At 71.0% G+C, this 112,408-nt stretch carries 103 protein-coding genes, 2 tRNA genes and 2 pseudogenes (2 of these 107 cut by a window edge); 40 read left to right on the forward strand and 67 right to left on the reverse strand.

Annotation, left to right across the window (positions count from 1 at the left end; genetic code table 11):
- From ACZ7NC_RS10950 to ACZ7NC_RS10960, 3 genes are all read left to right on the forward strand, one after another.
- Positions 1-294, forward strand: the end of a protein-coding gene (locus tag ACZ7NC_RS10950; protein ID WP_471486904.1) for a ribonucleoside-diphosphate reductase subunit alpha. The gene continues 2,082 nt to the left of window position 1, outside the view; 294 of the gene's 2,376 nt are visible here — the last part of the coding sequence; its start codon lies beyond the left edge, outside the window; it ends in the stop codon at positions 292-294.
- Positions 294-1,307: a ribonucleotide-diphosphate reductase subunit beta gene (locus ACZ7NC_RS10955; RefSeq protein ID WP_471486906.1), complete on the forward strand. Its 1,014-nt coding sequence runs from the start codon at positions 294-296 to the stop codon at positions 1,305-1,307. Before ACZ7NC_RS10950 ends, ACZ7NC_RS10955 begins: the two co-directional genes overlap by 1 nt.
- A gap of 211 nt (positions 1,308-1,518) precedes the next feature.
- Entirely contained in the window at positions 1,519-2,484 is a 966-nt protein-coding gene (locus ACZ7NC_RS10960; protein ID WP_471486907.1) for a GlxA family transcriptional regulator, read from the forward strand.
- A 5-nt stretch (positions 2,485-2,489) separates the two neighbouring features.
- On the opposite strand, the gene def is transcribed toward ACZ7NC_RS10960, so the two are convergent.
- The 8 genes from def to ACZ7NC_RS11000 form a co-directional block, all read right to left on the reverse strand.
- Positions 2,490-3,140 carry a peptide deformylase gene (gene def / locus ACZ7NC_RS10965; RefSeq protein ID WP_471486908.1) on the reverse strand — a complete coding sequence of 217 codons (651 nt, stop codon included), beginning with the start codon at positions 3,138-3,140 and terminating at the stop codon, positions 2,490-2,492.
- 74 nt (positions 3,141-3,214) lie between these two features.
- Positions 3,215-4,195, reverse strand: a complete 981-nt coding sequence (locus ACZ7NC_RS10970; protein WP_471486910.1) for a tetratricopeptide repeat protein — start codon at positions 4,193-4,195, stop codon at positions 3,215-3,217.
- A 109-nt stretch (positions 4,196-4,304) separates the two neighbouring features.
- Positions 4,305-5,546 (reverse strand): HD-GYP domain-containing protein, encoded by a 1,242-nt coding sequence (locus tag ACZ7NC_RS10975; protein WP_471486911.1) that lies wholly within the window; start codon positions 5,544-5,546, stop codon positions 4,305-4,307.
- Positions 5,543-6,832, reverse strand: a complete 1,290-nt coding sequence (locus ACZ7NC_RS10980) for an HD-GYP domain-containing protein (RefSeq protein ID WP_471486913.1) — start codon at positions 6,830-6,832, stop codon at positions 5,543-5,545. The genes ACZ7NC_RS10975 and ACZ7NC_RS10980 overlap by 4 nt, the downstream gene beginning before the upstream one ends.
- 108 nt (positions 6,833-6,940) lie before the next feature.
- Positions 6,941-7,243 carry a mycothiol system anti-sigma-R factor gene (rsrA, locus tag ACZ7NC_RS10985; RefSeq protein ID WP_471486915.1) on the reverse strand — a complete coding sequence of 101 codons (303 nt, stop codon included), beginning with the start codon at positions 7,241-7,243 and terminating at the stop codon, positions 6,941-6,943.
- A complete protein-coding gene (sigR, locus tag ACZ7NC_RS10990) occupies positions 7,240-7,935 on the reverse strand; it encodes an RNA polymerase sigma factor SigR (RefSeq protein ID WP_471486917.1) in 696 nt (231 codons plus the stop codon). The genes rsrA and sigR overlap by 4 nt, the downstream gene beginning before the upstream one ends.
- A gap of 257 nt (positions 7,936-8,192) precedes the next feature.
- Positions 8,193-8,822 carry an alpha/beta hydrolase family protein gene (locus ACZ7NC_RS10995; RefSeq protein WP_471486919.1) on the reverse strand — a complete coding sequence of 210 codons (630 nt, stop codon included), beginning with the start codon at positions 8,820-8,822 and terminating at the stop codon, positions 8,193-8,195.
- 1 nt (position 8,823) lies between these two features.
- Positions 8,824-9,639 (reverse strand): SOS response-associated peptidase, encoded by an 816-nt coding sequence (locus tag ACZ7NC_RS11000; protein ID WP_471486920.1) that lies wholly within the window; start codon positions 9,637-9,639, stop codon positions 8,824-8,826.
- A 50-nt stretch (positions 9,640-9,689) separates the two neighbouring features.
- Here ACZ7NC_RS11000 and ACZ7NC_RS11005 point away from each other — a divergent pair, with 50 nt between their 5' ends.
- From ACZ7NC_RS11005 to ACZ7NC_RS11020, 4 genes are all read left to right on the forward strand, one after another.
- Positions 9,690-10,412 (forward strand): M50 family metallopeptidase, encoded by a 723-nt coding sequence (locus tag ACZ7NC_RS11005; protein ID WP_471486922.1) that lies wholly within the window; start codon positions 9,690-9,692, stop codon positions 10,410-10,412.
- A 108-nt stretch (positions 10,413-10,520) separates the two neighbouring features.
- Positions 10,521-11,837, forward strand: a complete 1,317-nt coding sequence (gene aroA, locus ACZ7NC_RS11010) for a 3-phosphoshikimate 1-carboxyvinyltransferase (protein ID WP_471486923.1) — start codon at positions 10,521-10,523, stop codon at positions 11,835-11,837.
- 10 nt (positions 11,838-11,847) lie between these two features.
- The gene (gene rsgA, locus ACZ7NC_RS11015; protein ID WP_471486925.1) at positions 11,848-12,858 is read left to right on the forward strand and encodes a ribosome small subunit-dependent GTPase A; all 1,011 of its coding nucleotides are present in this window, start codon (positions 11,848-11,850) and stop codon (positions 12,856-12,858) included.
- 153 nt (positions 12,859-13,011) lie between these two features.
- Entirely contained in the window at positions 13,012-13,335 is a 324-nt protein-coding gene (locus ACZ7NC_RS11020) for a DMT family transporter (RefSeq protein ID WP_471486927.1), read from the forward strand.
- Positions 13,336-13,354: 19 nt separating this feature from the next.
- On the opposite strand, the gene ACZ7NC_RS11025 is transcribed toward ACZ7NC_RS11020, so the two are convergent.
- A complete protein-coding gene (locus ACZ7NC_RS11025) occupies positions 13,355-13,966 on the reverse strand; it encodes a TetR/AcrR family transcriptional regulator (RefSeq protein WP_471486929.1) in 612 nt (203 codons plus the stop codon).
- 290 nt (positions 13,967-14,256) lie between these two features.
- Between ACZ7NC_RS11025 and hisN the strand changes: the two genes are divergently transcribed.
- From hisN to ACZ7NC_RS11040, 3 genes are all read left to right on the forward strand, one after another.
- Entirely contained in the window at positions 14,257-15,057 is an 801-nt protein-coding gene (gene hisN, locus ACZ7NC_RS11030; RefSeq protein WP_471486931.1) for a histidinol-phosphatase, read from the forward strand.
- Between the two features lie 138 nt (positions 15,058-15,195).
- Positions 15,196-15,588 carry a CBS domain-containing protein gene (locus ACZ7NC_RS11035; RefSeq protein WP_471486933.1) on the forward strand — a complete coding sequence of 131 codons (393 nt, stop codon included), beginning with the start codon at positions 15,196-15,198 and terminating at the stop codon, positions 15,586-15,588.
- Positions 15,589-15,778: 190 nt separating this feature from the next.
- Positions 15,779-16,195 (forward strand): Fur family transcriptional regulator, encoded by a 417-nt coding sequence (locus ACZ7NC_RS11040; protein WP_062700520.1) that lies wholly within the window; start codon positions 15,779-15,781, stop codon positions 16,193-16,195.
- A 133-nt stretch (positions 16,196-16,328) separates the two neighbouring features.
- Here ACZ7NC_RS11040 and ACZ7NC_RS11045 read toward each other — a convergent pair.
- From ACZ7NC_RS11045 to ACZ7NC_RS11060, 4 genes are all read right to left on the reverse strand, one after another.
- Positions 16,329-16,402 (reverse strand) — tRNA-Met (locus ACZ7NC_RS11045).
- A 179-nt stretch (positions 16,403-16,581) separates the two neighbouring features.
- A complete protein-coding gene (locus tag ACZ7NC_RS11050) occupies positions 16,582-18,522 on the reverse strand; it encodes a tetratricopeptide repeat protein (RefSeq protein ID WP_471486935.1) in 1,941 nt (646 codons plus the stop codon).
- 228 nt (positions 18,523-18,750) lie between these two features.
- Positions 18,751-18,824 (reverse strand) — tRNA-Met (locus tag ACZ7NC_RS11055).
- 57 nt (positions 18,825-18,881) lie between these two features.
- On the reverse strand, positions 18,882-21,851 hold the full coding sequence (locus tag ACZ7NC_RS11060; RefSeq protein ID WP_471487171.1) for a UPF0182 family membrane protein: 2,970 nt from the start codon (positions 21,849-21,851) through the stop codon (positions 18,882-18,884).
- A gap of 166 nt (positions 21,852-22,017) precedes the next feature.
- Between ACZ7NC_RS11060 and ACZ7NC_RS11065 the strand changes: the two genes are divergently transcribed.
- On the forward strand, positions 22,018-22,560 hold the full coding sequence (locus ACZ7NC_RS11065) for a PPA1309 family protein (protein WP_471486937.1): 543 nt from the start codon (positions 22,018-22,020) through the stop codon (positions 22,558-22,560).
- Between the two features lie 73 nt (positions 22,561-22,633).
- Here the strand turns inward: ACZ7NC_RS11065 and ACZ7NC_RS11070 are convergent, their stop codons facing one another.
- From ACZ7NC_RS11070 to ACZ7NC_RS11085, 4 genes are all read right to left on the reverse strand, one after another.
- Entirely contained in the window at positions 22,634-23,731 is a 1,098-nt protein-coding gene (locus ACZ7NC_RS11070; protein WP_471486939.1) for a YlbL family protein, read from the reverse strand.
- A 117-nt stretch (positions 23,732-23,848) separates the two neighbouring features.
- Positions 23,849-24,013 (reverse strand): hypothetical protein, encoded by a 165-nt coding sequence (locus ACZ7NC_RS11075; RefSeq protein WP_471486941.1) that lies wholly within the window; start codon positions 24,011-24,013, stop codon positions 23,849-23,851.
- A 139-nt stretch (positions 24,014-24,152) separates the two neighbouring features.
- On the reverse strand, positions 24,153-24,614 hold the full coding sequence (locus ACZ7NC_RS11080) for a molybdenum cofactor biosynthesis protein MoaE (RefSeq protein WP_471486943.1): 462 nt from the start codon (positions 24,612-24,614) through the stop codon (positions 24,153-24,155).
- A gap of 108 nt (positions 24,615-24,722) precedes the next feature.
- Positions 24,723-25,841: an SDR family oxidoreductase gene (locus ACZ7NC_RS11085; protein WP_471486945.1), complete on the reverse strand. Its 1,119-nt coding sequence runs from the start codon at positions 25,839-25,841 to the stop codon at positions 24,723-24,725.
- Positions 25,842-26,033: 192 nt separating this feature from the next.
- Here ACZ7NC_RS11085 and ACZ7NC_RS11090 point away from each other — a divergent pair, with 192 nt between their 5' ends.
- Together ACZ7NC_RS11090 and ACZ7NC_RS11095 are read left to right on the forward strand one after the other, a co-directional pair.
- Positions 26,034-27,482, forward strand: coding sequence for a zinc-dependent metalloprotease (locus ACZ7NC_RS11090; RefSeq protein ID WP_471486947.1), 1,449 nt, complete (start codon positions 26,034-26,036; stop codon positions 27,480-27,482).
- Positions 27,479-27,994, forward strand: a complete 516-nt coding sequence (locus ACZ7NC_RS11095) for an NUDIX hydrolase (protein WP_471486948.1) — start codon at positions 27,479-27,481, stop codon at positions 27,992-27,994. The genes ACZ7NC_RS11090 and ACZ7NC_RS11095 overlap by 4 nt, the downstream gene beginning before the upstream one ends.
- Before the next feature lie 97 nt (positions 27,995-28,091).
- Here the strand turns inward: ACZ7NC_RS11095 and ACZ7NC_RS11100 are convergent, their stop codons facing one another.
- The 4 genes from ACZ7NC_RS11100 to ACZ7NC_RS11115 form a co-directional block, all read right to left on the reverse strand.
- Positions 28,092-28,847, reverse strand: a complete 756-nt coding sequence (locus ACZ7NC_RS11100; RefSeq protein WP_471486949.1) for an AIM24 family protein — start codon at positions 28,845-28,847, stop codon at positions 28,092-28,094.
- A gap of 19 nt (positions 28,848-28,866) precedes the next feature.
- Positions 28,867-29,547, reverse strand: coding sequence for an AIM24 family protein (locus ACZ7NC_RS11105; protein WP_471486950.1), 681 nt, complete (start codon positions 29,545-29,547; stop codon positions 28,867-28,869).
- Positions 29,548-29,558: 11 nt separating this feature from the next.
- Positions 29,559-31,301: a TerD family protein gene (locus tag ACZ7NC_RS11110; RefSeq protein ID WP_471486952.1), complete on the reverse strand. Its 1,743-nt coding sequence runs from the start codon at positions 31,299-31,301 to the stop codon at positions 29,559-29,561.
- A 176-nt stretch (positions 31,302-31,477) separates the two neighbouring features.
- Positions 31,478-32,074: a M48 metallopeptidase family protein gene (locus tag ACZ7NC_RS11115; RefSeq protein WP_471486953.1), complete on the reverse strand. Its 597-nt coding sequence runs from the start codon at positions 32,072-32,074 to the stop codon at positions 31,478-31,480.
- Between the two features lie 367 nt (positions 32,075-32,441).
- Here ACZ7NC_RS11115 and ACZ7NC_RS11120 point away from each other — a divergent pair, with 367 nt between their 5' ends.
- Positions 32,442-33,596 (forward strand): TOMM precursor leader peptide-binding protein, encoded by a 1,155-nt coding sequence (locus tag ACZ7NC_RS11120; protein ID WP_471486955.1) that lies wholly within the window; start codon positions 32,442-32,444, stop codon positions 33,594-33,596.
- Positions 33,589-34,959, forward strand: coding sequence for an ABC1 kinase family protein (locus ACZ7NC_RS11125; protein WP_471486956.1), 1,371 nt, complete (start codon positions 33,589-33,591; stop codon positions 34,957-34,959). Before ACZ7NC_RS11120 ends, ACZ7NC_RS11125 begins: the two co-directional genes overlap by 8 nt.
- 89 nt (positions 34,960-35,048) lie before the next feature.
- On the opposite strand, the gene ACZ7NC_RS11130 is transcribed toward ACZ7NC_RS11125, so the two are convergent.
- The 5 genes from ACZ7NC_RS11130 to ACZ7NC_RS11150 all read right to left on the reverse strand — a co-directional run bounded on the left by ACZ7NC_RS11130 (position 35,049) and on the right by ACZ7NC_RS11150 (position 38,947).
- Complete coding sequence (locus ACZ7NC_RS11130) at positions 35,049-35,258, reverse strand: hypothetical protein (RefSeq protein ID WP_471486958.1); 210 nt, start codon at positions 35,256-35,258, stop codon at positions 35,049-35,051.
- Between the two features lie 137 nt (positions 35,259-35,395).
- Positions 35,396-35,719 (reverse strand): hypothetical protein, encoded by a 324-nt coding sequence (locus ACZ7NC_RS11135; protein WP_471486960.1) that lies wholly within the window; start codon positions 35,717-35,719, stop codon positions 35,396-35,398.
- Positions 35,716-36,084: a WhiB family transcriptional regulator gene (locus tag ACZ7NC_RS11140; protein ID WP_451157206.1), complete on the reverse strand. Its 369-nt coding sequence runs from the start codon at positions 36,082-36,084 to the stop codon at positions 35,716-35,718. The genes ACZ7NC_RS11135 and ACZ7NC_RS11140 overlap by 4 nt, the downstream gene beginning before the upstream one ends.
- A 175-nt stretch (positions 36,085-36,259) precedes the next feature.
- Positions 36,260-36,586, reverse strand: coding sequence for a hypothetical protein (locus tag ACZ7NC_RS11145; RefSeq protein WP_471486962.1), 327 nt, complete (start codon positions 36,584-36,586; stop codon positions 36,260-36,262).
- Between the two features lie 165 nt (positions 36,587-36,751).
- The gene (locus tag ACZ7NC_RS11150) at positions 36,752-38,947 is read right to left on the reverse strand and encodes an ATP-dependent DNA helicase UvrD2 (RefSeq protein ID WP_471486964.1); all 2,196 of its coding nucleotides are present in this window, start codon (positions 38,945-38,947) and stop codon (positions 36,752-36,754) included.
- A gap of 198 nt (positions 38,948-39,145) precedes the next feature.
- On the opposite strand from ACZ7NC_RS11150, the gene ACZ7NC_RS11155 reads away from it, so the two are divergent.
- Positions 39,146-39,388 carry a mycoredoxin gene (locus ACZ7NC_RS11155; protein ID WP_471486966.1) on the forward strand — a complete coding sequence of 81 codons (243 nt, stop codon included), beginning with the start codon at positions 39,146-39,148 and terminating at the stop codon, positions 39,386-39,388.
- A gap of 153 nt (positions 39,389-39,541) precedes the next feature.
- Here the strand turns inward: ACZ7NC_RS11155 and nudC are convergent, their stop codons facing one another.
- The 5 genes from nudC to ACZ7NC_RS11180 all read right to left on the reverse strand — a co-directional run bounded on the left by nudC (position 39,542) and on the right by ACZ7NC_RS11180 (position 49,721).
- Positions 39,542-40,486 (reverse strand): NAD(+) diphosphatase, encoded by a 945-nt coding sequence (gene nudC / locus ACZ7NC_RS11160; protein ID WP_471486968.1) that lies wholly within the window; start codon positions 40,484-40,486, stop codon positions 39,542-39,544.
- A 156-nt stretch (positions 40,487-40,642) separates the two neighbouring features.
- Complete coding sequence (locus ACZ7NC_RS11165; RefSeq protein WP_471486969.1) at positions 40,643-42,046, reverse strand: dipeptidase; 1,404 nt, start codon at positions 42,044-42,046, stop codon at positions 40,643-40,645.
- Between the two features lie 10 nt (positions 42,047-42,056).
- The gene (locus tag ACZ7NC_RS11170) at positions 42,057-45,578 is read right to left on the reverse strand and encodes an ATP-dependent helicase (protein WP_471486971.1); all 3,522 of its coding nucleotides are present in this window, start codon (positions 45,576-45,578) and stop codon (positions 42,057-42,059) included.
- Between the two features lie 114 nt (positions 45,579-45,692).
- Positions 45,693-49,058 carry an ATP-dependent helicase gene (locus ACZ7NC_RS11175; protein WP_471486973.1) on the reverse strand — a complete coding sequence of 1,122 codons (3,366 nt, stop codon included), beginning with the start codon at positions 49,056-49,058 and terminating at the stop codon, positions 45,693-45,695.
- A 255-nt stretch (positions 49,059-49,313) separates the two neighbouring features.
- Positions 49,314-49,721, reverse strand: a complete 408-nt coding sequence (locus tag ACZ7NC_RS11180) for an MGMT family protein (protein WP_471486975.1) — start codon at positions 49,719-49,721, stop codon at positions 49,314-49,316.
- Positions 49,722-49,907: 186 nt separating this feature from the next.
- Here ACZ7NC_RS11180 and ACZ7NC_RS11185 point away from each other — a divergent pair, with 186 nt between their 5' ends.
- The 3 genes from ACZ7NC_RS11185 to ACZ7NC_RS11195 all read left to right on the forward strand — a co-directional run bounded on the left by ACZ7NC_RS11185 (position 49,908) and on the right by ACZ7NC_RS11195 (position 56,080).
- Positions 49,908-52,703, forward strand: a complete 2,796-nt coding sequence (locus tag ACZ7NC_RS11185; protein ID WP_471486977.1) for a lysylphosphatidylglycerol synthase transmembrane domain-containing protein — start codon at positions 49,908-49,910, stop codon at positions 52,701-52,703.
- A 147-nt stretch (positions 52,704-52,850) separates the two neighbouring features.
- Positions 52,851-54,398 (forward strand): alpha/beta fold hydrolase, encoded by a 1,548-nt coding sequence (locus ACZ7NC_RS11190; protein ID WP_471486979.1) that lies wholly within the window; start codon positions 52,851-52,853, stop codon positions 54,396-54,398.
- A gap of 134 nt (positions 54,399-54,532) precedes the next feature.
- A complete protein-coding gene (locus ACZ7NC_RS11195; RefSeq protein ID WP_471486981.1) occupies positions 54,533-56,080 on the forward strand; it encodes an alpha/beta hydrolase in 1,548 nt (515 codons plus the stop codon).
- 68 nt (positions 56,081-56,148) lie between these two features.
- Here ACZ7NC_RS11195 and moeZ read toward each other — a convergent pair whose 3' ends face one another.
- The 12 genes from moeZ to ACZ7NC_RS11255 all read right to left on the reverse strand — a co-directional run bounded on the left by moeZ (position 56,149) and on the right by ACZ7NC_RS11255 (position 70,964).
- On the reverse strand, positions 56,149-57,327 hold the full coding sequence (gene moeZ / locus ACZ7NC_RS11200; RefSeq protein WP_471486983.1) for an adenylyltransferase/sulfurtransferase MoeZ: 1,179 nt from the start codon (positions 57,325-57,327) through the stop codon (positions 56,149-56,151).
- A 63-nt stretch (positions 57,328-57,390) separates the two neighbouring features.
- Positions 57,391-58,170 (reverse strand): spherulation-specific family 4 protein, encoded by a 780-nt coding sequence (locus ACZ7NC_RS11205; protein WP_471486985.1) that lies wholly within the window; start codon positions 58,168-58,170, stop codon positions 57,391-57,393.
- Complete coding sequence (locus ACZ7NC_RS11210; protein ID WP_471486987.1) at positions 58,158-59,186, reverse strand: NAD-dependent epimerase/dehydratase family protein; 1,029 nt, start codon at positions 59,184-59,186, stop codon at positions 58,158-58,160. The genes ACZ7NC_RS11205 and ACZ7NC_RS11210 overlap by 13 nt, the downstream gene beginning before the upstream one ends.
- 225 nt (positions 59,187-59,411) lie before the next feature.
- A complete protein-coding gene (locus tag ACZ7NC_RS11215) occupies positions 59,412-60,734 on the reverse strand; it encodes a hypothetical protein (protein ID WP_471486989.1) in 1,323 nt (440 codons plus the stop codon).
- Positions 60,731-62,461, reverse strand: a complete 1,731-nt coding sequence (locus ACZ7NC_RS11220; RefSeq protein ID WP_471486991.1) for a DUF3492 domain-containing protein — start codon at positions 62,459-62,461, stop codon at positions 60,731-60,733. Before ACZ7NC_RS11220 ends, ACZ7NC_RS11215 begins: the two co-directional genes overlap by 4 nt.
- A gap of 223 nt (positions 62,462-62,684) precedes the next feature.
- Complete coding sequence (locus tag ACZ7NC_RS11225; RefSeq protein WP_471486993.1) at positions 62,685-64,304, reverse strand: dipeptide ABC transporter ATP-binding protein; 1,620 nt, start codon at positions 64,302-64,304, stop codon at positions 62,685-62,687.
- Complete coding sequence (locus ACZ7NC_RS11230; RefSeq protein ID WP_471486994.1) at positions 64,301-65,290, reverse strand: ABC transporter permease; 990 nt, start codon at positions 65,288-65,290, stop codon at positions 64,301-64,303. Before ACZ7NC_RS11230 ends, ACZ7NC_RS11225 begins: the two co-directional genes overlap by 4 nt.
- Entirely contained in the window at positions 65,287-66,282 is a 996-nt protein-coding gene (locus tag ACZ7NC_RS11235) for an ABC transporter permease (protein WP_471486996.1), read from the reverse strand. Before ACZ7NC_RS11235 ends, ACZ7NC_RS11230 begins: the two co-directional genes overlap by 4 nt.
- 4 nt (positions 66,283-66,286) lie before the next feature.
- Entirely contained in the window at positions 66,287-68,005 is a 1,719-nt protein-coding gene (locus tag ACZ7NC_RS11240; protein ID WP_471486998.1) for an ABC transporter substrate-binding protein, read from the reverse strand.
- Positions 68,006-68,203: 198 nt separating this feature from the next.
- Complete coding sequence (locus ACZ7NC_RS11245; RefSeq protein WP_471487000.1) at positions 68,204-68,296, reverse strand: Ms4533A family Cys-rich leader peptide; 93 nt, start codon at positions 68,294-68,296, stop codon at positions 68,204-68,206.
- Between the two features lie 56 nt (positions 68,297-68,352).
- Positions 68,353-69,927 carry a DUF3152 domain-containing protein gene (locus ACZ7NC_RS11250; protein ID WP_471487002.1) on the reverse strand — a complete coding sequence of 525 codons (1,575 nt, stop codon included), beginning with the start codon at positions 69,925-69,927 and terminating at the stop codon, positions 68,353-68,355.
- 8 nt (positions 69,928-69,935) lie between these two features.
- Positions 69,936-70,964, reverse strand: a complete 1,029-nt coding sequence (locus ACZ7NC_RS11255) for an alpha/beta fold hydrolase (RefSeq protein ID WP_471487003.1) — start codon at positions 70,962-70,964, stop codon at positions 69,936-69,938.
- A gap of 275 nt (positions 70,965-71,239) precedes the next feature.
- On the opposite strand from ACZ7NC_RS11255, the gene ACZ7NC_RS11260 reads away from it, so the two are divergent.
- The 4 genes from ACZ7NC_RS11260 (at position 71,240) to ACZ7NC_RS11275 (ending at position 73,168) form a co-directional block, all read left to right on the forward strand.
- Positions 71,240-71,473 carry a hypothetical protein gene (locus tag ACZ7NC_RS11260; protein ID WP_471487005.1) on the forward strand — a complete coding sequence of 78 codons (234 nt, stop codon included), beginning with the start codon at positions 71,240-71,242 and terminating at the stop codon, positions 71,471-71,473.
- A 207-nt stretch (positions 71,474-71,680) separates the two neighbouring features.
- Entirely contained in the window at positions 71,681-72,322 is a 642-nt protein-coding gene (locus ACZ7NC_RS11265; protein WP_031479313.1) for a TetR/AcrR family transcriptional regulator, read from the forward strand.
- Positions 72,323-72,473: 151 nt separating this feature from the next.
- A complete protein-coding gene (locus ACZ7NC_RS11270) occupies positions 72,474-72,701 on the forward strand; it encodes a DUF3107 domain-containing protein (protein WP_031058845.1) in 228 nt (75 codons plus the stop codon).
- A 197-nt stretch (positions 72,702-72,898) separates the two neighbouring features.
- Positions 72,899-73,168, forward strand: a complete 270-nt coding sequence (locus tag ACZ7NC_RS11275; RefSeq protein WP_383418027.1) for a hypothetical protein — start codon at positions 72,899-72,901, stop codon at positions 73,166-73,168.
- 89 nt (positions 73,169-73,257) lie between these two features.
- On the opposite strand, the gene ACZ7NC_RS11280 is transcribed toward ACZ7NC_RS11275, so the two are convergent.
- On the reverse strand, positions 73,258-74,022 hold the full coding sequence (locus ACZ7NC_RS11280) for a ferritin-like fold-containing protein (RefSeq protein WP_471487007.1): 765 nt from the start codon (positions 74,020-74,022) through the stop codon (positions 73,258-73,260).
- A gap of 472 nt (positions 74,023-74,494) precedes the next feature.
- Between ACZ7NC_RS11280 and ACZ7NC_RS11285 the strand changes: the two genes are divergently transcribed.
- Positions 74,495-76,978, forward strand: a complete 2,484-nt coding sequence (locus ACZ7NC_RS11285; protein WP_471487009.1) for a DEAD/DEAH box helicase — start codon at positions 74,495-74,497, stop codon at positions 76,976-76,978.
- A gap of 214 nt (positions 76,979-77,192) precedes the next feature.
- On the forward strand, positions 77,193-78,080 hold the full coding sequence (locus ACZ7NC_RS11290) for an alpha/beta fold hydrolase (protein WP_471487011.1): 888 nt from the start codon (positions 77,193-77,195) through the stop codon (positions 78,078-78,080).
- A 16-nt stretch (positions 78,081-78,096) separates the two neighbouring features.
- Here the strand turns inward: ACZ7NC_RS11290 and ACZ7NC_RS11295 are convergent, their stop codons facing one another.
- Positions 78,097-78,990, reverse strand: coding sequence for an NYN domain-containing protein (locus ACZ7NC_RS11295; protein ID WP_471487013.1), 894 nt, complete (start codon positions 78,988-78,990; stop codon positions 78,097-78,099).
- Between the two features lie 206 nt (positions 78,991-79,196).
- Between ACZ7NC_RS11295 and ACZ7NC_RS11300 the strand changes: the two genes are divergently transcribed.
- A complete protein-coding gene (locus tag ACZ7NC_RS11300) occupies positions 79,197-79,349 on the forward strand; it encodes a hypothetical protein (RefSeq protein ID WP_093747204.1) in 153 nt (50 codons plus the stop codon).
- A 91-nt stretch (positions 79,350-79,440) separates the two neighbouring features.
- On the opposite strand, the gene ACZ7NC_RS11305 is transcribed toward ACZ7NC_RS11300, so the two are convergent.
- The 3 genes from ACZ7NC_RS11305 to ACZ7NC_RS11315 all read right to left on the reverse strand — a co-directional run bounded on the left by ACZ7NC_RS11305 (position 79,441) and on the right by ACZ7NC_RS11315 (position 81,800).
- Positions 79,441-80,046, reverse strand: a complete 606-nt coding sequence (locus tag ACZ7NC_RS11305) for a MarC family protein (RefSeq protein WP_471487016.1) — start codon at positions 80,044-80,046, stop codon at positions 79,441-79,443.
- 63 nt (positions 80,047-80,109) lie between these two features.
- A complete protein-coding gene (locus ACZ7NC_RS11310; protein ID WP_471487018.1) occupies positions 80,110-80,967 on the reverse strand; it encodes a PHP domain-containing protein in 858 nt (285 codons plus the stop codon).
- 191 nt (positions 80,968-81,158) lie between these two features.
- Entirely contained in the window at positions 81,159-81,800 is a 642-nt protein-coding gene (locus tag ACZ7NC_RS11315; RefSeq protein ID WP_471487020.1) for a DUF6758 family protein, read from the reverse strand.
- A 173-nt stretch (positions 81,801-81,973) separates the two neighbouring features.
- Between ACZ7NC_RS11315 and ACZ7NC_RS11320 the strand changes: the two genes are divergently transcribed.
- Positions 81,974-83,200: an MFS transporter gene (locus ACZ7NC_RS11320; protein ID WP_471487022.1), complete on the forward strand. Its 1,227-nt coding sequence runs from the start codon at positions 81,974-81,976 to the stop codon at positions 83,198-83,200.
- 30 nt (positions 83,201-83,230) lie between these two features.
- On the opposite strand, the gene ACZ7NC_RS11325 is transcribed toward ACZ7NC_RS11320, so the two are convergent.
- Positions 83,231-83,815 carry a suppressor of fused domain protein gene (locus ACZ7NC_RS11325; RefSeq protein ID WP_471487024.1) on the reverse strand — a complete coding sequence of 195 codons (585 nt, stop codon included), beginning with the start codon at positions 83,813-83,815 and terminating at the stop codon, positions 83,231-83,233.
- Between the two features lie 507 nt (positions 83,816-84,322).
- Here ACZ7NC_RS11325 and ACZ7NC_RS11330 point away from each other — a divergent pair.
- Both ACZ7NC_RS11330 and ACZ7NC_RS11335 read left to right on the forward strand, forming a co-directional pair.
- Positions 84,323-85,438 carry a magnesium and cobalt transport protein CorA gene (locus tag ACZ7NC_RS11330; RefSeq protein ID WP_471487025.1) on the forward strand — a complete coding sequence of 372 codons (1,116 nt, stop codon included), beginning with the start codon at positions 84,323-84,325 and terminating at the stop codon, positions 85,436-85,438.
- A 61-nt stretch (positions 85,439-85,499) separates the two neighbouring features.
- Positions 85,500-86,012, forward strand: a complete 513-nt coding sequence (locus ACZ7NC_RS11335; protein ID WP_471487027.1) for a hypothetical protein — start codon at positions 85,500-85,502, stop codon at positions 86,010-86,012.
- Between the two features lie 4 nt (positions 86,013-86,016).
- On the opposite strand, the gene ACZ7NC_RS11340 is transcribed toward ACZ7NC_RS11335, so the two are convergent.
- Positions 86,017-86,763, reverse strand: coding sequence for a hypothetical protein (locus ACZ7NC_RS11340; protein WP_471487028.1), 747 nt, complete (start codon positions 86,761-86,763; stop codon positions 86,017-86,019).
- A 222-nt stretch (positions 86,764-86,985) separates the two neighbouring features.
- On the opposite strand from ACZ7NC_RS11340, the gene ACZ7NC_RS11345 reads away from it, so the two are divergent.
- The 3 genes from ACZ7NC_RS11345 to ACZ7NC_RS11355 are packed head-to-tail and all read left to right on the forward strand — an operon-like array spanning position 86,986 to position 90,068.
- Positions 86,986-88,305: a magnesium transporter MgtE N-terminal domain-containing protein gene (locus ACZ7NC_RS11345; protein WP_471487030.1), complete on the forward strand. Its 1,320-nt coding sequence runs from the start codon at positions 86,986-86,988 to the stop codon at positions 88,303-88,305.
- Complete coding sequence (locus ACZ7NC_RS11350) at positions 88,295-88,891, forward strand: DUF1003 domain-containing protein (protein WP_471487032.1); 597 nt, start codon at positions 88,295-88,297, stop codon at positions 88,889-88,891. Before ACZ7NC_RS11345 ends, ACZ7NC_RS11350 begins: the two co-directional genes overlap by 11 nt.
- Positions 88,892-88,934: 43 nt before the next feature.
- Entirely contained in the window at positions 88,935-90,068 is a 1,134-nt protein-coding gene (locus ACZ7NC_RS11355; protein ID WP_471487034.1) for an Mrp/NBP35 family ATP-binding protein, read from the forward strand.
- 54 nt (positions 90,069-90,122) lie between these two features.
- Here ACZ7NC_RS11355 and ACZ7NC_RS11360 read toward each other — a convergent pair whose 3' ends face one another.
- From ACZ7NC_RS11360 to sigE, 5 genes are all read right to left on the reverse strand, one after another.
- Positions 90,123-90,791 carry a hypothetical protein gene (locus ACZ7NC_RS11360; RefSeq protein WP_471487036.1) on the reverse strand — a complete coding sequence of 223 codons (669 nt, stop codon included), beginning with the start codon at positions 90,789-90,791 and terminating at the stop codon, positions 90,123-90,125.
- 227 nt (positions 90,792-91,018) lie between these two features.
- The gene (locus ACZ7NC_RS11365; RefSeq protein ID WP_471487038.1) at positions 91,019-91,459 is read right to left on the reverse strand and encodes a sec-independent translocase; all 441 of its coding nucleotides are present in this window, start codon (positions 91,457-91,459) and stop codon (positions 91,019-91,021) included.
- Positions 91,460-91,713: 254 nt separating this feature from the next.
- A complete protein-coding gene (locus ACZ7NC_RS11370) occupies positions 91,714-93,756 on the reverse strand; it encodes a S1C family serine protease (RefSeq protein WP_471487040.1) in 2,043 nt (680 codons plus the stop codon).
- A gap of 348 nt (positions 93,757-94,104) precedes the next feature.
- Entirely contained in the window at positions 94,105-95,079 is a 975-nt protein-coding gene (locus tag ACZ7NC_RS11375; RefSeq protein WP_471487042.1) for an anti-sigma factor family protein, read from the reverse strand.
- Positions 95,076-95,774 carry an RNA polymerase sigma factor SigE gene (sigE, locus tag ACZ7NC_RS11380; RefSeq protein WP_471487173.1) on the reverse strand — a complete coding sequence of 233 codons (699 nt, stop codon included), beginning with the start codon at positions 95,772-95,774 and terminating at the stop codon, positions 95,076-95,078. The genes ACZ7NC_RS11375 and sigE overlap by 4 nt, the downstream gene beginning before the upstream one ends.
- A 235-nt stretch (positions 95,775-96,009) precedes the next feature.
- Here sigE and ACZ7NC_RS11385 point away from each other — a divergent pair, with 235 nt between their 5' ends.
- Entirely contained in the window at positions 96,010-96,708 is a 699-nt protein-coding gene (locus ACZ7NC_RS11385) for an O-methyltransferase (protein WP_471487174.1), read from the forward strand.
- 99 nt (positions 96,709-96,807) lie between these two features.
- Here ACZ7NC_RS11385 and ACZ7NC_RS11390 read toward each other — a convergent pair whose 3' ends face one another.
- A complete protein-coding gene (locus ACZ7NC_RS11390; protein WP_003966491.1) occupies positions 96,808-96,975 on the reverse strand; it encodes a DUF3117 domain-containing protein in 168 nt (55 codons plus the stop codon).
- A gap of 374 nt (positions 96,976-97,349) precedes the next feature.
- Here ACZ7NC_RS11390 and chcB point away from each other — a divergent pair, with 374 nt between their 5' ends.
- Positions 97,350-98,153 (forward strand): 2-cyclohexenylcarbonyl CoA isomerase, encoded by an 804-nt coding sequence (chcB, locus tag ACZ7NC_RS11395; RefSeq protein ID WP_471487043.1) that lies wholly within the window; start codon positions 97,350-97,352, stop codon positions 98,151-98,153.
- 89 nt (positions 98,154-98,242) lie between these two features.
- On the opposite strand, the gene ACZ7NC_RS11400 is transcribed toward chcB, so the two are convergent.
- Positions 98,243-98,830, reverse strand: coding sequence for a DNA-3-methyladenine glycosylase I (locus ACZ7NC_RS11400; protein WP_471487045.1), 588 nt, complete (start codon positions 98,828-98,830; stop codon positions 98,243-98,245).
- Positions 98,827-99,180, reverse strand: coding sequence for a DivIVA domain-containing protein (locus ACZ7NC_RS11405; RefSeq protein WP_471487175.1), 354 nt, complete (start codon positions 99,178-99,180; stop codon positions 98,827-98,829). The genes ACZ7NC_RS11400 and ACZ7NC_RS11405 overlap by 4 nt, the downstream gene beginning before the upstream one ends.
- A gap of 145 nt (positions 99,181-99,325) precedes the next feature.
- Here ACZ7NC_RS11405 and folP point away from each other — a divergent pair, with 145 nt between their 5' ends.
- Positions 99,326-100,186, forward strand: a complete 861-nt coding sequence (gene folP, locus ACZ7NC_RS11410) for a dihydropteroate synthase (RefSeq protein WP_471487047.1) — start codon at positions 99,326-99,328, stop codon at positions 100,184-100,186.
- A gap of 189 nt (positions 100,187-100,375) precedes the next feature.
- Here folP and ACZ7NC_RS11415 read toward each other — a convergent pair whose 3' ends face one another.
- Both ACZ7NC_RS11415 and dapE read right to left on the reverse strand, forming a co-directional pair.
- Positions 100,376-101,134, reverse strand: a complete 759-nt coding sequence (locus tag ACZ7NC_RS11415) for an LOG family protein (RefSeq protein ID WP_471487049.1) — start codon at positions 101,132-101,134, stop codon at positions 100,376-100,378.
- Between the two features lie 178 nt (positions 101,135-101,312).
- Complete coding sequence (gene dapE / locus ACZ7NC_RS11420) at positions 101,313-102,392, reverse strand: succinyl-diaminopimelate desuccinylase (RefSeq protein WP_471487050.1); 1,080 nt, start codon at positions 102,390-102,392, stop codon at positions 101,313-101,315.
- Between the two features lie 93 nt (positions 102,393-102,485).
- Here dapE and ACZ7NC_RS11425 point away from each other — a divergent pair, with 93 nt between their 5' ends.
- Entirely contained in the window at positions 102,486-103,466 is a 981-nt protein-coding gene (locus ACZ7NC_RS11425; RefSeq protein WP_471487052.1) for a VldE C-terminal domain-containing protein, read from the forward strand.
- A 373-nt stretch (positions 103,467-103,839) separates the two neighbouring features.
- Positions 103,840-104,337, forward strand: coding sequence for an ATP-binding protein (locus ACZ7NC_RS11430; RefSeq protein WP_471487054.1), 498 nt, complete (start codon positions 103,840-103,842; stop codon positions 104,335-104,337).
- Between the two features lie 132 nt (positions 104,338-104,469).
- On the opposite strand, the gene ACZ7NC_RS11435 is transcribed toward ACZ7NC_RS11430, so the two are convergent.
- Together ACZ7NC_RS11435 and fdxA are read right to left on the reverse strand one after the other, a co-directional pair.
- Positions 104,470-105,564 (reverse strand): bifunctional succinyldiaminopimelate transaminase/glutamate-prephenate aminotransferase, encoded by a 1,095-nt coding sequence (locus ACZ7NC_RS11435; RefSeq protein ID WP_471487056.1) that lies wholly within the window; start codon positions 105,562-105,564, stop codon positions 104,470-104,472.
- 110 nt (positions 105,565-105,674) lie between these two features.
- Positions 105,675-105,995: a ferredoxin gene (fdxA, locus tag ACZ7NC_RS11440; protein WP_007495984.1), complete on the reverse strand. Its 321-nt coding sequence runs from the start codon at positions 105,993-105,995 to the stop codon at positions 105,675-105,677.
- 140 nt (positions 105,996-106,135) lie between these two features.
- On the opposite strand from fdxA, the pseudogene ACZ7NC_RS11445 reads away from it, so the two are divergent.
- The 3 genes and pseudogenes from ACZ7NC_RS11445 to ACZ7NC_RS11455 all read left to right on the forward strand — a co-directional run.
- A pseudogene (locus tag ACZ7NC_RS11445) lies at positions 106,136-106,621 on the forward strand (GNAT family N-acetyltransferase, cg3035/Rv0428c family); the annotation flags it as partial.
- A gap of 222 nt (positions 106,622-106,843) precedes the next feature.
- Positions 106,844-107,362 (forward strand): annotated as a pseudogene (locus ACZ7NC_RS11450) (GNAT family N-acetyltransferase); the annotation flags it as partial.
- Positions 107,363-107,401: 39 nt separating this feature from the next.
- Complete coding sequence (locus tag ACZ7NC_RS11455; protein ID WP_471487058.1) at positions 107,402-108,253, forward strand: transglutaminase family protein; 852 nt, start codon at positions 107,402-107,404, stop codon at positions 108,251-108,253.
- A 19-nt stretch (positions 108,254-108,272) separates the two neighbouring features.
- On the opposite strand, the gene ACZ7NC_RS11460 is transcribed toward ACZ7NC_RS11455, so the two are convergent.
- From ACZ7NC_RS11460 to ACZ7NC_RS11480, 5 genes are all read right to left on the reverse strand, one after another.
- Positions 108,273-108,887 (reverse strand): response regulator, encoded by a 615-nt coding sequence (locus ACZ7NC_RS11460; RefSeq protein ID WP_471487059.1) that lies wholly within the window; start codon positions 108,885-108,887, stop codon positions 108,273-108,275.
- Positions 108,884-110,050 (reverse strand): sensor histidine kinase, encoded by a 1,167-nt coding sequence (locus ACZ7NC_RS11465; RefSeq protein WP_471487061.1) that lies wholly within the window; start codon positions 110,048-110,050, stop codon positions 108,884-108,886. Before ACZ7NC_RS11465 ends, ACZ7NC_RS11460 begins: the two co-directional genes overlap by 4 nt.
- Positions 110,047-110,787, reverse strand: a complete 741-nt coding sequence (locus ACZ7NC_RS11470) for an ABC transporter permease (RefSeq protein ID WP_471487063.1) — start codon at positions 110,785-110,787, stop codon at positions 110,047-110,049. Before ACZ7NC_RS11470 ends, ACZ7NC_RS11465 begins: the two co-directional genes overlap by 4 nt.
- A complete protein-coding gene (locus ACZ7NC_RS11475) occupies positions 110,784-111,713 on the reverse strand; it encodes an ABC transporter ATP-binding protein (protein WP_471487065.1) in 930 nt (309 codons plus the stop codon). The genes ACZ7NC_RS11470 and ACZ7NC_RS11475 overlap by 4 nt, the downstream gene beginning before the upstream one ends.
- Before the next feature lie 247 nt (positions 111,714-111,960).
- Positions 111,961-112,408 carry the 3' portion of a hypothetical protein gene (locus tag ACZ7NC_RS11480; protein WP_471487067.1) on the reverse strand. It continues 2,042 nt past the right edge of the window, so only the last 448 of its 2,490 coding nucleotides appear in the window; its start codon lies beyond the right edge, outside the window; it ends in the stop codon at positions 111,961-111,963.

The following is a 112,408-nucleotide window of genomic DNA, read 5'->3' on the forward strand; positions in this document are numbered from 1 at the left end:
GGCCTGATCGACATGGCCGCCGACCGGACGCCGTTCCTGGACCAGTCCCAGTCCCTGAACCTCTTCCTGGAGACGCCGACCATCGGCAAGCTCTCCTCGATGTACGCGTACGCCTGGAAGCAGGGCCTGAAGACGACGTACTACCTGCGCTCGCGCCCGGCGACCCGCATCGCCCGCGCCGCCCAGGCCCAGGCCGCCCAGCCCGAGAAGACCATCCCCGTCCAGCAGGTCGCCGAGCCCGACGCCGTCGCCTGCTCCCTGGAAAACCCCGAGTCCTGCGAGGCCTGCCAGTAATGACCACCCGTAACGCCAATCTCCTCGACCCTGGCTTCGAGCTGACTCTCCGCCCCATGCGCTACCCGGACTTCTACGAGCGCTACCGGGACGCCATCAAGAACACCTGGACCGTCGAGGAGGTCGACCTCCACTCGGACGTCGCCGACCTGGCGAAGCTGTCCGAGGGTGAGCAGCACATGATCGGCCGGCTGGTCGCGTTCTTCGCGACGGGCGACTCGATCGTCGCGAACAACCTGGTGCTGACGCTGTACAAGCACATCAACTCCCCGGAGGCGCGCCTGTACCTGTCGCGCCAGCTCTTCGAGGAGGCCGTGCACGTCCAGTTCTACTTGACGCTGCTCGACACCTACCTGCCCGACCCGGAGGACAGGGCGGCGGCCTTCGACGCCGTCGAGAACATCCCGTCCATCCGCGAGAAGGCCGAGTTCTGCTTCAGGTGGATCAACGAGGTCGAGAAGCTGGACAGCCTGCAGACCAAGGCCGACCGCCGTCGCTTCCTGCTCAACCTGATCTGCTTCGCCGCATGCATCGAGGGCCTGTTCTTCTACGGTGCCTTCGCGTACGTCTACTGGTTCCGCAGCCGGGGCCTGCTGCACGGCCTCGCCACCGGCACCAACTGGGTGTTCCGCGACGAGACGATGCACATGAGCTTCGCCTTCGACGTGGTCGACACCGTCCGCAAGGAGGAGCCGGAGCTCTTCGACGACCAGCTTGAGCAGCAGGTCACCGACATGCTGAGGGAGGCCGTCGAGGCCGAGCTGCAGTTCGCGCGCGACCTGTGCGGTGACGGCCTCCCGGGCATGAACACCGACTCGATGCGGCAGTACCTGGAGTGTGTCGCCGATCAGCGCCTGACGCGCCTCGGCTTCGCTCCGGTGTACGGCTCCGAGAACCCCTTCTCCTTCATGGAGCTCCAGGGCGTTCAGGAACTCACCAACTTCTTCGAGCGGCGTCCGTCGGCGTACCAGGTGGCGGTGGAGGGCACCGTGGACCTGGACGAGGACTTCTGAGTCTCCGCCTGCTTCAACTGGCGGTCGATCCGGCGCTCGAGGACCGCTCCCACGAGCGCCGGACCCGCGAGGAGGGAGAAGAGCAGGAAGACCGCGACGTATTCGAGGAATGCGTTCATGCGGTAAGTCTCGTTTCCGGAGAACACTCCTGACAGTGGCAGGACTGCCGCATACCATCGAATTACTGCCAGAGCCGTGGCACACTGGCGGCATGCTGAAGAACGTGGCCGTAGCGCTGCTCGACGGCGTGCATCCCTTCGAACTCGGCGTCGTCTGCGAGGTCTTCGGACTCGACCGCAGTGACCAGGGACTTCCGGTGTACGACTTCGCGGTCGCCTCGGCGGAAGGGCCGGCTCTGGCCACCCATGTCCCCGGCTTCACGGTCTCCACGGCGTACGGTCTCGACCGGCTCGACGAGGCCGATCTGATCGCCGTGCCCGCGGGCAGCGACTACATCGGCCGGGAGTATCCGCCCGCGCTGCTCGACGCCCTGGTCCGGGCCGTGGACCGGGGTGCCCGGGTGCTCAGCGTCTGTTCCGGCGTCTTCGTGCTCGGCGCGGCCGGGCTGCTGGACGGCAGGCGCTGCGCGGTGCACTGGCGGCAGGCCGCCGAACTCGCCCGGCGCCACCCGCGCGCGGTGATCGAACCCGATGTGCTGTACGTGGACGAGGACCCGGTGATCACCTCGGCGGGCACGGCGGCCGGGATCGACGCCTGTCTGCATCTTGTGCGCAAGGAGCATGGCGTGGAGGTCGCCAACGCCATCGCCCGGCGCATGGTGGTGCCGCCGCACCGGGACGGCGGGCAGGCCCAGTACATCGAGCGCCCGCTGCCCCGCTCCCAGTGCGACACGGTCGGCGAGGTGCTGGCGTGGATGGAGCGGCACCTCGACGAGGAGGTCACCGTCGAGCAGCTCGCCGAGCGTGCGCTGATGTCCCCGCGCACCTTCGCCCGCCGCTTCCAGCAGGAGACCGGCACGACTCCCTACCGCTGGATCCTGCGCCAACGGGTGCTGCTGGCGCAGAAGTTGCTGGAGGCGACGGACGAGACGGTGGACGCGATCGCGGGCCGAACGGGCTTCGGCACCGCGGCGGCGCTGCGCCACCAGTTCGTACGCGCGCTGGGCACGACCCCGAACGCCTACCGCAGGACGTTCCAGGGGCCGACCGCCGCGTAGCCGGCTCAGTCGTTGGCGACCACGGGGTAGCGGGGCTCGTTCTCGGCCATCTGCCGCAGCGCGTCCTTGCGCTCGCGCTTGGAGAGACGGTCGATGTAGAGATAGCCGTACAGGTGGTCGGTCTCGTGCTGCAGGCAGCGGGCGAAGTACCCGGTGCCGCGCACCTTGATCGGGTTGCCCTTCTCGTCCTGCCCGGTCAGCTCGGCGTAGTCGGGGCGGGCGAGCGGCGCGTACGCGGTCGGCACGGAGAGGCAGCCCTCGTTGCTGTCGTCCAGCCGGCGCCGCTCGGCGGGCAGCTCGACCAGCTTCGGGTTGCAGACGACGCCGACATGCCGTTCGCCCTGGTCGTCCTGGCAGTCGTAGACGAAGACCTTCAGGTCGACGCCGATCTGGTTGGCGGCCAGGCCCACGCCCTCGGCGGTGCGCTGCGAGGCGAACATGTCCGCGACCAGCTGGTCCAGCTCGGCGCCGAACTCGGTGACGTCCTTGCACTCCCGGTGCAGGACCGGGTTCCCCACGACGGTGATCGGCCGCGAGTTGCCGCGCTCACGCCAGGCGTTCTCGCGCTCCTCCGTGTCCTCGGTGTCGACGACGAAACCCTCGTCGTCCACGGGGAGCACGCCCGCGTGCTGCTGCTCGGTGTCCTGCTGGGCCATGACCGACGTATGCCTTCCTGCACAACCAAAAGAAGAAAAGGGGGTGTGACGCTGATACAGGGTACGGCGAACGCTCAGCAGACCTCTTCGAGATCCCGCCAGTCCCTGGAATCCGGGCTGTCCGCGACCCATCCGTCCAGCAGCCCCCGCACCAGCGCCGCGGGCGCGGCGACGCCACACTCGCGCTCCGGCACCCACAGCTGCCCGTCGGTCCGGTGCCCCAGCGGCCCGGGGTGCCCCGGCTCACTGTGGTCGTGCGGGTCCAGGTGCTCCCCGTCGCCCTCGTCGGACGGCATCCGTGATTCGGAGCACATCCGGCACAGCAGCCGTACGGACGAGGACCAGTCCTCCGCGGCGAACCCGGCGTCCGCGGCGAGCTGCTCCAGGGCGTCCCGGTCGGCCTCGGTGGCGGCCTCCAGGAGGACCACCCAGGTGGGCACCGGCGAGGGCGCCCACAGCTCGATCTCGTCGAAGACGGGGTAGGCGTGCCCGGCGGACGTGGTCCGCTCACCGTGGGGCACCCCGTCGTGCAGTGCGACCTCGCCCCAGCGCCGCCCGGACGACGGCAGCGGAATCGACAGCACCTCGATACGGGCGGGGTCCAGCCGCCGCCCCCACACGACCTCGGCCTCCCCCTCCGGGGACAGCCGTACGGCCGCGCTGCCCAGGTCCATGCCGACCGGCTCACCGGACTCGGTCGCCCCGCCGGGCACCCGCAGCCCGTACGCCTGCCAGGCCCGCCTGGCCAGCGGCCAGTCCTGCAGCGCGGTGGCCGCGATGCCGACGTTCCACCAGTCGGGCGCCCCGGTCTCCCGGTCAAGCAGCGCCACGGCACGCAGTCCGGCCGCCCGGGCCTGTTCCCAGTCGTGCCGGAACTTGTGCAGCAGCGCGAGGTTGAACCAGGACTCCGAAAGCCAGGGCTCCAGATCGGCGGCCCGCGTCAGCAGCGCGCCCGCGTCCTCATACCGGCCGTCGCCGATGAGCGTGAACGCCCGGTCGGTGGCCTGCCGCCAGGAGGCGGAGGGCCGGTGCCGTCCCTTGCCGAAGATCCTCACGATTCCCGCCTGCCAGTTCCGTGGAGTGGGCTGGCTAGTGCTCGCCCCCGGACACACTCTCATTCGCATCCAACCACGTACGGCTGGAAGGGCGCTCATTACCCATGGGTTACCCAACCACGGGCGCTGTAAGACGGTCTCTGGACAGCACCCGTGCGAGCGACCCCACCACTTCCGGCGCATACTCCCCGGCGGTGCCCAGTCGCAGCTCCTCCAGCGCCGCCAGCGGCCCGCCTGGCCCGCCGTCGCGCGCCTTCTCCTCGTAGGCGTTCACCGCCCGCACGATCCGCGCGGCGACCGGCTGCTCCGGACAGGGGTCGGCGAGCCGCTCCACGACCATCGCGACCTGCGGACTCACCCCGGTCTGCCGTACGACGGCGCCGCCGAGCAGCGCGATCCGCCGCTGTTCCTCGACGGGCAGCACGGAGGTGGCCCCGTCCGGCACCGGATCGACGAGGCTGAGCTGTCCGATGTCGTGCATGAGGGCCGCGTACTCCAGCACGGTGAGCTCGGCCTCGGACAGGCCCAGGTCCCGCCCGACCTCCCGGCTGAGCGCGGCCACCCGCCGGGCATGTCCGGTCGGGGTGTACCCGGCGATCTCGGTGGCCCGGGCGAGGGAGGCGATGGTCTGCCGATAGGTGGTCCGCACGGCGGCGTACCGGCGGAAGGACATCTGGGTGAGCAGCAGGGGCAGCGAGAACACGGGCAGGGCCCACAGCCCGACCACGGCGACCGCGAGCGCCATCACGGCGCCGGTGGCGCAGACGGCCGACCCGATCCCGAGGGTCGCCCGCAGCTCGTCCCGCAGCAGCGGCCCGTAGGGCCATCGGGTGCGCGAGTGTGCCAGGGCCGCGGCGAGCATGGCGTCGCACAGGGTGGTGAGGGCGAGGATCGCGAGCAGCAGCAGGGCGTAGGAAGTGCCCCAGCCGCGGAATGTGCCCTGATTGAACAGGGGTTGGAAGCAGACGGCGGCGAAACCGACGGTGAGCACGCGCCGGGCGAGATGGTCGAGGACGGGGCGCCCTCGCGCGATGTGCGGCACGCTGCCGAGGAGCGAGGCGGCGAGGACGACGGCGACGACCTGCGCGACACCGTGCCCGGTGGGCCGTCCGCCCAGCTCCCCCAGCAGGGCGTACGACAGCGCGGCGGCGGCCCCGAGCGGTGCGGCCTCCCTGCCCTCGGCGCCGGTCCAGCGGGTGAGCTCGCCCAGGGTGATCAGGGCGCCGAAGGCGATGGCCGTGCCCCGCTCGACGAGGCCGCCGGACATGCTGCCGAGCAGAGAGCCCGCGGCGAGAAGGGCGGCGCAGGCGTGGACGAGGCTCAACAGGGGGCTGGGCCTCGGGGCGCTCATCGTTGGGCTCCGGGGGCACCGGCGACCGCCGGGCGGGAAGCGGGCGCGGTGGCCTCGTCGGCGGTGACGGCGGGATGCCAGCCGTGCTGGTCGACGGCTCGGGCGAGGGCCGTGACCATCCGGGGGTCGAACTGCGAGCCGGCGCACTTCTGAAGCTCCCGCAGCGCGACGGACACCGGACGGGCCCGCGAGTAGGACCGGGTCGAGGTCATCGCGTCGAACGCGTCCGCGACCGCCACCACCCGGGCCGACTCCGGGATCTGACTTCCGCTCAGCCCATAGGGGTACCCGCTCCCGTCCAGCCGCTCGTGGTGATGCAGTACGGCGGCCCGGGCCTCGCCGAGGAAGGAGATCCCGCGCACCATCTCGTGCCCGTACTCGGGGTGCAGCTCGATGACTCGCCGCTCCTCGGGCGTCAGCGGCCCGTTCTTGCGCAGCAGCCGGGTCGGCACGCCCAGCTTGCCGACGTCGTGCAGGATCCCGGCGAAGCGGAGCACCTCGACGCGCTCGTCGGCCAGGCCGAGCTCACGGGCGATCATCATCGAGGCCCGCCCGACCCGCTCACTGTGGCCGCGGGTGTAGCCGTCCTTGATGTCGACGGCCTGGACGAGCGCCCGGATGGTCGCCTGGTGGGCGGCGCGTTCCTGGTGGTACTGGGCGAACGCCCACCACGACACGCACATCGGCAGCAGCACGAGCAGCGCGGCGACGGGACCGTAGGGGCTGCGCCACAGGACGGCCATCATCAGTCCGGCCAGCCCGTGCACGGCGATCGGCGCGAGCGACCGGAGGAAGAGCCCCCGCCATGCGCGCCGTACCGGCATCCTCTCCGCGAGCGCCCGGATCCCACCGTCGAGCACGGTCAGGACCAGGCAGAACGCCAGCACCGCGGCGCCGGCGGGCGCGAGCGCGTGCGGGAAGTCGGACGCCACCAGGGCGTCGTGCTCGCCGAGCGCCCAGTGCACCCGGGCGGCCGCCCACACCGCGACCACGAGCTGCGCCGCCCGCCACACCCGCCGCAGCAGGCGCGGGCGCCCGCCGACCGGTGCGCACAGCGCCCCCGGCACCGCGACCAGCGCGGCAGCGCACGGTGACAGCAGGAAGGCTCCGGCGAGGAGCACCGGATAGAACGGGCCGGACAGCCGCTCGCCCCCTGCGTGGAGCGTGGCCAGCAGGGCCACCGCCCACCAGGGGACGCTCGTCGCCGAAGGCGCGTACAGGCAGTACAGGGCGCCGAGGACGACACAGCCGACGTAGACACGTGCCCCTGTGGGTGTCGCCTTCATACGCCCCTCCCCGGCCACGCGCTTCAAGCACGGGAGCCTAAGGCGGCCAGGGGGAGGTTCGCGGTCCTATGACCGGCGGATTAGCACGTTCGAGTGACGGCCGTGGGTTCAGGATTCCTGTGGCGCGGCCGTGACGTCGTGCTCGGGCACGGTCTGGCCGGAGCGGATCAGCTCAAGCCGGCCGAGGACCTTGGCGCGCAGGTCGGTGGGCACGTCGTCATGTCCGCAGCACCGCTTGACCAGCTTCTTCACGGCCTCTTCGAGGCCGTACTTCTCCAGGCACGGCGAGCACTCCTGGAAGTGCTGCTTGAACTTGGCGCGGTCGACGTCCGGCATCTCACTGTCGAGGAACTCGTAGAGGTGGTCGAGTACCTCGGAGCAGTCCGTCTCGTGCGGCTCTCCGCAGCTCATGAGCCCGAGCCTTTCGCTTCGTTCGACTCTCCGGCGCCGGCCGGGACCAGCCCGCGCTCACGGGCGTAGTCCTCGAGCATGCCGCGCAGTTGACGGCGGCCCCGGTGCAGCCGGGACATCACCGTACCGATGGGTGTCCCCATGATGTCCGCGATCTCCTTGTACGCAAAGCCCTCGACGTCGGCCAGATACACGGCGATGCGGAACTCCTCGGGGATGGCCTGGAGCGCTTCCTTCACGTCCGAGTCGGGCAGGTGGTCGAGCGCCTGCGACTCCGCGGAGCGCAAGCCCGTCGACATGTGCGACTCGGCGCGGGCGAGCTGCCAGTCCTCGATCTCCTCGGCCGCGGAGCGCTGGGGTTCGCGCTGCTTCTTGCGGTACGAGTTGATGAAGGTGTTGGTGAGGATCCGGTACAGCCACGCCTTGAGGTTGGTGCCCTCGCGGAACTGGTGGAAGGACGCGTACGCCTTGGCGTACGTCTCCTGCACCAGGTCCTCCGCGTCGGCCGGGTTGCGCGTCATACGCAGCGCGGCCGAGTACATCTGGTCGAGGAATTCGAGCGCGTCCCGCTCGAAGCGCGCGCTGCGCTCGCCGGTCGTCTCCGCGGACATGCCCACGCTCGTGCCCAGGCCCTCGGGCTGCTCCGCCTGGCCGTTGTCGGTCCCTGCGTCGGTACCGGGAACCGGACCCACCTCCTCAAGATTGCGGGCAGGACCGAATCCGGGCCCACCTGAATCGGAGGATAGACGACCTGCCGTACCTGCCGCCCCTCGAATAGGAGCGGCCTTGGCCGCATGCAGCACCGTCCAGTCCAGGTCGGCACGGCTGCTGCGGCTCGGGCAGTAGGTCGAACCCATGCGGCGGACTCCCTCTCCTACGACGTCGGTACCGGTGTTTCAGCACCGCTGTCCGCCACAACAGAGGCCGGGTCCACGGCATTCCCGAAGCTTTACCCGAGTGACCCGACCCACTTCAGGACCGCGTCCGTGACAATCGCCACGGCCTCGTCCTGATCGAGGGGCGCCCGCTTGGGCACGGCGAACCCGTGATCGCCGTACGGCACCTCGACCAGTTCATGGTCGCCGTCCGGGAACTCCTCGGGCTTTCCGAACGGGTCGTTCCCGCCCTGTACGACGAGGGTGGGCACCCCGGCCCCGAGCAGCTCCTCGGCGCGGGACTTCTCGGGCCTGCCCGGCGGGTGCAGGGGGAAGCTCAGCGCGAGCACGGCATGGGCGCCCAGCTCGACAGCCGTACGGCAGGCGACGCGGGCCCCCGCGCTGCGGCCACCCGAGATCACGGGCAGGCCGGGCGCGGTGAGCGCGGGCCACAAGCCCCGCCAGCCGACGTCCAGCGTCTTCGGCGCGGGCGCCACCTTCTTGCCGGCCACCCGCCAGGGCTGCTCCACGAGGGCGACGGTCACCCCGTGGGCCGGGAGGACCTCGGCGAGGGCCACGAGGTCCCGCGCCCCGATGCCGCCGCCGGCGCCGTGGCTCGCGGCCAGCACCAGCCGTGCCTTCTTCGCCGGATGCCAGGTGATGCGGGCGTCCCCGGCGTCCGTGCCAATGATCTCGGTCGTCACGTCAGAAGAGTGTGCCCTCTTCGGGGCCGTCCAGCTCCTTCAGCAGCTCCGGGCCGTTGTTGCGGACGTTGCTGACCATCGTGGAGACGGGGTAGGCGCGCATCATCCCGGGCGGCGGCGGGTCGAGCAGCGTGCGCAGCTCCTCCGGGTCCGTGCGGGACGGGTCCAGCCAGGCGTCCCAGCGGTCCGGGGTGAGCATCAGGGGCATCCGGGGGTGGATCTCGGCGAGCGTGTGCGGGCCCTCCGCGGGCGCGACGGCCAGCGGGGTCGTCTCGGCCTCCGTGGTGATGACGGAGCAGGTCACCCACCAGGCCTGCGGATGGTCGTCGGGCAGCGTCTTGTCGCGCCAGAACTCGTACAGTCCCGCCATCGCGAACACCGACCCGTCGGCGGGCAGCACGAAGTACGGCTGCTTGCGCGGCCGCTTCCTGCGCCCCTCGACCTCCAGGTCCCGCTCCTGCTTTCCGGTGACCCACTCGTAGTAGCCGTCGGCGGGGATGATGCAGCGCCGGGAGGAGAAGGCCCGCCGGTACGAAGGCTTCTCGTGCACGGTCTCCGCGCGCGCGTTGATCATCTTGAAGGCGCTCTCGGGGGTCTTGGACCAGCTGGGCACCAGCCCCCACTTCAGCTTGCGCAGCTGCCGAACCGGGTGCGGGTCATCCACGTCTTTCAAGGGACGGTCGAGGACGACGTGAACCTCCTTGGTCGGAGCCACGTTGTAGTCCGCCTCAAGGGTCTCCTCGGGCTCCCACTTCTCGATCTCAAAGATTCCTGCGAGATCCTCGGGCCCACGACTCGCCGCATACCGTCCGCACATACGTGCAACACTGCCAGATTCCATCCGCCCACAGGGAGCCATCGCCTTACATGGACAGCACCGCATCCGCCTCGCTCGCCTCCCTCTGGGACGAGGTCTCCGGTACTCAGCCCGACCCCGACATGTGGGTCGTGATCGCCGCCCTGGCCGCCGCGCTCGTGGTGATCGTCCCGCACGGGCTGTGGCGCCTCTCACGCAACGCCATCACCATCGCCCACGAGGGCGGCCACGGCCTGATCGCCCTGCTGACCGGCCGCACACTGACCGGCATACGCCTGCACTCCGACACCAGCGGCCTCACCGTCAGCCGCGGCAAGCCGTACGGCCTCGGCATGATCCTCACGGCCGCCGCGGGCTACACGGCTCCCCCGCTGCTGGGCCTGGGCGGCGCCGCGCTGCTGGGCGCGGGCCGGATCACGCTCCTGCTGTGGCTGGCGACAGCGCTGCTGGTGGCGATGCTGGTGATGATCCGCAACGCGTACGGGGCGCTGACGGTGTTCGTCACGGGCGGCACGTTCGTGCTGGTCTCCTGGCTCACCGGGCCTCAGGTGCAGGCGGCGTTCGCGTACGTGGTGGTGTGGTTCCTGTTGGTGGGCGGGGTACGGCCGGCGTTCGAGTTGCAGGCTAAGAGGGCGCGCGGGGGCGCGGGGGACTCGGACGCGGACCAGCTGTCGCGGCTGACGCACGTACCGGCGGGCCTGTGGCTGTTCCTGTTCCACGCGGTGTCGTTGTGTTCACTGATAGGCGGCGGCAGGTGGCTGCTGGCGGTGTGACCAGCCAACCCCCGGGGCGCGGGGTAGCGATGTAGGGCTCCGCCCCGTGGGCGCGACCAGCCCCCACGGCGCCGTACCCGAACCACCGCCTCCTTATAAAGTGGCCCTATGGCCCCGAACGACGCACACACCGCCCTCTGGCCCGCCCCGCACGCGAGCGGAGCCGTCGACGCGACGGTCCACGTGCCCGGGTCCAAGTCGGTCACCAACCGCGCCCTCGTCCTCGCCGCCCTGGCGAGCGAGCCCGGCTGGCTGCGCCGCCCGCTGCGCTCCCGCGACACCCTGCTGATGGCCGGCGCCCTGCGCGCGATGGGCGTCGGGATCGAGGAGGGCGTGGGCCCCGAGGGCACCGGTGAGGCCTGGCGTGTGCTCCCCGCCGGCCTGCGCGGCCCGGCCACCGTCGACGTCGGCAACGCCGGCACGGTGATGCGCTTCCTGCCGCCGGTCGCCGCGCTCGCCGACGGCCCCGTCCGCTTCGACGGCGACCCGAGGTCGTACGAGCGCCCCCTGAACGGCGTGATCGACGCCCTGCGCGTCCTCGGCGCCCGGATCGACGACGACGGCCGCGGCACGCTGCCGCTGACGGTGCACGGCGGAGGCGCCCTGGAGGGCGGGCCGGTGGAGATCGACGCCTCGTCGTCGTCCCAGTTCGTGTCGGCGCTGCTGCTCTCCGGACCGCGCTTCAACCAGGGCGTGGAGGTCCGGCACATCGGCTCCGCGCTTCCCTCGATGCCGCACATCCGTATGACCGTCGACATGCTGCGCTCGGTCGGTGCCCAGGTGGACACCCCGGAGTCGGGCGGCGAGCCGAACGTCTGGCGGGTCACGCCGGGCGCCCTGCTCGGCAGCGACCTGACCGTCGAGCCGGATCTGTCCAACGCCCAGCCGTTCCTGGCGGCGGCGCTGGTGACCGGCGGCAAGGTGCTCGTCCCGGACTGGCCGGCCCGTACCACCCAGCCCGGTGACCGGCTGCGTGAGATCTTCACCGAGATGGGCGGTTCCTGCGAACTCACCGAGTACGGGCTCGTGTTCACCGGTTCGGGTGCGGTTCACGGCATCGACGTGGACCTGAGCGAGGTCGGCGAACTCACCCCGGGCATCGCGGCGGTCGCCGCCCTCGCCGACTCTCCGTCGACCCTGCGCGGTGTCGCGCACCTGCGGCTGCACGAGACCGACCGGCTGGCCGCGCTGACCAAGGAGATCAACGAACTCGGCGGTGATGTCACCGAGACCGCCGACGGTCTGCACATCCGCCCGCGCCGGCTGCACGGCGGCGTCTTCCACACCTACGAGGACCACCGCATGGCGACGGCCGGCGCGGTCATCGGCCTCGCGGTGGAGGGCGTGCGGATCGAGAACGTGGCCACGACGGCGAAGACCCTGCCGGACTTCCCCGAACTGTGGACCGGGATGCTCGGGGCGTAGGGACACCGCCATGCGCCGCTACGGCAAGCACACCGACGAGGACGACATCCGCACGCGTCCCGGCCGACGGAACACCCGGCCCCGTACGAACATCCGGCCCAAGCACGAGGACGCCGCCGAGGGCATGGTCCTCACCGTCGACCGGGGGCGGCTGACCTGTCTCGTCGAGGACCGGATCGTACTGGCGATGAAGGCACGCGAACTCGGCCGCAAGGCGGCGGTGGTCGGTGACCGGGTGGCGCTGGTCGGCGATCTGTCCGGCAAGAAGGACACCCTCGCGCGCATCGTGCGGATCGAGGAGCGGTCCTCGGTGCTGCGGCGCACGGCCGACGACGACGATCCGTTCGAGCGGGTCGTGGTGGCCAACGCCGACCAACTCGCCATCGTCACCGCCCTCGCCGACCCCGAGCCGCGGCCCCGGCTGATCGACCGCTGTCTGGTCGCGGCGTTCGCCGGGGGTCTTGAGCCGCTGCTCGTTCTGACGAAGTCGGACCTGGCGCCGCCGGACGAACTTCTGGAGCTGTACGGGGCGTTGGACATCCCGTATGTCGTCACCAGCCGTGTCGAGTTGGAGGACGGGGACGCCGCGGGCCGGGTGCACGAGCATCTGGACGGCCGGGTCACGGCGTTCGTCGGGCACTCGGGTGTGGGCAAGACGACGCTGGTGAACGCGCTGGTGTCGCGGGAACGCCGGCGTTCCACCGGGCATGTGAACGCGGTGACGGGGCGCGGTCGGCATACGACGACGTCGGCGTTGGCCCTGCCGTTGCCGGATGTTGGCGGCTGGGTGATCGACACCCCGGGGGTACGGTCGTTCGGTCTGGCGCACGTCGATCCGTCCCGGGTGATCCACGCGTTTCCCGATCTGGAACCGGGAACCGAGGGGTGCCCGCGTGCGTGCAGTCATGACGAACCGGACTGCGCGTTGGACGAGTGGGTGGCGCAGGGGCACGCCGATCCGGCGCGGCTCTACTCGCTGCGGCGGTTGTTGGCGACGCGCGAGCGCAAGGAAGGCGACTGAGAGGTAGCCGGAGGAAGGCGATTGACCATCGCGTTGTTTGTCCCCCGGTGAGTCCGGTAAAGGCATAATCGCACCGAGCCGGAACCAAGCCCGACCAAAGCCTGGCGAACCTGACAAGCGGTCACAGAACGTGGGGATACGGGAGGACAGCACATGGCGTGGCTGCTGGTCATTGTGGCGGGGCTGCTCGAAACCGGCTTCGCCGTCTGCCTGAAGCTGTCGCACGGCTTCACCCGGATGTGGCCGACCGTCGCTTTCTGCATCTTCGCGCTCGGCAGTTTCGGTCTGCTGACGCTGTCGCTGCGGAAGCTGGACGTGGGGCCCGCGTATGCGGTGTGGACCGGGATCGGGGCGGCGGGAACGGCGATCTACGGGATGATCTTCCTCGGGGACGTCGTGTCGACCCTGAAGATCGTGTCGATCTCCCTGGTGATCGTGGGCGTCGTCGGACTGCAGTTGTCGGGGTCGGCGCAGTAGGCCGGTCATCGCCTCCGGGTCAGCCCGCCAACTGCCGGTGCAGCGCGCCGCGTACGAGGTCGGCGACACCGCCTTCGCCGGGCGGGGCGCTGACGCAGGACAGGGCCAGCCTGACGACGAGTTCGCAGGAGCGGGCGAGGTCGGCGGTGTCGGGCTTGTTGACGCCGGCGCCGGAGAGGACCCCTACGGCCCGGTCGCGCACGATGCTCACGAAGTCACCGGGTGAGGGCAGCGGGCCGTCGGCTCGGCGCTGTGCCGGGACGGCGGAGGAGGACGGGACTGCGGAGAGCGTCGGCGAGGGCAGGCGTTCGCTCCAGCAGCCGGTGAGCATGGCGCGGACGAGGGCGTTGTCGCGGGCGAGGCCGGCGGTCCACTCCGCGGCGGCGGTGAGACGGTCGCGGGCGTCGCTGGGGGTGGCGAGGGCGCGGTCGACGCCGGCGAGGTAGCCGTCGGCTTCCCTCCTGACGAGCGCGCGGGCCAGCCCCTCCTTGCTCCCGAACTCGTTGTACAGCGTCTGCCGGGACACTCCGGCCGCCGCGGCCACGTCCACCATCCGCACGGCGGACCACGGCCGGCGCGCCAGCGCCGTGTAAGCGGCGTCCAGCAGGGTTTCCCGCGCTGCAGGCATCATCGCCTCCCGGGGACGAGCGGCTCTGCGCCCAGATTTGACGCGCACGGGGTCACTGTCAAGGGTTCGCGAGGGCACGCGGGGGCGCCATTGCGCCGGGGTGCGCGGGCCTTCGGCACTTGGGCCCACCGGGGCACTCCCTTCTCTGCGGCCACCCTCGGCACGGCCCATGTCGTTCAGCTCGTCCGGCGTTCGGGGACGCACATGTCGGCGCCCCGCCAACTGTGGGCAATCCGCCCGTGACCCCGGGGCCTGGTAGCCCCACCAGGACCACGGCAGATACCGTTCGTCCCATGCCGGACTACCTCGACGATCTCCGCCTCACCCACGTCCTTGCGGACGCCGCCGACGCCGCGACCATGGCCCGATTCAAGGCGCTCGACCTCAAGGTCGAGACGAAGCCGGACATGACCCCGGTGAGCGAGGCCGACAAGGCCGCCGAGGAGCTCATTCGAGGGCACCTGCAGCGGGCCCGGCCGAGAGACGCGATCCTCGGGGAGGAGTACGGCGTCGAGGGCACCGGGCCCCGTCGCTGGGTGATCGATCCGATCGACGGCACCAAGAACTACGTACGCGGCGTCCCCGTCTGGGCCACCCTCATCTCCCTGACGGAAGCCGGGGAGGGCGGCTTCCAGCCGGTGGTCGGCCTGGTGTCCGCTCCCGCGCTGGGGCGGCGCTGGTGGGCCGCCAAGGGTCATGGCGCGTTCACCGGCCGTAGCCTCTCCTCCGCGACCCGGCTGCAGGTGTCCCAGGTCTCCAAGCTGACGGACGCCTCGTTCGCGTACTCCTCACTGGGCGGGTGGGAGGACCTGGGGCGGCTGAACGGCTTCCTCGACCTGACGCGCGAGGTGTGGCGTACGCGCGCGTACGGCGACTTCTGGCCGTACATGATGGTCGCCGAGGGGTCGGTCGACATCTGTGCCGAGCCCGAGCTGTCCCTGTGGGACATGGCCGCCCCCGCGATCGTCGTGACGGAGGCCGGCGGCACCTTCACGGGACTCGACGGCCGCCCCGGCCCGCACAGCGGCAACGCCGCCGCCTCGAACGGCCTCCTGCACGACGAGCTCCTCGGGTATCTCAACGAGCGCCACTGAGCGCCCCCTTGTTGACCCCCTCTTTACCTGGCACTCTGAAAGTCCCCCCACTTGTGAATTTGTGCACCGTTCAATAGGCGCCTCCGGCGTCGGGTATGAACAAACGGTGCGGGGGCACTTCAGGAGGTGGCTCCATCCATGCTCGTACGTGACGCCATGAGCACCGTGGTCCTCACCATCGGCCCCACCCACACCCTTCGGCAGGCAGCCGCGCTGATGTCCACCCGCCGGGTGGGCGCGGCCGTGGTCCACGACCCCGACGCCGGCGGCATCGGCATCCTCACCGAACGCGACATCCTCAACTCCGTCGGCCTCGGACAGAACCCGGACACCGAACGCACCCATGACCACACCACCACCGATGTCGTGTTCGCGGCTCCGGCCTGGACCCTGGAGGAGGCGGCCCGCGCCATGGCGCACGGCGGCTTCCGGCATCTGATCGTCCTGGACCACGACGAGCCCGTCGGCATCGTCTCGGTCCGCGACATCATCCGCTGCTGGGCACCCGTACGACAGCACGTGCCGGCCTAGGCGCGCACACGCAAGGCGAAACGGGCCGGACTCCCACGGGGGGACCCGGCCCGTCCGCTCACGGCCGAATTCCTCGATCGCACGCTCGACGATGCCCATCGCGCCCCGTGCTGGACTTTGTCCAAGTCAAGCCAAGTTCCAAAGTCACATCCATTCGGAAGCTGGTCCTACTGCTGTTAAGGTGTTCTGCATGAGTGACCTTCTGGAACGGCTGCGCGGACGCGGATGGCGGATGACCGCGCAGCGGCGCGTCGTGGCCGAGGTCCTCGCCGGCGATCACGTCCATCTGACGGCCGACGAGGTGCACGCGCGGGCCGTGGCCAAGCTGCCCGAGATCTCGCGCGCGACCGTCTACAACACGCTGGGCGAGCTGGTCACCCTCGGCGAGGTGCTCGAGGTCTCCACCGACAAGCGCGCCAAGCGGTACGACCCCAACGCCCACCGGCCCCACCACCACCTGGTGTGCGCCCAGTGCGGCTCGATCCGGGACGTCCACCCGACGGGCAACCCGATGGCCGACCTCCCCGACTCCGAGCGCTTCGGCTTCACGGTCTCGGACGTCGAGGTGACGTACCGCGGCATCTGCCCGAACTGCGCGAAGGCCTAGCCGGCCACCTTCTCGCCCCGGCACCGGTGAGTGCCGGGGCTTTGTGCTGCCCACGCGCGGGTGCGGCCGTGAACGGGGTTCCAAAAACACCTTGGGCCGGGACCCTTTACGGATCCCGGCCCAAGGCCTTCAGTAGCGGGGACAGGATTTGAACCTGCGACCTCTGGGTTATGAGCCCAGCGAGCTACCGAGCTGCTCCACCCCGCGTCGGTGAATGCAACATTACGTCAAGGACGCGGACAGAGGCAAATCGCTTGTCTTCGCCGGCCAGGCACTCTCAGCCCGTCCGGCGTTTGACGACGGGACGGGTAGCCGCGGCGGGGGTGAAGCCTGGCGGCGACCACCGCCCCGAGCCCGCAATGCCCCCGCACCAGCTCAGCGCAGCGTCACGCCGACAGTTCCTCCCGCAGCGCGTCCCGCAGCCGAGCCGCCCGCTCCCCGACCTCCGCCGGCCCCAGCGACACGGCCCGATCGGCCCACCGCTGCCCCTCCGCCAGCTCACCGCGACGCGCGTAGACCAGGGCGAGCCGCAACGCCGACCGCCCGTGCCCGGCGTCCGCCGCCCGCGTCCACCAGACGGCCGCCTCGGGCTCGCTCCCCTCCCGGGCGAGCAGCAGCCCCAGATTGAAGGCGCCGTTCCGGGACCCGGCCTCGGCCGCCTCCCGGTACCACCGGGCCGCCTCCACCACGTCCCCCCGGGCGGCGGCCATCATCCCGACCCGCACCTGGGCCCGCCGATGCCCCTGCGAAGCCGCGCGCTCGTACCACTCCTCGCACTCGCTCTTGTCGTGCACCATCTCGCCGAGCTCATGCGCCGGCTCCGGCGGCCGCCGGGCGTCCAGCACGGTCGCCAGCCGATAGGCGGCCTCCGCACTGCCACCCCCGGCCGCACACCGCAGATGCCGCTCCGCCGCGAGCTCGTCCCCGTCCCGCAGCCGGGCGATCCCTACCTGCAGCGCCGCCTCCGTGTGCCCGGCGGCAGCGGCACGCTCGTACCACCGCAGCGCGGCCCGCTCCTCGCCCCGCCCGGCGTGCAGGATCCCCAGGTTGAACGCGGCGTCCACGCTCCCCGCCTCCGCGGCCTTGGAGAACCACGGCTCGGCACCCGTCGTGTCCCCGCCCTGCAACAGCAGGATCGCCAGCGCGTTCGCCGCCTCGCGGTGCCCGGCGTACGCCGCCCGCCGGTACCACTGCTCGGCCTGCGCGATACGCGCCTGCTCGGCGCAGAGCAGCCCGAGGTTGTACGCGCCGTTCACATCACCGGCGTCCATCGCGGCCCGGTACCACCGCTCGGCGGTCTGTGTCTCCCCGCGCTCGGCATGCAGCGCGCCCAGCGCGTTCGCGGCGTTGCCGTCGCCGTCCTGCGCGGCCCGCAGCCACCACACGGCGGCACTCTCGGTGTCCCCGGCGTCCCGCAGCAGGAACCCGAGCGCGCAGGCGGCCCGCGCCTCCCCGTCCTTGGCGGACGTCAGGTACCAGCGCCCGGCCTCCTTGAGCTCCCCACGCTTCTCCAGGATCGCCCCGAGGTGCAGTGCGGCCCTGCGGTGCCCGCGCGCGGCGGCCTGCCGGTACCACTGCTCGGCCTCGTCCAGCAGCGTCTCGCTCACCGCGACACCGTTGTCGGCCCCGTCCTCGCCCGAACCCGTCGCCTGCCGGTCGATCGCGCGCGCCAGCCGGTACGCCGCCTCCCGGTGTCCACGCTCGGCCGCGGCCCGCATCCACTGCTCGGCCCGGCCGTCGCTGCGGTGCTCCATCAGATCGGCGAGCGCGTAGGCGCCCAGCGCGTGCCCCTGCTCGGCGGACTGGCGCAGCCAGTACTCGGCGGCGGGCTCGTCGCCGCGCTCACGGTGATGACGTCCCAGCGCGTGCGCGGCCGCGGCCGACCCCGCGACGGCGGCGATCCGCCACCATCCGGCGGCCTCGTCGGCGTACCCGCGCTGGTGCAGCAGGACTCCCAGGTTGTTCGCGGCGGCCCGGTCCCCGGCGGCGGTCGCGGCACGCAGATGGGGCTCGGCTCCGTCGAGATCGCCGCGGCGCAGCAGCATGGCCCCGAGCACGCTCATCGCCTCTACGTCACCGGTCTCGGCGGCGAGCCGCTGCCGCGCCTCCTCGGCAGCCTCCCCCGTCTCGTCCTGGTCCGTCGGTCGTTCGAGGGCGAAGTCACCCTCCGGCTGCGAGAGATCACCCACCGGCAGCGAGACACCGTCCGTCGGTCGCGAGGCGTCGTTTCCAGGCTGCACGAAATCGCCCGTCGGCTGCACAAAGTCGGCAGGCTGCACAAACCGCCCTGTCTCCAACAGAGTTGCCTTGTCCCCCATAACGTCCATCGTCGCACCACCTGCAACCTGGGTACACCTGGTATACCGCAGCCAGTGAGGTCACTTCAGCGTTTTGTCGACATGCCCACAGAGAGACAAGTCAAACACAGTTCTCCCAACTCCCCACGGCGGCACGACCATCCCGCTGCCCGGCACATGCGTTCGCACACCACAAAGGCCCGGATCCTCTGGAGGATCCGGGCCTTCGCTGTCGTACGAAATGTTCGCCGACTTCAGTAGCGGGGACAGGATTTGAACCTGCGACCTCTGGGTTATGAGCCCAGCGAGCTACCGAGCTGCTCCACCCCGCGCCGTTGTTCTGCAACCGTATCACGGCGCGGGGGGAGCTATTCGATCAACCGCCGTCCCTACGTGCCGCTGGGACTTCTGCTCGGGCTCGAACTCGGCGTGGGACTCGAACTCGGACTCGCACCGCCACCGCCGTTGCCCGCGCCGCCGCCGGTCTTGTCGGCCTGCGACTGCGCGTCCTCGGCCCGCTGCAGGGCGTCCTCGAGGTCCTTCTGCGCCTTGCCGTACGCCTCCCAGTCACCCTTCTTCAGGGCGTCCTGGCCGGCTTCGAAGGCCTTCTGGGCGTCGTTGAGCGCCTCTTGGACCGTCGGGTTCTTCGACGTCGGCGGAGGTGTCGTACCACCGCCGTCCTCGTCGCCCTCGTCCGGTGGCTCGGGCGTCGCGCCCTCCGCTCCGAAGACCTTGTTGAGGGCCTCGCCGAGGGTGTCCTCGAAGGCGGTGGTGCCGCCGTAGGACACCAACACCTTCCGCAGCAGCGGGTACTTGAGCCCGCCACCGCGTACATAGACCGGCTCCACATAGAGCAGTCCGCCGTCGAGCGGGACCGCCAGCAGGTTGCCGTACTCGACCTCGGAGTCGCCGCCTCTCAGCAGCCTGATGGTCTCGGCGATGTCCTGTTCGGAGTTGAACTGGCTCTGGACCTGACTGGGGCCGTTGACCGTGGTGTTGGTCGGCAGTTTCAGAATCCTGATCTTGCCGTAGTCACTGGTGCCCGCTTCGGCGTCGACCGCCATGAAGGCGCTGAGGTTGTCCCGGCCGTTCGGTGTGAGCGTCGTCGTCAGCGAGAACGCCTGCGCCGCCTGGTCGGGCATCTTCATGCTCAGGTAGTACGGCGGCGTCGCGCTGCCCGACTTGTTGGTCGGGTCGTCCGGCACCTGCCAGACCTCGCTGCCGCTGAGGAACGTCGTGGCGTCCTTCACGTGGTAGCGGGTGAGCAGCTCGCGCTGGACCTTGAACAGGTCCTGCGGGTAGCGCAGATGGGCCATCAGCGACTTGGAGATCTCGCTCTTGGACTTCACCGTGCCCGGGAAGGCCTTCATCCAGGTCTTCAGGACCGGGTCCTTGGTGTCCCACTGGAAGAGCTTGACCTCACCGGTGTAGGAGTCGACCGTCGCCTTCACCGAGTTGCGGATGTAGTTGACCTGGTTCTGCTGGGCCACCACCGCGCGGTTGTTGTTGGTGGCGGTCAGCGAGTCGGCCGTGGTGTCCCCGAGGGTCGTACGGGACGAGTACGGGTAGCCGTTCGTCGTCGTGTACGCGTCGACGATCCACTGGATACGTCCGTCCACGACCGCCGGGTAGGCGTCGCCGTCGATGGTCAGCCACGGGGCGACCGCCTCGACCCGCTCCTTGGGCGTGCGGTTGTACAGGATGCGCGAACCGTCGCCGATCGCACCGGAGTACAGGATCTGCGGCTCGCCGAACGCCACCGCGTACGCGGCCCGGTTGACCGGGTTGGAGAGACTGACCCCGCTGTCGGCCTGGTAGCTGTAGGTCTTCTCACCGCTGTCGTCGGAGTAGTCGATCTCCTTCTGGGGACCGCCGACGATCGAGTACATGGTGGTCTTCTCGCCGTAGTAGACCCGCTGCTCGTACGTGCCGAGGTCGCCCTTGGACGGCAGGTCGGACTCGGTGAAGTCCGGCCGGCCCTGGGTGTCGGCGCTGGTGCCCTCGGCGGCGACCACGCCGTATCCATGGGTGTAACGGAAGTGGTCGTTGATCCAGTTCCGCTTCGGAATGCCGTTGAGATTGATCTCACGCAGACCGATGACGGTGTCCTGGTCCTTGCCGTCCTTGGTGTACCGGTCGACGTCCAGATTGGTCGGGAACGCGTAGTAGTTCCTGATCTGCTGGAGCTGCTGGAACGTGGGCGAGACGATGTTCGGGTCCAGGATGCGGATGCTCGCCGTGGCGTCCACGTCGTCGCGCAGCTTCGTCTTGTCCTCGGTCTTGCTGGTGCCCGGGTATTCAGTGACCTTGGTGCCGTCGATGCCGTACGCGTCGCGCGTCGCCTTGAGGTTCTTCTCGACGTACGGGGCTTCCTTGGCCTGCTCGTTGGGCTGGACCTGGAACTTCTGGACGATCGCCGGGTACAGGCCGCCGATCAGGATCGCCGAGAGCACCATCAGGCCGAAGCCGATGACGGGCAACTGCCAGGTGCGCCGCCACAGGGTGGCGAAGAACAGCAGCGCGCAGATGACGGCGATGCAGAACAGGATCGTCTTGGCCGGGAGATAGGCGTTGGCGTCGACGTACCTGAGGCCGGTCCAGTTGTCGGTCGCCTTGAAGTCGCTGGACTTCACCGCGAGTCCGTACCGGTCGAGCCAGTACGCGACCGCCTTCAGGGCGACGAAGATGCCGATGAGGACCGACAGATGGCCGGTGGCCGCGGCCGTCGCGCGCGCGCCCGGGCTGGTGATGCGCAGCCCGCCGTACAGGTAGTGGGTGAGCGCGGCGGCGATCACGGAGAGGATCGCGGCGGCGAAGCCGAAGCCGAGCAGGAACCGGTACCAGGGCAGGTCGAAGGCGTAGAAGCCGACGTCGAGATGGAACTGCGGGTCCTTCTCGCCGAAGGGCACCCCGTTGACCCACATCAGCCAGGTCCGCCACTGGCTGGAGGCGGAGGCACCGGCGATCAGCCCGACCAGCGCGGTGATCGCCAGCAACAGCCACTTCTTGTACGGCGCGATGCCCATGCGGTAGCGGTCGAGGTTCTGCTGCTCCATCGACATGGCGCTCAGCGGCGGGCGCAGCCGGTGCGCCAGCCAGATGTTGAACCCGACCGCGAGGGCCATCAACAGGCCGAAGACGAAGAAGAGTCCGATCTTCGTCCACAGTGTGGTCGTGAACACCGAGGAGTAGTTCACCGATCGGTACCAGAGCCAGTCGGTCCAGAACCCCGCGAACATGGTGAAGGCCATGCCGAGGACGGCGAGCACGCCCAGTGTCATGAGCAGGGTCCGGACACGCCGGGACGGGCGGCCCACTCTGATCCGTGGCCCACTGGGGCCTCCGCCGCGGTCCGGCATCTGGAAAGCCAAGGTTCGCACCCCGAAGTTCGCTGTTGGTCTTCGTCAGGCCCGCGTCTTCGTGGACCCCTCGTGGCCCCCCGTGATCGCGGGCCCACACCTATGCAACTTACTCACCGTTTACTCGGTTCCCGATTCCGGCCGGGAACGAGGCAGGATTGTGACCATGTCCAACACTCCCATGGCTGCGAACCCGCTGACCCGGGCCGTCCTCGAGATCGACGAGTACGCCTCCGGCCTCGGCTGGGACCAGCCCGCCCGCCTCTTCGCCCTCGTCGACACCGCACGGCTGCGAGCCCAGGAACCCGGCCTCGCCGCCCAGCTCGGCCTGGGGGACACGCAGGAGTCCTCCGGCCTGACCCCGATCGAGCAGGACGAAATTGCAACGGGCAAGGCGCTCGACGAGTTCCTCGCCACCATCGCCTGGCCCGACGCGGTGGCCGGCTGCGCGCTCACGGTGGAGCGTCTGATGCTGCCGCCGTCCGCCGAGGCCCAGGTCCCGCAGGGCCTGAGCGAGGCCAAGCTCACGAAGTGGGTGGCGGACCACCCGGACCGTCAGGAGGTCCGCATGACCGTCGCGGTCCTGCGCGACGGCACCCGCGAATCGGCCCTGCGCCTGCGCGAGAAGGACACCCCCACCGAAGTCCTCACGGGCCCGGAGCTGGTCCCCGGCCTGGCGGAGGCGCTGGCGGCGACCTTCGAGGACTGAGGTCTTCGGCTACGACCACGGGGGCGCCCTCGGTGTGAGGGGCGCCCCCGCTGTCGTACCGGATGCCTGTCGCTCAGCCCTTGGCCGTGCACTTGGGCAGGTCGGCGGTGTCGCCGGAGCGGATGTCCGTCAGGGCGCCGAGGGCGTCGTCGATGGTGTCGACCTTGACGAGGGTGAGCCCGCCGGGGACGTCCTTGGCGGCGGTCGCGCAGTTGTCGGCGGGGGTGAGGAAGTACTGGGCACCCTTGTCGCGCGCGGCGATGGTCTTCATCTCGATGCCGCCGATGGGGCCGACCTTGCCGTCGTCGTCGATGGTGCCGGTGCCGGCGACGAACTTGCCGCCGGTGAGGCTGCCCGGGGTGAGCTTGTCGTAGAGCCCGAGCGAGAACATCAGGCCCGCGCTGGGTCCGCCGACGTCGGCGAGCTTGATGTCGATGGTGAACGGGAAGGTGTGGTCGGTCCCGGCGGAGATCCCGACGATGGCGCGCTTGTCGCCGCTGTCGGTGGACTCGGCGGTCCTGATCGTGACCTTCTCGGTCTTCGTCGGCGTCCTGCGCTGTTTCTCCGCGGCGGCCTGCTCCTTGGCGGGCACGATCGTGAAGACGACGTCCTGGCCGGGCTTGTGCTTGGTCACCAGCTCGGCGACGTCCCCGGGTTCCTTCACCGCCGTACCGTCGACGGCCTTGATCACGTCACCGGCGTGCAGCCGCCCCTCGGCGGGGGTGCCCTTGACGACGGTCGAGACGATCACCCAGCTCTGCACCGGGATGTCCAGCGCCTTCAGGGCGGCGACCTTGGCGCTCTCCTGGGACTGGCTGAACTCCTCGGCGTTCTCCTGGGTGGACTGCTCCTCGGTCTTGCCGTCCGGGTAGAGGGTGTCGTGCGGCACGACCTTGTTGTCGTGCGCCAGCCAGCCGTAGACGGCCTCCACCAGGTTCATCTTGTAGTCGGCGCTGGTGACCCGGACGGTGGTCATGTTGAGGTGCCCGGTCGTCGGGTAGGTCTTGCGCCCGGAGATCTGCAGCACCGGCTCGCCGTCGTGATCGCCGAGGGTGTTCACCGTCGGCCCCGGGGACATCTCCGCGTAGGGCACGGGAATGAACACTCCCGCGCACAGGAGCGCGATCAGCATCAGGGTGGAGGCGAGCATCGTCGCGGTGCGGCGTGGCATGCCAAGACAGTACGTGACACTCCTGTCAGAGCCCCGTCAGGGCCGCGAACCCGACTCCGTGATCATGTGCTGAGCGATCACGCGGGCGTGCACGTGCGGTTGATCATGCGCGGTCGATCATGTGCGGGAGGAGGACTTCTCCATGGCCGCGCGGAAGCGGGCATAGCCGTCGAGCTCCGGGCCGTCACCCCGTGCCTTGCGGGTGCGGTTGGCCCAACTGCCCCACAGGCCGGCGCAGACCGCAGCCACAAGCGGAATCAGCAACCAGGCAAGCGCCGTCATGCCGTCCTCCCATCCCCAATGAGCGACCGCAACTGACTGATCAGCAGATTAACCACTGGCACTGACAACGCTCACGCCAGGGGTGCGGTTACGCAAGCGGAGTGGGGTGGACGGGGCTGCGCAGGGGGTTGGGGCCCGTTCAGCAGGCGCCGACCCATTCCTCCGTGCCGTCCGAGAACTTCTGGTGCTTCCAGATCGGCACCTCGTGCTTGAGATCGTCGATCAGCTTCCGGCATGCCTCGAAGGCCTCGCCGCGATGGGGGCAGGAGACGGCGACGACGACGGCGAGGTCCCCGACGTCGAGGTCTCCGATCCGGTGCACGGCCGCGAGCGCCCGCACCGGATACTCGGCGACGACCTTCTCGGCGATCCGCCGCATCTCGGCCTCGGCACTGGGATGGCACGAGTATCCGAGCTCGTCGACGTCGGCACCCCCGTCATGGTTGCGCACGGTCCCCACGAACAGCGCGATCCCACCGGCGGCGTCGTCCCCGACGGCCCGGAAGACCTCGTCCACGGAGAGGGCGGTCTCGCGGATGGCGATGAGCTTGACGGGGTCCTGAGCGCCCTGCTCGCCGGGGTGATCGTTGGTAGGTGCCATGACCCCATCGTGCCCCACGCGCGTGAGGACGGGGAATAGCGTTATCGCCCGGCACACGCGCGTGCGGCTTTGGAGCCTCCTACAGCCCCGCGGAGAACGCTCGCGTACTCAGATCCGCCGCCGGGCCTTCCGCGCCCGCCGCACCACCGCCGCCGCGCCCAGCAGGGCCACCGTCGCTCCCGCCGCCCCGGCCGCCGTCGCGTCCTTGCGGCCGAGCCGCCGGCCGGCCACCGTGTGCCTGCCGGAGACCTCCTCCAGCAGCTCCGCCAGCACTTCCTCGTTGGTCCACTGCGGCCGCCAGCCCGCGTCATGGAGGCGGCTCCCGCTGACCACCCACGGATACATCGTGTAGGCCAGGTCGCCGGCCGGGGAGGGCGTCAGTCCGATGCGGTGCAGCCGGGCCGCCGCTCCCAGCGCGACCGCCGAGGGCAGCTCCATGCGCCGGATCCCGCTGAGCTCCTCGACCTCCTCCTGCTCCAGCCAGCCGTCGCAGCCGACGGTGAGTTCCCCGTCGACCTTCTCCAGGACGGCGTACTCCAGGGCGCTGCACAGGTCCTCGACATGACAGAACTGCCAGGCGGGCCGCGAACCGGCGACGACGAGCAGCCGGGGCGACTCGAAGTACCTGGTCAGCGCGGTGTCGGTGCCGCCGACCAGGACCGCGGGCCGCACCACGGTGACATTGAGTCCCGGGTGGGCCCGGGGTGCCCTGCGCGCGAGGCGTTCGATCTCCAGCAGGTCGCCGACGCCGGTGGCCTCCGCCGTCGCGCGCAGTTCCGCGTCCTCGGACAGCGGCAGCTCGTTGTCCGGGAGCGCGCCGTAGACCATCGCCGAGGTGCACAGCACCACACGGTGGATCCCGGCCGCCGCCGCGGCCGTCAGCACGGTCTGCGTCCCCCGAACGTTGTATGCCGTCCGCGCGGCCGGATCCGTCTCCAGATCCAGGTCGAGCGCCAGGTGCACGACCACGTCGGCGCCGCGCAGCTTCTCCGCGATGGCCGGATCCCGCACGTCCAGGATGTGCCACTGTGCCGCCGCGCAGTCACCGCGCCGCTCGTCGATGGCGATGACCTGCTTGACCTCGTCGGACGCGACGAGCCGCTCGGTGAGCAGCGCGCCGATCCCGGACGCGGCGCCGGTCACCGCGACGACTGGGCCGCGCACGCCGCGCGCGGGAGGGGTTGACTGGTTTCGCGCTGCGCGAACCTGCGGATCAGGGGAACTCACCGGGCGTCTCCAGCGGTTGTCTTCAGTACGAACGCGAGCGACGCGTACGTACCAGGTGGCATCCATCCTGCCGCAGGCCGAGAGTCGGCGAAGCACCGAGGCCCGATCGGCTCGCGGTGTCTACGCTGGGTGGTGTTATCGGGCAGTCGTGCCGCCGGCGCCAGCCGGTGGCCTTAACAGCCGAGGAATCCCGTGAGTGACACCCCATTCGGATTCGGCCTTCCGCCGGAGGAGCCGGACGACGGCGACGAGGGCAAGAAGAAGGACCAGCAGAGCGGTGGTGGTCAGGGCCCGGCCAACCCGTTCGGTTTCGGCGGGCTGCCCGGAGCCGGGGGCTTTGGTGGCCCCGGCGCGGACAATCCGTTCGCTGCCATGTTCGGTTCGCTGAACCCCACCGACCTGGGCGCCGCGTTCCAGCAGCTCGGGCAGATGCTCTCCTACGAGGGCGGCCCGGTGAACTGGGACATGGCCAAGCAGATCGCCCGCCAGACCGTCTCCCAGGGCACCGCGGACGGCACGAAGGACGCGAGCGTTGGCCCCGCGGAGCGCACCGCCGTGCAGGAGGCCGTCCGCCTGGCCGACCTGTGGCTGGACGACGCGACGTCGCTGCCGTCCGGCGCGGGCACCGCCGTGGCGTGGAGTCGCGCGGAGTGGGTCGAGGCGACCCTGCCCGCGTGGCAGGAGCTCGTCGATCCGGTCGCCGAGCGCGTCGGCACCGCCATGGGCGATGTGCTGCCGGAGGAGATGCAGGCCATGGCCGGCCCGCTGATCGGCATGATGCGCTCGATGGGCGGCGCCATGTTCGGCACGCAGATCGGGCAGGCCGTGGGTGTGCTCGCGGGCGAGGTCGTCGGCTCCACCGACATCGGCCTGCCGCTCGGCCCGGCCGGCAAGGCCGCGCTGCTGCCGATCAACATCGAGACGTTCGGCAAGGACCTGAGCGTGCCGCAGGAGGAGGTGCGGCTGTATCTCGCCCTGCGCGAGGCCGCCCACCAGCGCCTCTTCGCGCATGTGCCGTGGCTGCGCTCGCACCTGTTCGGCGCGGTCGACGGCTACGCGCGCGGGATCAAGGTCGACACGGCCAAGCTGGAGGACGTCGTCGGCCAGTTCGACCCGCAGAACCCCGAGCAGTTGCAGGACGCTCTCCAGCAGGGCATGTTCCAGCCGGAGGACACCCCGGAGCAGAAGGCGGCTCTGGCCCGTCTGGAGACGGCTCTGGCGCTCGTCGAGGGCTGGGTCGACGCGGTGGTCCACGCGGCCGCGAAGCCGCGTCTGTCATCCGCGGACGCGCTGCGGGAGACCCTGCGCCGCCGTCGTGCCTCGGGCGGCCCGGCGGAGCAGACGTTCGCCACGCTGATCGGCCTTGAGCTGCGTCCGCGCCGCCTGCGTGACGCCTCCCGCCTGTGGGCCTCGCTCACGGACGCGCGCGGTGTCGACGGCCGGGACGCGCTGTGGGCCCACCCGGACATGCTGCCGACGGCCACCGACCTGGACGACCCGGACGGCTTCGTGCACCGCGAGCAGATCGACTTCTCCGAGCTGGACAAGATGCTCGGCGAAGCAGCGGGCGGCACGGGGAAGCCGAACCTGAAGAAGGACGACTCCCCCGAGGGCGACCCCAAGGGCGACGACACCGAGTGAGCCTGTACGACGACACGGTCCTCGTGCTGAAGGGATACGAGGGCCAGGACGAGCTGCGCCGCACGTACCTGGAGCACTTGGAGACTCACCCGGACGGCATGTGGAAGGCCTGCGGCGACGGGCACATCACGGCGAGCGCGCTGGTGGTCGACCCGTCGCGCGGGCGGGTGCTGCTGACGCTCCACAAGAAGATGCGCATGTGGCTGCAGATGGGCGGCCACTGCGAACCGGCCGACGAGACGCTGGCGGCGGCCGCCCTGCGTGAGGGGGTCGAGGAGTCGGGCATCGCGGGGCTGGCCCTGCTGCCCGGCGGCCCGGTGCGCCTGGACCGCCATCACACGCCGTGCGCCTGGCACCTCGACGTCCAGTACGCGGCGCTCGCCCCGGCAGGCGCCGTGGAGGCGATCAGCGACGAGTCGCTCGACCTGCGCTGGTTCGCCTACGGCGAGGTGGCGGACGTGGCCGACGAGTCGGTCGTACGACTGCTCAAGGCGACGCGCGCGAGGCTGTGACCGCGTGACGCCGGTCTGGGCCGCCGCAAGCCAGGCTGTGAACGTGTAAGGGGCGACCGCCCATAGTGGTCGCCCCTTACGTTTGCCTTCCGGACGGTCAGCTCCAGACGTTGCCCTGGTTCTGCCCTCGCGCCCCCTGCTGCCCCATGCCGTACTGCGCGGCGAGGCCGGAGCCGATCTGGGCGTTCTGCGGCGGCAGCAGCTCACTGGGCTGGACGAGCGCGAAGCCGGCGCCCATGAAGCTGAGCTCCCAGCCCTCGCCGGTGTTTCCGCGGCGCCGCCACACCCCGGACGAGTGCGTCTGCGCCTGCATCTGCACGCGAAGCGAGGTCGACCAGGCGACGATCGCGTCGGCGTCGCAGTTGACGTACTTGTCGGGCGTCACCTGCATCATCAGCGGCATCCCGGAGGTCATGAGGGCGACCTTGCCGCGGCCGGTGATGTTGAGCTGGTACTTACCGGAGCCGGAGATGCCGTAGAGGCTGTCCACGGCGATGACCTCGTGGTGCAGCGAGGAGTCCATCGCCAGCACATAGCTGCTGTCGACGGTCAGCCCGTCCTGCTCGACGTCCATGACATGGACGTGCTGCTTGAGGTTGGCGAGGTAGACCGTGCCCTGTCCGTGACAGCGCATGAGGTCCAGGCCCTCACCGGTGCGCGCACGCGCGCGCCCCTGTTGGTTGCTCTGGTACTCGGCGTCGAACTCGACGAGTCCCTGGTAGGCGACCATCGTGCCCTTGCGGGCGAGGATGTCGTCGTGTCCCTCCAGGCCGACGCGGAGCATCTGCTTGTTCTGCAGGCTCCAACGGTCCTGGGTCTGCTGGTCGTTGTAGGCGAAAATCGGGCTCTGCATGGCGTTCTCGTGCTCCCCCTCAGCCCCGGACCCGGAGGCGGTCGGTACTGTCCTCGCTCGGCTGGACGACGACGATGCCCTGGCCGGAGAAGGCCATCTGGTAGGCCTCACCGCTGCCCCGGCCGATGAGCGACTGCGCCTTGAAGCTGCGCTTGCCCTTCACCTTGAGGTTCGGGGACCAGGCGACGAGCGCGTCCGGGTCGACGTAGGTCTCGTCCTCGCCACCGCCGCAGTCGACGACGATCGGCTTGCCCCGGGAGGTCAGCGCGACCCAGCCCTGCCCGGAGATCTTGGTGTTCCACAGGCCCTGTCCGGCGAACTTCGCCAGGCCCTTGACCCGCTCGACGCCCCACGTCAGATGCGCGTCGAAGGCGAGCAGGTTGGTGGCGTTGACGGAGATGCCGTCGCCGTTGAGGTTGATGACGACGACGTTGGCGCCGTAGTCGGCGAGGTAGAGCAGTCCGTCGCCGGAGCACTTCATCAGGGGCGCGCCCTCGCCGGTCATCCAGTCCTTGGCGATCTGGCGCACGGCCGGCGGGTTGGGCTCGTACTGGACGAAGCCCTCGTAGGCGACCATCGAGCCCACGCGCGCGAAGAGGTCGTTCCCGGTCTGCATGGCGACCTTCAGCATGTGGTTGCCGTGGTTCTCCATGCGGCCGGTGACGGGTGCGGGGGCGAAGCCCGCGAGTGGCTGGTTCATGACGGGCTCCCTCAGATCTCGTACGGCTGGACGACGATGAAGTTGCCGGGAGCGGCCCGGAACTGGAGGTTCACGCTCTCTCCGGTGTCCCCGGGGTAGGCGTTGCGGCGCATCCGTACCTGGCTGGAGACGACCACCTGCGCGGCGGACGACCAGGCGACCACGGCGTTGGCGTCGGCGAACGTCGTGGGTGTGACCGGCAGCACCACGGGCGTGCCGTGCGTCTTCACGACGATCGTGCCGGTGCCGGTGAACTGCATCGTGAACAGCGCGCCACCGGGGATGCCGTGGCCCTCGATGCGGCGGACCTCGTACTGGAGGCTCTCGTCGAAGGCGAGGACGTTCTCGGCGGAGACGCAGATGCCGTCGCCCTGGAGCTCGATGGGGTGCAGCATCGTGGAGTTCTCGGCGAGGAACACCTGGCCCTGGCCGGTGCAGCGCATCAGCTGCATCTCCTGGCCGGTCGCGTTGCCCACGATCCGGCCGGCGAAGCCGGCGCCCTTGTAGCTGAAGTCGACCTTGCCCTGGTAGAGCACCATGCTGCCCTGCCGGGCCAGCACGGGCTGACCGCCGATGCCGAGGTCGACCCGGACCATCTTCTTGTTCTGCTGCGTCCAGCGCTGACCGGTGGGCGTCTCCTTGAACTGCTGGAGCGCAGCGGCCACGCCGGGCCCCTGAGACGCGCCTTGCGGGGCGCCCTGGGGGGCTCCGTAGGGCGCCTGCTGTCCCGGGACCTGGCCGTAGGGCGGCTGCTGACCGTAGCCCGGGGGCGGGGTCGGCTGGCCGTAACCGGGGGGCGGGGGCGGGGCCTGCGGCGCCGAGGGCGCCTGGGGGTAGCCGTAGCCGGGAGGCGGCGGCGCCGAGGGCTGGCCGTACGGCTGCTGCCCCGGCTGGCCGTACGGCTGCGGCTGGCCGGGCTGACCGTAGGGCGCGGGCGCCGGGGCGGGCGGCGGCGGGGCGCCCCCGGGCGGCGTCATGGGCGCGATGATGGTCGGCTGCGCGTGCACCGAGGGCGCCGGGCTGGGCGGCGGCGGCGTGGATCCCGGCGGGGGCGCGAAACCCTGTGCCGCCGGGGCGGGCGCGGGCGCCGGAGCGGGCGGCTGCGGGGCAGGAGCGGGAGCGCCGGCCGGGGCGCCGAACGCGGGCGGGGCGGCGGCCTGGGCGGGCGGCGCAAAGTTGGGAGTCGCACCGGCCTGGGGCTGCTGCGGGGCGGCGGGCGTCTCCTCCTCGGCGACCTCGCCGCCGAAGTTCTTCAGCAGCGCGTCGAGGCCACCGTCGAAGCCCTGTCCGACGGCGGCGAACCGCCAGACGTCCTTCAGGTAGAAGTCGCCCAGCATCACGGCGCGTTCGGTGGAGAACTCCGAGCCGTTGAAGGCGTAGCGGGCCACCTCCTCGCCACCGGCGACGATGCGGATGTATCCGGGGCTGATCTGCGACATCTGTCCGGCGCCGTCGATCGTCGCCGTGAAGGACAGCTTCTGGATCTGCGGGGGGATCCTGTCGAGCGTGACCCGGAAGGACTCCGTGTCACCGGCCTGGGTGCCGAGGAGCTGGATGGACTCCTCGGGGGACTTCGGCTGGTTGAAGAAGACGAAATAGCGGTCGTCCGAGAGCCGTTCGTCGGCGTCGAGACCGAAGCAGCTGATGTCGAAGCTCAGCCCTGGGGCGGCGATCTGTACCCCTACGTACAGATCCGTGCCCGCGGTGAGGTCACTGATCTTGGCCTTGTGGCCGCGTTGGAATTCCCTGGCCATGCGTAACGACCGTCCCCCATCCCGAATGTAAGTGCGTCGCGTCAGGCTAACGGCAAACTCGGACATCGGACGAAGCCGGTACAGACCCGGTACACAACCCACGCCCGGCCGAACCGCAAGCCCGGCCTCCGTGATGCCTCAGAGGGCGGACGGGTGCTGCCTCGCAGCCCTCGGGCTCATTCGCCGCGCGCGCTCGGCAGATGCGGCAACCGCTCGGCGGCGACCACGCCTTCGAGGTAGCCCTTCGCCCGCTCGGTGCGGGGATACGCCTCCAGCAACCGCCAGAAACGGGGCCCGTGCCCGGGCACCAGGAGATGCGCGAGTTCGTGCAGGAGGACGTAGTCGACGACGTACTCGGGCATGCCCTGCAACCGGTGCGACAGCCGGATGCTGCCCTCGGCCGGGGTGCACGAACCCCAGCGGGTGTTCTGGTTGGTGACCCAGCGCACCGAGTTGGGCCGCGCACGGCCCTCCAGATACTGGCCCGACAGCCGCTCGGCCCGCTCCGCCAGCTCCGCGTCGCCGATGACCCGTTTGCTCTCCTGGGCGGCCAGCTTGTCCAGCATGACGTTCACCCAGCGCTGCTCCTCGGCCTCGGACATCCGGGCGGGGATGAGCACGACGGTGCGATCGCCCTCGCGGTACGCCGAGACCGTCCGGCGGCGCCGGGCGCTCCTGCGGACCTCGATCGCGCTCGCCCCCGAGCCGCTCGGCGGCGGGCTCGTCGTACTGCGCTGTGGCGTTCCGGCGCGGTGCAGTGGGTCGGCGGACACGCCCCGACGTTACCCGCTGCACATGATGGAAGTCCCGACTCCGGGACGGTTCGATCCCGATCCCCCACCATGCGTTTGATTTGTACGAAGAATATCCACCGCCTGTGGACAACTTTCGGCACCGCACGCCGCGTCAGTGCATGCTGACAGTCACCGGCGGAGCTTCGACCGAGCCCACCGGCACACGGGGATGTTCCACGACGGCTACGGGGGCCCGCTCATGTATGCGACAGATTCGGCGGTTTCAGGCAATTCAGCAGCTTCGGTGACACCGTTGCCGCCCACGGTCCCATCGACTCCGCGCGCTCCTCTGCTCAAGCCCGCACTGAAGCGCGGCTGGCGCGACCTCAACACCGTGCAATTCGGGATGACTCCGACACACGCCCTGACGCTGGGTCCGATGGACACGGCTACGGGCAGTTTCCTCGACCTGCTCAACGGCACCCGCGGACTGGAGCTGTTGCGCGAGGAGGGCCGCCGCATGGATCTGCCGGACGGTCATGTCGACAGACTGGTCCGGCGACTGGCAGGGGCCGGCCTTCTGGACGACGCGAAGGGAGGCGGCCCGGCGGGCGACGCCCTGCGACGCAAGAAAGACGTCCTGGACCGCCTGCGCCCCGATCTGGCCTCGCTGTCCTTGATCACCTCCGAACCGGACGAGGCGATGAACCGCCTGACCGCCCGCCGCTCACTGCGCGTGCAGGTGAGGGGCGCCGGCCGGGTGGGCGCGATGGTGGCGTCACTACTGTCGGCCGCCGGCGTCGGCGAGGTCGACGTGCGTGATGTCGGCCGGGTCGAACCGTGGGACGTGGCGCCGGGCGGGCTGCCCGCGGAGACCATCGGCGACCGCAGGGACGAGGCCGCACGCCGGGCCGCACGCCGCTGCGCACCCGACCGCCCACCGCGCCGCGGACCCCACTCACCTCCCGGAGAGGAAAGTGCCGGCCGCTCTCTGGTGATCATCGCTCCCCGGGACGACGTCGCCGTGCACGCCCCTTCTCCATCCGCCGCCGAACCCTTGATCTCTTCCGGCACGCCCCACCTGTACGCCGGCGTCGTGGAGGGAACCGGCGTGGTCGGCCCGCTCGTCCTGCCCGGCGAGACCAGCTGCGCCGGCTGCCTGCACGAGGGGCGCAGCGACCGCGACCCGGCCTGGCCCCGGCTGGTGGCCCAGTGGCACTCGGGCTCGGGAAGGACACGCGAGGTCCGGCCCTGCGATCTCACACTGGCCACCACGGTCGCCGGACTGGCGGCCGCCCACGCCCTGGCCTTTCTGGACGGCCGGATTCCGTCGAGCGCGGGTGCACGCTGGGAAGTAGGCCTACCCGGCCTGACCTGGCATGCCCGGCCGGTGTGGGCACATCCGGCATGCTCGTGCGGCGCCGCGGAGAAAGGTGAGGGAGAACACCCCTCCGAGGACGAGGAGTCGCACGAGACAATGGCGGAGCAACGGCCGCCGAAGGAGTCACGCCGCGAGGCAGACGCGGAGCGGCCGGCTGGGACCTGGAGGGCGAATGTCTGATCTTCCTCGCAAGGCGGTCACCCGTACCGCCAAGCTCGCCGCGCTTCCGCTCGGCTTCGCCGGACGGGCGACCTGGGGACTCGGCAAGCGGATCGTCGGCGAGTCCGCGGAGCTCGTCGGCCGCGAACTGCAGCAGCGCACCGCGGAGCAGATGTTCAAGGTGCTCGGCGAGCTCAAGGGCGGCGCCATGAAGTTCGGCCAGGCCCTGTCCGTCTTCGAATCGGCCCTGCCCGAAGAGATCGCCGGCCCCTACCGCGCGGCACTCACCAAGCTCCAGGAGGCGGCGCCGCCGATGCCGACGCGCACCGTGCACTCGGTGCTGGCGGAGCGGCTGGGCGAGGACTGGCGCGACCTGTTCCTGGAGTTCGAGGACAAGCCGTCCGCGGCTGCCTCGATCGGCCAGGTGCATCGCGGGGTGTGGCACGACGGCCGTGAGGTGGCCGTCAAGGTGCAGTACCCGGGGGCCGGCGAGGCCCTGCTGTCCGACCTGAACCAATTGAGCCGCTTCGCCCGACTTCTGGGTCCGTTGATCCCCGGCATGGACATCAAGCCGCTGATCACGGAGCTCAAGGACCGGGTCTCCGAGGAACTGGACTACGGCCTGGAGGCGCAGGCCCAGCAGGCCCACGCGGAGGAGTTCACGGACGACCCGGACGTCGTCGTGCCGGCGGTGGTCCATCAGCGCGAGCAGGTCCTGGTCACCGAGTGGATCGACGGCATCCCGCTCTCGGAGGTGATCTCCGACGGCACCCAGGAACAGCGCGATCGCGCCGGCCAGCTCCTGGCCCGCTTCCTCTTCTCCGGCCCTGCCCGCACCGGCCTCCTGCACGCGGACCCACACCCGGGCAACTTCCGCCTCCTGCCGGGCGACCCGAAGGGCGAGGAAGACTGGCGACTGGGCGTCCTGGACTTCGGCACGGTCGACCGTCTCCCGGGCGGCCTGCCGGGCCCGATCGGCGGCTCCCTGCGCATGACTCTGGACGGCGACGCGGAATCCGTCTACGAACTCCTTTGCGCCGAGGGCTTCGTCAAGGAATCGATCGACCTGGACCCCGACGCCGTCCTCGACTACCTCCTGCCGATCATCGAACCTGCCCAGGTGGAGGAGTTCACGTTCACCCGCGGCTGGATGCGCAGCCAGGCCGCCCGCGTGGCCGACCCCCGCTCCCCCGCCTACCAACTGGGCAAACAGCTCAACCTGCCCCCGGCCTACCTCCTCATTCACCGGGTCACTCTGAGCACGATCGGAGTGCTGTGCCAGCTGGGCGCGACGGTACGCCTACGCGAGGAACTGGAGGAATGGCTTCCGGGCTTCGTACCGGACGAGCCGACCGAGGAGGAGGGGTCGGCGGCGGAGGCGTGAGCTGACGCTGCGTGCGCGGACGCGTCGAGGGGGGTGGGGCGGGGGGAGGGGGAGGGGAGGGGGGAAGCCCCCCAGAGGAACAGCAGCCCCTACCACCAGGCCGAGTCCAACCGTCCCTCGATCGCCCTGAGGTTCTCGCGGGAGCAGGTGTCGCAGATGTAGTGGCGTGCGCCGTTCTCCACGGAGCAGGTCCAAGTGGGCTGCGGGGCCTGGGCCTGGGTGCCGCAGCGGGCGCACACCAGGGGTTCGGGCTCTGCGGCGCAGCCGCCGTTGTCACTGCCTCCGGAAAGACTCGTCACTCGGCGACGATACCGCCGCCGCTCACCGATCGGCGGCACAACGCACCGCGGGGGCCGGTCCGTTCGAACGGACCGGCCCCCGCTGCTGTGTACGGCCCCTCCCGGGGCCGGAGGCAATCGCCTGACGGTGAGGTCGGTTACTGCATGACCGCCATGGCGAGCGCACGGCGAGCGCGGAGCGAGGCGCGCTCGGCCCTGCGCTGCATCCGGCGGGCGGTCGCCAGGCGCACGGCCCGGCGTTCCCGCTCCGCCGTGTGCTGTCGCTCGTGCATATGCGCACGTGCCAGGGCTTCTTGGATGAGTTGCATCTCTCGGTTCCTGTTCTGACGCGAGTCGTTCGCGCCACTGGTGGTGAAGTCTTCAGGCGCGGAGCCTGCGAGTTCGTGGGTGGACGGCTTCATCGGGGCCTGCTTCTGGGGGTCGTGCGTGAAGGGACGGTCGATCGTGCCTGCGGTGTTCATGCCGTGACCGGGTTCTTGCGCGGGCGACCACGCGGCCGCTTCCGGGCGACGACAACACCCTGGACGAACAGCTCGCCACCCCAGACGCCCCAGGGCTCACGCCGCTCCTTGGCGCCGGCGAGGCAAGCCTCGACCAACGGGCAGGTGCGGCAGAGGGACTTGGCGTACTCGACGTCCGCCGGCGACTCGGCGAAGAAGACCTCCGGGTCGTAGGAACGGCAGGGGACGGGTACACCGAGGTTCTCGATGGCGTCGTCGAGCGCGGTGAGCGCAGTGAGGGGGGTCAAGGTGGAGTCCTCCGTGAGGCCGGGCTTGGGGATCGCGTCTGAGGGCGGTACGGACGGGGCGTGCGCTTCGAGTTGCACGGTTCGTCTTCCTCGTCTTTTCGTTCCGGTCCTGTGGGACCGGGTGGCGGTTGGTACCGGGTTTTTCCTTGTCCCGAGGCCCCTTCGCTCCGTCATCCCCGTTGGAGGACAAACAGAAGGGCCGCGGATCCCGGATGGGGTTCCGCGGCCCTGAAGGCGCCGGCCTGATCGACTGTCAGGCTGGATCACTCCAGGGTTCTGGCCCACGGAAGGCCCACATCTGGTGGTGCTGCGTCGTCTGCTTCCGGAATCCGGCACCGGTCGCCGTAAAGGCATAGGCCTGCGCCTTCGCCGTTACTGCCGCTTCCAGTGCCTTGGTCGGTCGCTCATTGCGCTCACGAACGGGAAGGCCCGCGAGAGACACGGAGGACGCCGGACGGACGGCACGGATGCCGGACAGACCGGTGCCCTGGTTCGAGGCGTCGAGCATGCACAGGGAGGCGACGACCGAGCGATCGGTCATTTTGACGCTGCTGATGGTGCTGGTGTTGATGCTGATCACTGGACTCGCCTCCTCTCGGCGTCTCGGGGGACTGGGGTGAGCCAGTCCTACGGGTATGCAAGTAGAACACGGAATTGGGGCCTCCGAGAAGGCCTCCGTTCCCGTGGCTAAGAACCTATGGGGATCGCTGGGGCATGCGCAAACTATTTTTTCGACGAGTTCGTATCATTCCCCGTCGGCGCCCTCCTCAAGCTCTTGGCCTGCGCAGATGGCAAGTACATCGGCTCCGTAGCGGTCGAGCTTTCGCTTGAGGACGCCGGGGATGCGGGACAGCTCAACCGGACTGCTTGGCTCCGCCTCGGCGATGGCCATCAGCGTCCGGTCCGTGAAGACACAGAACTCCGGCTGCCCGCTGAGCCGTGCCTGGACCCCGCGCCATTCGCGGAGCCGTTCGTAGAGGCCCTCGTCCATGTCGGAGGGGCAGTCCTCGCAGCGCATCAGCTTCATCTCACCGGCGTCGGTGAGCGTGCGCCCGCAGACGCGGCAGCGGGCCGGGATGCGCTGGGTCCGCCGTGGGGCGGCTTCCGGTCTGCTGGTGAAGCCTCGCTCGACGCCTCCGGGACCACCGGCGGCGGCCCGTCCTGCGGCGGCGGTCGAGCCGGGGCGCAGTCCGTCGAGGAAGCGGCTGGGCCGGCGGTGGGGGCGGCCGCCGGGTGCGCGGGTGAGTGCCCAGGAGACATGGAGGTGCTGCCGGGCGCGGGTGACGCCTACGTAGAGGAGGCGGCGTTCCTCTTCGATCTGCTCGTCGGTCTTTGCGTAGGTGATCGGCATCATGCCTTCGGCGACGCCGACCAGGAAGACGACGTCCCACTCCAGGCCTTTGGCCGAGTGCAGGGAGGCGAGGGTGACGCCCTGGACGGTGGGGGCGTGCTGGGCGTTCGCGCGTTCGTCGAGTTCCGCGACGAGGTCGGCGAGGGTGGCGCCGGGTTTGGCGGCGGTGAAGTCCTGGGCGAGGTTCACGAGGGCCGCCAGTGACTCCCAGCGCTCTCTGACGGCGCCGGAGCCTGCGGGTGGCTGGGTCGTCCAGCCCTCCCCCGACAGGACGGCTCGGACCTGGGAGGGCAGGTCGACGGCGTCGTCGAGGAGGGAGTCGTTGCCGCCGAAGCGGGCCGCGCCGCGCAGGGCGATTCCCGCCTTGCGTACCTCGGGGCGGTCGAAGAACCGCTCGGCGCCGCGCAGCTGGTAGGGGATGCCCGCGTCGGCGAGGGCCTGCTCGTAGGTCTCGGACTGGGAGTTCGTTCGGAACAGGATGGCGATCTCGCTGGCTGGGAAGCCGGAGTCCATGAGTTCGCGGATGCGGCGGGCGGCGCCCTCGGCCTCGGCGGGCTCGTCGGTGTGCTCGGTGTAGACGGGTTCGGGGCCCGGTTCGCGCTGGGAGATCAGTTCCAGGCGGTGGTCGGCGGCGCGGCCTTTGGCCTGGGCGAGCAGGCCGTTGGCGAGGTGGACGACCTGGGGGGTGGAGCGGTAGTCGCGGACCAGTTTGACGACGGTGGCGCCGGGGTGGCGGGTGCGGAAGTCGAGGAGGTGGTCGGGGGTTGCTCCGGTGAACGAGTAGATCGTCTGGCTGGCGTCGCCGACCACGCACAGGTTGTCCCGGTCGCCGAGCCAGAGTTCCAGTAGGCGCTGCTGGAGCGGGCTGACGTCCTGGTACTCGTCGACCACGAAGTGCTGGTACTGGGAGCGGACCTGGTCGGCGATGTCGTGCCGGTCCTGGAGGACGGCGACGGTGAGCAGCAGGACGTCCTCGAAGTCGATGACCGAGCGGTTTCGCTTGAGGTCCTCGTAGACGTTGTAGATCTGGGCGATCTCGGCCGGGTCGCGGGGGGCGTCGCGGCCTGCTTTGGCGGAGGCGAGCGGATAGTCGGCGGGGACGGTCTGGGTGACCTTGGACCATTCGATCTCGGCGGTGACGTCCCGCAGTTCGTTCCGGTCGAGGCGGATGCGGCAGGCGGCGGCCGCGTCGGCGACGAGCTGGATCTTGCGGTCGACGATGCGGGGCATGGCGCCGCCGATCGCTTTCGGCCAGAAGTACTGGAGCTGGCGCAGGGCGGCCGAGTGGAACGTACGGGCCTGGACTCCGGCGGCGCCGAGCTGGCGGAGTCGGCCGCGCATCTCTCCGGCGGCGCGGTTGGTGAAGGTGACGGCGAGCACGGTGGAGGGCTGGAGGATGCCGGCGCGCACTCCGTAGGCGATGCGGTGGGTGATCGCCCGGGTCTTGCCGGTGCCGGCGCCCGCGAGTACGCACACCGGTCCGTGCAGGGCGGTGGCCACCTCGCGCTGCTCGGGGTCGAGCCCTGCGAGCACCGCGTCGGCCGAGTCCGGTGCCTGCGGGAAGAGGGTGGAGTGCGTTGCTGCTGTCACACGGCCATGCTGCCAGGTCGCCGGAGGCGGCTGTGCCGGTTGTCCACAGGCAGGCACTGATAGTCGTACTAATGCGGCAGGTGTCACGTGGGGGGGCATACCCCGGGTGGGAATGGCGTCCCGGTCGTGTGTGTTCTGTCTCTGGACGACCTGTTCCCCGAGCCATCTTCCCGAGGCATCTTAAGGAGCGCGCGAGACATGCAGGGCACTGTGACGATGTACAGCACCACCTGGTGCGGCTACTGCCAGCGGCTGAAGAAGCAGCTGGACCGCGAGGGCATCGCGTACACCGAGATCAACATCGAGCAGGACCCCGAGTCCGCGGTGTTCGTCGAGAAGGCGAATGGCGGAAACCAGACGGTCCCGACCGTGCTCTTCGCCGACGGTTCGACGCTGACGAACCCGTCGCTGGCGCAGGTCAAGCAGAAGGTCGGCGCGTAACCGCGCCACGAGTGCGGTTCTCGTAAGGCGGTCCCTGAGGCGCTTCAGGGACCGCCTTCTTTCGTGCGCGCTTTCTTTTGTGCCTTGTTTCGTGCCTTGTTTCGTGCGGCCGGTGTTTCTCTCCTGCTCACGGCGCATCCGGCGCTGGAAGCGTCAGACGAAGCTCCTCGTCGGCAGGGGCTTGCCGTACCAGAGTTCGATCAGGCGGGCCGCGATCGAGATGCCGTACGGCGGCAGGACCTCGCCGGAGTCGAAGGCGGCGCGCAGTTCCTCGCGGGAGAACCAGCGGGCCTCGTGGATCTCGTCGCCGTCGACGTCGATCTCGGTGGAGGTGGCGCGGGCCATGAAGCCCAGCATGAGGCTGGACGGGAAGGGCCAGGGCTGGCTGGCGACGTACTCGACCTGGCCGACGGTGATGCCGGCCTCTTCGTAGACCTCGCGGCGCACTGCCTGCTCGATGGATTCGCCCGGCTCGACGAAGCCGGCGAGCGTCGAGAAGCGGCCCTCGGGCCAGTGGACCTGGCGGCCGAGGAGGATGCGGTCGTCCTCGTCGGTGACGGCCATGATCACCGCGGGGTCGGTGCGCGGGTAGTGCTCGGCGCCGCAGGCGGGGCAGCGGCGGATGTGGCCGGCCGCGGCGATCACGGTGCGCTCGCCGCAGCGCGAGCAGAAGCGGTGGGTGCGCTGCCAGTTCTCCAGGCCGACGGCGTGCACCATCAGGCCGATGTCGCGCGGTGAGAGCAGCAGGCCCGCCTCGCGCAGGCCGGCGGCGCGCGCGGACTGGTCGATGCGGCCGGGCAGGGCGTCCTTCTGCAGCGCGAAGTAGCTGACGCCGTCCTCGTCGATGCCGAGGAAGTAGCGGTGCGCCTCGGTGAGCGGGGCCTCGAAGGAGGGGGTCATGACGAGTTCGGTGCGCCCGTCCGCCGTCTCGTCTATGAGGACCTGGCCGCCGGAGACCACGAAGCAGCGGGTCGTGGGGTGGCTCCATGCCGCCGCGAGCCAGGCCTCGTCGAGCCGGTGGTGTGCTGCGCGGTCGATGCCGCTCGGGGCGGTGAGCGAGATGGGTCGGTCGGCGGTGTGGTCGGTCCAGGTGGTCACGGGTGCTTCCAACTCCCCCAGTGGAACGGTGTGCTTCGGCGGGTGGATCGGCGGGACGTGGGACGGGAGGCGACCTGGTGCGGCAGGGCTGGGCGGTGCGGGGCGGCGTCTCCAGTGTGCCCCGCGCGCGATGGCCCTCCCGACGGCCTGGGTGTCTCAGGGCGCATGGCGCCAGTTCGCGGCCAGGTCGCCCCACAGGTAGGCGGTGGTCTCGACGCCCTTGAGGAGCAGGTCCAGCTCGACCTTCTCGTTCGGGGCGTGCCAGCCGTCGGAGGGGACGGAGATGCCGAGGAAGAGCACGGGTGCGCCGAGGACGTCCTGGAGGTCGGCGGCGGGTCCCGAGCCGCCCTCGCGTGTGAAGCGGACGGGGCCCTCGAAGGCGCGGCTCATGGCGCGTACGACGGACTGCAGGGCGGGGTGGTCCAGTGGCGTCAGACACGGGCGCGTGGCGCCGCTGAAGGTGATCTCGCAGTGGATCCCGGCGGGCACCTGGTCGGCGGCCCAGGCGCGGACGGCCTTCTCGATGTGGTCGGGGTCCTGTCCGGCGACCAGCCGGAAGGACAGCTTCACCATGGCGCTGGACGGGATGATCGTCTTGCTGCCGGGGCCCTGGTAGCCGCCTCCGATGCCGTTGACCTCGGCTGTGGGGCGGGCCCAGATGCGCTCCAGGGTGGTGTGACCGGCCTCGCCGTGGGTGGCGTGGGACTTGGCGGTGCGCAGCCACCGCTCCTCGTCGAAGGGCAGCTCGGCGAAGAGTTCGCGTTCGCGCTCGGTCAGTTCTACGACGCCGTCGTAGAAGCCGGGGATCGCCACGCGCGCGTGCTCGTCGTGCAGGGCGGCGACCAGGCGGGCGGCCGCGGTCGCCGGGTTGGGGACCGCGCCGCCGAAGGAGCCGGAGTGGATGTCCTGGTCGGGGCCCTGCAGCCGGATCTCGCACTCGGCGAGGCCGCGCATGCCGGTGCACACGGTGGGGGTGTCCTCGGACCACATGCCGGTGTCGGACACGATCACGGCGTCGGCCGCGAGCCGCTCCGCCTGCGCCTCGACGAGCGTGCGGAAGTGCGGGGAGCCGGATTCCTCCTCGCCCTCGATCAGCAGCTTCAGGTGGATGGCCGGCGTGGTGCGGCCGGTGGTGGCGAGGTGGGTGCGGACGCCGAGTGTGTGGAAGAACACCTGGCCCTTGTCGTCGGCCGCCCCGCGCGCATGGAGCCGGCCGTCGCGGACGACGGGCTCGAAGGGCTCGCTGTCCCAGCCGTCCTCGCGGGCGGCGGGCTGCACGTCATGGTGGCCGTAGACGAGGATCGTGGGTGCCTCGGGGTCGTCGGAGGGCCACTCTGCGAAGGCGGCGGGCGCGCCTTGCGTGGGCCAGACCTCGACGGTCGGGAAGCCGGTCTCCCTGAGCTTGGCGGCGAGCCAGTCGGCGCTGCGGCGTACGTCGGGCGCGTGGTCGGGCTGGGCCGACACGGACGGGATGCGCAGCCACTCGGCGAGGTCGTCGAGGAAGGCGGCGCGATGCTGCTCGATGTACTGGCGGACAGCGCTGTCCGGGGTCTGGCTCATGGTCACGAGCCTATCGGCCCGCACCGACATCCCGGTTGGGCGGTTCCTCACAGTTCACCTCGGCGACCGGCTCGTCGGTCAGCAGCCGCTCCAGTGCCGTCCGGTCCGGCAGATCGTCCGGGCGTACGACCTCGCCGCTGCGGACGTACAGGAACGCGGCGTCCACCGACTCCAGGGGTACGCCCTGCTGCTCGGCCCAGGCGAGCCGGTACAGGGCGAGCTGGAGCGGGTCGGCGGTACGGGTGCGGTTGGTCTTCCAGTCCACGATCTCGTACGTGGCCTCCTCGCCGTCGCCTCTCTTGTAGACGGCGTCGATACGGCCCCGTACGACGCGGCCGGCGATCGAGAGCTGGAAGGGGGCCTCGACCCGGTACGGCGTGCGGTGCGCGTACGCGGTGCGTTCGAAGGCGTCCTTGAGGGCCTCCAGGTCGTGCTCGTCGGCGATCTCGGCCTCGCTGCCGGGCAGGTCGTCCGGCTCCAGCAGGGGCAGCGTCAGCTCTTCGAAGCGGGCTTCCACCCAGGCGTGGAATCGGGTGCCTCGGCGTGCGGCGGGTTGTGGGGGGCGCGGCATGGGGCGCGCGAGTTCCTGCGCGAATCCGTCCGGGTCGGCGGCCAGCCGCAGCAGCTGGGACGCGGTGAGCGACGCGGGCAGGGGTACGTCGGTGACGCTCGCGCGAGCGCGCAGAAGTTCCCCGGTGAGCGCGTCGAGGTCGCGGTCCCAGGAGGAGATGGTGCGGGCCTCCTCGGGGGTGAGGGGTTCCGGTTCGGCGGGGTGGGGGCGGGCGGGTGGTTCGGCGGGGGGTTCCGGGGATGTCGCCTGGTGCGGGATGGACGGGCGGTCGGTGGTCCAGGTCTCCCAGTCGTCGGGGTCCCCCTCGGGCACACGGTCGCCTTCGAAGGGGTCGCCCTCCTCGGGGAGGTCGTCGACGAACGGTTCGTCGTCGTCCGGCGGCGGAGGCCATTCCGGGTCGTCGTAAGTGTCCGGGTCGTGCGTCGCGGCGGGGTGAGCGTCCTCGTGGGAGCTGAGGTTCTCCAGGTGGGCGAGGTGGGCCAGCACGGTCTCGGCGGCCGCGCGCCGCCGGGCGAGGGCGGCCTCGTCCAGGGGTAGGGGCCATACCTCGTCGGCGTTCTCCCGGTGCAGGGCCGGGTTCTCCTCGTCCTCGGCCGGTTCGTCGGCCCAGACCTCGATCTCGCCGTGCCCGGCCGCGCAGTGGTCGTACAGGGCGTGCAGGAAGTCGGAGGGGCCGCGCGGTTTCTTCTGGCTGGGGCCCCACCAGTGGCCGGAACCGAGGAGCAGGGAGCGTGGGCGGGTGAAGGTGACGTAGCCGAGGCGGAGTTCCTCGGTGTGCTGGTGGTCCTTCATGGCCTCCTGGAAGGCCTTCAGGCCGCGCGAGTCCCAGGATGCGACGTCGGGGAGCGTGTCGGCGTCACCGCGCAGTTCGTGCGGGAGGACTTTGGCCTGGGCGGTCCACTTCTCGCGGCCCTGGGTGCTGGGGAAGGTGCCGGTGACCAGGCCGGGGACGGCGACCACGTCCCACTCCAGGCCCTTGGACTTGTGCGCGGTGAGCACCTTGACGGTGTTCTCGCCGCCGGGGAGGGCGTTGTCGAGACCCTTCTCGTACTGGGCGGCGGTACGCAGGAAGCCGAGGAAGGCGAGCAGGGACGCCTCGTTGTCGCCGGCGGCGAACGAGGCGGCGATGTCGAGGAAGTTGGACAGGGTCTCGCGGCGGCGGGCGGCCAGCGCGTGCGGGGAGGCCGACAGCTCCACTTCCAGGCCGGTGACGGCGAGGACGCGGTGGAGGACGTCCATCAGCGGGTCGGACAGAGAGCGGCGCAGGTCGCGCAGTTCGGTGGCCAGGCGTGCGAACCGTACGCGCGCGTCGGGCGAGAAGGGCAGGCCGTCGTCGTCCCCGTCGCCGTCGAGCGGCGTCTCCAGGAACGTGTCGAGGGCGTCCGCGAGCGAGATCACCTCGGCCGGGTCGACTCCTTCGACGGCCTCGGCGAGCCGGCGGTCCGGGTCGTCGCCGCCCTCCACGCGCGCGTGGGACACCAGAAGCCGTGCGCGGCGTCCCAGCAGGGCGAGGTCGCGCGGGCCGATGCGCCAGCGCGGGCCGGTGAGCAGCCGGACCAGGGAGGCGTTGGCGCCCGGGTCCTGGAGGACCTCGCAGACCGCGACCAGGTCGGCGACCTCCGGCAGATGCAGCAGCCCGGACAGGCCGACCACCTCGACGGGGATGTCCCTGGCGACGAGCGCGCCCTGGATCTCGGCGAAGTCGGTCGCCGTGCGGCACAGGACGGCGATCTCGCCGGGCGCGGTCCCCGTGTGCACGAGATGGGCGATGGAGTCGGCGATCCAGTCCATCTCCTCGGCGTGCGTGGGCAGCAGTGCGCAGCGCACCGTGCCGTCGTGCTCGGCTCCGGGGGCCGGGCGGAGGGCCTCCACGCCCGCGTGCATGGCGCGCAGGGGCTCGGCGAGGCCATTGGCGAGGTCGAGGAGGCGGCCGCCGCTGCGGCGGTTCTCGCTGAGCGCCTGGCGGGTGGCGGGGCGGCCCCCGGTGTGGGCGAAGTGGTCGGGGAAGTCGTCGAGGTTGGCGACGGAGGCGCCGCGCCAACCGTAGATCGCCTGGCAGGGGTCGCCGACGGCGGTGACGGGGTGGCCGGTGCCCTCGCCGAACAGGCCTGCCAGGAGGACGCGTTGGGCGACGGACGTGTCCTGGTACTCGTCCAGGAGGACCACGCGGAACTCGTCGCGCAGGATGCGGCCCACCTCGGGGATCCGGGCGAGTTGCGCCGAGAGGGCGATCTGGTCGCCGAAGTCGAGGAGGTCGCGCTCGCGTTTGGCGGCGCGGTAGCGGACCACGAGTTCGGCGAGTTCGCGGCGGGCCGCCGCCGCCTCGGGGACCTTGCGCAGGTCGGCGTTGGTGAGCTTGGCGCCCTGGAGGGTGCGCAGCAGTTCGGCGTCGTGCGCGCGCAGGGCCTCGGGCCGTACGAGATGCTCGGCGAGTTCGGCGTCGAGGTTGAGCAGGTCGCTGACGAGGTCGGCGAAGGAGCGGGTGAGGGCCGGGTAGGGGCCGGGGGCTTCGCGCAGCACGCGCGCGGCGAGTTGGTAGCGGGTGGCGTCGGCGAGGAGGCGGGACGTCGGTTCGAGGCCGATGCGCAGGCCGTGGTCGGTCAGCAGGCGGCCCGCGAAGGCGTGGTAGGTGGAGATCACCGGCTCGCCCGGCGGGTTGTCCGGGTCGATTACGTCGGGGTCGGTGACGCCGGCCTTGACGAGCGCCTTGCGGACGCGCTCGGCGAGTTCACCGGCGGCCTTGTTGGTGAAGGTCAGGCCGAGGACCTGTTCGGGGGCGACCTGGCCGGTGCCGACCAGCCACACCACGCGGGCCGCCATCACCGTCGTCTTGCCCGACCCGGCTCCGGCCACGATCACCTGCGGGGCGGGCGGCGCGGTGATGCACGCCGTCTGCTCCGGAGTGAACGGGATGCCGAGGAGCTCTTTGAGCTGCTCGGGATCGGTGATACGGGCGGACATATCGGAGAGGCTAGCGGCGGGCACTGACAGTGGATGCCGGACAACCTCCCGGGGCGGGAGAAGAGCAGGTCAGCACAAGTGGTGTGATCCATCACTCCGGATGCTGACGCTGTGTCACTCGACCACGTGCCGCCCCTCGGGCCGCGCACTGCACGACGCCCGGAACGCGCAGTGTGTGCAGTGTTGTCCCGCACTGGGGGTGAATCGCTCGTCGAGGACCTTGCCCGCGGCCGTGGCCAGCAGTTCGCCGACCCACTCCCCCTCCGGCCCTTCCAGAGGCTCCTGCCCCTGCACCTTGGGGAGCGTCTCGCCGCCATCGCGCTTGGCGGCGCCCTGGCGGAGCTGGACGAGTTCGGCACCGCCCGGCTCAGGGTGCACGCCGTCGAAGACCTCGTCGACGGCGCCCTCTCGGACGGCGAGCTGATAGACGGCGAGCTGCGGATGGCGGGCCACCTCGGCCGCGCTCGGTGTCTGCTTGCCGGTCTTGAAGTCGACGACGTAGGCGCGTCCTTCGCCGTCGGCCTCGACGCGGTCCATCTGGCCGCGGATGCGCACCTCGAAGTCGCCGGCCCCCAGGGTCACGTCGAAGTCGTGCTCGCTCGCCACCGGAGTACGCCCCGCGCGGTCCATCACGTGCCACTTCAGGAAGCGTTCGAGCGCCACGCGCGCGTTGCCCTTCTCCTGCGCGGACTTCCACGGCGCGTCGAAGGCCAGCGCGTTCCACACGGAGTCCAGGCGCTCCATGAGGACGGCGAGGTCGGCCGGGGTGTGTCCGGAGGCGACCTCGTCGGCGAGGACGTGCACCACGTTGCCGAAGCCCTGGGCGGCGGTGGCGGGCGCGTCCGCCTTCACCTCGCGGCCGAGGAACCACTGCAGGGCGCATGTGTTGGCGAGCTGGTCCAGGGCGCTTCCGGACAGCACGACGGGCTGGTCGCGGTTGCGCAGCGGCACCTTGGACTCGGTCGGCTCGAACATGCCCCACCAGCGGTAGGGGTGCGCGGCGGGGACCAGCGGTCGGCCGTCCTCGTCGGCGAGCGCGGCGAGCCGGGCCAGTCGGCGGGCGGCGGCCTGCCTGAGCGTGTCCGACACACGTGGGTCGACCGTCGTCGCCCTCAGTTCGGCGACGAGCGCGGCGACGGACAGCGGGCGGCGCGGGCGCCCCGTGACGTCCTTCGGCTCCACGCCGAGTTCGGTCAGGAAGCGGGAGGGCTGGTCGCCGTCGTCGGCCGGGGCCTTCACGGCCGTCACGACGAGGCGTTCACGCGCGCGTGTGGCGGCGACGTAGAACAGGCGGCGCTCCTCCGCCAGCAGCGCTCCCGGGGTGAGCGGTTCGGCGAGTCCGTCGCGGCCGATGCGGTCGGCCTCCAGCAGGGAGCCGCGGCGCCGCAGGTCGGGCCACAGGCCCTCCTGGACACCGGCGACGACGACCAGGCGCCACTCCAGGCCCTTGGAGCGGTGCGCGGTCATCAGGCGCACCGCGTCGGGGCGTACGGCACGTCGCGTGAGGGTGTCGGCGGCGATGTCCTCGGCCTCGATCTCCTCCAGGAAGTTCAGGGCGCCCCGGCCGCCGGTGCGCTCCTCCGCGCGGGCCGCCGTCGCGAACAGTGCGCATACGGCGTCCAGATCGCGGTCGGCGTTGCGTCCGGCGGCGCCGCCGCGGCGGGCGGTCCGCTCCAGGCGCGCGGGCCACGGTGTGCCCTCCCACAGGTCCCACAGCGCCTCCTCGGCCGTACCGCCGCCCGCGAGGCGCTCACGGGCCTTGCGCAGCAGCGCGCCGAGTCGCTGGGCGCCACGCGCGTACGTGGGGTCGTGCACCGCCAGCCGCTCCGGCTCGGCCAGCGCCCTCGCGAGCAGGTCGTCCGAGGGCGGCGGCAAGGCGTTGCCCGCGGCCCGCTCCTCCTCGCGCAGGGCCCGCCCGAGGCGGCGGAGGTCGGCTGCGTCCATGCCGGCGAGGGGGGAGGCGAGCAGGGTGAGGGCGGTCTCGGTGTCGAGCCACGCCGGCTCGGGCCCCTCCAGCACCTCAGGCCCCTCCGAGCCCTCCGACTCCGGTTCCTCGGCAGCAGCCCCCTCCTCGGGACGTACCGAAGCCTCCGCCGCGGCCACCGCCCGCAGCGCCGTCAGCAGCGGTGCCACTGCCGGTTCATGCCGCAATGGCAGATCGTCGCCGTCGATGTCCAGCGGCACTCCGGCGGACGTCAGCGCCCGGCGCACCGTCGGGATCGTGCGCGATCCCGCACGCACGAGGACGGCCATCTCGCCCCAGGGCACGCCGTCCTCCAGGTGCGCCCTGCGCAGGATGTCGGCGATGTTGTCCAGCTCGGTGCCGGACGTCGGATACGTGAAGACCTCGACGCGGCCGCCCTCGCGGACCGGGGCGAGCTCTCGGTGGGCGCGTACTTTCTCCGCCGGCAGCCGGGTGAGCGGCATGCGCTGGGTCAGCAGCCGGGTCGCGGCCAGCAGGACGGCGCCGGAGCGGCGGGAGGTGCGCAGGACCTCGACGGGCGCGGGACGGCCGTCCGCGCGCGGGAAGACGTGCGGGAACTCCAGGATGCCGTTGACGTCGGCGCCCCGGAACGCGTAGATCGACTGGTCGGGGTCACCGAAGGCGACCAGGGTGCGCCCGCCGCCGGCGAGGGCGCGCAGCAGCCGTACCTGCGCCGGATCGGTGTCCTGGTACTCGTCGACGTACACGGCGTCGTACCGCGCGGCGAGCCGCTCGGCGGCCTCGGGGTGGCGGGCGAGGAGCACCGCGCGGTGCACCAGTTCGGCGTAGTCGAGCACGCCCTGCATGTCGAGCACGTCGAGGTACTCGGCGAGGAAGGACGCCGCGGCGCGCCAGTCGGGGCGGCCGATACTGCGGGCGAAGGCGTCCAGGGCGTCGGGACCGAGGCCGAGCTCGCGGCTGCGGGCGAGGACCGCGCGGACCTCGTCGGCGAAGCCGCGGGTGGTCAGACAGGCGCGCAGGTCGTCCGGCCACCGCACATGGGCGAGTCCGAGCCGCTCCAGGTCCGGCTGGCCCGCGAGCAGCTCGCGTACGGTCACGTCCTGCTCGGGGCCGGACAGCAGCCGTAGCGGCTCCACGAACAGGTCGCTGTCCTGGTGGGCGCGGATCAGGGCGTAGCAGAACGAGTGGAACGTGGTCGCCTGGGGCGCGCGGGCCGCCCCCATGCGCAGCGCCATGCGGTCGCGCAGCTCCACCGCGGCCTTGCGGCTGAACGTCAACACCAGGATGCGTTCGGGGTCCCCGCCGCGGGCGACGCGCGCCGCCACCGACTCGACGAGCGTGGTGGTCTTTCCGGTGCCAGGGCCCGCGAGGACGAGCAACGGTCCGGTCTCGTGCTCAACCACGACGCGCTGTGCGACGTCCACACGAGGGGGAGCCACTCGGACCGCAGGAGTACGCACCAGCCGGTAAGCGCCACGGGTCCCCTGTCGCACCTGGGGGTGCGACAGTCGCCTGGTGGAGGAAGAGGAGCTCACGTGGTTCGCCGGTCCTGGGGTGTGCTGGTGGGTCGCCCCTCGCGTGTGGAGGGCGGTGGCCGCGGGGTGAGGGGGACACGTGCAGCCGACGCTACGCCGAGGGTTGGCACGGAAGCAGGGCTTCCGGTTCATCCCTCGGGGCACTCGTGCCACGTGTGTCCCTCGACTCACGAACGTACGTCATGCCACGGATGTGCCCTGTTTCCCCCGTACGGATCACAGGTCACACAGCGGGCCGTCCGATGCCGGAAGCTGTCAGGTGTGACCCTGTGCGCGTTCGCCGCCGTCCCACCGCGCCCGCTTCATGTCGAGGCGCGGCAGGTGGCCCTCGGCGGCCCTGCTCGCCTCCTTCAGAGGTGTGCCCTCCGTGCGGTACCGCTCCAGCGCTCTCAGCTCGTGGCCGGGCAGCAGGGCGCCGTCCGAGCGGACCACCCGCCACCATGGGACGGCGCCCCCGTAGAGGGCCATCACGCGGCCGACCTGCCGGGGACCGCCCTCCTCCAGCCACTCGGCGACGTCCCCGTACGTCATGACGCGCCCCGCCGGGATCAGCTCGGCGACCTCGAGGACCCGCTCGGCGTATTCCGGCAGCGCGTCCGGGTACTCCGGACGGGCGTCGTCGTAGGGCGGACGGGCGTCGTCGGAAAGGCTCTCCTCACTCATCCGTCCCATCCTGCCCCACTCCACCGACAATGTGACGCGCTCGCCACTGTGCGTATCCCTCGCCCTGGGGCGGCGCTTCGGGCAGACTGTGCGCCCCCGCATTTGCACCCTGATGCCCCCGTGTGTCGGTGGAGCATGCCACCATCGTGCGGGCGGTGACTGGTGATACGAGATCAAGAAGAGACGATGAAGCAGCAGGGTGCGCACCCGGAGGATGCGGAGAGCACCTCTGACGCTTCGTCGCGCCCTGGCACCGTGAAGCCCGGCGAGAAGGACACCGCCGAGGGCGAAGGCGGCACGAAGCACGAGCTCAGGAAGGGCGCCGACCCTGGCGACGCGGGCCGCAAGGCCGTCGAGGGGAAGGCCGCGTACGACCTGGAACTCGACGAGGTGCACGTCGACGAGGTGGAGGGCGACGAACCGCTGCTCCCGGCGCGCGTGCACCGTCCCTCCGACCTGATGCGGCTCCTGGTGGGCGTGCTGGGCATCGCGCTGCTGCTCGCCATCGCCGCGTTCGCGCACGGGACCACCTCGGGCCTGGAGCAGGACATCAACAAGGGCACCGGCCAGGCGCCCGACCTGTTCAGCAAGATGGCCGGGCTGGTGTCCAGCATCGCGATCCTCCTGGTGCCGGTCGCCTTCGCGATCGAGCGGCTGATCAAGCGGGACGGCCTACGCATCGCCGACGGTGTCCTCGCGGCCGTCCTCGCGCACGGTGTGACACTCGCCACGGACCTGTGGGTCGCACGTGCCGCGCCGGACTCCATCCGGGACGCACTCACCCAGCCCTCCCCCGGCGACGTCGGCTCCCTCACCGACCCGGTGCACGGCTATCTGGCGCCGGTCATCGCGTACATGACGGCCGTGGGCATGTCCCGCAGACCCCGCTGGCGTGCGGTCCTGTGGGCGGTCCTGGTCCTGTACGCCTTCTCCATGCTGGTCACCGGCTACACCACGCCGTTCTCGATCCTTCTGACGCTGCTGATCGGCTGGACCGTCGCCTACGGCACGCTGTACGCGGTCGGCTCGCCCAATGTCCGTCCCACCGGACGGACGCTGATGGCGGGCCTCAGGCACGTCGGCTTCCGTCCGGTGAGCGCGGCCCGCGAGGAGGTCTCCGAGGAGAGCGGCGACCGCGGCCGGCGCTACTTCGTCACCCTGGAGGAGGGTTCTCCGCTCGATGTGACGGTGGTCGACCGGGAGCAGCAGGCACAGGGCTTCTTCTACCGCGCGTGGCGCAATCTGACGCTGCGCGGCTTCGCCACCCGCAGCAGCCTTCAGTCGCTGCGCCAGGCCCTGGAGCAGGAGGCGCTGCTCGCCTACGCGGCCATCGCGGCCGGCGCCAACGCGCCCAAGCTGATCGCCACCTCCGAGCTCGGCCCGGACGCGGTGATGCTGGTCTACGAGCACACCGGCGGCCACACCCTGGACTCGCTGTCGGACGAGGAGATCACCGACGAGCTGCTGAGCGGCACCTGGCGCCAGGTCAAGGCGTTGCAGTCGCGGCGCATCGCGCACCGCAGGCTGGTGGGTGACGCGATTCTGGTGGATCGTTCCGGCAAGGTGATCATCACCGATCTGCGCATAGGCGAGATCGCGGCCAACAGTCTGCTGCTGCGCATGGACATCTCCCAGCTGCTGGTGACGCTCGGCCTGCGCGTCGGCGCCGAGCGTGCGGTGGCCTCGGCGGTGAGTGTGCTCGGCCCCGACGCCGTGGCCGACTGCCTGCCGATGCTCCAGCCCATCGCGCTCAGCCGCTCCACCCGCGCGACGCTGCGCAGACTCGCGCGCGAGCGTGCCCAGCGCGAGCGCGAGGCGGTGCTGGAGGCGTCCCGGCACGCCAAGCACGCCCGTAGCGAGGAGGTCGCCGAGGACTCCGGGGCCGCACTCGACAAGCCGGACAAGAAGACCGTAAAGGCACAGGCGCGGGCCGAGAAGCGGGCCATCGACGACGCGCTGGAAGAGGCGCGCGAGGAGGATCTGCTCACACAGATCCGGCACGAGGTGCTGCGGATCAGGCCGCAGGCCCCGGTCGAGCCGGCCCGCCTGGAGCGGGTGCGGCCGCGCACGCTGATCAGCTTCATCGCCGGTGCCATCGGCGCGTACTTCCTGCTGACGCAGCTCACGCACATCGAGTTCGGCCCGCTCGTCGCCAACGCCCAGTGGGGGTGGGTGGCCGCGGCCGTGCTGTTCTCCGCGCTCAGCTACTTCGCCGCGGCGATGGCGCTGCTCGGGTTCGTGCCCGAGCGGGTGCCGTGGCGGCGGACCGTGGCGGCGCAGGTCGCCGGGTCGTTCGTGAAGATCGTCGCGCCGGCCGCGGTCGGGGGCGTCGCCCTCAACACCCGCTTCCTCCAGCGCGCGGGAGTGCGGCCCGGGCTCGCGGTGGCGAGCGTCGGCGCGTCGCAGCTGTTCGGGCTCGGCTGCCACATCCTGATGCTGCTGTCCTTCGGCTATCTGACCGGAACGGAGAAGACGCCGTCGCTGTCGCCGTCCCGGACCGTCATCGCGGGTCTGCTGACGGTGGCGGTGCTGGTCCTCGTGGTGACCTCGGTGCCGTTCCTGCGGAAATTCGTCGTCACGCGCGTGAGGTCGCTGTTCGCCGGTGTCGTGCCGCGCATGCTCGATGTGCTCCAGAGGCCGCAGAAGCTGGTCACCGGCATCGGCGGCATGCTGCTGCTGACGGCCTGCTTCGTGATGTGCCTGGACGCGTCGATCCGGGCGTTCGGCAGCGGGGGCACCTCGATCAGCATCGCCAGCGTGGCCGTGGTGTTCCTCGCGGGCAACGCGCTCGGCTCCGCGGCCCCGACCCCCGGCGGTGTGGGCGCCGTGGAGGCGACCCTGACCGTCGGTCTGATCGCCGTGGGCCTGCCCAGCGAGGTCGCCGCGCCCTCGGTGCTGCTGTTCCGGCTGCTGACGCTGTGGCTGCCGGTGCTGCCGGGCTGGCTGGCCTTCAACCACCTGACTCGCAAGGGCGCGCTGTAGCGCACGGGGGCGTACGCAAGACCGCGGGGCTTGCCGTACGAGGAGCGGGGCGCCGTACGTTGTAGGGGCACGGAAGGTGAGGCGCCGCCGTACCTCGTACGGACCGTGCCCCGAGCGCCCCACCACGCACGACCGCAGGATGGGACCATGCCGAAGCCTCCCCGGATGCGCGCAGCTGCCCTCACCGTCACCGCTCTGCTGCTGCCCTGTCTGCTGGTGGGTTGCAGCGACGACGACTCGGGGGACGAGGACCTGACGGCCCAGGAGCTGAGCTGGAAGGACTGCCCCGCCCCGTCCCAGGCGCAGGGTGGCGGGGGCAGCCCGTCCCCGCTGCCGGGCGACGGCACCTGGCAGTGCGCCACGATGAAGGCGCCCCGCGACTGGGACGAACCCAAAGGCGACACGATCGACATCGAGCTGATCCGGGTGAGGTCCAGCGGCGACGAGAGCCGGCGTATCGGCTCGCTGATCTTCAACTTCGGTGGGCCCGGTGCCTCGGGCGTCACCACGCTGCCCGCGTTCGGCGACCAGTACGAGAAGCTGCGCACCCGCTACGACCTGGTGAGCTTCGACCCGCGCGGGGTCGGCCGCAGCGAACCCGTGCTGTGCGAGAGCGACCAGCAGCTCGACGCCTACTTCCAGCAGGACACCACGCCGGACGACGCCGCCGAGCGGACGGAACTGCTGGACAACACCAAGAAGTTCAACGACGCGTGCGAGAAGAACTCCGAGGAGATGCTGCCGCATGTGCGCACCACCGACGCGGCTCGCGACATGGACCTGATGCGCCAGGTCCTCGGCGACGACAAACTCCACTACTTCGGCATCTCCTACGGCACGGAACTCGGCGGCGTCTACGCCCACTTGTTCCCCAAGAATGTGGGCCGGGCGGTCTTCGATGCGGTGGTCGACCCGACGCAGGACTCCGAGCAGGGCTCGCTCGGGCAGGTCAAGGGCTTTCAGCTGGCGCTCGACAACTTCGCCGAGGACTGCGTCTCCAAGGCCGAGGACTGCCCGATCGGCACCACCGCCCAGGACGTCGAGAACCGCATGGCGAAACTGCTGAAGGACCTCGACAGCAAGCCGATCCAGGGCGTTTTCCCGCGCGAGCTGACTCAGGGCGCCGCGCTCAACGGCATCGCGGAGGCGCTGTACTCGCAGGACCTCTGGCAATACCTCACCCAGGGCCTGGAACAGGCCTACGACGGTGACGGCAGCACTCTGATGCTGCTGTCCGACTCCCTGAACGGGCGCAGTGAGAACGGCGAGTACAGCAATATCACCGCCGCCAACATCTCGATCAACTGCGCCGACGACAAGCCGCGGTACACCCCCGAGGACGTGGAACGGAGGCTGCCCGAGTTCCGGGCCGCCTCGCCCCTGTTCGGCGACGCCTTCGCCTGGTCCATGCTCAGCTGCACCGACTGGCCCGTGGCGGGCGCCGCCGACCATCCCGACGTCAGCGCACCCGGCTCGGCGCCGATCCTCGTCGTGGGCAACACCGGCGACCCGGCCACGCCTTACGAGGGCGCGCGGCGGATGGTGGAGGCGCTCGGCGAAGGGGTCGGTGTCGAGCTGACGTACAAGGGGCAGGGGCACGGCGCGTACAACAGCACGAGCAAGTGTGTGCAGAACGCGGTGAACGGATATCTGCTGGACGGGAAGGTGCCGGCGGCAGGGTCGGTGTGCTCCTGAGACCACTCCGGTGAGCAGAAATCCGCAGGTCAGAGAGTTATCCACAGGCGGCGACGGTCGTTTCGTGATCCGCCTACTATGGCCTGACCGCCATCCGCGGCACGACGCGGGCGGCTTGCGAGGGGGGAAGCGACATGACGCGTTTTGTTCGGTGGACGGCCGTGGCGGCCGCCGCCGCGCTCTTGGCGACGGGGTGCAGTGGCGGCTCGTCGGACGACGCGGAGACCGGTGACAAAACGAGCGGGCCGAGCTCATCGACGGCCTCCGCCGACTCGGCGACCCCGCTGCCGTCCTCGCTGACCTCGCAGCAGCTCGACTGGGGGCGCTGCAAGGCCACCGAGGGCTCCCCCGCGCCTGGCGGCGAATGGCAGTGCGCGACGCTCAAAGCGCCGCTGGACTGGACGAAACCGGACGGCAGGACGATCGATCTCGCGATGATCCGCGCCAAGGCAACGGGTGACGACCGCATCGGTTCACTGCTGTTCAACTTCGGCGGCCCCGGCAGCTCCGGGGTGTCCACGATGCCGTGGTACGCCACCAGCGCGTCCCAACTGGGCGAGCGGTACGACCTGGTGAGCTGGGACCCGCGCGGGGTGGGCGCCAGTGAGGGCGTGCGCTGCCGCAGCGACAAGGAGATCCAGGAGTCCGAGTCCGTGGACATCACACCGGACACCGCGGCCGAGGAGACGGCGTACTTCCGGGACGCCGCCGCCTTCGGCAAGGGCTGCCAGAAGTCCCAAGGGCCGCTGATGGCGCATGTGTCGACCACCGACACCGCCCGCGACATGGACCTGATGCGCCAGATCCTCGGCGACACCGAGATGCACTACTTCGGCATCTCCTACGGCACGGAACTCGGCGGCGTCTACGCCCACTTGTTCCCCAGGAACGTGGGGCGCGTGATCCTGGACGCGGTCGTCGACCCCGGCGCCAACGCGGAAGGGCACGCCGAGAACCAGGCCAGGGGCTTCCAGCGGGCGCTGAACAACTACCTGAAGTCCACCGGCCAGGGCGCCGAAGAGGGCACACGGAAGATCGTGGACCTGCTGAAGCGGATCGACGCGAGCCCGCTGCCCGCGTCGTCCAGCCGGAAGCTCACGGAGACACTCGCGCTCACCGGGATCATCAGGCCGCTGTACAGCAAGGCGAGCTGGCCGACCCTGAACAGCGCCCTGGAGGCGGCCGAGCGGGGAGACGGCTCGGAACTGCTGGCGCTGGCCGACGAATACAACGATCGCGACGCGGCGGGGCACTACGGCACGGGGACCCATTCGCAACGGGTCATATCGTGCCTGGACGACAAGCAGCGGCCGACGGTCGAGGAGACGAAGGAGCTGCTGCCGCGGTTCGAGAAGGTCTCGCCCGTGTTCGGGCCCATGCTCGGCTGGGACACGGCCGGCTGGTGCCACGAGTGGCCGGTGGCCGGGCAGTACGACACCCCGGAGGTCAGTGCGCCCGGTGCGGCACCGATCCTGCTGGTCGGCAACACCGGCGACCCGGCGACGCCCTACGAGGGCACCCGGAGGATGGCGGACGAACTGGGCAAGAGCGTCGGCGTGATGCTCACCTGGAAGGGCGAGGGCCACTCCGCGTACGGGAAGGGAAGCGACTGCGTCGACTCCGCGGTGAACGCGTATCTGTTGCAAGGGACGGTGCCGAAGGACGGCAAGGTCTGCTCATGACGGCGGGGGCCTCGGGCACCCGTGGTGCGCGAGGCCCCCGCCGACCGGAGGACAGGACGAGCCGAGGCTCAGTACACCGGCTTGTCCGGCTCGATCTGGTTGACCCAGCCGATCACGCCGCCACCGACGTGGACCGCGTCGGAGAAGCCCGCGGACTTCAGGACGGCCAGGACTTCCGCACTGCGGACACCCGTCTTGCAGTGCAAGACGATCTTCTTGTCCTGCGGGAGGGTCTCCAGGGCGGTGCCCATGAGGAACTCGTTCTTCGGGACCAGCCGGGCGCCGGGGATCGAGACGATCTCGTACTCGTTGATCTCGCGGACGTCGATGATCTCGATGTTCTCGCCGTCGTCGATCCACTCCTTGAGCTGCTTCGGAGTGATCGTGGAGTCGGCGGCCGCCGCCTGGGCCTCCTCGGACACGACGCCGCAGAAGGCCTCGTAGTCGATGAGTTCGGTGACGGTCGGGTTCTCGCCGCAGACCGCGCAGTTCGGGTCCTTGCGGACCTTGACCTGGCGGTACTGCATCTCCAGGGCGTCGTAGATCATCAGCCGGCCGACCAGCGGCTCACCGGTTCCGGTGAGGACCTTGATGGCCTCGGTGACCTGGATGGAGCCGATGGACGCGCACAGCACACCGAGGACGCCGCCCTCGGCGCAGGAGGGGACCATGCCGGGGGGCGGGGGCTCCGGGTAGAGGCAGCGGTAGCAGGGACCGTGCTCGGACCAGAAGACGGAGGCCTGGCCGTCGAAGCGGTAGATCGAGCCCCACACGTACGGCTTGTTCAGCAGCACACAGGCGTCGTTGACCAGGTAACGGGTCGCGAAGTTGTCCGTGCCGTCGACGATCAGGTCGTACTGGCTGAAGATGTCCATCACGTTGTCGGCCTCGAGCCGCTCCTCGTGAAGGATCACGTTCACGTACGGGTTGATGCCGAGGACGGAGTCGCGCGCGGACTCGGCCTTGGAGCGGCCGATGTCGGCCTGGCTGTGGATGATCTGGCGCTGCAGGTTCGACTCGTCGACCTCGTCGAACTCCACGATGCCGAGCGTGCCGACGCCCGCGGCGGCCAGATACATCAGCGCCGGCGAGCCCAGGCCGCCGGCGCCCACACAGAGCACCTTGGCGTTCTTCAGCCGCTTCTGCCCGTCCATCCCCACATCGGGGATGATCAGGTGGCGGGAGTACCTGCGGACCTCGTCTACGGTGAGCTCGGGGGCCGGCTCGACCAGGGGTGGCAGCGACACGGGGACTCCGTTGGTCGGTCGATCACTACAGTTGTTCTCCTCGTAACAGTGCCATGGCCTTTTTCATTCCGAGACACCTGTTCCGATCCGCGAGACGATTTCGTCCCAGTAGCCGGGCACGGTCTCCCAGGGGTCGGCCCGGCCGCCACGGTCCGTGTGGTCGGTGAACCAGATCGTCGCGGCGCCCTGCCAGCGGGCGATGCGCAGTGCCTCGTCGAGGTGGCCGAGGGGCACTCCGTGGACGAAGTGGCAGAAGCGGTCGGGTGGATAGTCGGCCGTCCACTCCGCGACCTGCGACCAGCGGTAGTCGCTCCACGGCCCGGAGAAGGTGACGAGTTGGTCGGCGCACTCGGCGTAGCCGGGGTGCGGGTGGGTGCCGTGGCCCAGGACGATGTGGGCCTTGTCACTCAGTGCCCGGAGCGTGGTGATGGTGCGCAGGACTTCCGGCAGGGCGGTGCCGTCGGTCGGGCAGCGGTCCAGGAGGAAGCCGTCGACCCGGTACCAGTCGAAGTAACGGTGCGCCTTGGAGACCAGGTCACCGAAGACCCGGGCGCCGTGGGTCGTGCCGAGGTGGACCCTGTCGAGTCGGGCCGCGTCGAGGGTGCCGAGGACGCGGACTCCCGCGTTGCGCAGCCTTCCGACGGCTTCGAGGCAGTGAGGGTCGGGGCGGGTGCCGGGGCCGTCGGCGACGTTGAGGGCGACCCAGTGCAGGGGCGTGCCCGGGCGGGTGAGTTCGCTCCATTCGGTGGGGGCGAGGAGGGGGTGGGCGTAGCCGGGGACGCCGAGGCCGGTGCGGAGGTCGGTGCTCGATGCGGTGGGGGTGGTGCCGGTCAGATACGGCATGCCGCCTCCATCCAGATGTCGCCCAGTGACTCCTCGAGGTTGATCCGGGGCCGCCAGCCGAGACGGTCGCGTGCGGTGCGCACATCGGCCTGCTGCCAGCTGCCGCAGCCGTCCGGGTAGGCGATGGGGGCGGCGTGCGCCGCGTGTGTGGCGTGCACCGCGTGCGCCGCCGCGTGGACCGCATGAGCGGCATGGGTGGCATGGGTCGCATGGTCGGAGTCGGCGCGCGGGTGGCCGATGGAGGGCCGCAACGGGCCGGGCGGGCCGTCGAGTTCGTGCAGGGCGCCGCCGTAGCCGGCCACGCGGGCGAGGATGGCGGCGGCGTCGCGCAGGCGGACCGCGCGGCCGGAGCCGATGTTGATGACGCCCTGCGCTGCGGAGAGCGAGGCGGCGTGGACGGCGCGGGCCACGTCGCGGACGTCGACGAAGTCGCGCTGGGCGCCGAGGCCGGTGAGTTTGAGCTCGCCGTCGCCCGACTGCATGGCGCGGCGCATGGCCTCGGCGAGACGGCCGAGGGGGGAGCCGGCGGGGGTGCCGGGGCCTGCCGGTGAGAAGACGCGGAGGACCACGGCGTCCAGGCCGGAGCCCAGGACCAGTTCGGTGGCGGCGAGTTTGCTGACGCCGTACGGGCCGCCGGGGCGGGGGACGGCGTCCTCGGCCGTGGAGGAACCGGGCTGGCTCGGGCCGTATTCGGCGCCGCAGCCGATCTGGACGAGCCGGGCCCCGCAGCCGCTGCGGCGCAGGGCCTCGCAGACGGTGGCGACGGCGACCGTGTTGTGGCGGGTGAGTTCGCGGGCACCGCCCCTGGTGGCGCCGGCGCAGTTGATGACCACACCGGGGTGGACCGCGTCGAGGAAGCGGGTGAGGGCACCGGGGCTGCCGGACGCGAGGTCGAAGCGGACGTCGGCGTCGTCGCCTCGGCCCAGCGCGGTGAGTTGGACCGCGGGGTCGGCCAGGAGGCGGTCGGCTACGAAGCGGCCCAGGTAGCCGTTGGCTCCGATCAGCAGGACTCTCATCGGGCGGCTCCCGTTGCCGAGGGGTGGTCGGGTCGGGAGGTGATCATTTGGGGTCTCCTTCGACAGCTTCAGGCAGGAGGGTTTCAGCTGATTCATGGGGATGTGGAAGGTGCGCTCCTGCGGCGGCCCGCGCGCGTGAGCGGGAGTGCGGGTGGCGCCTGCGGGTGCGTTGTGGGTCGGGGCCGCACGGGAATGCGAGGCGGTGTGGGTGGTGGTGCCGCCGCGTCACCACGGCTGGTCCTGTGGGGTGTGGGCCGACGCCCTGGTCAGCGTGCGCATGGCGTGCAGGAGGAGCGTCAGAGCGCCTGCGCCGCAGGCGACTGTGGGGATTGCTACCGGGCCCCACACGTCGATCAGGGTCTCGACGGGGGTTCCCAGCCAGGTGCAGCCGGGGAGGCGGGCGGCGAAGAGGGTCGTCAGGGCCGTTACCTCGGCTGAGGCCGCTGCGGTGAGGACCAGGGCGGGGGCGTGGGTGAAGCCGTGGGTGGTCAGGAGGCGGGTGAGGAGCAGGAGGGCGCCCAGGGTGAGGGTCTGGGGGTAGGCGCCGGGCTCGTCGAGAGTGGTGGTGGTCAGGGTGAGGAGAGCCGTCAGGGCGGCCAGGTAGAGGGTGAGGGTGGCCAGGAGAAGGGGCTTCGCGGAGGTGGCGAAGTCCTTCAGGGCTCGGCTGGCCGAGAGTTTGCGGCGGGCCCGTACGGCGAGGAGGTGGGCGCACCAGGCCGCGGGGGCGCAGGAGAGGGCGAGGGCCAGGACCGGGGCGGTGGTGAGGGGCCAGGGGCCGTCGGCGGTGCCGTTGGGGAGGGCGTCGGGGCCTCCGGTGGCGGCCGCCTGGAGGAGGCCGTCGCCGAGGAGGGCGTAGGCGATGAGCCAGCAGATCCGGGTGGCGGTCGGGCGGGTGCCCTGCTTGGTGGCGAGGGGGCCTCGGGTCAGGGCCGCGCGCAGGGCGAGGGTCACAGCGAGGGCGCCGGCGGCAGCCGCGATCAGGCGGGGCCGGCCATGGGTGAGGTGCAGGCCTGCCACGGCCGCCGCACAGAGTGCACCGGGGAGGAGGGTGAGGACCATCCAGCCGGCTCGTGCGCGCAGTGGGGGGAGCGGTGGCGAGGCAGAGGGTGCTTCCCCGTCCCGGGGCGTACGGGCGTACATCTCCTCCGCGAGGGAGAAGACGTCCCGGTGCAGGAAGCGGGCCGCGGTGCGGTCGGTGACGCCGTGGGCTTCCAGGCCGGCCGCGATCTCCAGCGGGTCCACCGCGCGTTCGCACAGCTCGCGGTGGCGGTGCATCAGGGCCTTCACGGGGTCGGCGCCCGTGCGACGGGGGGAGGCCGACCGCGCACCCGTGCCGACCCAAGGGTCCCTCTCGCCCCGCGCACCCACATCGCCCCGCGCATCCGTGTCGGGCCGGGCAGCCGCATCGCCCCGCGCACCCGTCGCGCCCCCCGCACCCACGTCCGCCCCCGCCTCCCCGTCGGCCACCAACCACTCCCCCGACCGTGCATCCCACGCCCCCGCGCCACTCGGGGCTCCAGGCCGGTCCAGTCCTCCCAGGCCGGTCATCGTGCTCCCTCCGTTGCCGGGAGTGCGGTGGCGCGTACGGGGGTTTCCGGGAGGCGGGGCGGGGTGCTGCGGGTTACCAGGCGGGGCGTTCGGTCGGTCCAGCGGCCGGGGACGTGGGCCTCGGCCGGGACGGCGAAGGGCAGCGGGGCTCCGGAGTCGTCGAGGACGACTCGGCGGACCGGGGTGCGCGAGACGATCTCCAGGTAAATGCCGTGAAATGCTGCGACGTTCTGCTCGACGGTGAACAGTTCGAGCGCACGAGCACGCGCGGCCGCGCCCAGGCGCTCACGGCGCTCGGGGTCGCGCAACAGCGCCACGCACGCCTCCGCGAGCGCCCGCGGGTTGCGCGGCGGTACGACGAGACCGGTGCCGCCGATGACCTCCACCACCGCGCCGACGTCGGTGGACACCGTCGCGCGCCCGCAGAACATGGCCTCGACCAGTCCGATGGGGAAGCCTTCGACGACGCTGGACAGGACCGTTACGGCGCCCGAGGCGTACGCGTCGACGAGGGTCGGGATCTCGGGGCCGCCGATCTCCTCGAAGGAGACCGGGTTGTCGCCGACCCGGTGCGGGCCCTCCGCCTCGTCGGGGAAGAGCTGCGCCGCCAGCGCCTTGCAGTGACCGAGGTAGGCGGCACCCTCGGGACCCTCGGCACCCTCGGGACCGAAGGGCGTGCCGACGATCCGCAGGCGTGTCTTCGGCTCCTCCTTGCGGATCTCGGCGAAGGCGTGCAGCAGCGACACCAGGTCCTTGGTCGGTTCGACGCGGCCGACCCAGACCAGCGTGTCCGGGTCCGCGCACTCCGGGCTCTCGCCGACCTCCGCGAAACGGGTGGCGTCCATGCCGGGGTAGACCGTGCGGAGCTTCTCGCGGTCGGCGCCGCAGCGCTCCTGCCAGCGGCGGGCGTGGCCGTTGCCGGGGGTGACGAGGGCGGCCCTGGTGTAGCTCTCGGCGGCGAGCCTGCCATGGAAGGCGGCGAGCAGGGAGCGTACGGCGGGTGAGGCGGCGTCGGGGGCGGCCAGGTAGTGCGTGCGGAGCCGGACGCCGTACTCGGTCAGCAGGAGCGGTACGCCGTGGAAGTGGTGGGCGAGCAGGGCGGGCAGGGCCGCGGGGCCGCCGGAGGTCGCGTGGCACAGGTCGGCCGAGCCCAGGCCGTCGTCGCCGTACCAGTCGAGTGAGAGGGGGCGCAGGGCGCGTTCCAGGTGGGCGGCCACGGTCAGCAGATCGGGTACGCGCGCCTCGCGCGCCGGCCGCAGGGCGCCCCGCGCCCGGCAGGCGCGTTCCAGGGTGCGCACGGCGGCCTCGGAGCGGAGCGCTCCCACCAATCCGCCCTCGTCGCGGGCGAGTTCGGCAAGTCCGTACAGCCCGTTGGCGAAACGGTCCGCCTCAGCGGCCGACGCCCCCTCGGGACCATCGGAGACCTCTCGGGTGCCACCGGCACAGAGCACGGTCACCAACTCGCCGTAACAGTCGGCGAACCGCCGGCGCGCGCGCCGCCCGTACACCACCCCGTCATCCTCGGCGCTCCACACAGGTGCCGTACGCACGCGGCTGACCTGTGGCGGCAGCGGGACCCAGCCTTCGTCCTCCTGGCGCTCGCTGCGGCTGAGCGCGTAGATGTCGAACTCGTGCTGTCCCAGCCCGCGCACGAGCCGGTCGCACCAGAGCCTGGCGTCACCGCTCACATACGGATAGCCACCCTCTGCAATCAGTCCGATGCGCACGAGTACACCCCCGATCTCCCGTAAGGGGAGCCGCCGTTCCCGCGGCGGCTCGCAGCGGGACGAACGTATGCGGACAAGGCGGTGGTGCGACGGACGGTTGTCCGTCGCACCACCAAAAGGGGTGAACGGTCGTAACTTTCCCGTGCAGGTCGCGTTCCGTCGCGCTAAGAGATCAAACGCGCACGGATCGTCACACCTGAACTGCCGTAACGGGACGGGCCGGTCACACCGCGGCCAACTCCCGTCGTGCGGCCCGCCGCTGGGCGGCGATCCGCGGATCGAGTGCCGGTACGGCGGCCAGGAGTTGCTTGGTGTACGGGTCCCGCGGGTTGTCGTAGACCTCGTCGGCGGGGCCCTCTTCCACGATCCGCCCGCGCCGCATCACCGCGACCCGGTCGCTGACCTGGCGTACGACGGCCAGGTCGTGCGCGACGAAGACGAGCGCGAGGCCGAGTTCCCGCTGCAACTCGCCCAGCAAGGCCACGACCTGGGCCTGGGTGGTGACGTCGAGCGCGGAGACGGGTTCGTCGCAGACGATGACGCGCGGGTCCGACGCGAGCGCCCGCGCGATGCCCACGCGCTGGCGCTGGCCGCCGCTGAACTCGTGCGGGTAGCGGTCGTAGTGCGCCGCTTCGAGCCCCACCCGCTCCAGCAGTTCCCGCACCCGCTCCCGTATGCGCCCCTCGTGCCGCTCACCACGCGCGCGAAGCGGATCGGCGATCGACTCCCCCACGGTGCGGCGCGGGTTGAGGGAGGCGACCGGGTCCTGGAAGACCATCTGCACGGCCGGTTGCACGCCCACGCGCGCGTGTCCGTCGTACCGGATCTCCCCCGCCGTCGGCTCCAGGAGACCGACCAGCATCCGGCCCAGGGTCGTCTTGCCGCTGCCGCTCTCCCCCACGATGCCGAGGGTCTCCCCACGGTGGACGGTCAGCGCCACGTCGTCCACGGCCGTGAAGGCCCGCTTGCCGCGCCCGAACTCGCGCCGCAGGCCCTTCGCCTCGACAACGACGTCCTCGGAGACTTCCGAGCGGACCCGCGGCGCGTCCACGCGCGGGACCGCGCCGAGCAGTTCGCGCGTGTACGGCTGCTCGGGGGCGCCCAGTACGTCGGCGACCGGGCCGTGTTCCACCGACCGCCCGTGTCGCATCACGAGCACCTCGTCGACGCTCTCGGCGGCGACGCCGACGTCGTGCGTGACGAGCAGGAGGCCCATGCCGGTCTCCTCGCGGAGCGTGTGCAGCAGGTCGAGGATCTGGGCCTGGACGGTCACGTCGAGCGCCGTCGTCGGCTCGTCGGCGATCAGCAGGTCGGGCTCGCAGGCCAGCGCCACGGCGATGAGGGCGCGCTGGCGCATGCCGCCGCTGAACTCGTGCGGCCGGGACCGGGATCGCCGTACCGGGTCCGGAATGCCGACCCGGTCCAGCACCTCGACCGCACGCGCGCGTGCCGCTCGTCGCGAGGCACGCGTGTGCACGCGGTACACCTCGGCGATCTGGTCGCCGATGGCGTAGTAGGGGTCCAGGGACGACAGCGGGTCCTGGAAGACCATGGCGGCCTTCCCTCCCCTCAGCCGCCGCAGTTCCTCGTCGGACGCCTCCGGTACGTCGACGCCGGCGACCTCGATCGAGCCGCCGACCCGCGCGCCCGTGCCGCGGTGCAGCCCGAGCAGGGCCGAGGCGACCGTCGACTTGCCGGAGCCGGACTCGCCGACGAGGGCGAGGGCGGCGCCGCGCTCCAGCCGGAAGGTGAGGTCGTCGACGGCGCGCAGGTCGCCGAAGTCGACCGTCAGGCCGCTCACTTCGACGAGGCCGCGCGCGGGAGCCTTCTCGATGTCGCTCATGCCAGCACCACCCGTCGGTCGGCCACCGCGTACAGCACGTCCGCGACGGCGTTGGCGACGACCACGAAGAAACCGATGACCAGGACCATGCCGACGACCACCGGGAGATCGACCACCTTGACGGCGTGGACCAGTTCCTGTCCGATGCCGGGCAGGCCGAAGAGCGTCTCGGTGAGCACCGCGCCGCCGACCGCGCCGCCGAAGTTGTTGGCGTTGAGCGCGATGACCGGCGCGAGGGCCCCGCGCAGCGCGTGCCGCCCGATGACGGACCGCTCGCCGACGCCGTAGGCCCGGAACGTCCGGATGTGGTCCTCGGCCAGCGTCTCCAGCATCGCCGCCCGGGTCAGCCGGGCGAAGGCGGCGGCCTCGATCAGGGCGAGCGAGAGCCAGGGCAGCAGCAGGTTCCACGCCCACTGTTCGGGATCGTCGGTGAAGGCGACGTACTGCGGGAACGGCAGCAGTTGCAGCTGCCCGCAGACGACGATCATCAGGACCAGGCCGATGACGAAGACCGGCGTGGCCACGCCCGCGAGCGTGACGCCGGTCAGCAGCCGCTCGGTGAGACGGCCGCGTCGCCATGCGGACAGGACGCCGGTGCCGACACCGAGGATCAGCCACAGCACCATCGCGCCGAACACGAGCGACAGGCTGACCGGTAGCTTCGCCAGGATCAGCTCGGTGACCTGCTGGTCGCTCTGGTACGACAGCCCGAGGCAGGGTGCCGAGCAGTGCTGGACGGACGTGCCCGTCGAGTAGTCCTGGCCGGCGACGAGGCCCACGAGGAAGTGCCAGTAGCGCGTGTACAGCGGGTCGTTCAGATGCAGTTGCTCGGCGACCTGCTGGACCTGGGCCGGCGAGCAGCGCGGGCCGCAGGTGATCTGGGCGACGTTGCCGGGGGTGACGTAGAAGACGACGTAGACGATCACCGAGATGGCGAACAGGGTGACGACGGCGCCCAGCACGCGACGCACGAGGAAGCCGCTCATGCCTTGGCCTCCCTCTTGCGGCCGGTGCCGACGCGCAGCCGGGACGCCGCGCGCGGGTCCAGTGCCGTGCGCACGCCGTCGCCGAGGACGGTCAGGGCGAGGACGGTCACGAAGAGCGCGCCCGCGGGCAGCAGCAGGTACTGCGGGGCCGCCTGGTACCAGACGTCGGCGGCGGTGAGCATCTGTCCCCAGGACGGCGTCGGCGGCTTCACGCCGACGCCCAGGAAGGACAGGGCGGCCTCGACGGTGATGTTGGCCGGGACGAGCAGCGCCGCGTAGGTGATGACCGGCGCGGCGATGCCGGGCAGCAGCTCACGGCGGGCGATCCGCCAGGTGCCCCAACCGCTGAGCCGCGCGGCGGAGACGTAGTCGAGCCCTCTCAGGGTGAGCGTCTGGGCGCGCACGATCTTCGCGATGTTGCCCCATGCGATCAGACCGATCACCAGGGCGACCAGCACGGGCCGCGGGAAGCTCGACGGCACGATCGCGAGCAGCGCCAACGCCATGATCATCAGCGGCATCGCGACGATGACGTCGGTGAAGCGGCTCAGCAACTGGTCGACCCAGCGGCTGCCCAGCGCGGCCGCGAGGCCCACCGCGACGCCGATGGCGACCTGGACGACGGTCGCGGCCAGCGCGACCCCGAGGGAGACCCGGGCGCCGTACACCAGCCGCGCGAACAGATCCCGCCCGGTCTGCGGTTCGACGCCGAGCCAGTGCTCGGCGCCGACCCCGCCGAAAGACCCGACGGGCACGCCGCCGCGCGCGGAGTCGACCAGCGACGGGTGGTAGGTGGTCGGCTCCTGGCCCTCGATCGCGGTGAGCAGCGGTGCGGCCAGTGCGACCAGGACGAGCAGCGCGACGACGACCGCCGCGACGAGGGCGGCGCGCTGCGTCCGCAGCCGCCGCCAGAACTGACGGGCCCCCGAGGCCCCCGGGGCGGACACCCCGGGAGCCCCGGCAGCCTCGGTGGCGAGAACTGCCTCACTCACGGCGCTACTTCACCGCGACCTGGGAGATGTCCAGAACGCCGGTCCAGTCGCTGATCACGACGTTCCTGACGTCCTCGCCGTAGAGCCGCTTGTAGACGGGGTGGAACAGCGGCACGGTCAGCGCCTGCTCACCGATCTTCTTGTCCAGCGCACCCCACCGCGCGGCGGCGGCGTCCAGATCCGTCAACTTGTTGATCGCGTCGATCTCGGAGTTGACCGACTTGTCGTCGAGCAGGCCGGTGTTGAAGTTCGCGCCGTCCTTGACGATCTGCCGGCCGTCGAAGATCGGGGCGAGGAAGGGACCGCCGGAGGGCCAGTCGGCACCCCAGTGCGCGAGGAAGAAGCCGGGCTCGGTCTTCACGTTGTGGATCTTGTCGGAGTAGTCGTTCTCCTCCAGACCCTGGAGCTTGACGGTGATGCCGGCCTTCTTCAGCGCGTCCTGGATCGCGGTCGCGATCTCGGGGCTGGTCTCGAAGTCCTTGGCGTTGGAGTGGGTCAGGGTGACGGTCAGCCCGTTCGCGTGACCGGCCTCCTTCAGCAGCTCCTTGGCCTTGGCCGGGTCACCGGCCGTGCCCGCCGGGAAGTGGTCGTACGGCGTGTAGCCGAAGGACTTCTGGTTCGGCAGGAAGGTGGTGGCGGGCTCGGCGAGCGCGGAGCCACCCGCGGCGTTGACCACGGACGACCGGTCGATGGCGTACGAGATCGCCTGCCGCACCTTGACGTTGTCGAACGGCTTGGTCTTCGGGTTGAACGCGATGTAGTTGGTGTAGCCGAAGTGACCGGTGCCCACGCGAGCGGCCAGCTCCTTGTCACCGGTCACCTTGGCCAGCTCGGCCGGGCCGAGGTTGGTGTCCGTGGTGACCGCGGCGGCGTCCGCGCCCTGGGACGAGGACAGCCGCTGGTTGATCACGGACGAGTCGAGCCCGGAGCGTACGTCGATCCTGTCGGGGTAGGCCTTGCGCTCGGCGTCCGTCGAGGCGGACCAGTGGGTGTTGCGCTCCAGGACGAGGTGCTCACCGTCGTTCTCGTTCGTCACCACCTTGTACGGCCCCGACGAGACCGGATGCTGCTCGTACTTGGTGCCGGTGTCCCTGGCCTTCGGGACCGGGGTGAACTGCGTCTGCGTGGCGAGGTACGGGAACTCGCCCTCGGGCTTGTTCAGATGGAAGACGATGGTCCGCTCATCCGGCGTCTCGATCGCCGACAGGCCCTTCTTGTCCTTGTACGGCCCCTGGTAGTCGGCCGCGCCGACCAGCCAGTCCCGCAGGTAGGGGGCGCCCCCGGACAGCTCGGGCGCGAAGGAACGCTCGATGCCGTACTTGATGTCCGCCGCGGCGATCGGGGTGCCGTCCTCGTACTTCAGGCCCTCCTTGAGGGTGTACGTCCACACGGTCGCGTCCTTGTTCGGGCGCCCGGTGTCGGTGGCGAGGTCGGGGACGACCTTGGCACCGGCCTCGCCGTTCTCTCGGTTGCGGGTGGTGAGGGTGCGAAAGACGAGGGAGGGCACGTTTCCGCCGCCGGAGGTGTACAGACGGGCGGGGTCGAAGTCCTGCTGCGGGTTGGAGTTCAGGACGGTGAGCGTGCCGCCCTTGTGGGGCTTGGAGGCGCCGCCGGCAGTCTTGGCATCGTTGTCCTCAGGGCCGCAGGCGGCGGCGCCCGCTGCCACGACCAGGCTGACGGATGCCGCGGCCACGCGGCGCGCTATGACGGACGGTTGACGCATCGGAGACGACCTCTCGGATTGATGGATCTCGCATCGGCATATCGAATGGCGAGACAGAGTGACGCGGAGTGAGACGGGAGCGAGCAGACGTCTGCCCCGGCGCCGGGTCGTCGGACACCCGTGACCGCATCACGGGACACCGGAGTCACATGATCACGGGAGGGAAAGAGAGCGCGACGCGAACGCCAAGGGCGAGCGTCAGCGACAGTGAATGTCGGCCACGCACAGAGCGGTCACACCGATGAGCGCCAGCTCGATGGCGGCGCGAGGGGAGGTGTGACGGGTCGACATGTGCAGAAATATGGATGATCTCGCTGCACATGTCAATGTGACATATGAGTCACCCGTCAACTGCCGGGAAAAGCCCAGGCGTTGGGCCGGCAGTGGATCCCGTCGTGGTCGAGGAACTTGGTCTGCTGCTGCATGACCGGAGCGAGCTCGCCGTCCTTGTCGCAGGTCACATGGGAGAAGCCGAGCCGGTGACCGACCTCGTGGTTGATCAGCATCTGTCGGTACTCATGTATTCGGTCGCCGAACGTCTTCGATCCCTGCGCCCATCTGTACGCGTTGATCATCACCCGCTCGGTGGCGGCGGAGTCGCACGAGACGTTGTCGACGGTGGTGTCCAGACCGGACTTGGCACACCAGTCGGCCGTCGTTCCGGGACTGGCCAGCGTGATCACGAAGTCGGGTTTGCCGGTGTAGATGCGCTCGAAGGCACGGGCGCCGTTGTGGGCCCAGCTCCGGTCGTCGTTGAGCGTCTTCTGCACGGCCTGCGCGAACAGCTCGCCGTCCAGCCCTAGCCCCTGCTCCACATCCACGCGATAGGTGAACTTCTGCCCCTTGCCGGGCGCCTTGTCGATCCCCTGGACCGCGTCGAACTTCCCCGAGCCCTTGAGGGTGGCGCCCAGCGGATACGTCACGGCCATCTTCTGGTCGTACGTCAGCGGCGCCGCGCCCTGCCCACCGGACGGCGTCAGCCGCCCGTCGCCGCGCGTGGCCGAGTCCCGGGCGTCCCGCGCCCGATCGGTGGCGGACTGCGGCTGTACGTCGCTGTCGTCCCGCCCGTTCGCGACCTGACCGGCGACGACGACGGCCAGCACGGTGACGACGGCGGCAGCGGCGATACCGGTGAAGGCCCGCCCCTTGCCGCCCTGCGCCGCCGCGGGCTCGCCGGTCGGCGGGGCGTCATCGTCGTCGGGGTCGGTGCCGACACCGATCCTGGTGTCCCAGTCGCTGACGGCGGCGTACCCGTCGGAGGCGTGCGCGGTCTCGGACGTACGGGGCGCGAAGACGTCGACGTCCTCGTCGAAGGCGTCGACGTAATCCTGCCGGGGCGCCTGCCGGGGGCGCGGCAGGGGAACGCCGGTCGCCGGAGGGGCACCGACTGCGGCCGCCCCCCTCAACTCACCCCAGCCACCGCCGGGTTCGCGCTGCTCGGGGTGAGTACCTCGGGCTTGGGGGGTGCCGCGGGCTGGCGTGCCGTCGGGAAGCCGGGGGAAGCCGTGGGCGGGGGTACCGTCGGACAACTTCGGGATGCCGCGCGCGGGCGTGCCATCCGGCAACCTCGGAATCCCGCGCGCGGGCGTCCCGTCGGGGAAGCCCCGCCCCCCGTACGCCGCCGGCCCGCCCGTCGGTCCGCCCGCCGGCATCCCCTGCCGCACGGGCGCCGGACCGGGAACCCGACGGCCACCGGGCCCGCCGGACTGCGGCCAGCCGCCCTGGCCCGGCCCCGGAGCCGCACCCGGTCGCGCGGCCGGAACCCTGCCGGTCCCAGGCCCAGACCCAGGCCCCGGGCCCGGCGCGGACGGACCCCGCTGGGCCGTGCCCGGCTCCGGTTGTGCTTCTCGGGAGCCCTGTCGTGCGGTTGTGTCCGCGGCGTCGCGCTTGGCGGCCGATCCGCGGCGGCTGTGGCGTCCCACGTCGCGCCTCAGCTCCCCGCGTTCTCGGTCACGGCCCCGGGACCGGCGCCGCCGGTCCCGGCCTCCGGCCGCCCGCTCTCCCACTCCCCCGCCTCCGCGAGGAGTTCACGGAAGGCGCGGGCGACGATCTCCGGATACTCCATCATCGCGACATGCCCGGCCTCCGGCAGGCTCAGCAGGCGGGAGTCACGGAAGGTGCGCGCGGCCCTCTGGCACATGCGGTAACCCACGAGCTGATCCCGGCCGCCGTAGACCAGCAGCGTCGGCGCCAGCACCCGCTCGGCCTGGCGCCACAGCGCGTGCTGGCCGCCCAGCGTATAGGCGTTGACCAGCCCGCGCGCGGAACGCGTCAACGCATCCCAGAAGTACGGCAGTTGGAGTCGCCGCTCCATCTCCTCGACCGCGTTGCTGAAGCCCTCCGGCGTCACCCGCCCGGGGTCGCCGTAGCACAGGTGCATCACGCCGCGGACGCGCTGCTCCGCCGTCCAGCCCCTGCTGAACCGGGTGAACAGCGCGGTCGCTCCGGGCACCGCGAGCAGCGCGGTGGGTACGGCGGTGCGCTGCACGCGGATCTCGGGCAGCGCGGGCGACACGAGGGTGAGCGTACGGACGAGGTCGGGACGCACCGCGGCGACGCGGGTGGTGACCGCGCCGCCGAGCGAATTGCCGAAGAGGTGGACAGGGCCGCGCTCGGAGGCGTCGAGATAGCGAATCACCGCGCGTGCGTGCGCGGTGATCGAGTAGTTGCCGTCGTCTGGCGGTGGTGAGTCACCGAAGCCCGGCAGGTCGACCGCCTCGCCGTCGACCTGGTCCTCCAGCTGCTGCATCAGCGCCGACCAGTTCTGCGAGGAGCCGCCGAGCCCATGGACGTAGAGCGCGGGCGGCAGGCCCTCGCGCGCGGGCGGTCTCGAACGCACCGACAGCGTGATCCCCGGCAGTCCGACCGAACGCAGCCGCTCACCCTCGGCGACCCTGACGGTCGCCACCTTGGGGAGCGCGCTGGCGGCCGGCGCGGACGGGAACTCGGTCGAAGACATGCGGCAATGTTACGAGACGATCACGTAGTGGTTCATGTGTTCGCCGTCACAAGTGGACACGTACATGGCAGCCGGCGACCCGGGAAACCCGCCCCTGCGCACCGCCCTCACAGAAGCCGCCCGGGACACGCCCGAATCGCCCGCAGATCCCCCGCGGATCGCATAGCGTCCGGATCCGGTGTCTCCTAGGCTCGTACGCAGGGCACCCGGATGTGGACCCCTGCTTCACCCAGGGACGTTGTCCCCCCGGGGACGTTCTAGGAAGGGAGCCCGTCATGGCCGTCGATCCGACCGACCCCGACACGTTCGTGGACGACGACACCGACGAGTCCGAGGAGTTCGAGGAGTTCGACGTCGAGGCACCCCCGGCCGACGCGGCCGAGCAGCACGCCGACGTCAAGCCCGACCGGGACGACCCGCTGACCGGCGTGGACCCGGACCGCGCCAGCGAGGCCGATCTGATCGAGCAGGCACGCGTCGTCTCCATCGACGAGGACGACTACCGGTGACACCGACGCACGCGTGAGGCTGTTGAGCAGGACAGAGCCGAAAAGAGGGCGACTCTTGCCCGTTCCATCCAGGTTTCAAACCTTCTGCGCGACTTTCGTCACCGTCCGGTCCGTGAAATTCTGCGCTCGCACCGCGCACACCAGGGTTACCGAAAAGTACGATGGCGTCGCGGCGCACACCGCATGTGGACGACATTGGGAGGCGGCGTGACAGCCATCGAGCAGACAGAGGCGGCACGCCCGCGGGGCACCCGCCTGCCGCGCCGTGCCCGACGGAACCAGTTGCTGGGCGCCGCCCAGGAAGTATTCGTCGCGCAGGGTTACCACGCGGCCGCGATGGACGACATCGCCGAGCGCGCCGGCGTCAGCAAGCCGGTGCTCTACCAGCACTTCCCGGGCAAGCTCGACCTCTATCTCGCGCTGCTGGACCAGCACTGCGAATCCCTGATCCAGGCCGTACGGAACGCGCTCGCGTCGACGACCGACAACAAGCAGCGCGTACGCGCGACGATGGACGCGTACTTCGCGTACGTCGAGGACGACGGTGGCGCCTTCCGCCTGGTCTTCGAGTCGGACCTGACGAACGAGCCGGCCGTCCGCGAGCGCGTCGACAAGGTCACGAACGAGTGCGCCGAGGCGATCTGCGACGTCATCGCCGAGGACACCGGCCTCTCGCGCGCGGAGTCGATGCTGCTCGCCTCCGGCCTCGGCGGCCTCGCCCAGGTCGTGGCCCGCTCCTGGCTGCACAGCGACCGCAGCGTCCCGCGCGACCAGGCGGTCCAGCTGCTGACATCACTGGCATGGCGCGGTATCGCGGGCTTCCCGCTGCACGGCAGCGAGCACCACTGACGCTCGCTCACCCCTGGGGGACGTTTGTTCCCGCCCGCTGTTCGCTGTTGGCGTTCTTGGGCGGAGCGTGTACGTCCCCTCACCGGGCTAATGTGTGCTGGGTACGGCGCGCAAGGTCGCGCACTTCACTGACCGTCGGAGGGACATAGCCGTGGAGGTCAAGATCGGCGTGCAGCACGCGCCCCGCGAGATCGTTCTGGAGAGCGGGCAGAGTGCCGAGGAGGTCGAGCGGGCGGTGGCCGAGGCGCTGGCCGGAAAGACGCAGCTGCTGAGCCTCGTGGACGAGCACGGCCGCAAGGTCCTGGTCCCGGCCGACCGTCTGGCCTACGTGGAGCTCGGTGAGCCGGCCCCGCGCAAGGTGGGCTTCGGCGCGCTGTAGAAAGCCGCGGTGCAAAAAGGGCGTACCGCCTGCACAGACATGACGGGAGGGCCCGGCGACGACGGTCGCCGGGCCCTCCCGTCATGTCCACGGACGGAGCACAGGCCGCTCACAGGGGAGGATTGCATTCCGCAGGTCAGGGGTATGACGGGCTACGACCGTTTCGAGCAGGTCGGCCATGTGGGAGGGACCCCAACATGCTCTTGGAAGCGCTCAGCTCCGCGATCCTCGGCCTGGCCCTGGCATGGGCCGCCGCACGCCGCCTGCCGCACCGCCTGCCCGCCCGCTCGCTGGTGCTGCCGACGGGTGTCGCCGGAGCGCTCTTCGGCGCCTTCATCACGCACACCGCGCTCGACTTCGGCAACCTCTTCGTGATCCTCGTCGGCGCGGCGATCGTCTCCGCCGCCTCCCTCTCCCTGCTGGTACGCCCCGCGGGAAGACTGAGCCGTCACTCGGCGACCGCGTAGACCCTGAGGACCGGCCGCCGGAGGAGTGACGCCGATGGCCACCGCCGACGCCGGTCCGGGCAATCTCACGCGATGAAGAGGCCCGGCACCTACGCCGCAAGCCCCAGGGCAGCCATCCGCTTCGTGTGCGCCTCGGTGATCCGCGAGAACATCTTGCCGACCTCCGCCAGATCGAACCCGTCCGCGACCCCGCCCACGAGCATCGTCGACAGCGCGTCCCGGTCGGCGACCACCCGCTGCGACTGGGACAGCGCCTCGCCCATCAGCCGCCGCGCCCACAGCGCGAGCCGGCCGCCCACCCGCGGATCGGCGTCGATGGCGGCCCGCACCTTCTCCACGGCGAACGACGCGTGCCCGGTGTCGTCGAGCACGGCGAGCACCAGCCCGCGCGTGTCCGAATCGAGCCGCGCCGCGACCTCCCGGTAGAAGTCACTGGCGATCGAGTCACCGACGTACGCCTTGACGAGGCCCTCCAGCCAGTCCGAAGGCGCCGTCTGCTTGTGGAAGCCGTCCAGCGCGGCGACGAACGGCTCCATCGCCTCGGTCGGCTCGGCCCCGACCTCGGTCAGCCGGTCCCGCAGCTTCTCGTAGTGGTGGAACTCCGCCGACGCCATCTTCGCCAGCTCCGCCTTGTCCGCCAGCGTCGGCGCCAGCTTGGCGTCCTCCGCCAGCCGCTCGAATGCCGCCAGCTCCCCGTAGGCCAGCGCGCCGAGCAGGTCGATGACAGCGGCCCGGTACTGCGGATCGGCGGAGGCCCGCGCCCAGTCCTGGGCGGCGCCCCCGGTGTGTTCGACGGTCGAGTCGGCGGTGTCGGAGGCATCAGGGGTGTGGTCAGGCGTCGTCATGAAGCGCACAATAGCCCGCTCGCCGCGCCACGGAAGTCCCTGGTCAATCACTGTGACGCCGACTACGTGACCAATTCGGCCATCGCATGTGCGCGTTTCCGGGGTATGGTGGTAATGCGCCCGCTGAGTACTCTGATGTATTCGACGGGCCGCACGTTATGAGGATGCCCGGTCGGTGGCCCGATCGGCTCCGACCCGACAGCCCTCCCTGGCCGTACGGCACTGTGCGTACGACGACCGGAGGGACACCCTCAGCGGTACGAGCGCTAGAGCGTCGGCAGTGGTCCCGTGTCCTACGGCCAATCCGTATGGCAGCCGACGTCCCCGGCACGGTCCGTCAACGACCCCCGCGCTCGCCTCGCACCGCGCACACAGAAGAGGCAGCACCCTGACTACGACTTTCCGAGAGCTCGGAATCCTTCCCGAGACCGCCGAGGCCCTTGAGGCCGTCGGCATCATCAACCCCTTCCCCATCCAGGAGATGACCCTCCCCGTCGCCCTCTCCGGCACGGACGTCATCGGCCAGGCCAAGACCGGCACCGGCAAGACGCTGGGCTTCGGTCTCCCGCTCCTGGAGCGCGTCACCGTCCCCGCCGACGTGGAGGCCGGACGCGCCAAGCCCGAGTCCCTCACCGACGCCCCGCAGGCGCTCGTCGTCGTCCCCACGCGCGAGCTGTGCACGCAGGTCACCAACGACCTGCTGACCGCCGGCAAGGTCCGTAACGTCCGCGTTCTCGCCATCTACGGCGGCCGGGCGTACGAGCCGCAGGTCGAGGCCCTCAAGAAGGGCGTCGACGTCATCGTCGGCACCCCGGGCCGACTGCTGGACCTCGCGGGTCAGAAGAAGCTCAACCTCAAGCACATCAAGGCGCTCGTGCTCGACGAGGCCGACGAGATGCTCGACCTGGGCTTCCTGCCCGACGTCGAGAAGATCATCAACATGCTGCCGGCCCGCCGCCAGACCATGCTGTTCTCGGCGACCATGCCGGGCGCCGTCATCGGCCTCGCGCGCCGCTACATGTCGCAGCCCACCCACATCCGCGCCACCGCGCCGGACGACGAGGGCCAGACGGTGCGCAACACCGCGCAGTTCGTCTACCGCGCGCACAACATGGACAAGCCCGAGATGGTCGCGCGCATACTGCAGGCCGACGGACGAGGACTGGCCATGGTCTTCTGCCGTACGAAGCGCACGGCGGCCGACCTCGCCGACCAGCTCCAGCAGCGCGGCTTCGCCGCCGGCGCGGTCCACGGCGACCTCGGCCAGGGCGCCCGCGAGCAGGCGCTGCGCGCCTTCCGCAACGGCAAGGTGGACGTCCTCGTCTGCACCGACGTCGCCGCCCGCGGCATCGACGTCGAGGGCGTGACGCACGTCATCAACTACCAGTCGCCGGAAGAGGAGAAGACGTACCTGCACCGCATCGGCCGTACGGGCCGCGCGGGCAACACGGGTACGGCGATCACGCTGGTCGACTGGGACGACATCCCGCGCTGGCAGCTGATCAACAAGGCGCTGGAGCTGAACTTCAACGACCCGCCGGAGACGTACTCCACGTCCCCGCACCTCTTCGAGGAACTGAAGATCCCCGCCGGCACCAAGGGTGTCCTGCCCCGCGCGGAGCGCACGCGCGCCGGGCTGGCGGCGGAGGAGCTGGAGGACCTCGGCGAGACCGGCGGGCGCGGTGCACGCGCTCGCGGTGGCCGGGGCGGGGGCGGCCGGGACGAGTCCCGCTCCTCCTCGTCGGACCGTGAGCGCCCGGCGCGGACCCCGCGTCGTCGCCGCCGTACCCGTGGCGGGACCCCGCTGGACGGGGCGTCGGTGCCTGCCGCCGGTTCCGGGACCCCGGAGGAGACCGCCGAGGCCACCCCGGCGGAGTCCGTCACGGCAGCGCGCACCCCGCGCCGCCGTCGCCGCACCCGCAATGGAGCGCTGACCGAGACCCCGGCCGTGGCAACGGCTGCCGAGGACGCCGCAGAGGCCGCCGTCACCACGGCGGAGGGCCCGTCCCTGGACGCCCCCGAGGACACCGCGGCCAAGCCGCGCCGCCGCCGTACGCGCAAGTCGGCGGAGCCGGCGGTGACTTCGCCGGAGAACGCGCCGGTCGCGGAGGCCGTACAGCCGTCCGAGAGCGCCACGGCGCCGATGGAGACCGAGGAGGCCCCCGCCACCAAGCCTCGCCGCCGCACCCGCAAGGCGACGGCCGCGGCGGAGACCGCGCTCGACACGGCCGAGGCCGTCACCGAGCCCGTACAGCAGGCCCCGGAGACGACGGAGCCCGCACCGCGCCGCCGCACCCGCAAGGCAACGGCCGCAGCGGAAGCCGCCGTCGACACGGCCGAGGCCGCCGAGGCCAAGCCCAAGGTGCGCCGCACCCGCAAGACCGCGGTGGCCACCGAGGCCGCCGAGATTCCGGCCCAGACGGCCCAGCCGGCCCAGGAGCCGGAGGCCGCCGAGGCCAAGCCGAAGGCACGCCGCACCCGCAAGGCCGCGGAGGCCGCCGTCGACACGGCCGAGGCCGTGGAGACGAAGCCGCGCCGTACGCGCAAGGCGGCGGCCACCGCCGAAGCCGCAGTGGACGTCGTCGAGGCTGTGGAAGCCAAGCCGCGCCGTACGCGCAAGGCTGCCGCGACCGTGGCCGAGCCGGAGGCCGCCGAGGCCAAGCCCCGCCGGACCCGCAAGACGGCGGCCTCGGCCGAGGCCGCCGTGGACACGGCCGAAGCCACCGAGGCCAAGCCCAAGGCGCGCCGCACCCGCAAGACCGCGGCGTCCACCGAGGCCGCCGAGGTCGCCGGCATCCCGGCCCAGGCCACGCAGGAGCCGGCGGCCGCGGAGGCACCCGCCCCGCGCCGCCGCACCCGCAAGGCCGCGGCGACCGTGGGGGCCGCCGACGGTACGGCCGAGGCGAAGCCCAAGGTCCGCCGCACCCGCAAGGCCACGGCCGCCGCGGAGCCGACGGAGGGCTGATCTCCCTTACGACGGCCCGGTCCCGCTGCACGCGGGGCCGGGCCGTCGGCGTTCCCGGGCCGAGCGGGCCGGTCCCGCCCTCCAAGGCCACCGCACCACCCGCCGGCCCGTCCGGCGCTTCAGGACGAGGCCCTGGGGGCGGCAGCCCCAGGGACGGGACGGGTAGGGGCGGCGGGGGGCGAATCCCCTGGACGGCACCGGCTACCCTCCCCCCGTGACCACCCAACCCGCCTTCACCCCGCCCCCGAACGCCCGCGCCTACCCCCTCCACACCACCCGCGGCACCTTCGCCGTCGTCGACCACCCGGCCACCCCCGGCGTCGAACCCCGAGGCGTCGCCATGCTGCTCCCCGGATTCACGGGCAGCAAGGAGGACTTCACACTCATGCACGAGCCGCTGGCAGACCGCGGCTACCGCACCGTCGCTATCGACGGACGCGGACAGCATGAGTCGGACGGACCCGAGGACGACGAATCCGCTTACGCGCGGGGCGAGTTGGCCAGGGACGTCCTCGCCCAGGCATCGGCTCTCGGCGCCAGCAACGGCCCCATCCATCTCCTCGGCCACTCCCTGGGCGGCCAGATCTCCCGCGCGGCGGTCCTCCTCGACCACACGCCGTTCCGGTCACTGACCCTCATGGCGTCGGGCCCGGCCCAGATCTCCGACTCCCAGCAGCAGCGAGTGAAGCTGCTGCGGGACGCCCTCGCGGTGATGACGATGGCCGAGACCTGGGAGGCGATCCGCGCGATGGGGCCCCCGGAGGAGGTCGGCGGCCCGGCCCGCGGCATCGGCGGCCAGGAACTGCTGCGCCGCCGATGGCTCGGCACGAAGCCCGCCCAACTCATCACCACCGGGCGTCAGTTGTGCTCGGAGCCGGACCGCGTCGACGAACTCGCCGCCCTCCCGCTCCCGTTCCACGTCCTGTCGGGCGCCACCGACGACACCTGGCCGGTCCCGGTCCTCGACGACATGGCCACCCGGCTGAAGGCCCGCCGCACGGTCATCCCCGGCGCCGAGCACTCCCCCAACGCCGACCAGCCCCTGCGCACGGCCCAGGCCGTGGCCGACTTCTGGGACACCATCAACAGCGCTGACGCCTAGTACCGGCAGGGCACGGCTAGTACTGCGCCTGAAGGTGCTCCCAGAACCCGTCCCGCAGCGCCCGCCGCAGATCCGCCTGTCCTCGCAGCGAGTACTGGAGCAAGCCCTCCGCCTCCACGAGCAGATCCTGGTCCACCGACCCGGGAAGGTACGGATGCCCGGGCAGCAGCTCGACCAGCGACTCCCGTCCCCGCGCGGCGAGCCACTTCGCCGCGATCTGGGCGCCGACGAACCGGACGTCCTCCCGCGTCGGCCGGGCCCCCGCCGCCTCGTACGCGGCGGCCGTGCGCCGGGAGACGTACGGCTTGAAGAAGTCGAGGTCGAAGGTGCGCTGGCTGTCGACCTCCCAGAGCAGCGGCTCGGCCTGGTTACGGCCCTCGGGTGCCTCGATCCCCCACAGGTGCACCCGCGCCCCGTAGCCCTGCGCCGCCTCGACCGCCGACACCAGGTCCTCGTCCCCGCCGAGCAGGGCCGCGTCGCTGATGGCGCGGTGTCTGGCCAGGGACTCCAGATCGGTCCGGATCAGTGAATCGACGCCCTTTTGCTGGTTGTTGGCGTTGAGGTTGCCCAGCCGCACCTTCACATCGGGGAGTTCGGCGATCGACTGCTGCTCCGCGGTGTGGATGCGGCGCCGCGCGCCGTCGTACCAGTAGACCCGCAGCAGCCTGCTGTCCGCGAAGATCGTGCGCGCCCGGTCGATGAGCGCCTCGATCAGTCCCTCGGCGTCCAGATCGAAGGCCCGGCGATCCTCCGTCCCGGCGACCAGCCGCCCCGCGGCCGCGTACAGGTATCCCGCGTCGACGAAGATCGCGTGGGTCGAGGGCGTCTTCGCCACCTCGGCGAGCATGCGTTGCAGCAGCTCGTTGGTGCGGTCGATGCGGGCGGCGAGTGCGCCGAGGTCGTCGTTCATTGCCTACATTGTCCCGGCGGTCACGCTGCGAACACAACCGGTCCCGGTCGGTCCCCCCTTGATCACCGACCAGCCGTTTACCGGTCAGTATTTAGACACTGAAAAAATTTCGTTAGCGTAGGGAATGTTTGCGACGCGAAGCAGGTTGATACCCGTGTGACCAAGTAGTTCTCCTCAGGAGGATGACCAGACGAAGGGAGAAGCCAATGCGCTTCGAAATCATGCGACTCGACGAGTTCGACGGCACGCCCGTGGACAGCACCGTCGTGGACGCCGCCTCCGTCAACCGGATCGTTCAGCAGGCCGCAGCGACCGGCCAGCGGCTCTGGATCCGACCGGCCGAGACCACGGCCTCATAACAGGCGCGGATCACCGCAGTAGCTTCGAAGCCCCCGTACGGCACACGCCGTACGGGGGCTTCGCGCATCGAGAGCTTCCCGGCCATGGGGCTCAGCCGCCCTGGATCACCTGGGTGACCCCGTTGATGATCTGCTGCACGGCGATCGCCGACAGCATCATGCCCGCGAGCCGGGTCACCAGCACCACGCCGCCGTCCTTGATGACCCGGATGATCAGCAGCGAGTACCGCATCACGAGCCAGAGCACGACATGGATGGCGAGGATCGCCGACCACACCGAGACCTGCGTGGCGACGCTGCCGGCCTTCTGCACGGCGAGGATGACGGACACGATCGCGCCCGGCCCGGCCAGCAGCGGCATGCCCAGCGGGACCAGGGCGACATTGACGTCCTTGGTCTGCTTGGGCTCGTCCGTCTTGCCGGTGAGCAGGTCGAGCGCGATCAGCAGGAGCAGCAGCCCGCCCGCGATCATCAGCGCGGGGACGGAGACATGCAGATAGTCGAGGATCTGGTGGCCGAGGAGCCCGAACACCGCGATCACACCGCCCGCCACACAGACGGCCTGGAAGGCCATCCGCCGCTGCACCTTGGCCGGCCGGCCGGCGGTGAGCGCGAGGAAGATCGGGGTGATCCCGGGGGGATCCATGATGACGAACAGGGTCAGGAAGAGGGAGCCGAAGACGGCAACGTCGAACATGGGTGCCTTGCGGAGAAACGGAACGAACGGGACGCGAGCGTGCGGAGTGTGACGGGGTGAGCCTCAGACCCCGCCGGTCCCCGGCACGGGAAACGCCCCGGTGGCCCGCCGCGTGATCTCCCCGTACACCTCGGGGTCCGTCGTGTACTCGCCGAGCACACATGTCTTGCGGCTGCCGTGGTAGTCACTGGACCCGGTGACCAGCAGCCCCAGCTCCTTCGCCAGCCCGCGCAGTCGCGCCCGTGTGTCGGGGTCGTGGTCCATGTGGTCGACCTCGATGCCGTCGAGCCCGGCCGCGGCCAGCTCGGCGATGGCGGCCTCCGGCACCGTACGGCCCCGCTTGCTCGCGGCGGGGTGCGCGAACACCGTCACGCCGCCCGCGGCCGTGACCAGCCGGATCGCCTCGAAGGGGTCGGTCTCGTGCTTCTCCACGAAGGCCCGTCCGCCGTCGGCCAGCCAGTCCTCGGTGAAGGCGTCGCCCACGGTCGGTACGACCCCGAGCTCGACCAGCGCGGTGGCGACATGCGGCCGCCCGACCGAGCCGTCCCCGGCGATCCGCAGGACCTGCTCCCAGGTGACGGGCACGCCCAGCCCGTTGAGCTTGGCGACCATGCCCTGGGCCCGGGGCACCCGGTCGTCGCGCACGAGCTCCCGCTCGGCGAGCAGCGCGGGCTCCTCGGGATCGAAGAGGTAGGCCAGCATGTGCATGCTGATGCCGTCGATACGACAGGACAGCTCGGCGCCCGTGACGAGGGTGAGCCCCTCCGGCAGCGCGGCGATGGCCTCGGCGTACCCACGGGTGGTGTCGTGATCGGTGAGCGCAACGACGTCGAGCCCGGCCGCGGCGGCGTTACGCACCAGCTCGCCCGGCGTGTCCGTACCGTCGGAAGCGGTGGAGTGGGTGTGCAGATCGATACGCACGACGCGAACTCCAGTCGATGACGATACGGAAGGGACCGCTCAAGGATAACCGTATTTTCAACGACCCCTGTCACACCCGCACGCCACGAGCGCCCCCTACACTCGCCACCCCACAGGCACGGGGAAGCGCGCGACCGACCACGAACGACCCGCAGCCGCCGGACGAACGACACCCCCGCCCCCGGCGGGCGCTACGGCCCGAGCAAGCGCGGCGACAACGCTCCGCACGGCACCAGCTCCACCTCGGCCCCCGCGTCCCGCAGATCGGTCAGCACCAGCTCGTCGTACATCAACAACCCCGACTGCTCGGGCCACACCACGGCCCACAGCCACATCCCGAGCGCCTCTCCCGCGAACACGGCACGATCGTCGGGCGTACCCGACACATGCCACAGCGGCGTCGGACGCCCGGCGGCGAGAACCTTGGCCTGGGGTGGCTTCTCGACGTTCATGTACGGCCCCGGGTCCGGACCGTCGGTGCCGGCGTAGCGTGCGCCGAGGCCGACGCCGAGCTCCTCGGCGACCAGGATCAGCTCGCCCATGCCGCCGAGCGGGCCGGGTCCGGAGCAGGCCACGGCGGTCGCTCTGCCGCCACTGCGGTCGTCACCGGCGCTTGCCACCCCGGTGAACAGCCAGCCGATCGGCAGCGGCCACGGCATCCACACCGGCACCTGGGTACGGTGCACGACCACATCGAGGGCCTCGACGCTGGGCGGGATCACGGGCTGCACCGGATGCACGGTGCCGTGCACATCGCACTGCCAGGTGTCGGCGAAGAGACCGGGAGCCCTGACCCGGCCACCACACTTCGGGCAACTGGGTTCGCCCCTCATAGGCCCCCACGGTCCTACCCCTACTGCGTCACGTCAAGGACGATCACCCGTCCGGGCGGAACCGGTCCGGCAAACCCGGATCCCGTCAGAATATAGATGTAGCTTGCATTAATTAGCTTGGCTAACATATTCTGCAGGTCAGCCAACCACCTCAGTCCGGATTGGAGAACGGCATGGACCCCTTCGACGCGGGAGCGGGCGGCCTCCTACGGCAGCCGCGGGCCGTGTGGGCGACCGCCGGCGCGTCCGTCGTCGCCTTCATGGGCATCGGACTCGTCGACCCGATCCTGCCGTCCATCGCCGGCGGCCTGAACGCCACGGCCGGCCAGGTCTCCCTGCTCTTCACCTCGTACTTCCTCATCACCGCCGTGGCGATGCTGATCACCGGCTTCGTCTCCAGCCGCATCGGCGGCCGCAGGACCCTGCTGCTCGGCCTCGCGTTCGTGGTCGTCTTCGCCGGGCTCGCCGGCACCTCCGGATCGGTCGGCGAACTGGTCGGGTTCCGGGCGGGCTGGGGGCTCGGCAACGCGCTCTTCGTCTCCACCGCCCTCGCCGTCATCGTCGGCGCTGCGGCGGGAGGCAGCGCCGCGGCGATCCTCCTGTACGAGTCCGCCCTCGGCCTGGGCATGGCGTGCGGCCCGCTGCTGGGCGCGCTGCTGGGCGACGCCAGCTGGCGCTACCCGTTCTTCGGTACGGCCTTCCTGATGGCCGTCGGCTTCCTGTGCATCGCGGCGTTCCTGAAGGAGCAGCCCAAGCCGGCCCGCAAGACCTCGCTGCTGGACCCGATCAAGGCGCTCGGCCACGGCGGCCTGGCGTCCGCGGCCATCTCGGCGTTCTTCTACAACTACACGTTCTTCACCGTGCTGGCCTTCACACCCTTCGTGCTGAACATGAGCCCGTACCGGTCGGGCGCGGTGTTCTTCGCCTGGGGTGTGCTGCTCGCCGTGTTCTCGGTGATCGTGGCGCCGCGTCTGCAGAAGCGGTTCGGTTCGCTGAAGGTGCTCGGCGGCTCGCTGACGCTGCTCGCGGTGGACGTGCTGGTCCTCGGCTACGGCGACCACACCACCGCCGCCGTCTGCACGATCCTGTCCGGCGCTTTCATCGGCGTGAACAACACCGTCTACACGGAACTGGCCCTCGGCGTCTCGGACGCGCCGCGCCCGGTGGCAAGCGCGGGCTACAACTTCGTGCGCTGGTTCGCGGCGGCGGCCGCGCCCTACTTCGCGCCGAGGATCGAGGAGTGGACCGGCAGCCTCCGCATCCCGTTCGTGGTGGCGGCGGTGACGGCCGCGGCGGGCGCGCTCGTGGTCGTCGTACGGCGCAGGGCGCTCACGAACGAGGCCGAGGAGCTGGAGGCACGGCACGCTACCGAGGACAGTGTCACCGTGTTCGCCAACTGACGGTTTTCGGCCACCAGCTGGTGAGGTTACTCACTCCAGCGGGACGGACCTGCGGGCGGGATCCCGAAGGTCCGTCCCGTTCGAGAGCCAGCGCTCCTGGAGGGCCTGGGCGCCGTGCACGCGCTTCCAGGCCGCCTCGTTCGGGGTCATCGGGAGCAACGGCAGGAAGCGCACGGGATCGAGGGGCTCGTCGAGTTCCAGGTCCTCGACCAGGCCGCCCGGCTCGGCGACCAGGACCGTGGTGAACGGAGCGCCGGGCCACAGCGGTTCACCGACGTCCAGGGAGGCACCGGGGGCCACGATCACACCCTCGACCTGCGGGGACGCGGCGAGCACGGCGAGCGGACGGAGCACCTTGTCGGTGTCGGCGACCCCGGCGCGGACCGAGAGGACCAGCTCCGTGCGCGGGCCCTTGACCGGGTCGGCGACCATCGCGGTGGGGTCGTTCATGGGCTGCGCGGACATGCCGAGCGTGGCGTAGCGGACGATGTCGCCCTGCTGGAAACGGAGCACCTCGATGCGCTCCGTACCGAGAAAGGTGACCGCCGCGCGGGCGTCCGGTTCGCCGAGCGCGGTGCGCAACCGGGCCTCGACCAGGGGGAGAACATCAGCCATGCCGCGAGCATAGAACTCGTCAGTACCGGGCAAAGCAGCGCCTTGACACTTCAGTCGGCTGATACTCTTGCCCGGTGTTCGGGGCAGCATGCGGAAGCTTTGCGATCGAGTCCCGGCGCGGAGGTTGAGACTCCCCTACGGGGAACCCCGAACGGGGTATGGAACGTCCCTCACGAGGGACCGGCCGGAGGAGGTGGGGCTGTCATGGATCGAAGTCGACCGTGCAGTACCACTCGCTCTTCCCGCCGCTGATGTAGCTGATTCGGCTGTCCTCTCGCCGACCGCCGCCTTTCATGCTCGCGTCCTCACGCGGAAGAGCACTTCGTTTCGCTTTGCCTGATCGGTCCGATCTGAATCAGCAACGAAGCCCACATCACCGCGACGGTGCGGTGCTCCCCGCTTTGTGGACGTGCCAAACATCCTGAGGTCAGGACGTCCCCATTCCGGGCAGTTCCAACCGTGCCGCGGTCCTCCACGCTTCGTTGCCCGTCGCGAAGGAGCCTGCTCATGTCGATGATCCGCGACCTGCGTGCCGTCGTCCGCCCGTCCCGCGTCTCGCTGCGCAAGGACAACGGCGCGTACGACACCACCCGCGACCCCGCGACGCCCTCGGCCGTCGTCGACTGCGCCGTCTACCGGCACGGCGCCCGGGTCGAGACCCCGGGGGGCCTGACCCCGCACGAGGCGATGCGCCAGGTGCGCCGGGACGGCGGCTTCGTCTGGATCGGCCTGCACGAGCCGACCGAGGCCGAATTCTCCGGTATCGCAAGCGAGTTCGGGCTGCACCCGCTGGCCGTCGAGGACGCCGTGCAGGCTCACCAGCGCCCGAAGCTGGAGCGCTACGACGACTCCCTGTTCACCGTCTTCAAGACCATCCACTACGTCGAGCACGACGAACTCACCGCCAACAGCGAGATCGTCGAGACCGGCGAGGTCATGTGCTTCACCGGACGGGACTTCTTCATCACCGTCCGGCACGGCGGTCAGGGCTCGCTGCGCGCGCTGCGGCACCGCCTCCAGGACGACCCCGAGCTGCTCGCCAAGGGTCCGTCGGCCGTGCTGCACGCCATCGCCGACCATGTCGTCGACGGGTACGTCGCCGTCGCCGACGCGGTGCAGGACGACATCGACGAGGTGGAGACGGAGGTCTTCTCGCCGGGGCGCAAGGGCACGCCGCGCGGTACCGACGCGGGGCGGATCTACCAACTCAAGCGCGAGGTGCTGGAGTTCAAGCGCGCGGTGTCGCCACTGCTGCGTCCCATGCAGCTGCTGAGCGAGCGTCCGATGCGGCTGATCGACCCGGACATCCAGAAGTACTTCCGCGACGTCGCCGACCATGTCGCGCGCGTGCACGAGCAGGTCATCGGCTTCGACGAGCTGCTCAACTCGATCCTCCAGGCCAACCTCGCGCAGGCGTCCGTCGCCCAGAACGAGGACATGCGGAAGATCACGTCGTGGGCCGCGATCATCGCCGTACCGACGATGGTGTGCGGTGTGTACGGCATGAACTTCGACTACATGCCGGAGACGCACTGGAAGTACGGCTACCCGGTGATCATGAGCATCACGGTCACCATCTGTCTGGGCATCCACCGCACGCTGAAGCGGAACGGCTGGCTCTGACCGGGCCGGATGCGTGCGGACGGCCCCGACCGGCCTTGGCACGGCTGGATAGTCTTGGGCCATGACAAGCGAGCTGCTCGACCAGGCCCTCGTCGAGGAGGCCACGAAGAAGTCCGGCCTCATCTGGGTCAAGGGGCCCGGTCACCCGGCCCGAGCACTGTGGCACGTGTGGCACGAGGGTGCGGCGTGTGTCGTCGGCGACGGTCCGGGCGAGCAGCCGCTGCCGGGACTCACGGACGGCGCCACGGCCGAGGTGACGGTCCGCAGCAAGGACAAGGGCGGCCGGCTGGTCTCCTGGTCGGCGAAGGTCGTCGAACTCACCTCGGGCTCCGAGCAGTGGGAGGCGACGGTCGCCGAGCTGAAGGGCAAGCGCCTCAACGCGCCCGACGGCGAGGCCATGCCGTCCCGCTGGGCGAGCGAGTGCCGGGTGCTGCGCCTGGAGCCGACGGGCACCAGGGCCGCATTGCCGGACGGCTCCCTGGCCGAGGCCCCGCTGCCCTCCCCGGCGACGACCCGCCAGCCGATCCCGGCGGGGCTGCCGCGTCTGCTGCTCAAGAAGAAACGGCGCCGCTAGGCGGTCACGACGTCGGCAGCTGCTTGCCGTAGTCCACTGTGTCGCCCTTGCTGGGCTTCTCCAGCGGGAAGTCGTCCCCCCAGGACGCGAAGGTCAGCGTGCCCGCGCCGCCCCCCCGGGTCAGGCGCAGGGGGTACGGCGTGCCCTCCAGGGAGACGTCGAGGGTGCCGCCGGAGCCCTTGTCGCCGGTGATGCGGATGGTGCGGGTGCCCTCCTGCTCGTGGTGGCCGTCGGTGGCCAGCGCGCCGTGCAGGGTCAGCAGGCCGTCGAGGAGCACGTCCTTGTCGGTGAAGCCGCTGAACTTCTTGTACGCCGGGTCGCCCTGCGGCACCTTCACATACTTGCCGCTCAGCTTGTCCACGGCCGCGGCATCCGCCTTGCCGTCGCCGCCCGCGTCGCTCCAGAACCCGGCGTCGGCCTTCAGATACAGCTGCTCACCGATCCGCAGCAGCTGGAACGTCGACCCCTGCGCGGTGACCGACCCCGCCGCGCCCTCGGACTTCAGCCGCATGTCCAGCTTGTAGGTACGCCCGCTGGTCACCACGTTCCCGGACAGGCGCACCGCCTCGGCGGACTCGGCGGCCGCACGGGTCTTGCGCTGGATCTCGGCGGCCGGCAGCTTCCCGACCCCGTTGGTGCCCTCGTCCGGGTCCTCGCTGCATCCGGTCAGTCCCGTTCCCGACACGACCAGGGCGCACATGGCGGTCACCAGCGCGGCCCGGCGCGTACGACCCTGGGGAATCGCAGTCACAGGTGGGGCTGCCTTTCTGTCGTGGGACCTGAGCGGCGTACGGCAGCGTACCGGCACGTCACCCGCCGGGCGGAGCCAGTCCGTCCGGACCTCTCACCAGGGCGTATCGGATCCGGACGGGCTAGCCTGAAGCCCACCCGAGCGGGCAATTCGGATATGCCGCACGGCCAGCGCACCCGCGACAGCAACACCGCACACCCCGGACGCAAAGGAGCCTCAGCCATGGCAGCCGGCGCTCCCCGGATCTTCGTCTCGCATCTCGCCGGCATCGCCGCCTTCGATCCGAACGGCGACCAGGTGGGGCGCGTCCGCGATCTGGTCGTCATGCTCCGCGTCGGCCGACGCCCCCCGCGGGTGCTCGGCCTCGTCGTCGAACTGTCCACCCGGCGCCGCATCTTCCTGCCCATGACCCGCGTCACCAGCGTCGAGTCGGGCCAGGTCATCACCACCGGCGTGCTCAACGTCCGCCGCTTCGAGCAGCGTCCCACCGAGCGCCTCGTCTTCGGCGAGCTCCTCGACCGGCGCGTCACCCTCGTCGAGACCGGCGAGGAGGTCACTGTCCTCGATCTGTCGGTCGTGCAGTTGCCGGCGCGCCGGGACTGGGAGATCGACAAGGTGTTCGTACGCAAGGGCGGCAGGAGCGGCGCCTTCCGGCGGGCCAGGGGCGAGTCGCTGACCGTCGAGTGGTCCGCCGTCACCGGGTTCTCCCTGGAGGAGCAGGGCCAGGGCGCCGAGAGCCTGCTCGCCACCTTCGAGCAGTTGCGCCCCGCCGACCTCGCCAACGTCCTGCACCACCTCTCCCCCAAGCGCCGCGCCGAGGTCGCCGCCGCCCTCGACGACGACCGCCTGGCCGACGTGCTCGAGGAGCTCCCCGAGGACGACCAGATCGAGATCCTCGGCAAGCTGAAGGACGACCGCGCCGCCGACGTCCTGGAGGCCATGGACCCGGACGACGCCGCCGACCTGCTCGGCGAGCTCCCGACGGACGAGCGGGAGCGGCTGCTGAGCCTGATGCAGCCCGCCGACGCGGCCGACATGCGCCGCCTGATGGCGTACGAGGAGCACACGGCCGGCGGTCTGATGACGACCGAGCCGATCATCCTGCGCCCCGACGCCACCGTCGCCGACGCCCTCGCCCGCGTCCGCAACCCCGACCTGTCCCCCGCCCTCGCCGCCCAGGTCTACGTCTGCCGCCCGCCCGACGAGACACCCACCGGCAAGTACCTCGGCACGGTCCACTTCCAGCGCCTGCTGCGCGACCCTCCGTACACCCTGGTCAGCGCGCTGCTCGACGAAGCCCTGGAGGCACTGGAGCCGGACGCCGCACTGCCGGTCGTCGCAGGGTTCTTCGCGACGTACGACATGGTCGCGGCGCCCGTCGTGGACGACTCGGGGTCGCTGCTGGGCGTGGTGACCGTGGACGACGTACTGGACCACATGCTGCCCGACGACTGGCGGGAGACGGAGTTCCGCCTGGACGAGGAGACTGGCGAGCGCATGGACGAGGGCGTCGGCGAGGGGGGGTCGGGGCATGGCTCCTGAGCGTGAGAGCACGCGCGAGCGCACGGTGTCGGGCGCCACCGCGGCCTCCCGGGCGCCTCGCGCGCGCCTCGACCAACCCCGCCCGCCGCGCCGCCGGATCCTGCCCGAGTGGGACCCGGAGGCCTTCGGACGGCTCTCGGAGCGTGTCGCCCGCTTCATCGGCACCGGGCGGTTCCTCGTCTGGATGACGGTCGTGATCATCGTGTGGGTGCTGTGGAACATCGCCGCACCGAGCGACCTGCGCTGGGACGAGTACCCGTTCATCTTCCTGACCCTGGTCCTGTCCCTGCAGGCCTCCTACGCCGCCCCGCTGATCCTGCTCGCGCAGAACCGGCAGGACGACCGCGACCGGGTCAACCTCGAACAGGACCGCAAGCAGAACGAGCGGTCCATCGCCGACACCGAGTACCTGACCCGCGAGATCGCCGCCCTGCGCATCGGCCTGGGCGAGGTCGCCACCCGTGACTGGATGCGCTCGGAACTGCAGGACCTGACGAAGGAGCTGGAGGAGCGGCACAACGGTCACCGCGAGCACGGGGTATTCCCGGCAGATCGGTCTCGCGGACGTGACGTAGACGACCGCTGACGGGCTTACCGGGGCATGGCCACCGAGCCGTACCATCGTCCTTATGGCTACGGAAGACGCGGTGCGCGAGGCACTGGCGACGGTGAACGACCCCGAGATCAACCGCCCCATCACCGAACTGGGGATGGTCAAGTCGGTGGAGATCGGTGCGGACGGTGCGGTCGCGGTCACCGTGTACCTGACGGTCTCCGGCTGCCCGATGCGGGAGACGATCACGCAGCGCGTGACGGACGCGGTCTCCCGGGTCGACGGCGTCACCCGCGTCGACGTCACGCTCGACGTGATGAGCGACGAGCAGCGCAAGGAGCTGGCGAACGCCCTGCGCGGCGGCACCGCCGAGCGCGAGGTCCCCTTCGCCAAGCCGGGCTCGCTGACCCGCGTGTACGCGGTCGCGTCCGGCAAGGGCGGCGTCGGCAAGTCGTCCGTGACGGTCAACCTGGCCGCGGCGATGGCGGCCGACGGCCTCAAGGTGGGCGTCGTCGACGCCGACATCTACGGCCACAGCGTGCCGCGCATGCTGGGCGCGGACGGGCGTCCGACCCAGGTCGAGAACATGATCATGCCGCCGTCCGCGAACGGCGTGAAGGTCATCTCCATCGGCATGTTCACGCCGGGCAACGCCCCGGTGGTCTGGCGCGGTCCGATGCTGCACCGCGCGCTCCAGCAGTTCCTCGCGGACGTGTACTGGGGCGACCTGGACGTCCTGCTCCTCGACCTGCCGCCCGGCACCGGCGACATCGCGATCTCCGTCGCCCAGCTGGTCCCGAACGCCGAGATCCTGGTCGTCACGACCCCGCAGCAGGCCGCGGCCGAGGTCGCCGAGCGGGCCGGCTCCATCGCCGTCCAGACCCATCAGAAGATCGTCGGCGTGGTCGAGAACATGTCGGGCCTGCCCTGTCCGCACTGCGGCGAGATGGTCGACGTCTTCGGCACGGGCGGCGGCCAGGTCGTCGCGGACGGCCTCACCCGCACGACCGGCGCGAACGTCCCGGTCCTCGGCAACATCCCCATCGACGTCCGCCTCCGCGAGGGCGGCGACGAGGGCAAGCCGGTGGTCCTGACGGATCCGGACAGCCCGGCGGGGTCCGCGCTGCGCGCGATCGCGGGGAAGCTCGGAGGACGGCAGCGGGGTCTGTCGGGACTGTCGCTGGGGATCACGCCGAAGAACAAGTTCTGACACGCCCCCAGCCCTACGTCGAAGGGGCGCCGCACCACGTGCGGCGCCCCTTTGTCATGCGTAGGCGGCGATGTCCTTGATCATGGCGAAGCCGAGACCGTACGCGCTCATGCCTCTCCCGTACGCCCCCACATGGACCCCGGTCTGAGTGGACCCGGCCAGCACCCAGCCGAACTCCGACTCCCGGTAGTGGAAGGGCGTGGGCACCCCGTCCACCGGCAGGGACAGGGTCGACCAGTCCGGACCGGCCAGGTCGTCCGCGAGGGCCCACGCCGTCTCGGTCTGCTGCTCCAGCCAGTCGTCGCGGAGCGTGTGGTCCATCTGTCCCGGCCAGGTGAACGACAGCAGCCCCACCCCTGCGAGCCACGCCGCCGAGGACACCGACGTGGCCTCGAGCAGCCCCGTACCGTCGGCGCTCCGCCGGGACGGATTCGCCGCGACGGTCACCACGACCGCGAACTTCTGCCGGTCCTCCGTCCCCTCATGCCGTACGGAGGGCTCGTCGCCGTGCCCGATCGATCCGTGTTCCACGGCGCCGTCGGCCGCCGTCCCGACCTGCATCAGCCAGCGCGGCCCCGTGAACGCCTCGTCGAGGCCGTACCACGGGAAGGGCGCCAGCAGGTAGCCGTCGACCGTGTGCCGGGCAGAGGGGACCTGCTGTCCGCTCTCCGCGGCCGGTTCCTGCGCGACTGCGCGACTCGTCGTATGACTCGTCGTGTCCATGTGCCCGGACGCCTCCTCGCTCTCGCCGGACCAGCCCGGCCCGCCCCCCTTCGGGCGTACTCGTCCGGTCCGCACAACAACTCGGCAGCATAGCCACACCGCTCTGGGCGGCCGGGAAACCGCCCGGCGCGTGGAGCGCGCAGACGGCAGGTTCAGGCCGTGCGCGACCCGGGCGGAGTATGAGAAGCGTCACGTATGAGCGGCGCCCGCTCCCCTGTTCGTACGACTCAGGTGGCGTCCGCGTCGTAGGGCGGGCGCTCCTCGCGGGGGCCCTCGGGCTTCTTCGTCATGTCGATGCTGCCGCCGGAGGACGCGGCGGAGCCGGAGGGGGACGACGACTCCGAGTCACGTCCGTGGACGGAGTCGGTGACCTCGGCCATCTCCTTCTTCAGGTCGAAGCCGTTACGGATCTCCTTCAGCCCCAGGTCGTCGTTGTCCAGCTGCTTGCGGATGAACGTCTTGGGGTTGAGGTCCTCGAACTCGAAGTCCTTGAACTCCGGGCCCAGTTCCTGCCGGATGTCCTGCTTGGCGCTCTCCGAGAACTCGCGGATCTTGCGGATCGTCCGCGTGACGTCCTGGATGAGCTTCGGGAGCTTGTCCGGACCGAAGACGAGCACGGCGAGGACAACGAGCGTCACCAGCTCGAGCGGTCCTATGTCATTGAACACCTGAAGCTCCTTGCGATGTCCTCGGTCCTCGGCCCTCGGCCCTCGGCGGTCTGGGTGGTTCCGTGGTCCGGGCCGGATCCACGGTACCCGGCGATCCGCTACGACCGGTACTGTCCCGAGGCCTCCGAATGCGGGTGGGCGTGCGGTTTTCCGGGTTGTTTGCCTTGTCAGGGCCCGTGCGGGGTGGTGACACGGGCCACGTTGAGAGGTTTCTGTGAGTCTCGGTCCCCGGTCGTTCCCCGCTCGGTTCGCGCTCAGTCCCCGCTGGACGAGCCCAGCGTCAGGGAGATCGTGACCTCCTTGCCGCCGCGCTCCAGGGTCAGTTCGAGCCGGTCGCCGGGGCGGTGGGCGCGGGTCTTGACGATGAGTTCCTCGCCGGAGTGGACACGCTGTCCGTCGACCTCGGTGATGAGGTCGCCCGGCTTGATGCCGGCCTTGTCGCCGGGACCGCCCTCGGTGACCGCGGGGCCACCGTCGCTGCCCTTGGTGCCGACCCGGGCGCCGTCGCCGGCGTAGTCCATGTCGAGGGTGACGCCGATGACCGGGTGGGTCGCCCTGCCGGTGTTGATCAGCTCCTCGGCGACACGCCTGGCCTGGTTGACCGGGATGGCGAAGCCGAGGCCTATGGAGCCGGCCTGGCCGCCGTCGAGCTCGGAGCCGCTGTCGGCGGAACGGATCGCGGAGTTGATGCCCACGACCCGGCCCTGGGCGTCGAGGAGGGGGCCGCCGGAGTTCCCCGGGTTGATGGGGGCGTCGGTCTGCAACGCGTCCACGTACGACACGTCGCTCCCGTCGCTCTCGCCGCCGGCCGTGATGGGCCGCTCCTTGGCGCTGATGATGCCGGAGGTGACGGTGCCCTCCAGGTCGAAGGGTGCGCCGATGGCGACGACGGGGTCACCGACCTGGATGTTGTCGGAGTTGCCGAGCGGCAGGGGTGTGAGCCCGCTGACACGGCTGACCTTCACGACGGCGAGGTCGTAGCCTGCGTCCCGTCCGACGACGGTGGCCTTGGCGGTGTCACCGCTGTGGAAGGTCACCGATATCTCGCCGTCGTCGCCGGCCGGTTCGACGACGTGGTTGTTCGTGAGGATGTGCCCGCGGTCGTCGAGCACGAACCCGGTGCCGGTGCCCTGCTCCTCGCTGCCGCTGACATGCAGCGTCACGACACTGGGCAGGGCACGCGCGGCGATCCCGGCGACACTGTCCGGCGCCCGCCCGCTGGACTCGGCGCCGGCCTGCGGCAGCTCCACGTCCCCCACACCGCCGTTGCGTTCCAGATACGCCCCCACGACACCACCGACGCCCCCCGACACCAGCGCGAGCAGCAGCGCTCCGACGAGAAGCACCTTCTTGGCCCGCTTACGCCGCTGCTGCCGGCTGGCGACAGCGGCGCCGTTCTGCTGGAGGGGGGCGGCGGGGAGGGGCGCGGGCTGGGCCCAGGGGTCGTAGTTCTGCCAGGGGTTGGTGGGGGGTGGGGTGTCGGTGGGGTGAGGGGTGGTGGGGTGGGGGGTGATGGGGGGTGCGGGTGTCGGCTGGGCGGGGATGGCCGGGGTTGCGGCGCCGTGCACCGAAGGTGACTCCTGGGCGGGCATGCCCGGGGGCGACGCCGGGACGGAACCGGTTGGGGCCACCGGGGCCGACGCGGGAGCGGGGACACCGACAGCCTGAGCGGCGGCGAGGGCGGGGGCGGACACGCCGACGGCCGGGACCGGGGCTGCGGCCGAGGGCACGGGCGCAGGGTGCGCCGGAGCCTGAGCGCCCTGCGCCGGGGCGGGCGAAGCGGGCGGGGACGGCATCGGTGCGGCGGTCCCGTGCGCGGGCGTCGTCGCCGGGTGCTGGACCGGCGGGGCGGGAGCCCAGGGGCCGGGCTCGCCGTAGGGCGGGGTGCTGTAGGGGTCGGGGTCGTGCAGGGGCTTGGGGCGCTCATCCGCGGGGTCCTCGGGAGCCGAGGCTGCCCCGTCGGCAGACTCCGCGATCACGGCACCGGCATCCTCGGCGGGCCGCTCCAACTCGAAGTCGCCGTCAGCGGATACCGCCCCACCGCCGCTCGCGGCAGGCGGCAGCTCGAAGTCGCCGCCACCAGAAGCAGGCCGAAGCTCGAAGTCACCGTCCGCCGAAGCCGCACCGTCGCCGGCCGCGCTCGCCACCGGCCGCGCCAGCTCGAAGTCACCGTCCGCGTAGGCAGCGGCGCCCCGCTCACCGGCACTTGCCGACGCCATGTCCGAAACACCCGGCGCCGTCTCCTGCGGCCGAGACCGGCTCCACCACTTCGCCTTCGCGGGCTTCCCCTCGTTCATGCTCTGCTTCCTACTCGCTGCTGACCGTGGCTCGAGTAGGACGCCTCGCTCGGTGCCGCGTCCGCACGGACACGGCCGGAGTCCGGCTGGGCAGCCTGCGTGGAGCGGCCGTCGATCGGCCGTGGTTCCCTGGCACGCCTCCGAGGAACCGCCAGGCCGAACGCCTACTCAACTCTGCGCTGTCGCGCTCGACTTCCCTCGGGAAACCGGCGACTTCGTGCTACCTCCCCCACCTGCACGCGGCGACAACGGCGACCGCGGTTCGTCCACTGCGCGCCCGGCCGACAGGCACGGCGCGCGGCCCACCCCGGATTCAATCAGGTTCGTGGGCCGCTGCGCAGAGGCTGGTCAGCGGTCGCTGGCCGAAGAGGCGGAGGAGGACGACGTCGCGTCGGGGACGGGTGCGGCGAGCAGGCCCGGAGTCGCCGTGGTCACGGTGTCCTTGGACCACGTGGTCAGGGTGAGGGGCGGGGTCGCGCTGAGCGGACGTATCAGCGGGGACATGGCTGCCGCGCCGGCCACCACGGGCGCCGTCAGGGTGTGCATCTCCTGGTCGGCGGGCTGGGCCGGCATTCCGGGCAGAAGCGGGGCCGACACCTTGGTTGATGCCGTCGGGGTGTCGAGCGAGCGCTGGCCCTGTCCCTGTGCGAGCAGCGGGCCGGGTCCGCGGCGGCGCTGGTTCTCGGGTGCCGTGGTGGTGCCGGAGCCCTGGGTCCGCGCCGGCGTCACATTGCTGCCGGACCCGGAGCCGCCGCGCGCCTCCGCGTCGGTCGGGGCGGTCGTCGTGACACCGCCCAGTGCGATGGCGGCCAGCGACACCGCGCCCGCCGCGACGAACGCGAACCGCAGGCGCGACGACGCGGAGCGGTCGGCGTCATGACGGCCCACGGGGTGGGTCCGGAAGCCGCCGTCCGAGCCGGGGAGCGCCGGGACGTGCGAGCGTGCCGGGACGTATCCGAACTCGAAGCGGTCGCTGCGCTTCACGCCGAAGACGCCGGTGGCGCCGGGCCGTCCCGACAGTCCGCCGAATCCTCCCCCGCCCAGCGGCGAGCCGCCGCCGTCCAGGTCACCTCCCCCGGGGAGCCCCTGAAGGCGGGCCAGGAAACTCTCGGAGGGAGGCGGCGGGGCCGCCTCCGCGAAGACGTTCTTCAGCCGGCGCTGGGCGTCGACCTCGGACTTGCACTTGGCGCAGGTCGCCAGGTGCGCCAGGACGCGCTCACGCGTCTCATGACCGAGCTCTCCGTCGACGAGGGCGGAGAGTCGGTCGCCAAGATGCTGCTCGGCCAGGAGCCGTTCGGCGGGGTTGGGTCGGGTGCCACTCACGCGGTCGTGCCCCCTCCCCCCAGCGCGGCCACACGCGGCACGAAGGAGCGGCGCTCGGCGCGCGCCTCCGGCGAGCGGTGGGCGAGGGCCTTGCGCAGCTGCGAGCGGCCTCGGTGGATACGGGACCGGACGGTGCCGAGCTTGACGCCCAGGGTCGCGGCGATCTCCTCGTACGACAGTCCTTCGATGTCGCACAGGACGACCGCGGCGCGGAACTCGGGCGCGAGGGTGTCGAGGGCCTGCTGGACGTCCGCGTCGAAGTGCGCGTCGTTGAAGACCTGCTGGGGTGAGGGCTCCTTGCTGGGCAGCCGCTCGGCGGCGTCCTCGCCCAGCGCGTCGAATCGGATGCGCTGCTTGCGGCGGACCATGTCCAGGAAGAGGTTGGTGGTGATGCGGTGCAGCCAGCCCTCGAAGGTGCCCGGCGTGTACGTCGACAGGGAGCGGAAGACGCGGACGAAGACCTCCTGGGTGAGGTCCTCGGCGTCGTGCTGGTTGCCGGTGAGGCGGTACGCCAGTCGGTAGACGCGGCCGCTGTGCGTGCTGACGATCTCCTCCCAGGTGGGCGGAGTCCACGCCTGCCCGTCCGCGTCGGTGGAGAAGGTCGCGGTCTGGGCGTAGTCGCCGGCGTGGCTGTGGTCAGCGGTGTCGTTCACGGATTTCGGCCTGCCCGCCGATCCGAGGAAGCGCCGCAGCACTCCTCCCCGATCCACAGGCGCAGCCGCACCTCCCCTGTCGGCTCTGGTGGTGTCCAGTGGAGCCCCTACCATAGCCACCTCGCCCGTTAGCTCCGGATAAGCGGTTTTACGAGAATTTGATCTGGGCTGACACGGCTGGTGCGCCTGCGTCAGCACTTGCTCGCGGCCTTGCTCGTCGTCGTGATCCAACTGTGTCCCCCCGCTCGTCTTCCCACCCCTCTAAACGCGCGGTCCCATCTGCGGGTTCCCGGCCGCAACGGATACAGTCACGCCGAGGCAACCACGGGGACAGGAGAGGGCCATTACCGGCAACCGGCAGACGAGCTGGGCGTTCGCCGACGCCTACGTCGCCGAGGACGAAGTCCTGCGCTGGGCCCGGGACCGGGCCCGTGAGGCGGGGCTGCGCTCGGTGTCGCCCGGCACGGGCGCCGCGCTGCGATTGCTGGCCGCCTCCGTGGACGCGAAGGCGGTGGCGGAGATCGGCACCGGCACCGGCGTCTCCGGTATCCATCTTCTGCACGGCATGCGCGCCGACGGCGTCCTGACCACCGTCGACCCCGAGCCCGAGCACCAGCAGTTCGCCCGGCAGGCCTTCCGCGCCTCCGGCTTCGCCAGCAACCGCGCCCGCTTCATCCCGGGCCGCGCCCTGGACGTCCTGCCCCGTCTCGCGGACGCGGGATACGACCTCGTCTTCTGTGACGGCGACCGGCTGGAGTTCCTCGACTATCTCGCTGAATCGTTGCGCCTGCTGCGTCCGGGTGGCCTCGTCGTCTTCGAGGGCGTCTTCACCAACGGCCGCACGGTCGACTCGGGCCCACAGCCCACCGAGGTCATACGCATCCGGGAGCTGCTGCGCGCGGTGCGCGAGAGCCAGGAGCTGGTGCCGTCGCTGCTGCCGGTGGGGGACGGGCTGCTGTGCGCGGTCAAGCGCTGAGCACCTGAGGGGCCGTACGTCACTGACGTACCGCGGACGCAGCGGCCCCGGCACCTTGTGCGATGCCGGGGCCGCCGAAAAGGTAGGGTCGCTGCCGCGTCAGCCGACGACCTTCTTGAGGGCGTCGCCGAGCGCGTCGGCCTCGTCAGGGGTCAGCTCGACGACGAGCCGACCGCCGCCTTCGAGCGGAACGCGCATGACGATGCCCCGCCCCTCCTTGGTCACCTCGAGCGGGCCATCGCCCGTCCGCGGCTTCATGGCCGCCATGCTCGTTCCCCTTCCTGAAACCAGCTCATAGTCAAAGCCGACGGCCCCATGGAGGGCACGCGCGTCTGGCATGACCCGCGACACCGGCATCGAACACATTGCTTCCAAGCCATTATCCCGCATCTCAGGACCCGATGACCAACATCAGTCGGCATCGCTTGGGCAACGCACGCGAGCAAAACCACTCAATTCGGCGATGTGACTGCGATACTGCGCCACCGCACACACTTCGGCCGAACGGAATCGGTCGCGAATTCTTTGACGCAGGTCACACGTCCGGTCAGGGCCGTTGTCCGTGATCTCCGCCATGCTGTCCTCAGACAGGCGCGTACCGACCGGTACGCCCTAGCCGCGAACACCGGAGGGGATACGCCATGGCCGACACCGTGCTCTACGAGGTGAGCGACGGTCTCGCGACGATCACGCTGAACCGCCCCGAGGCGATGAACGCGCTGAACATCGCGTCCAAGGTCGCCCTGCGGGACGCGGTCCAGGCCGCGGCGGGGGACGACGCCGTACGGGCCGTGCTGCTGACGGCGGCCGGGGAGCGGGCGTTCTGCGTGGGGCAGGACCTGAAGGAGCACATCGGGCTGCTGACCGCCGACCGGGAGACCGGGTCGGGGCAGACCATGAGCACGGTGCGGGAGCACTACAACCCGATCGTGCGGGCGCTGGCCGGGATGGCGAAGCCGGTGGTGGCGGGGGTGAACGGGGTCGCGGCCGGGGCCGGCTTCGGGTTCGCGCTGGCCGCGGACTACCGGGTGGTGGCGGACACGGCGGCCTTCAACACGTCGTTCGCCGGGGTGGCGCTGACCGCGGACTCCGGGATCTCGTGGACACTGCCGCGGGTGGTGGGCCCCGGGCGTGCCGCTGACCTGCTGCTCTTCCCGAGGAACATCAAGGCGCAGGAGGCGTACGAGCTGGGGATCGCGAACCGGCTGGTGCCGGGCGCGGAACTGCGGGCCGAGGCGGAGAAGGTGGCGCGGGCGTTGGCCGAGGGGCCGACGGTGGCGTACGGGGCGATCAAGGAGGCGGTGGCGTACGGGCTGTCGCACTCTCTTGAGGAGACCTTGGAGAAGGAGGACGAGCTGCAGACTCGGGCGGGGTCGTCCGAGGATCATGCGATCGCTGTGCAGGCCTTCGTCAACAAGGAGAAGCCGAAGTATCTGGGCCGATGAGCTCGGGGCGGTCGCACCGAGGGCCGCGGGTTCACGGTCGTTGATCGCGCCCCGCGGCGGAGCCGCAGATCGATACAGTCCCGCGCCCCTTAAGGGGCGCTCCTGGCGACGCACACCTGCAAGTGATCGTCGACCAGACCGCACGCCTGCATCAGGGCGTAGGCCGTCGTGGGTCCGACGAATCGCAGGCCCCGCTTCTTGAGGGCTTTGGACAGGGCCGTCGATTCCGGGGTGACCGCCGGGACGTCCGCCAAGGTCTTCGGGACCGGGCGGGTGACGGGATCCGGGGCGTGGGACCAGATCAGGTCGTCCAGCTCGCCCGGGGTCCAGTCGGCCAGCACGCGCGCGTTGGCGAGAGTCGCGTCGATCTTGGCTCGGTTGCGGATGATCCCCGGGTCGGCGAGGAGGCGGTCGCGGTCGTCGTCGGTGAAGGCGGCGACCTTCGCGATCTTGAACTCGGCGAAGGCGGCGCGGAAGCCCTCGCGGCGGCGCAGGATCGTGATCCAGGACAGGCCGGACTGGAAGGCCTCCAGGCTGAGGCGTTCGTACAGCGCCTCGTCGCCGTGGACCGGGCGGCCCCACTCCTCGTCGTGGTAGGTCACATAGTCCGGGGTGGACAGGGCCCACGGGCAGCGCAGGGCGCCGTCCGGACCCGCGATGGCCGAGCCGTCGCTCATTGCTGGTCCTCCTGAGCGGGCTTGTCCATGGACACATGGCCGCCGGCCGTTGCCTGCGCTCCGGACAGCGCGGATTCCAGGTCGGCGATACGGGCGTCACGCTCGGCGAGCTCGGCGCCGAGGCGGCTGAGGGCGTCGTCGACGTCGGCCATGCGGTAGCCGCGGGCGGCGAGCGGGAAGCGGAGGGTCTCGATGTCGGCGCGGTCGACGGGGCGGTCCGGCGGCAGCGGGTCGTGAAGGCGCTCTGGCGCGGCCTCGGGCAGCGGGCCGTCGCCCTCGCCGCCGCCCACCACGGCGAGTGTCACCGCGGCGACCACGACGGCCAGCGCGACGACCAGGAACAGGAACATGACCATCGCTGTGGCCCCCACGGTCGGTTGATGCGTGCGGTCGAGTGTCTCAGTGTCCGATCGTGCCATGCGACTCTGACAGTTAGGGTCGCAGGCGGCCGAAGGCCGAGGTCTTGCCAGGACGTACTAGGAGAGGTCACAGGGGATGCTCAGGCTGGGAACGCGCGAATTCGACGCGCACGAGCCGGTGATCATGGCGATCGTGAACCGGACCCCGGACTCCTTCTACGACCAAGGGGCGACGTTCCGCGACGAGCCGGCCCTCGCGCGCGTGGAGCAGGCGGTGGCGGAGGGGGCGGCCATCGTCGACATCGGCGGGGTCAAGGCCGGGCCGGGGGAAGAGGTGACCGCCGAGGAGGAGGCACGGCGGACGGTCGGGTTCGTGGCCGAGGTGCGGCGGCGGTTTCCCGATGTCGTGATCAGCGTGGACACCTGGCGGGCCGAGGTGGGTGCGGCGGTGTGCGAGGCGGGGGCGGATCTGCTGAACGACGCGTGGGGTGGGGTGGATCCGGGGCTGGCGGAGGTCGCCGCTCGGTACGGGGTGGGGCTGGTGTGTACGCATGCCGGGGGTGCGGAGCCTCGGACCCGGCCGCATCGGGTGACGTACGACGACGTCATGGCGGACATTCTGCGGGTGACCGTGGGGCTGGCCGAGCGGGCGGCGGCGCTGGGGGTGCCTCGGGAGTCGATCATGATCGATCCGGGGCATGACTTCGGGAAGAGCACACGGCACAGTCTTGAGGCGACTCGGCGGCTCGGGGAGATGGTGGAGACGGGGTGGCCGGTGTTGGTGTCGCTGTCCAACAAGGACTTTGTCGGGGAGACGCTGGACCGGCCGCTGAAGGAGCGGGTGGTGGGGACGTTGGCCACGACTGCGGTGTCGGCGTGGTTGGGGGCGCAGGTGTATCGGGTGCATGAGGTGGCGGAGACGCGGCAGGTGCTGGACATGGTGGCGTCGATCGCGGGGCATCGGCCGCCGGCGGTGGCTCGGCGGGGGTTGGCGTAGAGCCCTTTTCCTCGCCCCCGCCGCCCCTACCCGTCCCATCCCTGGGGGCTGCCGCCCCCCCGGACCCCCGCTGTCGGCCCTGAAGGGGCCTCGTCCTCAAACGACGGACGGGCTGAAATGCCGCTTGAGAGACCGGGGTCCAGGGGGCGGAGCCCTCTGGACCCCGCCGCCCCCGGCCCAAGCCGCGTGCTAGCGCCCCGCCTCCTTCGACACCAGGGCCACCGCCTCGTCCACATCGTCCGTGACGTGGAAGAGCATCAGGTCCTTCTCCGCCGCCTTGCCCTGGGCCACCAGCGTGTTTCTCAGCCAGTCGACCAGGCCGCCCCAGTACTCGCTGCCGAACAGGACGATCGGGAAGCGGGTGACCTTCTGGGTCTGGACCAGCGTGAGGGCCTCGAAGAGTTCGTCGAGGGTGCCGAGGCCGCCGGGCAGGACCACGAAGCCCTGGGCGTACTTGACGAACATCATCTTGCGGACGAAGAAGTACCGGAAGTTCAGGCCGATGTCGACGTACGGGTTGAGCCCCTGCTCGAAGGGCAGCTCGATGCCGAGGCCGACCGAGATGCCCTTCGCCTCGCAGGCACCCTTGTTCGCCGCCTCCATGGCGCCGGGGCCACCGCCGGTGATCACCGCGAACCCCGCCTCGACCAGCCCTCGGCCGAGGCGTACTCCGGCCTCGTACTCGGGGGAGTCGACCGCTGTGCGCGCCGAGCCGAACACGCTGATCGCCGCCGGGAGTTCGGCGAGCGTGCCGAAGCCCTCGATGAACTCCGACTGGATGCGCAGGACGCGCCAGGGGTCCGTGTGGACCCAGTCGGAGGGACCGCCCGCGTCCAGCAGTCGCTGGTCGGTCGTACTCGCCGTCACCTGGTCCCGCCTCCTCAGAACCGGTCCCAGACGCTGCTCCGACGGCGGCTGCTTCTTCCCCTCGGGGTTACCGGTAGCCATGTGCGCTCCCTCCACTGCGGGGCCTGCGGGTCTTGCAGGTCTATCCACCTCAGCGTAGATCCACGCGGGTTACGGACGAGGGACGCGGGCATGTCTGCCATGAAGCGCCCTCACCGCGATCCTCGAAAGGCGATCCTCGAAAGGCGGTCCTCGAAAGCGCGAGAAGGAGCCCGCGGCGCTACGCCGTGAGCCACGCCCTCAGCCGCTCCTCCCCCGCGAGGACCTTGACCGTTTCCACCCTTTCGTCCCGCTTGTGCGCCAAGTGCGGGTTACCGGGGCCGTAGTTCACCGCCGGGATGCCGAGGGAGGAGAAGCGGGAGACGTCCGTCCAGCCGTACTTGGGGCGCGGGGTGCCGCCGACCGCCTCCATGAACGCCGCTGCCGCCGGGTGCGAGAGGCCCGGAAGCGCGCCGCCGCTGTGGTCATCGATCACGAACTCCTCGACGCCGCAGTCGGCGAAGACCTCGCGGACGTGCGCGATCGCCTCCTCCTCGGTGCGGTCCGGGGCATAGCGGAAGTTGACCGTCACGACGCACTCGTCGGGGATGACGTTGCCCGCCACACCGCCCGAGATGCCCACCGCGTTCAGGCCCTCCCGGTACTCCAGGCCGTCGATCACGGGGTAGCGCGGCTCGTACGACGCCAGCCTCGCCAGGATCGGCGACGCCGCGTGGATCGCGTTCGAGCCCATCCAGGAGCGCGCGGAGTGGGCGCGCTCCCCCTTGGTCTTCAGCAGCACCCGGAGCGTGCCCTGGCAGCCGCCCTCCACCTCGCCGTCCGACGGCTCCAGCAGCACCGCGAAGTCGCCCTCCAGCCACTCGGGACGCTGCTCCGCGACGTGCTTGAGGCCGTTGAGGTCGGCGGTAACCTCCTCGTTGTCGTAGAAGACGAAGGTGAGGTCGCGGTTCGGGGCCGGGACCGTCGCGGCGATGCGGAGCTGGACCGCCACCCCGGACTTCATGTCGCAGGTGCCGCAGCCCCACAGGACACCGTCCTCGTCCAGCCTCGACGGGACGTTGTCCGCGATCGGCACCGTGTCGATGTGACCGGCGAGGATCACCCGCTCCGGCCGCCCCAGGCTCGTCCGCGCCACGACGTTGTTGCCGTACCGCTCGACCGTCAGGTGCGGCAGGGCGCGCAGGGCGGTCTCGATGGCGTCCGCGAGGGGCTGTTCGGTGCCGCTGACGGAGGGGAAGTCGACGAGCTGCGCGGTGAGCTGCGCGGCGTCGAGGGTGAGGTCAAGGGAGGTGTCGGCCATGCCGCCGACCCTAACCCGCCGCGCCGAGGGGCCGTGGGCACACTTTCCCCACAGAGCCCGTACCCCTCAGTAGCCTCGGCTACCTTGTAGGGCGTGCCAGAGTCGTCCCCTTCTCGCAAACGTCGTGGCCGCCTCCTGCGTCGCGGGGCGGCATTCGTGGTCCTGCTCGCCGTCGCGGGATATCTCGCGGTGCAGTACGTCACCGGAGGGGCGGGGACGCCGGGCTGCGAGGTCGTCTCGGGCAAGGGTGATCCGGCGAGATACGAGTTCACGCCGGAGCAGGCGGTGAACGCGGCGACGATCGCCGCCGTCGGCACCGGCCGCGGGCTGCCCGAGCGGGCCGTGACGATCGCGCTCGCCACCGCGCTCCAGGAGTCGGGGCTGCGCAACATCACCCATGGCGACCGCGACTCGCTGGGCCTGTTCCAGCAGCGGCCCTCGATGGGCTGGGGCACCGAGGAGGAGATCCTCGACCCGACCTACGCGGCGGGCATCTTCTACGAGCATCTGGTCAAGGTCCCCGACTACACAGGGTTGCCGCTCACCGTCGCCGCACAGCGCGTCCAGCGCAGCGGATTTCCGGAGGCCTACGCCAAGCACGAGCCGGACGCGACACTGCTCGCCGCCGCCCTCACCGGACGTTCGGCGGCCACCCTGACCTGCGAGGGGCGCCCCGGGGCCACCCGTACCGCGGGCGACGCCGACTCCGTACGGGCCGCGCTGCTGCGGGACTTCGGGCGGGACGCGCTGCAGCCGACCGCCGCGGAGGTGAGCGGCGAGAAGGCGACGCCCTCACCGACACCGTCCGTGATCAAGAAGGACGAGCGGACCGTCGTACTGCGGGTGCCCGCGGGCGCGGACTCCGCCGCCGGGCGCAGTGCGCGTGAGCGCGGGTGGCAGTTGGCCCACTGGGCCGTGGCCAACGCTTCCGAGCTGCACATCAAGCGGGTGTCGTACGCCGGGCGGGAGTGGACCGCCGGGAACACCGACAGCAAGTGGCGTGCGATCACCGCGCCGGGCGCCTCGCAGGCCGGGAGCGGCGCGAGTTCGGTCCGTATCGTGACGACTCCGTAGTACGCCCAGCAGTTCGACGACTCATCCTCGCGGGTTACCCGAGGTGTCGTCCGGCGACCGCATGGGCAGGTTTTCGCGCGGTCACCCTTGAATCCGTCAAAGCCCTTGAAAACAAAGGGCTGTAAGGATTCCGCGGGCTTTCGGGCGGAAAGCGCTTTGCCCGTTTTTATCCGCAGGCGATAATGCGACGCATTGCCAACTCTTTACATTGGGACGCCGCAACCTTCGCGGGCTTCGAGCGGTAGTCACTGCGTCCGAGCCCGGAGATCAACAGCCAGTCGGTCCACCGTCAGTCGCCGCCCTCAGCGGTCAACTGCCGGGCACGGTCGGACACTTCATTTTTCTCATCCGACATACCCGTCGAAGGAGCATCATGTCCCTCCCCCTGACCCGCCGGATCGCCCGTGCCGCGCTCATCGTCGCTGCGGGAGCGGCTGCCGGGGTCGGTGCGGCCGGCTCCGCCAGCGCGGCCCCCGAACTGCCCGACGCCTCCAAGGTCGGCGGGCTCACCGCCCTGGACGGCACGAGTGTCGTCGACGGCGCGGCTCAGAACGCCAGCGGGATCGCCGGTGGCGCCGTCGACACGGCGGTCGACAAGGCGCTGCCGACCGCCACGAAGACCGGCGACAAGGTGACCAAGACCGGTGGCAAGGCCGCGAAGAAGGCGGTGCCGACCGCCGCCAAGGCCGGTGGCAAGGTGACGAAGACCGGCGGCAAGGTCGCGAAGGAGCGTGCCGCCGCGGCGCAGGAGACCGCGGGTGGCGTGGCCGGTTCGGTCGGGGCCGTCCTCGGTGACGCGGCCGGGACCGCCACGCAGGGCGGCCTGCCGTCGACCGGGTCGCTGCCGGTGCAGGGGCTTCCCGTCAGCTGACGCTCGGCTTGCGGCTGGCTTTCGACGCCGATGGGGTTCAGGGTTTTCCCTGAACCCCATCGGCTTTGCGTGCGTCCGGATCGGATCACCGCGTCCGCCGGGCGGGCGGCCGGGGCACAGCAGTGGCGGCGGCTACGCCAGGCGCTCGACGGCCGCCCTCACCCGCTCGTCCGACGCCGTGAGCGCCACCCGTACGTGCCGGGCGCCCGCCTCGCCGTAGAAGTCGCCCGGCGCTGCCAGGATGCCCAGGTCGGCCAGGTGGCCGATCGTGGTCCAGCAGGACTCCTCCCGGGTCACCCAGAGGTACAGGCTGGCCTCGCTGTGTTCGATGCGGAAGCCGTGGGTCTCCAGGGCCTCGCGCAGGACCTTGCGACGGGCGGCGTAGCGGTCGCGCTGGACGCGGACGTGTTCGTCGTCGCCGAGGGCCGCGATGACCGCCGCCTGGGTCGGCGCCGAGGTCATCATGCCGCCGTGCTTGCGGATCTCCAGCAGGGGAGCCAGGACCGCGGGGTCGCCGGCGAGGAACGCGGCGCGGTAGCCGGCCAGGTTCGAGCGCTTGGACAGGCTGTGCACCGCGACGATGCCCTCGTACGAGCCGCCGTTCACATCCGGGTGCAGGACCGAGACCGGGTCGGCCTCCCAGCCCAGCTCCAGGTAGCACTCGTCGGAGAAGAGCAGCACGCCGTGCGACCGGGCCCAGGCGACGATCCTCGTCAGCTCGCCCTTCGCCAGCACCTTGCCCGTCGGGTTCGACGGGGAGTTCAGCCACAGCAGCTTCAGGCCCCGCGGGTCCAGCTCCGTCGGGTCGTCGTAGACCTCGTAGTCGGCGCGGGCGAGGCGGGCTCCCACCTCGTAGGTGGGGTACGCCAGGCGCGGGTAGGCCACCTTGTCGCCGGGGCCGAGGCCCAGCTGGGTGGGGAGCCAGGCGACCAGTTCCTTGGAGCCGACGATCGGCAGGACGTGCCGGTGGGTGACCTCGCGGGCGCCCAGGCGGCGTTCCACCCAGCCCGTGATCGCGTCGCGCAGCGCCGGGGTGCCCCAGACCGTCGGATAGCCCGGGGAGTCCGCCGCGTCGATCAGGGCCTTCTGGATCAGCTCGGGAACCGGGTCGACCGGCGTGCCGACAGACAGGTCGACGATGCCGCCCGGGTGCGCGGCGGCCGTCTCCTTGTACGGCTCCAGCTTGTCCCAGGGGAAGGTCGGAAGGCGGTCGGAGACTGCGGACACGGGATCTGGCTCACTTTCTGGTACTGCCGGATACGGCAACGCCCCGGTCCCGGACGGCGATCAGGCCGTACGGGACCGAGGCGGCACGCTGTGCGGGGCGCCGGTGGGGATTACTCGGCCTGCGGCGGCAGCGCGGCGACGAACGGGTGGTCGCGCTCGATCAGACCCAGCTTGCTGGCGCCACCGGGCGAGCCGAGCTCGTCGAAGAACTCGACGTTCGCCTTGTAGTAGTCCTTCCACTCCTCCGGAGTGTCGTCCTCGTAGAAGATCGCCTCGACCGGGCAGACCGGCTCACAGGCACCGCAGTCGACGCATTCGTCCGGGTGGATGTACAAGGACCGCTGGCCCTCGTAGATGCAGTCGACCGGGCACTCCTCGATGCACGCCTTGTCCTTGACGTCGACACAAGGCTGCGCGATGACGTAGGTCACGCTGTCGTTCCTCCTCGATAGGGCGCTGGCGGGCCTCCACAGGCTCCGCCGCCTGGCGCGCGGGAGCGCGGCGTCGTCGATGCCCGCCCCTAGTATCTCCGTTCTTGGGCATGATCCGAACAGGAGGGGTGAACCGACCTGTGGAAATCTTTGCGACAGGGCGCCTTGAGGTCCGTGTCACCGCTGCTGACGTGGGTAAACGGGTCTCCGTACGCCGGCTGAACGATCCTGCGCGAGAGGGTGAGAAGTTCACCGACACGGTGGGTGTTCTCGCATCCTGGAACGACGGTGTGCTCCTGATCACACAGAAGAGTGGCGAGACCGTCCGTATCCCGGAATCGTCGCTGGTCGCGGGCAAGGTGGTGCCCGCCGCCCCGGCCCGGCGCCGCGGCCCCGCCGCCTCGTACGAGGAGCTCGCACACGTCTCCACGCGCGCGTGGCGGCCGGTGGAGAGCGAGCGGCTCGGCGAGTGGGAGCTGCGGGCCGCCTCCGGGTTCACCCGCCGCGCCAACTCGGCCCTGCCCCTCGGCGACCCCGGCATGCCGCTGCCCGCCGCGCTCGATGTCGTACGACGCTGGTACGGCGACCGTGGGCTCCCCGCGTACGTCCAGACCGCGACCGGGGCGAGGGCCTGTCCGGCGGATCAGGTCGGCTCAGGGCAACAGCGCCTTCCAGCCGACCCGAGCGGGGCCTGGTGCGTGCAGCTGCAAGGCGGAGGAGGGAGTCGACGCGATGGGGGTCCCCCCGCTCGAGCGAAGTCGAGAGTGGGGGAGTCGGCGACCGACGACAACGCCGCAGATGTGCGTGCCAGGCCCCGCGACGCCGACATGATCCGCCGGACAGGCCCTCAGGGCACACAGGAGCTGCTGTGCGCGGAGCTGGAGCGGCTGGGGTGGGTGCGGGAGGTCTCCGCCGAGCTGTGGACCGGGGCGCTCGCGCCGGTCGCCGACCGGGACGAGGGCGCCGGAGTGGTGCTGTCCCGGGAGGCGGACGAGGCTTGGCTTACGCGTTACCAGCGCAAGGGGGTGAGCGAGGTGGCTCTGAAGGTCCTCGGCAGCGGGCCGTCGGTGTGGTTCGCGACGATCCCCGGTGCGGGAGGTGGCGCGCCCGCCGCGATCGGGCGGTGTGTCGTGGACGGGCGGTGGGCCGGGTTCGCCGCAGTGGAGGTGGATCCGGAGCTACGGCGGCAGGGGCTGGCCACCCGGGTGATGGCGGCGCTGGCCCGGCGGGCCCTCGACGAGGGGGCGTCGGCGGCGTGGCTCCAGGTCGAGACGGACAACGAGGGCGCGCGGGGGCTGTACGCCGGGATGGGGTTCGCCGCGCATCACGCGTACCACCACTATCGCCACCCCGATCGATCACTGTGAGCCGCGGTACCGATCGCCGTGAAAGGGCACGAGCCAGCTATGCGTCCCCTCTACCCCCCGCCCCCCGAGCGTTCCGCCGAGCTACGGCAGCGGTTCGCCGAGGAGGCGCGCTCCGAGCGGCCCGACCTGGCCACGCTGTGTCTGCTGGTGGGAGCCGAGGCCGACGGCACGCTGGACGAGTCGGGCATGGACTGCGCTCAGGTGGAGCTGGACGACCTGGCGGGACAGCTGCCGTTCCGGCCCGGCGGGCCCAGGGCGTGGGCGATCGCGCTGCGGGAGCTGCTCGGGGAGCGGTACGGGTTTCGCGGCTCCGCCGCGGACTATCAGCGGCTGGAGTCGTCGTTGCTGCATCAGGTGCTGGTGCGGCGCAGGGGGCTGCCGATTCTGCTGTCGGTGGTGTGGCTGGAGGTGGCTCGACGAGCGGGGGCGCCGGTGTACGGGGTCGCTCTGCCCGGTCATTTCGTGGTGGGGTTCGGGCCGGCCGACGATCAGGTGCTCGCCGATCCGTTCGACGGAGGGCGGGTGTTGACCGGGAGCGATGCGGAGTTGCTGGTGGCCGGGGCCACGGGGGCGCCGCTGCAGCCGTCGATGCTGACGCCGGCGGATCCGTTGGACGTGGTGCTGCGGATTCTCAACAACATCCGGGCGTGGGCGGCCACCCGGCCCGAGCGGACTGATGTGGCGTTGTGGGCGGTGGAGTTGTCGCTGTCGCTGCCGAGGCATCCGGCTCGGTTGCGGTTCGACCGGGCGCAGTTGCTGGTGCAGCGGGGTGACTTCGTCGAGGGGGCCGTGGAGTTGGAGGAGTACGCGGAGTTGATCAGTGCGGTGGACGAGGGGGCGGCGGAACGGGTGCGGGGGCAGGCTCAGGCGGCTCGGGCGATGTTGAACTAGTTCGCCCTGACCGGCGTTTCTACAGCCAGCCCTTCTCCCTCGCCATCCGCACCGCCTCCGCCCGGTTCCGTACCGCCAGCTTCTGAATCGCCGTCGACAGGTAGTTGCGGACCGTGCCCTGGGACAGGTGCAGGGCCACCGCCAGCTCGGCGTTCGTCGAGCCGTCCTCCGCTGCTCGCAGGACCTCCCGCTCGCGGTCGGTCAGCGGGTTGGCGCCCTCCGCCAGGGCCGCCGCCGCCAGTGTCGGGTCGATGACCCGCTCCCCCGCCAGTACTTTCCGTACCGCCTCGGCGAGTTGGGCCGCGGGGGCGTCCTTGACCAGGAAGGCGTCGGCGCCGGACTCCATCGCGCTGCGGAGGTAACCGGGGCGGCCGAAGGTCGTGAGGACGACCAGCTTCACGGCCGGCAGCTCCGAGTGCACAAGCGCCGCCGCCTCTATGCCCGTCGCGCCCGGCATCTCGATGTCCAGGAGCGCCACGTCCACGTCGTGCTCGCGGGCCGCCGCCAGCACCTCGTCGCCGCGGGCCACCTGGACCACGACCTCGATGTCGTCCTCCAGGCCGAGCAGGGCGGCCAGGGCCTCGCGGACCATCGACTGGTCCTCGGCGAGCAGGACCTTGATCGTGGGGCTCATGTCGCGGATCCTACGTGCGCCTTGGCCGCGGCCGGCACGCGGGCGGTCAGCCGGAAGCCGTGCCGGGTCCCGCCCGCCTCCAGGGTGCCGCCGGCCTTCGTCAGGCGTTCCGTCAGGCCCGTCAGACCGTGGCCGGGCCCGCTGCCCCGGTCTCCCGAGCCGTCGTCCTCGACGGAGAGTTCGAGGACGGGGCCGTCGAGGGTCTGGCGGTGCAGGAGCTCCACCGTGCAGCGCCGGGCGCCGCTGTGCCGTACGACGTTGGTGACCGCCTCGCGCAGGGCCCAGGCGAGGGCCGTCTCGCTGTGCTCGGGGATGTCCGTGAGGTCGGGCTCGGGCGGGAGTTCGGCCATAACTCCGGCCGCCGTCAGGGCGACCTTGGCGCCCGCCAGTTCCGCGGCCAGGCGCGGTCGGCGGTAGCCGGAGACGGCCTCCCGCACGTCGACCAGGGCCTGGCGGCTGACCTGCTCGATGTCGGCGACCTGCTGGGCCGCCTTGTCGGGGTGGTCGGGGAGCATACGGCCGGCGAGTTCGCTCTTGATGGTGATCAGGGACAGGGAGTGGCCGAGCAGGTCGTGCAGATCACGCGCCAGGCGCAGGCGCTCCTCGTTGGCGGCGAGTTGGGCGACCGTGGCGCGGGCCTCGCGCAGCGCGATCGTGGTGCGGATGAGCTCCCGTACGCCGGTCATGGCGAAGCCGCCGAGCAGCGCCGGGATCAGCAGCCCGGCCAGGAAGGCCTTGCCGCCCGGGGTCGCGAACGCGATGACGGTCATCAGCGCGGACGCGCCCGGGATCGTCCAGCGGGCCATGCGCAGCGGCAGGGCCGCGCCGGACGCGATCGAGACGTACACGAACAGCACCAGCCACTCCCGGCCCAGGGTGAGGGCGAGGACCGTGGACTGGGCCGCGAGGACGCCGAGCGAGGCGAGCACGACGTCGTTGCGTTCGCCGCGGCCGGTGCGGAAGAGCAGCAGCATGTACCAGGTGACGAACGCGGCGAGGCCGATCCAGCCGAGGATCCGCACGCCGGTGCTGTGGCCGCCGTGCAGCAGGTCGTTGGCCGGTGCGCTCAGGTACACCAGCCAGATACCGGTCCACAGGAGCTTGACGAAGCGTTGCTTGCGATTCTCCGGGCGCTGTCCGATCCCGACGCCTGTGCCGCTCACGCCTTCAACGTGTCCTTCCGGTACAGCCAGGCCGCGCCGCCCGTGAACAGGGCGAAGGAGACGACGAGGACGACGAGGTCCTTGGCGTCGGGAGCCTGGCTCTGCTCGATGGCCTGCCCCAGGGCAGCGTACGCGTGCGTGGGCACCCACTTGGCGATGTCCTGCAGCCAGCCGGGGAAGGACGTCGTGGGCATCCACAGGCCGCCGAGGATGGACAGACCGAAGTAGATGATCATCGTGATCGGCCGGACCGCGTCCCCGCTCGCCAGGTACCCGATCGCCACCCCGAGCGAGGCGAAGACCAGGCTCCCGGCCCAGATCGCGCCGGTGAGGGCGAGCCACTGCCAGCCGTCCAGGCGTACGTCCTTCACGGCGGCGGCGACGAGGAAGACGACCACGATCGACGGCAGGCTGACCACGGCGGCGCTCGCGGTCTTGGCCAGCACATACCCGCGGCCCGGCAGCGCGGTCAGCCTGAGCTGCCGTACCCAGCCGCCCTCCCGCTCCTTCGCGATGCGCTCGCTGTTGCCCATCAGGACGGCCGTCAGGGCGCCGAAGGAGGCCATCGAGACCATCATGTACGTCGGCAGGGTCAGGCCGGTGCCGTCGACCTTCGTGGTGCTGTCGGCGCTGCCCGCGATCAGCAGGAACAGGATGGCCGGGTAGGCCACCGAGAAGAACAGGAACTTGCGGTTGCGCAGGGCGCGGGCGAGTTCGAGCCTGATGAGACCGTTCATGACCGGCGTGCCTCCTCGGCGGCGGTGATGGCGACGAACGCCTGCTCCAGGCCGAGCCCGGCGACTTCGAGATTGCGGGGGTACAGGCCGAGGCCGTAGAGGGCGTGGACAGTGGCGTCGGCGTCGGCGGACTGGATGCGCACGGTGCGGCCCGAGACGTCGAGCCAGGTCAGGAAGGGCAGGCCCCTGAGCGCGGTCTCGTCCACGGGGCCGTCGGCCAGGTCGAAGGAGATCCTGCGGGCGCCGGCCTTCGCCTTGATCTCGGCCGCCGTGCCGTCGGCCAGCAGCCGGCCCCGGTGCAGGACCAGCACCCGGTCGGCGATGGCGTCGGCCTCCTCCAGGTAGTGCGTGGCGAACAGGACCGTACGGCCCTGGTCGGCTTGTTCGCGCATGGTGGCCCAGAAGGCCTGACGGGTGCTGACGTCCATGCCGGTGGTCGGCTCGTCGAGGACGATCAGATCGCTGTCGCCGGCCGTGGCGAGGGCGAAGCGGACGCGCTGGGCCTGCCCGCCGGAGAGCTTGTCGACCTTGCGGTCGGCTATCTGCGCGATGCCCGCGCGGGCCAGGACGTCGGAGACGCGGTAGGGCCGCGGATGCAGATCGCAGGCGAGTCTGACCACCTCGGCGACCGTGACCTCGTCCATCAGCCCGCCGCTCTGCAGCATGGCGCCCACCCGTCCGGCGACGATCGCCTCGCGCGGCTCGGTGCCGAAGACGCCGACCGTGCCGCTGTCGGGGCGCTTGAGGCCGAGCAGCAGATCGAGCGTGGTGGACTTGCCGGCCCCGTTCGGGCCCAGCAGGGCCACGGTCTCCCCCGGGTGCAGCGTGAGCGTGAGGCCGTCGACGGCCCGTACGCTCCCGTAGCTCTTGCTCACACGGTCGAATCCGACCACCGCGGTCGCCGTGTTCAACGCTGTCGTTGTCATGCGCTCCACGGTGGCCGAGCGGCCCGGGAGCTTGGCAGTGTCGACGGTCCTGACTGCCGGATGACAGATGTCATACGACGACCGGGGGCACCCGGCGAGTGCCGGGTGCCCTGTGGTCCGAGCGGTTCGGCAACGCCCTGAAGGGGCGCGGGGCTGTGTCGATATGCGGCTCCGCCGCGTGGGCGCGACCGGCCACGACGGCGCCGCAGACGCACGACGACGCATTGCGGCCCTTCCAGCGGAGCGCCTAGCTCGGGTTGGTGTCGATGGTGACGGTGCGCTCCGCCGCCGTCTTGCCGCGCAGCGCCTTGCGCAGGGCGGAGGCGACATCCTCCGGAAGGACGTCGCGCTTGCCGCTCGCGCCGTTGATCTGCACGCCGTCGAAGGTGGTGCCGTACGCCTCCTTGAGCGCCTTGAGGTCGTACGTGTCCACGAGCTTGCCGTCGACGGCCTTGACTCCGAGGATCTTCGGCAGTGACAGGGAGCCGAACGGGATGCTGTGCGCGGCATCCGTCTGGACCGTGACCTTGGTGGCCATCGCCGGTTCGGCGAACTCCTTCATGAACCGGTCGACCTCGGCGTTCGTGATCGTCGGCTGCTGGGTGGTCGTAGGGACCTGCACCGCGGAGGACGCGCCCGTCTCCACCTGGGTGCGGTACGCCTCCTCGACCGCCGTGGCCGACTTGGCGGCGTCG

The organism is Streptomyces sp. NPDC111802, from assembly GCF_055634335.1.

What these genes read in the sequence shown, in the direction of transcription:
- ACZ7NC_RS11105 (WP_471486950.1), bottom strand. Translation starts at nt 29,547, where the DNA reads ATGAACCAGCCACTCGCGGGCTTCGCCCCCGCACCCGTCACCGGCCGC.
- ACZ7NC_RS10980 (WP_471486913.1), bottom strand. Translation starts at nt 6,832, where the DNA reads ATGAAGGCGACACCCACAGGGGCACGTGTCTACGTCGGCTGTGTCGTC.
- ACZ7NC_RS11050 (WP_471486935.1), bottom strand. Translation starts at nt 18,522, where the DNA reads ATGGACGTTATGGGGGACAAGGCAACTCTGTTGGAGACAGGGCGGTTT.
- ACZ7NC_RS11225 (WP_471486993.1), bottom strand. Translation starts at nt 64,304, where the DNA reads ATGAGCGACATCGAGAAGGCTCCCGCGCGCGGCCTCGTCGAAGTGAGC.
- hisN (WP_471486931.1), top strand. Translation starts at nt 14,257, where the DNA reads ATGCCGGACTACCTCGACGATCTCCGCCTCACCCACGTCCTTGCGGAC.
- ACZ7NC_RS11245 (WP_471487000.1), bottom strand. Translation starts at nt 68,296, where the DNA reads ATGTCGACCCGTCACACCTCCCCTCGCGCCGCCATCGAGCTGGCGCTC.
- ACZ7NC_RS11215 (WP_471486989.1), bottom strand. Translation starts at nt 60,734, where the DNA reads ATGACCGGCCTGGGAGGACTGGACCGGCCTGGAGCCCCGAGTGGCGCG.
- ACZ7NC_RS11455 (WP_471487058.1), top strand. Translation starts at nt 107,402, where the DNA reads ATGCGTCCCCTCTACCCCCCGCCCCCCGAGCGTTCCGCCGAGCTACGG.
- ACZ7NC_RS11020 (WP_471486927.1), top strand. Translation starts at nt 13,012, where the DNA reads ATGGCGTGGCTGCTGGTCATTGTGGCGGGGCTGCTCGAAACCGGCTTC.
- ACZ7NC_RS11400 (WP_471487045.1), bottom strand. Translation starts at nt 98,830, where the DNA reads ATGAGCGACGGCTCGGCCATCGCGGGTCCGGACGGCGCCCTGCGCTGC.
- ACZ7NC_RS11185 (WP_471486977.1), top strand. Translation starts at nt 49,908, where the DNA reads ATGAAGCAGCAGGGTGCGCACCCGGAGGATGCGGAGAGCACCTCTGAC.
- ACZ7NC_RS10955 (WP_471486906.1), top strand. Translation starts at nt 294, where the DNA reads ATGACCACCCGTAACGCCAATCTCCTCGACCCTGGCTTCGAGCTGACT.
- ACZ7NC_RS11325 (WP_471487024.1), bottom strand. Translation starts at nt 83,815, where the DNA reads ATGGCTGATGTTCTCCCCCTGGTCGAGGCCCGGTTGCGCACCGCGCTC.
- ACZ7NC_RS11165 (WP_471486969.1), bottom strand. Translation starts at nt 42,046, where the DNA reads ATGAGCCAGACCCCGGACAGCGCTGTCCGCCAGTACATCGAGCAGCAT.
- ACZ7NC_RS11315 (WP_471487020.1), bottom strand. Translation starts at nt 81,800, where the DNA reads ATGAGGGGCGAACCCAGTTGCCCGAAGTGTGGTGGCCGGGTCAGGGCT.
- ACZ7NC_RS11405 (WP_471487175.1), bottom strand. Translation starts at nt 99,180, where the DNA reads ATGTTCCTGTTCCTGGTCGTCGCGCTGGCCGTCGTGGTCGCCGCGGTG.
- ACZ7NC_RS11180 (WP_471486975.1), bottom strand. Translation starts at nt 49,721, where the DNA reads ATGAGTGAGGAGAGCCTTTCCGACGACGCCCGTCCGCCCTACGACGAC.
- ACZ7NC_RS11390 (WP_003966491.1), bottom strand. Translation starts at nt 96,975, where the DNA reads ATGGCGGCCATGAAGCCGCGGACGGGCGATGGCCCGCTCGAGGTGACC.
- ACZ7NC_RS11155 (WP_471486966.1), top strand. Translation starts at nt 39,146, where the DNA reads ATGCAGGGCACTGTGACGATGTACAGCACCACCTGGTGCGGCTACTGC.
- ACZ7NC_RS11075 (WP_471486941.1), bottom strand. Translation starts at nt 24,013, where the DNA reads ATGACGGCGCTTGCCTGGTTGCTGATTCCGCTTGTGGCTGCGGTCTGC.
- rsrA (WP_471486915.1), bottom strand. Translation starts at nt 7,243, where the DNA reads ATGAGCTGCGGAGAGCCGCACGAGACGGACTGCTCCGAGGTACTCGAC.
- ACZ7NC_RS11070 (WP_471486939.1), bottom strand. Translation starts at nt 23,731, where the DNA reads ATGCCACGCCGCACCGCGACGATGCTCGCCTCCACCCTGATGCTGATC.
- ACZ7NC_RS11000 (WP_471486920.1), bottom strand. Translation starts at nt 9,639, where the DNA reads ATGTGCGGACGGTATGCGGCGAGTCGTGGGCCCGAGGATCTCGCAGGA.
- ACZ7NC_RS10975 (WP_471486911.1), bottom strand. Translation starts at nt 5,546, where the DNA reads ATGAGCGCCCCGAGGCCCAGCCCCCTGTTGAGCCTCGTCCACGCCTGC.
- ACZ7NC_RS11430 (WP_471487054.1), top strand. Translation starts at nt 103,840, where the DNA reads ATGTCCCTCCCCCTGACCCGCCGGATCGCCCGTGCCGCGCTCATCGTC.
- rsgA (WP_471486925.1), top strand. Translation starts at nt 11,848, where the DNA reads ATGCGCCGCTACGGCAAGCACACCGACGAGGACGACATCCGCACGCGT.
- ACZ7NC_RS11285 (WP_471487009.1), top strand. Translation starts at nt 74,495, where the DNA reads ATGACCCTCCCCGTCGCCCTCTCCGGCACGGACGTCATCGGCCAGGCC.
- ACZ7NC_RS11345 (WP_471487030.1), top strand. Translation starts at nt 86,986, where the DNA reads ATGGCAGCCGGCGCTCCCCGGATCTTCGTCTCGCATCTCGCCGGCATC.
- ACZ7NC_RS11415 (WP_471487049.1), bottom strand. Translation starts at nt 101,134, where the DNA reads ATGGCTACCGGTAACCCCGAGGGGAAGAAGCAGCCGCCGTCGGAGCAG.
- ACZ7NC_RS11110 (WP_471486952.1), bottom strand. Translation starts at nt 31,301, where the DNA reads ATGGCCAGGGAATTCCAACGCGGCCACAAGGCCAAGATCAGTGACCTC.
- folP (WP_471487047.1), top strand. Translation starts at nt 99,326, where the DNA reads ATGCTCAGGCTGGGAACGCGCGAATTCGACGCGCACGAGCCGGTGATC.
- ACZ7NC_RS11240 (WP_471486998.1), bottom strand. Translation starts at nt 68,005, where the DNA reads ATGCGTCAACCGTCCGTCATAGCGCGCCGCGTGGCCGCGGCATCCGTC.
- ACZ7NC_RS11300 (WP_093747204.1), top strand. Translation starts at nt 79,197, where the DNA reads ATGCGCTTCGAAATCATGCGACTCGACGAGTTCGACGGCACGCCCGTG.
- ACZ7NC_RS11080 (WP_471486943.1), bottom strand. Translation starts at nt 24,614, where the DNA reads ATGGCACCTACCAACGATCACCCCGGCGAGCAGGGCGCTCAGGACCCC.
- ACZ7NC_RS11170 (WP_471486971.1), bottom strand. Translation starts at nt 45,578, where the DNA reads ATGTCCGCCCGTATCACCGATCCCGAGCAGCTCAAAGAGCTCCTCGGC.
- ACZ7NC_RS11275 (WP_383418027.1), top strand. Translation starts at nt 72,899, where the DNA reads ATGCTCTTGGAAGCGCTCAGCTCCGCGATCCTCGGCCTGGCCCTGGCA.
- ACZ7NC_RS11035 (WP_471486933.1), top strand. Translation starts at nt 15,196, where the DNA reads ATGCTCGTACGTGACGCCATGAGCACCGTGGTCCTCACCATCGGCCCC.
- ACZ7NC_RS11230 (WP_471486994.1), bottom strand. Translation starts at nt 65,290, where the DNA reads ATGAGCGGCTTCCTCGTGCGTCGCGTGCTGGGCGCCGTCGTCACCCTG.
- ACZ7NC_RS11360 (WP_471487036.1), bottom strand. Translation starts at nt 90,791, where the DNA reads ATGGACACGACGAGTCATACGACGAGTCGCGCAGTCGCGCAGGAACCG.
- ACZ7NC_RS11260 (WP_471487005.1), top strand. Translation starts at nt 71,240, where the DNA reads ATGGCCGTCGATCCGACCGACCCCGACACGTTCGTGGACGACGACACC.
- ACZ7NC_RS11370 (WP_471487040.1), bottom strand. Translation starts at nt 93,756, where the DNA reads ATGAACGAGGGGAAGCCCGCGAAGGCGAAGTGGTGGAGCCGGTCTCGG.
- ACZ7NC_RS11065 (WP_471486937.1), top strand. Translation starts at nt 22,018, where the DNA reads ATGTCCAACACTCCCATGGCTGCGAACCCGCTGACCCGGGCCGTCCTC.
- ACZ7NC_RS11125 (WP_471486956.1), top strand. Translation starts at nt 33,589, where the DNA reads ATGTCTGATCTTCCTCGCAAGGCGGTCACCCGTACCGCCAAGCTCGCC.
- ACZ7NC_RS11100 (WP_471486949.1), bottom strand. Translation starts at nt 28,847, where the DNA reads ATGCAGAGCCCGATTTTCGCCTACAACGACCAGCAGACCCAGGACCGT.
- ACZ7NC_RS11190 (WP_471486979.1), top strand. Translation starts at nt 52,851, where the DNA reads ATGCCGAAGCCTCCCCGGATGCGCGCAGCTGCCCTCACCGTCACCGCT.
- ACZ7NC_RS11335 (WP_471487027.1), top strand. Translation starts at nt 85,500, where the DNA reads ATGACAAGCGAGCTGCTCGACCAGGCCCTCGTCGAGGAGGCCACGAAG.
- ACZ7NC_RS11355 (WP_471487034.1), top strand. Translation starts at nt 88,935, where the DNA reads ATGGCTACGGAAGACGCGGTGCGCGAGGCACTGGCGACGGTGAACGAC.
- ACZ7NC_RS10960 (WP_471486907.1), top strand. Translation starts at nt 1,519, where the DNA reads ATGCTGAAGAACGTGGCCGTAGCGCTGCTCGACGGCGTGCATCCCTTC.
- ACZ7NC_RS11320 (WP_471487022.1), top strand. Translation starts at nt 81,974, where the DNA reads ATGGACCCCTTCGACGCGGGAGCGGGCGGCCTCCTACGGCAGCCGCGG.
- aroA (WP_471486923.1), top strand. Translation starts at nt 10,521, where the DNA reads ATGGCCCCGAACGACGCACACACCGCCCTCTGGCCCGCCCCGCACGCG.
- ACZ7NC_RS11475 (WP_471487065.1), bottom strand. Translation starts at nt 111,713, where the DNA reads ATGACAACGACAGCGTTGAACACGGCGACCGCGGTGGTCGGATTCGAC.
- def (WP_471486908.1), bottom strand. Translation starts at nt 3,140, where the DNA reads ATGGCCCAGCAGGACACCGAGCAGCAGCACGCGGGCGTGCTCCCCGTG.
- ACZ7NC_RS11210 (WP_471486987.1), bottom strand. Translation starts at nt 59,186, where the DNA reads ATGAGAGTCCTGCTGATCGGAGCCAACGGCTACCTGGGCCGCTTCGTA.
- ACZ7NC_RS11060 (WP_471487171.1), bottom strand. Translation starts at nt 21,851, where the DNA reads ATGCCGGACCGCGGCGGAGGCCCCAGTGGGCCACGGATCAGAGTGGGC.
- ACZ7NC_RS11350 (WP_471487032.1), top strand. Translation starts at nt 88,295, where the DNA reads ATGGCTCCTGAGCGTGAGAGCACGCGCGAGCGCACGGTGTCGGGCGCC.
- ACZ7NC_RS11005 (WP_471486922.1), top strand. Translation starts at nt 9,690, where the DNA reads ATGGACAGCACCGCATCCGCCTCGCTCGCCTCCCTCTGGGACGAGGTC.
- ACZ7NC_RS11460 (WP_471487059.1), bottom strand. Translation starts at nt 108,887, where the DNA reads ATGAGCCCCACGATCAAGGTCCTGCTCGCCGAGGACCAGTCGATGGTC.
- ACZ7NC_RS11040 (WP_062700520.1), top strand. Translation starts at nt 15,779, where the DNA reads ATGAGTGACCTTCTGGAACGGCTGCGCGGACGCGGATGGCGGATGACC.
- ACZ7NC_RS11120 (WP_471486955.1), top strand. Translation starts at nt 32,442, where the DNA reads ATGACTCCGACACACGCCCTGACGCTGGGTCCGATGGACACGGCTACG.
- ACZ7NC_RS11470 (WP_471487063.1), bottom strand. Translation starts at nt 110,787, where the DNA reads ATGAACGGTCTCATCAGGCTCGAACTCGCCCGCGCCCTGCGCAACCGC.
- ACZ7NC_RS11305 (WP_471487016.1), bottom strand. Translation starts at nt 80,046, where the DNA reads ATGTTCGACGTTGCCGTCTTCGGCTCCCTCTTCCTGACCCTGTTCGTC.
- chcB (WP_471487043.1), top strand. Translation starts at nt 97,350, where the DNA reads ATGGCCGACACCGTGCTCTACGAGGTGAGCGACGGTCTCGCGACGATC.
- ACZ7NC_RS11195 (WP_471486981.1), top strand. Translation starts at nt 54,533, where the DNA reads ATGACGCGTTTTGTTCGGTGGACGGCCGTGGCGGCCGCCGCCGCGCTC.
- ACZ7NC_RS11205 (WP_471486985.1), bottom strand. Translation starts at nt 58,170, where the DNA reads ATGCCGTATCTGACCGGCACCACCCCCACCGCATCGAGCACCGACCTC.
- dapE (WP_471487050.1), bottom strand. Translation starts at nt 102,392, where the DNA reads ATGGCCGACACCTCCCTTGACCTCACCCTCGACGCCGCGCAGCTCACC.
- ACZ7NC_RS11255 (WP_471487003.1), bottom strand. Translation starts at nt 70,964, where the DNA reads ATGTCTTCGACCGAGTTCCCGTCCGCGCCGGCCGCCAGCGCGCTCCCC.
- ACZ7NC_RS11295 (WP_471487013.1), bottom strand. Translation starts at nt 78,990, where the DNA reads ATGAACGACGACCTCGGCGCACTCGCCGCCCGCATCGACCGCACCAAC.
- ACZ7NC_RS11135 (WP_471486960.1), bottom strand. Translation starts at nt 35,719, where the DNA reads ATGAACACCGCAGGCACGATCGACCGTCCCTTCACGCACGACCCCCAG.
- ACZ7NC_RS11330 (WP_471487025.1), top strand. Translation starts at nt 84,323, where the DNA reads ATGTCGATGATCCGCGACCTGCGTGCCGTCGTCCGCCCGTCCCGCGTC.
- ACZ7NC_RS11025 (WP_471486929.1), bottom strand. Translation starts at nt 13,966, where the DNA reads ATGATGCCTGCAGCGCGGGAAACCCTGCTGGACGCCGCTTACACGGCG.